The sequence below is a fragment of the Candidatus Pelagadaptatus aseana genome, assembly GCF_040362265.1.
Classification (GTDB): domain Bacteria; phylum Pseudomonadota; class Gammaproteobacteria; order Pseudomonadales; family Cellvibrionaceae; genus Pelagadaptatus; species Pelagadaptatus aseana.
Genome location: NZ_BAABNJ010000001.1, coordinates 1 through 115343 on the forward strand (window position 1 = coordinate 1; position 115343 = coordinate 115343).

Consider the following 115343-nt stretch of genomic DNA (forward strand, 5'->3'; position numbering starts at 1 on the left):
GCATGAACATCATCGACACCCCAGGGCACGTTGACTTCACCGTTGAAGTGTATCGCTCCCTGAAAGTGCTCGATGGCGGTATCGGTGTATTCTGTGGTTCCGGCGGTGTTGAGCCGCAATCCGAAACCAACTGGCGCTACGCTACCGAATCCGAAGTTGCTCGTTTGATCTTCGTAAACAAGCTGGACCGCATGGGTGCTGACTTCTACCGCGTTGTTGATCAGGTTAAGAAAGTTCTGGGCGCTAACCCTCTGGTTATGACCCTGCCTATCGGTATCGAAGACGACTTCACCGGTGTTGTTGATGTACTGAGCCAGAAGGCCTACATCTGGGATGACTCCGGTCTGCCCGAGAACTACGAAGTAGTCGACATTCCAGCCGACATGGTTGACGACGCTGCCGCTTACCGCGAAGAGTTGATCGAAACCGCTCTGGAGCAGGACGACGATCTGCTGATGGCCTATATGGAAGGTGAAGAACCAACCATGGAGCAAATCAAAGAGTGTATCCGTAAGGGTACCCGCGATCTGGCCTTCTTCCCGACTTACTGTGGTTCCGCCTTTAAAAACAAAGGTATCCAGCTGGTACTGGACGCCGTTGTTGACTACCTGCCAAGCCCAACCGAAGTTGACGCTCAGCCTCTGACTGACGAAGAAACCGGTGAGCCGACTGGCGATGTAGCCACTGTATCTGTTGACGAGCCTTTCCGTGCTCTGGCGTTTAAGATCATGGACGACCGTTTCGGCGCCCTGACCTTTATCCGTATTTACTCCGGCGTACTGAACAAGGGTGACACCATCCTTAACTCCTACACTGGCAAGACAGAGCGTATCGGCCGTATGGTTGAGATGCACGCCGATGAGCGTACCGAGCTGAGCTCTGCTCAGGCTGGCGACATTCTGGCCGTTGTCGGCATGAAGAACGTTCAGACCGGTCACACCCTGTGTGATCCAGCCAACCCTTGTACTCTGGAACCCATGATCTTCCCTGAGCCAGTAATCTCCATTGCTGTATCTCCGAAAGACAAAGGCTCCACCGAGAAGATGGGTGTTGCTATCGGTAAGATGGTTGCAGAAGATCCTTCTTTCGTTGTTGAAACTGACGAAGATTCCGGTGAAACCATCCTCAAAGGCATGGGCGAACTGCACCTGGACATTAAAGTAGACATTCTGAAGCGTACCTATGGCGTTGAGCTGGAAGTTGGTCAGCCTCAGGTTGCTTACCGCGAGACCATTACCGCTCCTCTGGAAGACAGCTACACTCACAAGAAGCAGTCTGGTGGTTCCGGTCAGTTCGGTAAGATCGATTACCGCATCAAGCCTAATGAGCCAGGTGTTGGCTTTACCTTCGAATCAACCGTTGTGGGCGGTAACGTACCTAAGGAATTCTTCCCTGCGATTGAGAAGGGCTTCAAAGGCATGATGGAAGAAGGCCCTCTGGCTGGCTTCCCAATGCTGGACGTACACGTTGAACTATTCGACGGTGCTTACCACGCAGTTGACTCCTCTGCCGTAGCGTTCGAAATCGCTGCTAAAGGCGCTTACCGTCAGTCCATGCCTAAGGCTGGCCCTCAGCTGATTGAGCCAATCATGAAAGTTGACGTATTCAGCCCAGAAGACAACGTAGGTGACGTAATTGGTGACCTGAACCGTCGTCGCGGCATGATCAAGGATCAAGAGCCTGGTACCACTGGCGTACGCATCAAGGCAGATGTTCCTCTGTCCGAGATGTTCGGCTACATTGGCCACCTGCGCACCATCACCTCTGGTCGTGGTCAGTTCTCCATGGAGTTCAGCCACTACCTGCCATGTCCGCAACAGGTTGCAGACAAGGTGATCGAGGAAGCCAAAGAGCGTAAAGCCAACAAGTAATTGTTAGCTTAGCCTCACAAAAAACCCGCAAGCGAAAGGCTGCGGGTTTTTTATTACCCCTAAAATAATAAAGGCCGGATAATCTCTTATCCGGCCTTTATTATTAAACTTAAAGAATTACGTTAGCTGGCAAACTGCACTACCCGCATTTCATAGAGTGCATCAAAGAATGCCTGACGACGTGCACGCATAGCGCGCTTGGCTACCTCCATCTCCAACTTGAGCTTATCCAGCTTTTCTCTCAGCTCAATGGTGGGCAACTGCATTTTCTCCAGCTTGATCTTTTCCGCTTTAAAAGTTTCCCAGCGCTGAGTTGCCTCCACCCAATCGTTACGCAACCCATCCAGCTTGGCCTCCCACTTCTGCCACAAAGGGTTCTGGGTGCGCGCCTGAGCCCGATTAAGCTGGCGACGCGCAATAATCTCCGCTTCCTGACGCTTGCTGGCACGATGGAGCCCCTTGACCAAACCCAGAGCATTAAGCAGCAAAATCACATAACGGGTTGGGTCCAATAACCAACCGGACCAGCCAAAACCATTGCGGTAATCGCGACCAAAATCGTGATGATCCGCATGATGGTTGCCCTCACCCATGGGCCCCATCCAGATGTAATTGTTCTTGGCCGAACTGAAGGCTCCGCGGGTAAAACCCCACATGTGAGTCACACTGTTTACAGTCCAGGTATTGTGCTGACACAGAATAAAGCCGCCCACAGAGGCCATCAGCATGCAGAAAGCACCAACAAAGCCCGCCAGCCAGAAACCCACAGCGAGAGGCACCAGAAAGTTCAGGACTATCAGCAACGGCAAGTAAAGCCGCTCTTGCCACAACAGGGGAGCAGAATTCTTACTGGCATAAGCCCGCTCCGACTCTTTGGATTCTGGATGGTAAAAGAAGTAAGTCAGCATGTGAGACCAAAGAAAGTTTCTCCAGCCCGTGGTAAACCAGGTAGCGCTGTATGGGTCTAACTCATGCTTGCCGGTGCGATCAACACTGTGATGAATCACATGATTGGCCGCCCACTGACGGGCACTGCCCTGCATCGCCAGAATCTGACCAATAAAACCAAACACAATATGTACTGGCCAACTGATGTAGCGAGCCGCACCATGGGCAATCAGGCGATGGGAATAGACCGTAGTCGACAGAGAACCAACAAAAGCATGCACCAGAGTCCAACCCAGCATTAGCTTCCACAACCCCTCTGGGGCAAAGTAATAGGCCAAGGGGGTGGCCACCAGCAGGACAAAATGGGTAATGGTTATAAAAGAGGCTGTAACCCAGTCAATCCGGAAGCCGTGATCGAACAACTCCCCGATAGTGCGGTACATGGGTTCAGGTTTATTGGTTGATTGCTTCATCAAATCACCGTGACTAATTTCTAATTTCCGGCCATCTTAACGACCCAGCCGTCGAATTCAAATACATTTACTACCAATGACTAGTTTAGGACCTACCAGCACCATTTTGAGCCCTACTTGACCCGCACTCTGATAGAATATTCGGCTTTTGCAATGATCGTATTTCCACCATGCTTTCAGATGAATACCAGCAGCGCTTCGGCGGTATAGCCAGACTGTACGGACAACGAGCGCTCAACCACCTGCACGACAGTCACTTTGCAGTCATAGGTATAGGTGGTGTAGGCACCTGGGTGGCCGAAGCACTGGCACGCAGCGGGGTAGGGGAAATCACGCTGGTGGACATGGATGACATTTGCACCACCAACAGCAACCGCCAGATTCACGCCATGCAGTCCACCATAGGTCAGCAAAAAATCCAGGTGATGGCGCAGCGACTGCAAGACATCAACCCTGAGATCACCGTGCACGCCATTGACGATTTTCTGGAAACCGACAATCTGGAAGACATTCTGGGAGAACAGCTGGATCTGGTAGTAGACGCCATCGATGCCGCCTATGTTAAGGCCGCCATGATCAATTACTGCAAACGCCGCAAAACACCGGTCATCACCGTGGGTTCGGCCGGCGGCAAAACCGATCCGCGTCAGATTATCAGCGGCGATCTGGCCAAAACCCACAACGACCCGCTACTGGCCAAAACCCGCAACAATCTGAGGCGCCTGCACGGGTTTTCACGCAACCCCAAGCGCGTATTTTCCATCGAGGCCATCTACTCCACCGAGCAAATGACCTACCCGGATGCAACCGGAGGCACCTGCCAGAACAAAAGCGCATTGAGTGAAGGCACAAAACTGGACTGCAGCGGCGGCTTTGGTGCCGCCACCATGGTGACCGCCACCTTTGGCATGGTGGCAGCAGCCCGCGCCATAGAAAAGTTTCTGACTAGGCAAACGGATTAATCAAAGAGGAACCACGGCCAATGCAGGACACCTCAGGGTGGGCCTCCATATGCTTTGCCAGTGAATAGACTTCACTCTCATCCACATCCACCAGCATGACATGCTGACCCTTCTCCAAAATGGGCTCAAACTGTTCGAGCTTGTAATTTTTACGCTGCATGCCGATCAATCCGGCTTCCCAGGTAAAAATGCCCAGTACCAGAGCCGCCAACAACAATACCGCCGGCAACCCTATGGCCTGATGCGCACCACTGAGCACCAGAAACGCCACTACTGCAGCACTTACCAAAAGACCAACCAGAGCGCCGCGCTCTGCCCAATGAACACTATCGGAACGCAACAGGGACGGCACCGAGTGCACATGCAGACGATCCATTTCAGGTTCGTTATGACTCAACACATGGATATGACGTCTGGGAAAGCCGTCATGTTCCAACTCTCTTTCAACCCGCTCAATATCGCGCAAACTGTCGCTGCAATAGTAATATCTCAACATCACTGCACCTCTCTGCCCCCAGAGCCTGTTTTGGGAAAGCCACCAAAGCTGTTTTATCTGGTTAGAGTTATACAGGTTTAGAGTAAATAGCCGGACAGGAGTTCGCCTGCCGTTTGCAACAATTAGCGATAAACAGCAAAGCCAAAGGAAGAAATGCCTACAGCAATCAGTTGTGATTTTTTGCGAACTGCTGCTGGTATTTTTTAGTGAGCTCCAGATAGCGAGCGGTCATACCCACATCTTCATAGAGCGGGTTACCCTCTTCGTCATGGCCTGTCACCTGGGTTCCAGCCTGATAGGGAAAAACTGCAGCCACCTCGTCCAGAGCCACCGATAACAGATCGGTGACAATGTCCTGCTCCCGGCGCTGAGGAAACAAATCACACAAAGCTTTTAACTTGGCACTGTCCGTTACAGAAAGATCAACGGTCAGCTGTTTAATGGTTCCTTCTCGTTCAGGCAACTGCCCCCAAACCTTAACGAGTTCACGAATCGACATCATAGGATACGGCCTCATTTTCACACCCTTTTACAGTGTAGATGAGGCCTGACCAGCCACAAGCATCACAGCCTAAAAAACGCTACGCCGTCACAAACTCAATGACGCGATCAACCAGAGCACGAAAACCATTGGCCCGGGAAGGGCTCAGGTACTTTTCCAGACCCAATTGCGCAAATGCCTCATCGAAATCTATCGCCGCAATATCCTCTGCGGTTTTATTATTCACAAACAACAGCAAGAGAACCGCCAATCCCTTGATTACGCGGGAGTCGGTATCGATTAAAAACTGATGCTTATCATCGCGCTGACGGTGACACATCCAAACCTCGGACTCACAGCCATCCACCCGATTTGCCTCGATGCGAATTGCAGGTTTGGCGGCCAACAATTGTGACCATCGGGTGAGCTGACGATAGCGTTTCTGCCAGCTTGCCTGTTGACGCAAGTCATCCAGATTGGCCACCGACAAATTATCCAGCGACCACAGGTCATCCGCTCCGGCCATCACCGCTCTGTCGCCGTCAAGACTATCCGGAAAGGATTTCAACGCCTCAATCAGCCGATCAACATCCTCCCGATCATTGTAAGCGGCCAGAGAAACCCTGAGACTGCCGCCAAACCCCAGATCATCCATTAAGGGCTGGGCGCAGTGATGCCCGACTCTGACGGCGATGTCTTTTTCATCCAGCCAGACACCCAGATCGGTCATGGTAATGCGCTGTTCGTCGCTGGCCACAATCGCCGCCACACCGACATTACTCTGGTATTCGCTCAGCAGGCGAATGGGCATTTCCCGGGTCAGTGCTTCCAGCTCGGTATGCAGATAGCGGTTCAGCAAGGCCTCATAAGCTGCCATCGCCGGCCGATCCAGCGACGCCAGAAAAGCAAGGCAGGCACTCAGACCCGCCAGAGCCGCCAGAGAAGAAGTTCCTGATTCAAAGCGATGCGGCGGAAGTGCATACTCACTGACATCACGCTGCACCCGGGTAATCATCTCACCCCCACCCTGCCAGGGCGGCAGCTGCAGCAAGCGCTGATAACGACCGTAAAGAAAACCGACACCGGTCGGACCATAAAATTTATGCGCCGAACCCACCAGGTAATCACACCCGAGCTGCTGCACATCCACCATCTCATGAGCCAACAGCTGGGAGGCGTCAACCACCAACTGACAATCCGCTGGCAACTGTGCCCGCACCGTATCGATGGGCAATTTGAAACCCAGCGCATTGGACGCCGCGGTAATCGCCACTACCCGGGTTTTCTTGGTGAGCAATTCAGATAATTTGTCCAGCTGCGGTTTGCCCGCCAGATCCGGCAGAAAAATCAATTGGGCTCCGCAGCGTTGCGCCAATATTTGCCAGGGGACCAGATTGGCGTGATGCTCAGCTGCAGACAGAATAATTTCATCACCCGCCTCCAACTGCTGGGCCAAGCCATTGGCCACGATATTCAATGACTCGGTTGCCCCACGGGTAAACACCACCTCCTCAGGACGCGAGGCATTGACGAAATCCTGCAACTGACTGCGAACCCGCTCCACCATCTCGGTCGCCTGTCGCGCCAGACGATGACTGGAACGATGGGTATTGGCGTTATAGCGACTGTAAAAGTCGGTAATGGCATCGATCACAACCGCAGGGCGCTGGGTTGTCGCAGCATTATCCAGATACACCAACCCGGCATTTTCCGGGTGACTGAACAATGGAAATTGTTGCTTAAACGCTTTGGAGTCGAACATGAAAGGTGAGGCCAGAAGACTTTAAAGCCGTATCATAAACCAAATTGAGACAAGCCAAACAGTCTGCGGGCATTGGCGGTTGTTTGCTCGGCCACCCGCTCCAGATCGACGCCCTGTAACTGCGCCACCTGCCCGGCAATCAGCGGTAAATTCAGCGGCGAATTGGGCTCACCCTGCATGCCATCGAGAGGCATGTCCGGGGCATCGGTCTCAAGCAGCAAGGATTCCAGCGGCATTGCCGATATTGCCCTGCGGGTCTTGGCAGCGCGCTCATAGGTAATGGTGCCGCCAACACCTATATAAAAGCCCTTATGCCAGTACTGTGACGCCAATTGCGGACTGCCAGAAAAGCCATGAATGACACCGCCGTATTCCGCAGGCAATTCAGTCAGACACTGCAACACCTGATTATGAGCAGCATAACCGTGCACAATCAGCGGGAGCCGATTGGCGTTGGCCAACTCAATCTGTGCCTTAAAGAAATCCTGCTGGATATCCATAGGGGTTGCGCGTTTGCCGTCCAGGCCGCATTCGCCGACGGCCACTACCGAATAGCGATCAATAAATGACTGCAGACGATGCTGCAGGGATGCAACAGCACGATCGAGACCATCCAGCCACCAGGGATGCACCCCGGCAGCAATACCAATCCGACAAGAATCGGTTTGAAAGCTTTCCTGCAGGGCGACCAGATCAGACCATTGTTCGGGCTCGACACCGGGTACGATAATGGCTCCAACCCCTTCAGACACACACTGTTCCAGCAGCCATTCACGCTGCTCATCAAAGGCTTCGAAGTCGAGATGACAGTGACTGTCTATCAACATGTGATTTCTCACACAGCCGGCCGATCAATCGCGAACGACCGATCCCCAAAGATCGTATTCATCGGAGTGCTCAATCAATACCTGCACCCGATCACCAACCGCCACATCAAATTCACCATTGAGATAAACCAGACCGTCAATTTCCGGGGCATCGGCGTAGCTGCGGCCAATGGCACCTTCGCCATCCACCTCATCAATCAGCACTTCCAGTGTGCGGCCGACCTTCTGTCGCAGCCGCTCGGTACTGATGCGTTGCTGGGTTGCCATAAAGCGTTCCCAGCGGTCCTGCTGAACCTCTTCCGGCACGTGGTCTGGCAGATCGTTGGCAGGCGCACCATCCACTGGCGAATACTTAAAACAGCCCACCCGATCCAGCTGAGCCTCTTCCAGAAAATCCAGCAGGATTTGAAAATCTTCTTCGGTTTCACCGGGAAAGCCCACCACGAAAGTAGAGCGGATGGTCAGATCCGGACAGATCTCTCGCCACTTTTTGATGCGGCCCAACACTTTTTCACTGTGTGCCGGGCGCTTCATTAACTTGAGAATACGAGGGCTGGCGTGCTGAAACGGGATATCCAGATAAGGCAAAATCTTGCCCTCGGCCATCAGCGGAATCACCTTGTCTACGTGTGGGTAGGGATAGACATAGTGCATCCGCACCCAGACACCCAACTCGCCTAACGCCACGGCCAAATCCTGCATGCGGGTTTCCAGCGCCTGACCCTTCACAAAGTCGAGCTTGTACTTGGTATCAATACCGTAGGCACTGGTATCCTGAGAAATCACCAGCAACTCTTTGGCGCCACCGGCCACCAATTTTTGCGCCTCTTCCAGCACCTCGCCGATGGGGCGACTGACCAGATCCCCACGCATCGCCGGGATAATGCAAAAACTGCAGCGGTGATTGCAGCCTTCGGAAATTTTCAGATAGGCATAGTGCTGCGGAGTCAGCTTGACCCCCTGAGGTGGCACCAGCTCGTGGCGGAACGGGTTTTGTTCCTGCGGCGGCACAAACTCGTGCACCGCATCCATCACGGTATCGTAATCCGCCGGACCACTGACACTGAGCACGCCGGGGTTGGCCGCCTTGATGGCCTCGGCATCACTGCCCTTACCCATACAGCCGGTCACAATGACTTTGCCGTTTTCCGCCATGGCCTCTTCAATGGCCTCCATCGATTCCTGTTTGGCCGAATCGATAAAACCGCAGGTATTGATCACCACCACATCGGCATCGTCATAACTGGGCACAACATCGTAACCCTCCAATTTTAATTTGGTCAGGATACGCTCGGAATCGACCAAGGCCTTGGGACAGCCCAGGGAAACGAAGCCAACGGTTTTGGTTTGGGATGAGTCAGTCATAGGAAGCTTGCTGGTTGCCTGCTGGCAGGCTAGTTGAAAGTGGCTTGCATTATACGGGAATAGTCTGACGGCAGCGAATAACCCATATCCGCCCACCCCTCTTTTATTGCCTTGTTGACGGGGTACAAATACCGGAAAATGTTATATTATATCATAACGAAAACAGACTCAGTTCCCCGGCACCTTATTATCAACGGAGCACCCTGACCATGAATCGATTACCCGTCACCGTACTCTCAGGCTTTCTCGGAGCCGGCAAAACCACGGTACTCAGTCATATTTTGAACAACCGTCAGGGCAAGAAAGTCGCAGTGATCGTTAATGACATGAGCGAAATCAACATTGATGCCGCCACAGTCCAGAGCGAAGTATCCCTGAGCCATCAGGAAGAAAAACTGGTTGAAATGAGCAATGGCTGCATTTGCTGTACCCTGCGCGAAGACCTGTTACTGGAAGTCAACAAGCTCGCTAAAGACGGGCGATTTGACTATCTGATGATTGAATCAACCGGCATTTCCGAGCCCTTACCCGTTGCCGAGACCTTTACCTTTGCCGACGAAGACGGCATGTCATTGTCCGATGTTGCCACTCTCGACACCATGGTGACGGTGGTGGATGCCGTTAACTTCCTCAGGGACTACGACGAAGCCAAATTTTTACAGGACACGGAAGAATCTCTGGGTGAAGAGGACGAGCGCAGTGTTGCAGACCTGCTGATTGATCAAGTGGAGTTTGCCGATGTGCTGCTTATCAGCAAAACCGATTTAATTGAGCCCCCGGAACTGGAGCGGCTGACCGCCATACTGAAAACCCTCAACACCCACGCCCGAATCATTCCCATCGCCCATGGCAAAGTCGATATCGAGGACGTGCTCAACACCGGCTTATTCAATTTCGACAGAGCCCAACAGGCACCGGGCTGGCTGAAAGAAATGCGGGGCGAGCATGTTCCGGAAACCGAGGAGTATGGTATCGGCAGCTTCAGCTATACCGCGCGACGCCCTTTTTACCCGGAAAAGTTCCACCAGCTGCTTCATAACACAGAGCCCTTTGGCAAACTGATTCGCTCCAAAGGTTACTTCTGGCTGGCCACCCGCCCTGAATTTGCCGGCCAGTGGAGTCAAGCTGGCGGCATTGCCCGCTATGGCTTTGGCGGCATGTTCTGGAAGGCCGTACCCAAACAGAACTGGCCTCAGGACGAAGACTATCTCGCATCGATCGAGCAAAACTGGGTCGAACCCTTCGGTGACATGCGTCAGGAACTGGTATTTATCGGTCAGGGACTGGACCAGCAGGCCATGACCCGCGCACTGGATAACTGTTTGCTGTCCGACGATGACATGATCAAAGGCAAGGATTACTGGATCAGTCTGCCCGACCCCTTTCCCGAATGGACTGAAAGCGCATAAGCGCGACCGCAAACCCAACCACTTAATTGACCAGCGACTTAACTGAGAGGACATGCACTTGGGCCAGCCAGCAACTTACGAGAACGGCTCTGCAGCGACGACTGCAGAGCAGCCGCCATACCCGCCTCAGGACCCAATGGCACTTACCGACATCTACCAAGCCGATACCAACATCGCCATCTGGGAGCGCAATCTCGAACCACAACTGATGGCAGAGGTTGAAAACTTTTTGGCCTGCAACAGCCGCTTTCAACTGTCTACTGTCATCAGCCCTGATAGCGCCTACCAAGCCATTTACAAGGCTCTGGGCAACCGCGATGAATATCGTCTGCTGAGTGAAGACATCGCCCAACTGGTCGACATGTTTTGCTGCCTATTCGAACTGGAGCGTGTTGGCTTAAGACTGACGGTACTGGATCGCGCCATGTGCCCGAGGTTTCATGTCGATCGAGTCCCCTGCCGGCTGGTTACAACCTATCAGGGTATCGCCACTGAGTGGCTGCCTCACCAAGCCGTTGACCGCAGTAAACTGGGCATGGGCAATGGTGGCAAGCCCGATGAGATTTCGGGATTAATAAAACAGCCAGACTCAATCAAAAGGCTCAATGCCGGCGATATCGGCCTGCTCAAAGGGGAGCTTTGGATCGATAACGAAGGGGCCGGACTGGTGCATCGCTCGCCTGCTGTTACAGAGGGCGAGCGACGCCTGCTATTGACACTGGATTTCAACTAATTCCCCGGGCCAACAAGCTGCCTCGTAAGACAAAACGCCGGGCCGCATAATACGGCCAGTGTTTCTAGCTGCTCAAAACCTCTATTGGCCCATGATCATCACAATGACCATTGTGCACATGATGCAGCCTGCCATCGACGATGTAATCAATGTGATCACCATGAGGCACCGCTTCGTGACCACACCCCGGACCATGTACATGCTCACCGCAGGAATGCACAGGCGCACAAGCATCGGGATTGGCGTCACTGACCTCGATCACATGTTCGTCGTAATGATTTTCGTGCGGATAGTGCAAATGCCCATCGTGCAGATAATCGACATGATCACCATGACGTATGGCTGTGTGCCCGCAGCCGGGACCATGGGCATGCTCAGGATGAGTCGCTGTATGAGAACAAGGCATGGTAAGAACCTCCGAATAAAAACGTGACAAACCAACCTTGTCAGCATAGACCAGGAATGCGTCAAGCAGCCCCTGGCCCTGCATAAAAACAACCACCTGCCACTGAAAAGCCCCTAGATAAAATTACCATTTCGATAATCCGCCAAAGCCCGCTCAACATCCTCCATGGAATTCATCACAAAAGGACCGTATTGAACCACCGGCTTACCAATCGGCTTACCGCCTAGTAGCAATAGCCTCGCGCCCGCCTCACTCGCTGCCAACCTGAGCGGGCCAGCTCCTTGATAGATACCCAGCTGGCGTTGACTGAGCTCAACCGTCCCACCCGAATAAACGTAAACCATAATGGCCTGATCCTGACTCAACTCAATATCAATGGTTTGCGTTGCGGTCAGGCTTACATCCGCCAATAGCGGGCGGGTGGAGCGCTGTGGCAACGGACCTGACAGGTTCTCACCATCAACCACAAGATCGCCGGCAATCAATCGCACACCCCCTCCTTCTGGCAATACCTTTTCGGCAATATCACCACTGGCAATCTCCTGATAAGCCGCCGGCTTCATTTTTTCCGCCGCAGGCAAGTTGAGCCAGAGTTGAAATCCGTGCAACAACCCCTGCTGCTGTTCCGGCATTTCCGAGTGCAGCACCCCGGCTCCGGCCGTCATCCACTGCACATCGCCCGCACCAATTACCCCCTCATTGCCCATATGATCTCGATGGCGCATGCGCCCGGCTTTCATGTAGGTAATGGTTTCAAATCCCCGATGAGGATGCTCGGGAAAGCCGCCCACATAATCGGCCGCATCATCGGAGTTGATCTCGTCAATCATCAGAAACGGATCCATCCAGGTATTGAGCGATGCCCCGGCCACACGGTGAATTTTTACGCCCACGCCATCACTGGTAGCTTTGGCTTCAATGCGTTGTTGCAGGCGCTTCACTGGGCACCTCCCGGCGCAGGCGAAATATGTTCTCGACCGTGGCTCGAGGTAAAATCCTGCGCCGGCCCCACCGGCACAATGCCGGTCGGATTGATGGTGCGATGACTGGCGTAATAATGGGTTTTAATGTGCTCAAAATTGACGGTATCGGCCACGCCCGGCACCTGATACAACTCCCTCAAATAACCACTGATGTGAGGATAATCCGCCAACCGCTGCCGGTTGGTTTTGAAATGGCCGAAATACACCGCATCGAACCGGATCAGTGTGGTAAACAGGCGCCAATCCGCTTCGGTTAAGCGTCCCCCCAGCAAATAACGCTGCTGCCCCAATCTCTGCTCCAGCCAATCAAGCGATTCAAACAGGCGATAAAAAGCCGCCTCATAGGCCTCCTGCGTGGTGGCAAATCCGGCGCGATAGACCCCGTTATTGATGGTGTCGTAGATGCGATCGTTAATGCCATCAATCTCTGACCGCAGCGACTCAGGGTAATAATCATCAGAATTACCCGTCAGGTGATCAAAGGCGGAATTAAACATGCGAATAATTTCCGCCGACTCATTACTGACAATGGTCTCGGTTTGCTTGTCCCACAGCACCGGGACAGTAACCCGTCCCTCGTAACTGACATCGGCCCTGAGATACAACTGATAGAGAAATTCGTGACCGTTCAGCGGATCGGTCATTTCCCAACCGTTCTCCAGCATCACCGGGTTGACCACGGTGACATCAATATAATCATCCAACTGCTTTAACTTGCGAAAGATTAGAGTGCGATGAGCCCAGGGGCAGGCCAGGGAGACATACAAATGATAACGTCCCTTCTCGGCTTTAAAACCGGTTTGTCCCTGTGGTCCAGGACCACCATCGGCGGTTAACCAGTGCCTGAAGCGGCTCTCCTGGCGGCGAAATTCGCCGCCACTGTGCTTGGTGTCGTACCACTGATCGACCCATTTACCCTGTTGTAATAAACCCATGACAACCTCCTATTAATGCTTAGGTTTAACGATCTACCTAACTCTCAGGCCACTTGACCTTGAGCGCCATCCGGCTGAGCCAGATGCTCTTGCACCAAGCGCTGATGCACCACTCGATCAATACTGAAACTACCCGCTCCGCGCACGGCCAGACCGACACTGATAACCAACAGTGCCAAACCAAATTCGTAACCGTTATTGGTCATAAACAATCCGTTGGGCAGATGCACCACCACAATGGCAACCACCATGGTCGCAGCCAGGGCAATGGCTGCCGGTCGCACCAACAGGCCAATAATCAGCAGCAGACCACCAAAAAACTCGGCACTGCCTGCCAGTGCCGCCATCAGCAACCCGGGCTCAATCCCGATGGAAGCCATCCAGCCGCCAGTTGCCTCCAAACCATAACCCCCAAACCAGCCAAACAATTTTTGGGCGCCATGAGCGGCAAAGATAACGCCGGCGCCCAATCGCAATGGCAAGGTATCCAGTCCGGCGGTGGTGTGGGTGATATTTTTGAGTAACGTTTTCATGATCTGTCTCCAGCAACAATTAATGTGTTTCGTTTCGATACAGGAGTCATTCTAAGGACTCAAAAAATCTCAATAAGCCCCATTTTTTGTCTAGAATGTTCAAATTATTAGAACAATTAAGTTGAAGCAGAAATGAGCAAAAGCCCTATAACCATTGAAGTACTTGAAACCATGGACGCCATAGATCGGCGCGGCAGCTTCGCAAAAGCAGCAGAAGAACTGAACAAAGCTACGTCCGCTGTTTCCTACACCGTACAAAAGCTGGAAGAGCAACTGGATATCACCCTGTTTCAACGCCAGGGGCGTCGTTCCGTTATGACGCCCGCAGGCCGCCTGATGCTGGACGAAGGCCGTGAGATCCTCAAAACCACAGCCCGGCTGGCCAGCAAGGCACGCGAAGTCGCCACCGGCTGGGAGCCGCGCATCAGCATTGGCATTGAGTCCCTGCTGGACTACAACCGCTTTTTCAACGTCATTCAGGACTTCCTCAAAGCCCACCCATCGATCGAACTGGACATCCGCGAATGCGTACTCAATGGCGGTTGGGAATTGCTGGAGCAGAATCAGGTGGATCTGGTACTCGGCTCACCCGGGCCAGTACCACAACAAAAAGGCTACAGAGCCCTGCAGATAGAGCCCGGCGATCTGGTGGCTGTCATCGCCAGCAAACACGAAATGGCCTCACAACTCCAAGATGGTCAGACCCTGCAACATCAACTTGGCAGTGTCCGCCGGGTCATCAGCCACGACACCTCAATCAGCGACATACCCCGCAGTGCCGGATTCAGTAACGAGGGTAAAACGTTTTACCTACAGAATATGGATCAAAAAGTCGCGGCGATTATGGCGGGCATCGGGGCCGGCCATCTGCCTCGCCATCGCATCCAAAGTCAGCTTAACAGCGGTGAATTAATCGCCCTGGGCGAGCAACAGGCACCTCAGCCCGAGCAATATCTGGCGTGGAAGATCAGCAACAAAGGCCGGGGACTGCATCAGCTGAGTCAACAATTGACCACGGCCTTCTGCAACAGCACCCAAGATTAACCCATGGCACTCAGTGGCTCGACCTCGCCTGCCGATACACCAGAAAGGATGGCAAGGCAGCCACCAGAACGGTTGCCGCCATCACCAGCGACAGGTAGATCAGATTATTACCCGACAGGATATTCACTCCGATAAATAAACCAAAATCTGTCGCCAGATAATCACTGGCCAGCAACAGGCCAACAAACAAGCCCAAACCACCCAAAGCAATACTCAGCAAACTGATCAATACCGCCTCTAGTTCAATCAGAAGAAACAGAAACCCCGGCGGCGCACCAATCACGCGCAACAAATGGATCTCATTACTGCGCTCACGAATGGAAGCCATCATCATCGCACTCAATCCCAGCAGAGCGGCAATCAGTATCAGACCGCTGACCAGCCGCAGTGTATTCTCCAGCACCCCCATCATCTGCCATAACTCCGATAGTGCCACACCGGGAAGGATCGCAGACAGAGGCTCTTTGCGGTAGTTATTGATGTCGCGCTGGACCCGAAAGGTCGCCATGCGTGAGGTCAGGCCCAACATAATCGCGGTAATTTTTTCAGGCTGCAGCTGCTTAGAATCAACGGCTGCCGTCGAAGCGCCTCCGGGCAGCTTTACCCCCTGCTGCCAACCATCATGAATCGCCTCTATACCCGCCAAACTGACGTGCACGGTTTGATCCACGGGCGTACCAGTGGCAGCGAGAATACCCACCACCTTAAAGGGTTTATCGTCATGCAAACTGAAGCTGGTACTGGCCAGGCCATGGGCGACCACTATGTCATCACCCAGAGAGTAGCCCAGCTTACTTGCCACCTCTGCGCCCAACACCACATCCAGTACGTCACTGAAAGACTGGCCGGATGCAAACGACAACTTGCGTTTTTGGCCGTAACTGAAGTGTTTAAAATAGTCCGCCGTGGTGCCCATTACCCGATACCCTTTATGGGAATCACCCAGTGAGATAGGAATGGTCCAGTCAACTTTGGGATTGGCGGCAATGGCTTCGTAGGTACGCCAATCGATATTATTGGTGGGCGACCCCATACGAAAGACCGAATACAGCAGCAAATTGAGACTGCCGGTGCGCGCACCGACAATCAGATCAACCCCGGACACCGTATTACTGAAGCTCTGCTTGGTTTGGCTGCGAATATGCTCAACCCCCAGCAGCACAAACACACTCACGCTCATGGCCAGCACTGTCAGCAACACAGAGGCCTTGCGGTTGAGCAAACTTTTACAGGCAAGACGGAAAAACATCAGCTCATCACCTCCGTCCGGTTGATATCGGTCAGCGCATCTACGCGGTCAAAGTAACTGGCCAGCGACATATCGTGACTGACAAAGATCAGGGTGGTATTACTTCGCGATACCATGGCCATCAGCTCAGCCATAAAATGATCGCGATTCACCTGATCGAGGGAAGATGTGGGCTCATCGGCAATCAAAATCTCGGGCTTATTGATCATCGCCCGGGCAATGGCAATACGCTGCTGCTGACCAACACTGAGTTTGCCTACAGGCTTGGTCATATCTGACGGATCCAGGCCAAAACTGTTGAGCAAACCAGAGGCATTGGCCTGCAGCTCAGCGACAGACTGACCTTGGGAAAAGTGATTAGCCAAACGTATATTGTCTAGGGCATCGAGATAGGGAATCAGATTAAACTGCTGAAAAATATAACCGATATGTCGGGCCCGGAAACTATCCCGGCGGCGACGGCTCATACCATCCAGGCGTTCACCCAGCACCTCAACCCGCCCCTCAGTAGCTGGCAACATACCGCTGAGGATATTCAACAGGGTGGTCTTACCCCCACCGGATGGACCGTGAAGAAACACCTGCTCACCGCCAGCCACGCGCCAGCTATGGATATTAAGGGTTTGCTCGCCAGGAGACTCCGGGTAGCAGAAGCGAACCCCACTTAATTCAATTGTCATAACGTGTTTTTACGTTTCCTAAATCATTCAAACCAGAGGAATCGATTGCGAATCAATAATGAGACAAAGTATCATCATAGATTACTGAATGCCTAGATCTGGTGAACCTCTTGATGCCTGCCCGCCTAATCCCAAGCCGTCTTATTCAAAGCGCACTGTCAATTCTGACACTGGCCCTCTTCTGTTTTAACAGCGCAGTATCGGCGCCTGAAAAGCCCGGTGACGCATTCGAATTTGAAACTATTGAGTGGACTGACCTGATGCCGGAGGAGGATCTGGAAGCGTTATTGAACCCACCATCCTACATTACCGACATCGAAGACGGCTCGGCTGAAGACCAGATCAGCAGCCAGCTGCAAAGCACGATTGCGGCGGCTCAAGACGACCGCTATCAACAAGCCCTGATATCCACCAACATCCGCCCGGAGCTGGACGGCAAAACCGTTCGCATTCCCGGTTTTATTGTGCCATTGGAATTCAATGACGACGAAGTGATCACCGAGTTTTTTCTGGTCCCCTTCTTTGGCGCCTGCATTCACGTGCCACCACCGCCACCCAACCAGATTATCCATGTCACGTCCCAAGAAGGGCTCAAGCTGACTGCACTTTACGATCCGTTCTGGATTTCCGGCATCCTCAGCGCGTCCCTAAAAGAGAACGATATGGCCACGTCCGCCTACGCCATCGACATGATGAACTATGAGCCCTACACCGACTGACCACTAGTCGTCGAGACAGGCAAACAACCCCTCTTCCCAGGAGGGGTCAACCTCGAGAGCAATGATCTCGATTCGGCTCTCAAGACAATCGTCCAGCTCAATCTCGAGCAACGCATCACTGGTCAGGTTGTAACCGAACACACCCTCCCCGGTAATAAAAACCGCTTTCATACGCTCTGCCGTGATGCCACTCAAAAACGCATAGAGGCGACTGCGATCAAAGGTTTTGACGGGATCAAACCGCCAGCCCACACTCTGAAATCCCTCGCCCTGATTAACGGCCTTGAGGAATCCCTGTTGCGGTAAAGGCTGATCCGCCGCACCAACTCCAGATTCAGACTTATGGTGATGATGGTGATGCCCTGGCAACGTCATTGCGCTCGGCCCATCAAGTAATGCCAGCGATACCTTGCCCTGCTCACTGAAGACAACCGTCGCATCGAGCGCCGACTTATCGGCAATATAGTTTTCCAACAACTGAAAATGCTCGGGACTGTAGAGATCCTGCTTATTGCCAACCACCACATCCGCAATGGCAATTTGCTGATTAAAGGTGTCATGGCCGGTGTAGCGATCATCCTCCAACTTTCTGGCATCCACCAGAGTCAGTGTTTTTTGAATCGACAGCACCTCGCGGTAGTAATCGGCCGTCAACACCTCCAGCACTTCAACCGGATGCCCGAGACCCGTCGGCTCAATCAGTAAGCGATCGGGCTTGGCCCGGGTCAGCAGCTGATTCAGGGCAATCTGCATTGGCAAACCGGCCGCACAGCACATGCATCCACCGGGCACCTCACGGATATAGACCTGCTGTTCTTCACCGTGACGCCCCTGAAACAAACTGCCGTCAACACCGATTTCACCAAACTCATTAACCAGCACCGCCCATCGTTCATCGGTGGGTTTGGATTCAAGCAGATTCAGAATGGCGGAGGTTTTGCCCACCCCGAGAAAGCCGGTGATGATATTGGTGGGAATGGCTTTAATAGCAGTTTCAGATGCACTCATTGCGGCTGACTCATAATCGTTACACATTGATTGCCCAGATCTACTTGCAAATAAAAACAATTGGATCGACCTGTATGACAGGCTGCTCCAGTTTGATCAACCAGACACAGGATGGCATCGCCATCGCAATCGATCCGCATGGATTTCAGCAGCTGCACATGCCCACTGGTCTCACCTTTTGCCCACAACGCCTGACGACTGCGGGACCAGTAAATCATCCGACCGGCCTCCAGAGTCTTGGCCAAGGATTCCTGATTCATCCAGGCCATCATCAACACTTCACGACTGGTGGCGTCTTGAGTAATCACCGGAATCAGGCCCTGCGAATTAAAATTGAGCTCAGCCATTGCATCCTGCAGGGCCACACTTTCCCCAGCAGATAATCCCTCTATGGATTGGAAATAAATATTCTTCATGCGCCGATTAACTGCCTAAACCTTGGGAAGACTCTGCCTCACATTCACATTGTGATGTCTGGCACAAACGGTGATTAAACCAGTGCCCCACTGCGATAATCATCGCCCCCACCAGAGTCAATATTTTCTCGCCGGTTTCACCCAGAAAATCGTGCCCAAGCACAGGCACCGACAGCAAAATCGCCAACCCCAACCCACCCAGCATCAGCACCCGCAATTGCCGATGTTTTTTACAGCCCATCGCCAAAGCCAACACACTGGCCGGCACCACCGCTACCAAAAGCCAATTATGAAATGCTTCATCGCCCAGATTGAACGCCATTAACGAGGGCAATAGAACCAGCAACACCGGTACAGCCAGACAATGAACAACACAAACAAAAGAAAGACTGATTGCCGTTTTATCGGCAAAGGCTTGGATATTTATCATAACAATTCAATAACATCGGAGACTAAACAGTGGAATCTTTGCACCGATCGCAAAGACAATTCATTTCCAATTGCGGGCTGACCAAATGAAAACCGGCGCTTTCTACATTCTGTTTTAATGTATCAATGGTGGCCTGGTTAATGGTGATCTCTTCTACCCGCTGGCAATGACTGCAAATCAGAAACTGCGGTACGCCGTGATCGTGATCACAGGCAATGTGAGCACAGGCAATGTATTTATTGGCCAGGCTCAGTTTGTGCACCAGGCTCTCCTGCTGCAGGAATTCCAAAATACGATAGACCGACATCGGCGGCAGAGATTCACCGTATTCATCCCGGCAGAAATCCACCAGTTCATAGGCTGACATCGCCTTCTCAGACTTAAGCAAACCCGACAGCACCTGCTTGCGCTTATTGGTCAGTCGTGCCCCGTGCGCGCGACAACTGTCCTCGGCACGATCCATTATTTTATCCAGATTACTCATCCGCCAGCTTCCATCAGCACACTATTTGAATTGAATCCGATCAGAATCACCCTTTAAAACAACCGCTCCCTGACCAGCCTCACTGAGCCAGATAACCTTCAACCTTTCTATTCCGGGAAAGCGTTTGATCAAGGCAGTAGCCACAGACTCCACCTGCGCCGCATCAGAACACAGATACTGGTAATGCGCGGCTATCTCACTGTGGTCATCGTTTGCATGATCCTCATGATCATGACCCTTGTGATCATGGTGATTATCGTCGTCGAGCAAAGACGACACATCCACGTCCTGATGTTCGACCACACAATCACCACCAGAAATGGAAAAGAGGCTATCGGCTGACTGCAATACGGCTTTCGCCTGAGCTACAGCGGACAACTGAGACTCGGTTTCGGCCTTATGCTCGAAACCAACCAGATTGGCGGCTGGTGATTCCAGTGCAATTTCCAGAACCTTGCCCTCGAGCGCCAGAGTCAATTCCGCCTCACCGTGCAGATGAGCTGACTGCTCGTAGGTATCCTCATGGTCATGCTGGTTATGACTGTGACTGTGGTGACCGTGATGATTGTGATTGTCGTGATCATGAGAGCCCTCCGCCGAGACCAGAGGCACGATCATCAACACAGAGGCTATTACAAACACAAACCTGATCATTGGAGGAACTCCTGAGACTGAGACACAAAACCTGATGATACATCATATCATTTCAAACAATAAAGTCCTGCGAGCCTCAGCATAATGAGCCGCACCGCACGAGAGCCCCGCTAGCAACAAGGCACAAATTATCAGACATAAAAAAGGCGGGTTACCCCGCCTTTTTTATGTCTCTATTTGACTCAAGCTGGCTCCGCAGCGCCTTTTTCACTGGCCTCCTCGGGCGAAGCGTAATTACGACCCTCGACATCACCAAACAGGGACTCCAACGCCTTGGTCAACTTGTGGGAGGCCGCCAGATGAACCAGCGGCTTACGCGCACTGTGCGACTCCTTCATTTTCACTGAAGCCGGCAAGAAAGAAGCGTACACAGGCAGCTGATCACCATGGAGCACATCCACCAACTGTTGTGGCAAACGCGCCTGGCTGTTGTACTGGTTAACAACCACACCACCCAATTCCAGATTCGGATTGTGATCTTCTTTTAACTCAAACACGTTATCCATAAGAATATGCAGGGCATGCAGCGAGAAGCTATCGCAATCAAACGGGATCAATAATTCATTGGCCGCAATCAGGGCCGACTTGCTGTAAAAATTAAAATTCGGGGGCGTATCAATAAAGATTTGATCGAATTCAGCCTCCAGATCCTGTAAGGCGTCGCGCAGCTTATAAATCTTGTAGCGGCTCTCCAGATCTTTTTCGACATGGGCCAATTCCGGGCTGGCCGGCATCACAAACAGATTTTCAAACGGCGTCTCATGAACAAAATCAACCGGCTTGCGGCCACTGTTAAAAAAACCGGATTTCTGGCTCAGATAATGGGCCACAGTAGCTTCAGACCACTCAGCATCATCAAAACCCAGATAATGGCTGCTGTTACCCTGAACATCCAGATCCACCACCAGGGTTCGATACCCCAGACTGGCACTGACGGCCGCCAGATTGCAGGTAATACTGGATTTGCCCACACCACCTTTCTGATTAAATACAACTCGAATCACGACATACCCCCGGGTGTTGACACCACTAAAACATCACAGCCAAATAGAAATTGAGACAGAGACAACCCTGTAAACTTACGCCAACATCCTACAGAAAACCGACACTAAAACAATGGCCGAAACCACCCAAGCCACTTGTTGCAGGAGGTCGCAACAGAGGAAATCAGACGGAAAACACAAAACCACCAAACTCCAGCGCCATCAGCAGTGCGTCCTCCCGCCCTGTAGGTGCAGGGTAATAACCTTCACGACACCCCACCTCGACAAAACCAACCGACTGATACAGGGCAATGGCTGGCGCATTGCTTTCGCGGACCTCCAGAAAAACCCGTCGCGCAAAGCCCTCGACCTGTGGCAACACCTCGCCCATCAAGAAGCGCCCCAATCCCTGACTATGGCAGGCCGGATCCACCACACAATCAAGCAATTCCGCCTCATCCACAACCGACGAAAAAACCGCAAACCCAAGAAGCTGAGGACCTGCAAACACCCCCCAGCAATGATGACGGGACAAGGCACTCTGCATAATGGACTCTGACCAGGGATAGGCATGCGCCTTAAGTTCCAGCGTCATCACAGAGTCAAGATCGTCCGCCTGTAAGGGCCTGACCAGTCTATCCACCACGACCAATCACTCTAGAGCAACCGCAGCGGCTGAATGGCATCCCAGGCCACCGCCTTCAACTCCGGCTGCTGCAGCATCTCGGCAAGGCTTGGCGCAACAATGGCACTGCAATTCCAGTCATCCAGACGTACTGCCTTGCCCAACAAACCCGAATAGGAAACTTCGGCAGTTTCCCCCAACCCCTCAATACCGTCCGGTAACAGGTAATGACAAGCGGAATCACCCAGCAACAAGAGATACTTCACCGGCTGCTGCTCCAGCTTGGCCGTCATCATGGCACTCATCATATGGCGGGCAGCCTGGGCAGATTTATCACTGAAGGCGTTGCCACCATAGGGCCAGCGAACCACCTCCAGTTTTGGCAAGGCGACACGGGGGTAACCCAACGCCGCCAAAATATTGGATAGCAGCGTATCCACAGGAAGAGCCAGCTCCGCCTGACGGCTGTCAACCACCAACAAATCCTCGGAAACTCGCCACAACCCCAAAGCAAAGCTGGCCTCAATTGATTCACCCTGAGGCACCACTTCAACAGATGGCAGGGGCTTGGATTCAACCGCCGCATCGTCCAGCAACTCAATGGCGGGCTTGATGTCAGGTTTCGAAACCGGTTTTTGAACTGCAGCTGACTCGGCCACAGCAGCTTCGGGCCTTATAGCATCAACCGAATCGAGCCCAGCTGATTCCGACTGTTGCGCCGACTCAGCGGCCACCTCGGGCTTAACAGCCCCAGATTCAACAACCTCTGGCTCAGCAACGACAGGAGCTTCGCACCGCACAGGCTCAGGCGCCACAGGCAGCAGCCAGCGAGGCATATAACTATCGATACCAATCGCCTCAAGATATTGCTGTCGCTGAGTTTCGTTAACCATGAATAGAATCTGAAGTCGCCATAAAAAAAGCCGGAGCACAGGGCCCCGGCCATGAATCATACCCTAAACCAGCAGAGTCAAAACAGTGCGTTAAACACCTTCGTGCTGGGGATGTGCCTTGGTGGAACCTGACTCAAGCAGGTTCAGCGCGTGCAAGTAAGCCTTGGCGGAGGCTGCCACCACGTCGGTATCGGCCCCGACACCATTAACAATCAAACCGTCACGAGCCAGACGAACCGTCACATCACCCTGCGCCTCGGTACCCGAAGTAATCGCATTGACCGAGTAAAGCTCCAGATCAGCGCCACTGTTAGCCGCCTTCTCAATCGCCTTGAAGGTGGCATCAACCGGGCCACTGCCCTCGGAACTGACGTCGATCTGCTCTCCAGACTTTTTCAATACCAGACTGGCCGAAGGCGTTGTACCTGTTTTACAGGTCACCTCCATACTTTTGAACGCGTAGATATCTTCACAGGCATCCGCAGTGCCATCAACCACCAGAGTCTGCAGATCCTCATCGAAAATTTCGTGCTTGCGATCCGCCAGATCCTTAAAGCGCTTAAAGACCTCGTTAAACTCATCCTTATCGTCAAAGCTGATACCCAGCTCCTCAAAACGCGCCCTGACCGCCGCACGCCCTGAGTGCTTACCCAATACCAACTTGTTGGTATTCCAACCCACATCCTGAGCCACCATAATTTCATAGGTTTCACGGTGCTTGAGCACACCGTCCTGATGGATACCGGACTCGTGGGCAAACGCATTGGCCCCCACAATGGCCTTATTGGGCTGAACCGGGAACCCGGTCACACTGGCCACCAGGCGCGAAGTGGGAACTATATGAGTCGTATCGATATGAGTCTCCACCGGGTAGAAATCCTTGCGGGTGCGCACCGCCATCACCAGCTCCTCCAGTGAGGCATTACCAGCACGCTCGCCCAGACCGTTAATGGTGCACTCAACCTGACGCACCCCATTCATCACGGCCGACAATGAATTGGCAACCGCCAGACCCAAATCGTTGTGGCAATGGGTAGAAAAAATCGCCTTATCGGAATTGGGCACATTTTCAATAACGCGACGGAACATACCGCCATACTCTTCAGGCGTACCATAACCAACGGTATCGGGAATATTGATGGTACCGGCCCCGGCATCAATTACGGCCTCGATGATGCGGAACATAAAATCGTCTTCAGAGCGGCTGCCGTCCTCCAGAGAAAACTCGACGTCATCACACAGATTACGCGCCATCTTCACCGCGTTAACCGCCTGCTCCAACACCGCATCCGGCTCCATCTGCAACTTGTACTTCATATGAATCGGCGAAGTGGCAATAAAGGTGTGAATACGACCGGCATTGGCATTCTTCAGCGCCTCACCCGCCCTTTCAATATCTGGCCGGACAGCGCGAGCCAAGCTGCAAACACGGGAATCTTTCACCGCTTCAGCCACTGCCTTGACCGACTCAAAATCACCGGGACTGGCAATGGCAAAACCGGCCTCAATGACATCCACCCGCATCATTTCCAGCATTTTGGCGATGCGAATTTTTTCTTCACGGGTCATGGACGCACCCGGGCTCTGCTCACCGTCACGTAAGGTGGTATCAAAAATAACTAACTTGTCTTTACTCATGGTATTTCCCCAACAGTGCCGCCACTTCAGCAACACAAACAATCAATATAAAAAAGCAGAAACATGAGCCGGAGGCTCGAGACGGATCACTGCAGTCGCAATAGATACTTTAGCAGTGCCACAAACAGGCGTGAGCTTCTGATCAGAAGCTGGGAATGTTCAATAAAAGCGTTCATCAATTATCAATCCGGAACGGCATCAAGGCCGGCTAATCTATGGTGCCACTATAATCAGGCCACCCTCTCATATCAATACACATCCTAATAAATGATCTTATTTAGGATGAAATTGCAATAAAAGAGCACCATAACCAGCCAAGCGAAAACATTATCCTAAAATAAATCAAAAACAAGAAGAAACAACCTTTAGCCTACCCCAAAAACAACAACGCCGGCTTGCGCCGGCGCTGAAAGTCTTTATGACTGGATTAAACCACCTTGATATGCCATGGCTCAAACCGCACACCCAGCTGATTATCCTGGGTGTATCGTATTTGCACATAACCCAGATCCTGCATGCGCTTGAACTCATCGGTTTCCGCAAACTGATCGGTAAAGTTGCGAGCACCCCAACCGACACGACCCACATCAAAATCACCAATGCCATGAAACGAGTGACCGGGAGGTGCCAGAGAACGGGAAGCTTTGGACAGGTTGTAATTTGAAGCCGCCGCCTTTGCCAAGAACAAATGCATCTGCTTGACGTTACTGCGGATACCGGAAGTCAGAATAATGTTGGAACCGATATCCTTCTTCAGCTTGTCGTAGTACGCCAGAGAATCTCCCCGGAACAGAAAATGCCCCGAGTAAGGCACCTTATAGGTATCGGCCTTGGCAATGCGATCGGTCAACTGATGAGACACCTTCTCTCCCAGAAAGCCGTAATCAGCCGCTTCGGTAAAGAAAACCTTCTCGATAAAATCCAACTCGCGCTTGGTAAATTCGCCCACCGAGTTATAACGCTTGGCAAACTTCAGGGCATCGTCAAAGGCCAGCACATTAAAATTGCCATGCCCGACCACCTTCTGAACCCGCTCAAGCCGAAGCAGAACCGACTGCATCAGGGCCCACTCGGATTCCGGCAGACGGATATCATCTTCGAACTCGCGCTCAAAGAAACGAACTTTATCTTCTATGGATGTAGCGACCAGCTTGCCACTACCTTCGACTGGGGCCTCAGAGTCAGCCACCGGCTCACTGGCAGCAGCCAGTGCATCATCCCCAAACTCCTCAGGAGCTGAATCATGAGCCAACTGCCACAAATAAGCGTTGGATCCAGTAAACGCAGCTCCAGCAAAAAAAACCGGTCAAAAGATCACGGCGATTCACGTAGGCAACCCCTTAAAAACAAACAAAGTCTAAGAAACGATCTTTATATGATCAAAATCTATTTATAGATCACAAGATATCACAAAACTAGGTCTGGCTCGACAATCCCCCCTCGTTATTTCGATGGGTTTTAACTATCACATCGATTGGGCAGAACCTGAATCCAGACCTATCTGATAGCGGCGCCAGGCCGCCCACAACAAACCGATAAAAATCTGTAAAGCCCCATACAACAAGAGGGTAAACAGAACAAAATCGCCCACCGGATCCATCTGCCCTGCTACAGCAGGAAACAGCGAAGCTTTAATCAGCAAGCCCAAATTGGTGTTGCGCACCGCCACCTCAACCTCGATAGCAACCGTATCCGGGCGTGACAATCCGGCCATAGCCGGCGGGATAGCCCCCACCAGAATCAACCCGACAAAAAAGCCGCCAATAATCAGCATATTGTCCAGACCAAAGGCCTCGGTATCCAGCCGACCCGCACCCGCCGAGCCAATCACAATCGCCACGATCACCAGCATTGAGCCTCTCACGCCCCACTTTGAGATAAGCTCCGCCCGCTTGGGAAAGAGGTGGTAGCAGAGCATACCGAGCATCAACGGCAGCAATAAAAAGACCGCAATTTCTATGGCAATCTGGGCCGCCGGCATTTCAAAATCGGCTGGCATATATTCACTGATCAGCAACCCCATAATAATGGGCGTAGAAACCAGACACCCAAGAGTTGTTACCGCCGTAATGCTGATCGACAGAGGAATATTTCCCCGTGCAAGGTAGGTATAGATATTGGAAACCGTGCCACCGGGAATGGCCGCAATCAGCGCCAGACCAACCAGCACTCCGGCCTCCAGACTGACGGTCTGGATAATCCCCCAGGTCATTAATGGCACCGCTATCAGCTGCACCATTAAGCCAATCAGAACGGCCTTTGGCTCACGTAAAACATCTCTGAAATCAGACACCTTCAGAGTCGCTCCCATACCCAGCATTGCCAGGGTCAGTTGGGTAGCAGCAAACCAGTATTCATTGGCCAGATACCAGGCAAACATACTCACATCTCAATTATCGTTATCTAGTTATTATGCCCACCTTAACAGGCAGAACACCGAAGAGCATTTTACCCTCCGGTGCGCAAAGAGAGTGCGTATTTTGCGGCCAGATTAACAGTCTTCTTCGCCCTAAAACCCCTGCAAGACAAGGGTTAAGATAATTTGAAGCGGGTTACGGAATCACTTAATTCATGGGCCGACTGCATGGTATCAGCGGCAAGATCACCGTTGCGTTTGGCCACTTCGTAATTTTCACGCGTGTGCTCTGACATCGCAGTGAGATTCTGGCTGATCTCATCGGCCACCTGACTCTGCTGCTCGGTTGCCGTAGCCGTTTGCACAGCTACATCGGAAACACGCATGGAAGCCTCGGTAATCTTCTGCAGTGCATCCAGAGTTTGCTGGGACAGGGCCACGGTTTCCTGTGTCGCATCATGCCCTTTGCTGATTGACTTAACCGCATCCTCTACTCCAGTTTGCAGCGACTCGATCATTTCCTGAATGCTCTGAGTGGAATCCTGGGTTTTACTGGCCAGTGACCTCACCTCATCAGCCACCACCGCAAAGCCTCGACCCTGTTCACCGGCTCTGGCCGCCTCAATAGCCGCATTCAAAGCCAACAGATTGGTCTGCTCAGCAATACCGCGAATCACATCCAGCACAGAGGCAATATCCGCTGAATTGGTCGATAAGCGCGAAATCACTTCCGCAGCCTGATTAACCGTTTGCGACAGACTTTCAATGGTGGCCACCGAATTCTGGGTTATGCGACTGCCCTCTTCCGTCAAACTATTCACCTCGGCAATTTCCGAAGCGGTTAACTGCGCGTTCTGAGCCACCTCTTTCACGGCGTACGACATTTCATTGACTGCAGTGACAATCACCTCGACCTTTTCTGTCTGCTTCTGGCTGATTTCACGCACTTGATCCGCCCCGCTATTAAGACGTCCGACACCATCGATCAACCCCGAAGAGCCATCGGCAATGGATCGAATCAGGGCCGTCAAACCGTCCATTAACGCATCCAGATCATGGGCCACCCGCCCAATCTCGTCTTTGCGGGTGGAGTGTATCCGGCGAGTCAGGTCACCATCACCACTGTTCAAACCTTTAAGCTCATGGGACAACTCTTCCAGAGCATCCGCCATGGCCTTGGGTGCCACAACACCGGCCACCAACATCAGAATAATCACCACACCACTGACAATCAGCAACACCATCTGGCTGCCATGAACCGACTCAGAGGTCATAACCCTCATTTCCCCACTGGCCAGATCCGCCGCTTCACCAGCGATATCGTAAAAGTCCCTGAGCTTGCCAAATGCCTTGAGCGAAGCACCCTCACTCAAAGCTTTAGCAGCAGACGAATCACCCGCAGCCATTAAATCAAACACTTTGGCTGCAGTATTTTTCCACTGTTTAAAACTCGCCTCGAAGCCATTCAGCTTGGCAATAAGATCAGGACTGTCACTCAACAGTGACTTGTACTTCTGCATGCGGTCATAAGCCTGTTGGGCGTTTTCTTCAAAATCTTTTCTGACCTCTACCGCAGGCGCGCTGCCCAGCAACAACTGCAGTTCTGCCACACGGGCCTGATACAGATCCCGGTCGGCATTCAATACAGCCGATATGGCCGGGTTAAATGATTGCGCAAACAGCAACATCCCGCGCTCGGTCTTTGACACCAGAGACACGCTCATCGCAACAACCACAATAAAAAACAGCGCGAGGCCACAGAAAGTGGCGCTGTAGCGCACCCGGATGCTATTAAAGTCCATAATGAAAACCTGATCAGTGGTGGGGTTGTTTCAGCATAGCCCAGTATCGGGCCATCCTCTGAACTTCATCGGCGCGCAGGCGCCCATCTTTAACCATTGCCCCCCAAGCAAGCGCACTGTCATAAAAGATTCACAAACCAGCAAGCCCAACGTCATCTCAACTGGCCACACTGTGGCATCCTCAAATCAGAGAGAAGCGTCACCATGAAATACCTGCTGGCGCAAATGGACTTGCACAACCACACATTCTTCCACCGCCTGTCACTTCAACAAGCGGGCTACCTAGCTGTAGCCAGTTTATTGCTGGCGATCCTGATCCAGATAGTCAGCCATGCTCACGCCAAACTGCCCGCGGGAACCACGCTGACCTTATCGGATTACCAACTGACAGTGCGGGCCTTGCCACTGACCGGAATAACCGAAAACGCCTCCGGCCTGAGCCACAATCAGGACACCGGGACACTGTTTGCGGTTATCAACAACCCCACCAAGATGATTGAACTGGACATTCACGGTCAGGTCTTGCGACACATAGACCTGCATGGATTCCACGATACCGAAGGACTGGTATACCTTGGCAATCAACGCTTTGCCATCACCGAAGAAAGACGACGCAGCGTCGCCATCATCACCATTGGCCCCACTACGCGCACCAGCTATCGCCAGGACGCCCAACTGCTGACGCTGCCATTGACGACGGGTAACAACAAAGGGTTTGAAGGCATCAGTTTCGATGCAAGAACCGACAGTCTGTTTGTGGTGAACGAAAAATCACCCAGAGCCCTGTACCAAATTACCGGCTTCACCCGGCAGGCAAAAGCGCAATCCGTTTCTTCCCTCTGGAATCTTGAAGAAAACAACTTTGGCAATCGCGATTTCTCCGGCATTCACTTCGATCCCGACACCAACAATCTGCTGCTGTTAAGTGACGAATCCAGAAAAATCAGCGAGGTGTCCATCGCCGGTGATCTATTGTCTGAGCTGAGCCTACCCAGAGGCTTCCCCGGTTTGCTCCCCGGCATCCCTCAACCGGAAGGCATCACCATGGACGACAATGGCAATCTCTATATACTCAGCGAGCCCAACCTCTTTTATCGCTTTGAGAGAAAAAATAATCGCGAAAGAAGCCGATAATAAAGAAAACTGTTCCTGTTTCGGTCTAGAATCAATACAGCCATCGATTTGATGACCCATTATAACAACAGGAGCAGTCATGCCCCGGCACTGTCGCACACCCAAGTCTCGTCCATCCTTTGCTGCGCTTGGCTTGAGCCTTATCATGTCGCTCACCCTCCTCTCGGGTTGCGGCAACAGCGATCAGGATCACACCATTCGAATTGCACTCAACCCCTGGCCCGGTTACGAATATCTGTATCTGGCCGAACAGAAAGGCTTCTTTAAAGAGGAAGGGGCCAATATCGAAATTGTTCAGCTCATGTCACTGAGCGATTCCCAAAGAGCCTATACCAACGGTCGGGTTGACGGGCTGGCCAGCACCCTGATTGAAGCGGTTCAGGCGGAACCACTGGGAGGCGCTCCGCTCTCGGTGATTCTGGTGTCAGATTTTTCCAATGGCGGCGATGTGATTCTGGCCAATAACGAAATCGACAACATGTCTGCTCTAAAAGGCAAAACCGTCGGTGCCGAGCTCTCATCTCTAGGGCTGTTTGTCCTACAACGGGCCCTGACCAGGCACGGAATGACTCTGGAGGATGTCCGTCTTGTCAACACCGAGCAGGCGCAGGGCCTAAACGCTCTACAACAGGGCCGCATTGACGCCTTTGTGACCTATCCACCGGAATCCCTCAATATTCTCAATCAGGGCGGTTACCAGCAAATCTTTGACAGCTCCGAAATCCCCTTTGAAATCATCGACACTCTGGCAATCGCCAAGCACATACTGCAAGCCAAACCCGAACTCCCGGGCCAGATACACCGCGCATGGCAAAAAGCGCTGGATTACACCAAACATAATCCCGATGACGCACTGCAGATCATGGCCGAACGACAAGGCATTACAGTTGAAGAGTTCCAGGCCGTCACCAACGATCTGTTTATCATCGACAGCAGCAGTCAGGCCAATCTACTCAACGACCCGCTTAAAATTGAAACCTCAGCCAAAGCTGTGTGTAAGACACTGGTGCACACAGGCGCCTTGCAAATCGACTGTAATCAAATGAAACCCATCGCCTGGAAAGGCGCCCAGTAAGAAAAACCCGTCGGAAATCCATGCTTAAAAAACGCACCCAATCACTGACCTTCAAACTCACGCTGCCCCTGATTGTTCTTGGCCTGATACTGGCCTGCTCCCTGTCCATCCTGATGTACAAGACCAGCAGCGAATACCTGAAAAATCAGATTCAATACAAAGGCCAGTACATCAGCGACAATCTGATCATGCTGATCGAATCGAAAATTCTCAACGATGAACTGATGAGAATCATCAGTTCCCTTGGTGCTGAGCGGGACGTTCGTCACGTTGCCATCATCAACAACAGCAATGGCACTCTACTGGCGGGCATTCACCATCAACATCTGGGTAAAAACTTCCTGCAAAATGCCAACCCCGACTTGCAGCGTTTTCTGAAAAAGTTTTTCGACAGTCAGGATAAAAGCTTTTCCGAATTTCAAGGCAATCTGTTTTACAAAGCAACCAACATCAACTTGATCGACCCCGGCAGCAACCGGTTGCGCCCACATACTCTGGTCATGGTTTACGACACTTCGGAAGCCATTGCCTCACTGCGCAATAGAACCCTGGCCTTGCTAGGCACCGCTTTTTTTCAATTATTTATAACCCTTGCGATCATTTACTGGCTGCAAAGAAAGATTCTGTTACGGCCACTGCATCAGGTTATTGACACCCTCAAACGTCAGGAAGAATCCGACACGCCAATTGTTTCTCAGATCAGCACCGGCGACGAGCTCGAAGACTTGTCAGAAAGCTACAACAAGTTGAATCAAACGCGCTTTTTAAAAGAACAGCAACTCAGTGAAGCGCGCAAACATCTGGACGATATCGCCAACCGAGCCCCCTACTTACTGGCCTATGTGGACAAGCAGCTGCGCTATCAATTTGCCAACAATAATTACTTTGACTGGATTAAAAGCCACAACCCGGCGATAGATACCGACTCCATTATTGAATCAAAACTTACCGCCCTGCACGGCACTGACATATTCACCAAACATGCCCACTACTTTGACATGGCTCTCGAGGGAGAAGAGCAATCTTTCACTGTGGAAACATCACTCGATGGAGACCAACCATCCACCCTGAAGGTCAGCTTGTGGCCCGAACTGGCAAAAAATCAAGAGACTCTGGGTCTGTTTATCACCATCGAAGATATCAGCCAGCAAATTGCCACCGAAGAGAAATTGCACCAGTACGCCACGGATCTGGAATTTCAGACCTGGGCTCTGGAAGACGCCAAGGAAAAAGCCGAATCCGCCACCCAGGCTAAATCCGAATTCCTCGCCAATATGAGTCATGAAATTCGCACCCCGATGAATGGGGTTATGGGCATGTTACGACTACTGGAAAGTGAATCACTCACCAATCAACAACAGCATTACGCGGACATGGCCAAGGCCAGCGCCAACTCGCTGCTGACTCTGATCAATGACATTCTGGACTTCTCCAAAATTGAAGCCGGCAAACTGGAGTTGGATATTATTGAGTTCGATCTGGTTGAGCTGTTGAGCGCTCACTCGGACTCTGCCTCATTCAGTTCTGAACAGAAGGACGTCAGCTTTTACTTTGATTTTCCTCTGGACTTTAATCACAACGTCATCGGTGACCCGGGCCGGATTCGCCAGATCATAACCAACTTCACCAGCAACGCCACCAAGTTTACCGAGTCGGGCTCCATCACCTTGAGCCTGACTGCCGAAGACAACCCCGACAGCGATAACCTGGACCTGACTTTGGCGGTGACAGACACAGGCATTGGCATTCCCGAAGACAAGCAGCACCAGATGTTTGACTCTTTTTCACAGGCCGATGCCTCCACCACCAGACAATATGGCGGCACCGGCTTGGGATTATCAATCGCCAAACAACTGGTGGAAATGATGCATGGCCAAATCGGCCTTGAAAGTGAGCTGGGCAAAGGCAGCCGCTTCTGGTTCAAAGTCTCACTCCCCAAAGGCAGCCAACAAAGCCCTCTGCGCTCACCAACCAGTCTTTCCGGCCTGGATAATGTGGCGATTTTTACCAACGACCAGAAACTCTGCCAGAGCCTGTCACAACAATTCGGACACCTCAATTTCAAACAGGTGATCATCGCAGAGCAACAACCACTGGGACAACTGCTCAACACCTTTGAAGACTTGTTGGAAAACCACAACAAACTGGTGGCGATCGACACCGAGTTATTACAGGAAGAAGACGATCAATCGCCTCACCTGTTGCGCTTCAAGAAACTCCTTCAGGAATCTAACCCGGCTCAAATCCTGCTACTGAATCACCACCATGGAAAAAATTTCCAAAGCGATTATGCCCATCAACTGATGCTACCGTCGACGCCCAGAAAATTACTGGCAAGCATTGAAAAACAGTCAACCACCCAAACAACAAAAGCCAGCCGCAGCCAGGTGTCTGCTGGCTCTCGAATTCTGGTGGTAGAGGACAATTTGATCAATCAACAGGTGGCACTGGCAACACTGGAAGAATACGACCTGCACGTGGACATCGCCGACAACGGCAAGGTCGCCCTGACCACTCTGGAACAGGCAGAGTCACCCTATCAACTGGTCTTTATGGATTGCCAGATGCCCATCATGGATGGCTTTCAGGCAACTCGGGCAATCCGCCGAGGTGAAGCCGGAACCGCCAACACCGACATCGCCATTGTCGCCATGACCGCCAACGCCATGAAGAAAGATCAGGAGGCCTGTCTTGAAGCCGGTATGAATGACTATCTGGCCAAACCCATTGACCCGGACAAGCTGGAACAGAAACTGGAAAAATGGCTACCTGAAAAAGTGGCGACCGTTGCAGACTCTCAAATCGAAAAATCGATCCCAGACAATAATTGCTGGGATCGCGATGCACTCTACAATCGTCTGCGCAACAAATCAGACCGGGTCGCCATCATGCTGAGAATGTATCTGGACGATACTCCGGCACGTATTACCGAGTTGAAACACGCCATTGACCACCAGGATGCCGACGAAGCAACCCGTCTGGCCCATGCCATCAAAGGAGTCTGCGCCAACCTTTCAGGATTGCAGATGTACGAGCTGATGAATCTGATGGAAAATGCCGGTAAGGAAGGCAACCTGCAACTGATGTCGCAACTGTGGCCGGATGTGGATCAGGCCGCTAATCACCTGAAGAACACCCTGCTAAGTGAACTGGATCAGATAGCACAAGCTTCTACCGAGGACGATCACTCGGCATAAATTCAGCGATCGTCTTCCAGTAACTGCTGCGGTTCAAACCCGGTAATCAACGCGCCCCAGTGCTTGCCATTCACGTACAGGGGAATCGATAAATCGTTCAACACCTGGCCGGTATCGCGGATAAAAGTTTGCAATAAAAATGGCGCTGTACTTGCTGCCCTGCGTATTTCTGCACGGCTGCCATTAAAAATTCGGCGATGCCGACTGTTGAGGTTATCCACTTCGAAATTGCCAGTCATTGGCTGAGACACCTTGGCGTGATGCACCGGCGCATAACCGTTTTTATCTACGGCAATGGCATAGATAAACTGCGGGTGCTGTTTGATAAAGCTCTCGAACAATGGCTGCATCGCGCTGGCAAACGCATCGACATAACCGACATTGTATTTTTCCGGCAGCTGCCCCTCATTGGCGCGAATGTAATCCTGATCAAACAGATTCTGACTTGCCGACAATACCTCAAGCTGCTCTGTGGTTTGCACGGCCCAACCACGCACAATCTGGATCATGTTTTCAAAACCGCCAAAGCCAATAATAAATTGCGACAACAACTCCTGACTCTGTTCAGTTGAAACCTCCAGATCTTCAGAATAGGTTCTGGAACCATCCATTTCTTCCGCAATCTGTCGTGCGATATTGGAAATATCAATCACACTCTGATGAGAGCCCTGATTGGTTTCAGCCAATTGATCAATGGCCGCCCCAATCCCGGACAACTGCTCACCCACCACCTGAAAATCCGTCACCAATTTGTCGAAGCGGGTATTGGCGGTGTCGACATGATCCACGGTTTTCGAAACGTGGCTCTGAATCGAATCGGCACTGCTTCTCGTTTCATCAACCAGAGCACTCATCTGGGCAATATTCTTGTCAATTTCTGTGGTGGCACTGCTGACTTTCTGCGCCAGACCTCTGACCTCATCAGCCACCACGGCAAAACCTCTGCCGGCCTCACCGGCCCTGGCCGCCTCAATGGATGCATTCAGGGCCAGCAAATTGGTCTGCTCGGAAAAATCCTGAACCATGGTCAGGATCTTGGAAATGTTATCGGAGTTATTGCTCAGCTGGCGGACCGTCTCCTGAAAATTCAGCGCCAGCTCCCCTACGTCAGATACCTGATGCAGCACTTTATCAAGATCCTGTCGTGACAGTTTGACTTCCGCTTGAGTGGCGTCATTGGTTTCACGGATGGTTGTTGCCGACAACGCAATATTATTGATCGCCAGTGTAGCCTCTTCGCTGGAGCGATAGACGCGGTCGGCACGCTGCTGTTGCTCACGCACGGATTCATCCACACCGGCCAGGGTTTTCTGCAGTCGGGTGGCACACAAGGCCACATTGACACTGCGACGACGCATTTCTGCAATCATCTGTTTGAGACTTTCGGCAAACTCATTGTAACTGCAGGCCATATCGGAAATTTCATCGCAAGTGTAAGCCGGCAGAGTGGCAGAAATATCGCCATTCTTGGTTTTGATATTGCTCAACACTTCGGTCATGGCCACCACCGGTTGCAGAAACAGGTGACGCATAAAAAAGATGGTAAACACACCGGCCAACAATGCCACCAACAACGTGGCGGCACCCAGACTCCAGAAATCATCCAACAATGTGTTCAACTGTTGTTGCTGTATTTCCGTCAATTGCAGGGATTCGATGACAACCGAGATTTCACCGGCGTAGTGATAACCGATCAACAGCAATGCAATGTGCGGCAACAACAGAAATACGACGTTGCCGGTAATTTTTTTCGACAACGAATTAAAAAATAAGCGCTCAATCGCACGATACCATGAAGCCATTGGCCCACCTGCCACAACATTTCAACAATGTGACCGGTAATCTTGCCCCAAGTTACTTTGCTGCACAGTACGACCATGGTCTAAACACTTACAATTATAATGGTTATTACCGCACTCAATTTAACGGTTCCCAAACACCGGAAATTTATCTGACAAACCAGTAGAATCACTCGGCATAAAGTCACAAACCGTTTCCACTATGGCAAACCTCAATCCGATCATTGAACTCAGTCTCGACATAGACGTCGGCAACGCCTCAACCAAATCCAGTCAGTTGCTGGCTGAGCATACCGGGTTGTCACAGGGACAAATAAAAAGCGCCATGCACAAGGGTGCGGTCTGGCTGGTGCGAGGACAGCGTAAACAGCGCCTGCGCAGAGCCAGTAAAACCCTACTTGCCGGCGACTGTCTGCAACTGAATTACAATGCCGAACTGCTCGAACAAACGGTTCCAGAGCCGCTGCTGATCGCCGACGAGGCAGACTACAGCGTCTGGTTCAAACCCTTTGGCCTCGCCTGTCAGGGCAGCCGTTGGGGCGACTTCGCCAGCATCCAGCGCTGGGTTGAAATTGAATTCAATAAAAGCAACAACCCCCGCCCGGTGTTTCTGGTGCACCGTCTGGATCGTGCCACCACCGGATTGATACTGCTGGCACACAGTAAGAAAGCCGCGCGCCTGTTCAGTGAGTATTTTGCCCAGGGTGACATGGACAAGCGCTACCAGGCCATTGTCCATGGCGACTTCAGCAACCAACCTAAGGATCTGAAAATAACAGAAGAGATCGACGGTAAACACGCCTGCAGTATTTTTAATGGGGTTCAATGCCAGCCACAGCGATCATTGCTTGATGTGCAATTGAAAACCGGGCGCAAACATCAGATACGGCGTCATCTCGCCGGCATTGGCTACCCGATTGTCGGCGACAGGCTCTATGGCACCGGCGAGAAAGATCACTGCGATCTGCAACTGCAGTCGGTCACACTGGCGTTCCTATGTCCGCTCAATCAGGAACAAAAACGCTATCAGGCTCCGCCCCAATTCCGACTTCAACTGCATCCTAAAAAAGACCCATAGCCGCAATCAAATTCCACTTTTTTCAGCTCTGATATTTGTTTTTAGGACGCTCGTCTTTTTCAGAAACACAGGCTGTTTCAAATGCTTTATTTAATAACAGCTTGATCTAAAACCGCCTCGATTCCCATTGTGATTACGTGCTAATGTCGAGTCATCCGTTTACAAAAAATCCTGAATTAAAGTGATCCTTTAACCGTCAGGGTATTGCCCGCCAAGCCAAAAGCACTGGCAGCGTTCACTTCTTTGATCATTGCGGACACGGCAATACCCTCCAGCAGGAGTATTGTTATGGGCCATTATCACGCCAGCCTGAAAGGCAGGGAGACAACCGTTCAACCGAGCCTCAGCATCCTCGGTGAAGACGGTCATTTACAGCAACCTCTGCCAGAATTCGTCACCGCCGAACTGCTCTTGTCGTTTTACAAAAGCATGGTTCTGACCCGCAGTTTTGATAAAAAATGTGTTGCCCTGCAGCGCACCGGGCAACTAGGCACCTACCCGTCTTGTCTCGGACAGGAGGCCATTGGCACCGGTATCGGCTACGCCATGCACCCCGAAGACATTCTGGTTCCGTACTACCGGGACCAGGCCACGCAATTGATACGCGGTGTCTCCATGGTGGAACAGCTGTTGTTCTGGGGCGGCGACGAGCGCGGCAACTGTTTTGCCAATGCCAGTCAGGATTTACCCAACTGCATTCCCATCGCCACCCAGTGCAGTCACGCGGCGGGCATTGCCAGTGCGCTTAAACTGCGCCAGCAGAAACATGCCGTGGTTTGCACACTCGGTGATGGCGCCACCTCCAAAGGGGATTTTCTGGAAACGCTCAATGTCGCCGGAGTCTGGCAATTGCCTTTGGTACTGGTAATCAATAACAACCAATGGGCGATATCCACGCCATCCTATTTACAGAGCGCATCCCGACATCTGGCCGATAAGGCTCAATTGGCGGGCATCGAGGGCATTCGCGTCGACGGTAACGATGTCATCGCTGTTTACAGCCAGGTTGCCATGGCACTGAAAAAAGCGCGCAGCGGCAAGGGACCGACATTGATTGAAGCCATCAGCTACCGGCTGGGCGACCACACCACAGCCGACGACGCCAGCCGCTATCGCAACAACGAAGACGTTAATCAGGCCTGGCAGCGCGAGCCGATAAAGCGCTTGCAGACCCTGCTGCATCAACAGCATTTCTGGAATCCGGAAGACGAAACCCAACTGCAGAGACACTGTCAGGAACTGGTAGAAAAAGCCGTGCAGCAATACTTGAACCTGCCACCACAGCAGCCCGAAGACCTGTTTGATCATTTGTTTGCCAGACTGCCCGACGCCTACCGACAACAGCGCGATGCGCTGTTACAAAAAGCCAGATTGCGCCACAACCACGGGGAGGGCTGAAGCATGCAAAACACAACCGAAAAACTGACCATGATTGAAGCCATCAATCTGGCAATGCAATACGAAATGCGCCACGACGAGGATGTGGTACTGCTTGGTGAGGATATTGGCCGCAACGGCGGAGTATTTCGCGCCACCGTCAATCTGCAACAACAGTTTGGCCCCCAGAGGGTCATCGATACGCCGCTGGCAGAAGCCCTGATCGCCGGCCTGACCGTCGGCATGGCCACCCAGGGATTGAAACCCGTGGCAGAAATTCAATTTATGGGGTTTATCTACGCCACCTTTGAACAACTGGTAAGTCACGCCGCCCGCCTGCGTCACCGCACCCGCGGCCGTCTGCACTGCCCCATGGTATTGCGCGCACCTTTTGGCGGGGGTATTCACGCCCCCGAGCACCACTCCGAGAGCACCGAAGCCATGCTGGCACATATTCCCGGTCTGCGGGTGGTTATTCCCAGTTCGCCTCGTCGTGCCTACGGTCTGTTACTGGCGGCCATTCGCGATCCCGATCCGGTTATTTTTCTCGAACCCAAACGGATTTATCGCGCGGTCAAACACAGTCTGGCGGACGATGGCGAAGCCCTGCCACTGGACACCTGCTTCACCCTGCGCCCCGGCGCCGATCTGACACTGGTGACCTGGGGCGCCATGGTAATGGAATCCCTGCAGGCCGCCAGAGCGATGGCCGAAGCCGGGATTGATGTCGAAGTCATTGATGTCGCCACCATCAAGCCACTGGATATGACCACCATACTGGCGTCCGTAAAAAAAACCGGACGCTGCCTGATTGTGCATGAAGCGGCACGCAGTTTTGGGGTCGGCGCTGAAATCGCAGCACAAATCGGCGAACAGGCCATGGCTTATCTGCAGGCACCGGTGGTTCGTGTCAGTGGTTACGACGCCATCATGCCGCTGCTGAAAAACGAAGATCTGTACATGCCCGACACCCATGACATCAGCGCAGCAATCAAACAATTGATGAAAGCGTAAACCCTGACCGAAACCGAGGAGGCTCTATGCGTTACTTCAAACTGCCCGATCTGGGTGAGGGTTTACAGGAAGCAGAAATTGTCGAATGGCAGGTTAATGCGGGTGACTGCGTCGCCGTCGATGACGTTTTGGTGGTGGTGGAAACCGCCAAGGCACTGGTGGAAATCCCATCACCTCAGGCCGGTGTTATTGCGCGCTGTTTCGGGCAGGCTGGTGACTTTATTCATATCGGCGAACCACTGGTGGAATACGACAACGCCACAGACGAAGACACGGGCACCGTGGTTGGCGAAATCACTCAGACCGAAACCGATCCGGAGGAAGAAGATTTTTTTATTATTGGCGCCGCACCGCCATCCCCGCCCGCTGACGATAAAGATAACGATGTGCCTATACCAAACCCGCCAGCCATCGGCGGCGAGCCGCTGCGTGGTCCGCGCCGGGCCATGGCCAAAGCCATTGGTGCCACACAGGCTCACAGCGCCAGCGTTACCCTGTGTGAAGACGCCGACATAGAACACTGGGATAACAAGACCGACGTCACAGTACAATTGTGCCACGCCATGGTGGCCGCCATCAGACAACAGCCTTTGCTCAACGCCTGGTTTGACGAACGTCAACTGACACTGGCGCCGCAACCACAGATTGATCTGGCCCTGGCCGTAAACACCGATCAGGGCTTGTTTGCCCCGGTATTGAGAGACATAGCCAATCGCGACGACAGCAGTTTGCGCCAGGGGCTCAATGCACTTAGACAAGACGTCCACCAGCGCAGCATTCCGGTCCGGGAATTACAGGGTGCCACCATTGCTTTATCGAACTTTGGCACACTCACCAACAGCGACCAACGGCTCTTGTGTGGGCGTTACGCGACACCCATGATCATTCCACCGGCGGTCGCCATCATCGGTGCAGGCGGGATTCGGCAGGAGGCGAAAGTCATCGCCAACAGAGATGGAGAAAAAAATATTGAGGCGAGAAAAACCCTGCCACTGTCATTAAGCTTTGATCATCGGGTGGTTACCGGCGCGGAAGCCGCGCACTTCCTGAGCGCTTTTATTGCCGCACTGTAAAGCCTAGCCGTTATGAAAGACATCGCCGTTACGAAAAACACCGCCTTTACGAAAGCCCCAAACGTTACATCAGGCAATCATTTTCAGGGCCAGATAGGGCACCAGCGACAAGGTAATGGTGACAATTTTAAAGTGCCCCAGATAGTTGAAGTACAACACATTCAACTGGTCTTTTTCGACGCCGCAAAGCTTGCTGTGAATCTCTATGGCCCAGTCGCGAAACCAGTACAAAAACAAACTGGAGAACACCAGAAAAGCCGTATTAAACACCAGACACCAGCCAAAGAACGCCGTTACCGTTGGAAGCTCTAACATGATTATCCCCCGTTAATAGTTTTCCAGCCTCTGCAAGTCACCCGCTTCAAACTTCCAGTGTCTGGTCAAAAACAATGCCGGCTTTTCGCTGAAAGCCTGATCCACCTTATAAGTATAGTAAGCCAGCATCAGCTGGCCATAATCATCTGAGTGAATTGGCACACCGGTAATGGCCGACACAGAACCCTCGCCATAAATGGACATCTCTTGCAGCACAATCCGATCGCCCAGAAATTCCTCAGCCACAAACTGCCAGCCATCTGAATCCGTGCCGAGAAACACGTTCAAATAGTAGAGCACACCGGAACCACTCGAATTGTTTACCAACACCACGGCCCGATCCGGCACACCGTCATTATTGAGATCACCGCTGACCATTTTTTTCAGAGACAGCTCGCCTCCTTCCAGAGAGCCCAACTCAACCCTGTTACCACTGACCACATAGCCAGGCGCTGCATCATCACTGGCTGCCCCCGCTGCGGCAAGCCGAAGATCACCACTGCAAGACAGCAGCATCGAACCAAGTAACGTAAAAATAACAATTCTCAAAACAACAACTCTGAAAACCATATCGACTACCAATAAGCCGGATCAGAAAAAGCCGAAACGCACTGGGTCTGACCCGACATGGAAGGCACATCACCGCCCTCTAGCAATTGGGCCATCCAGCCAATCGGCTGACTCAAAGGATAAGGAGGGCGGATGCAGGATTCATCAATTTGCTGGAAACCGACACGGGAATAGTAATTGGGATCACCATAGGTAAACACCAGTTCGGCTCCGGCAATCTTGAGCTGATTCAGGCCATAGCGAATCAGCCGCTGGCCAATGCCGGTACCCTGAAGCTGGGTGGCAACCGCCACCGGTGACAGCAAAAAAGCCAGCGAGCCATCTGGCACGGTAAAGCGGCTGAAGAAAATGCACCCGGCAATACGATCATCAACACGGGCAACAAAGCCGAGCAGATCATCCACTGATGTTGTGGTGATCAGGTTGGCAACCAACTCACCGATAACCTTGCCCTCCGTCTCACCTTCGGAGGCGGCAAAAACATCGGTATAAAGCTGGATGACTGGCTGTGTTTGATCTTCAGTAAAGCGGTTTAGCTTCATGGGCCTGACTCCTGTAACAAGTAACCGTCCGACCAGCCCCGAAGCCAGCCCTGATCAGCCAAACTCGGCTTTGAGCTTTTCTGCCCATTCAATGTAGAGGTCGGCCTTATACTGACCACCATCCATACCGTAAGTTTCCGGCGAATCCAGCACCTTGCCTTTCAGCAATTGCGCGGTGGGCTTTTCCGCCTTCTTGCCATTGGGGGTTTTCAACAGATAGGGGACAGCAATCAATTTGTGCGGTGTACACAGGCGGCCAACCGAATCGGAAATAATGGCTTTGATCTGTTTGCCCAGAGCGTCATCCAGTTCTGTGCCCTCGGCCATCTGCAAAAACAAAATGGTGTGCTCACTGCCAATACTGTCCTGAAAGCTGGCCGCCAGGGAATCCACCACCAGTGACTGCAACTGCGGATGCGCCATGGCATCGTAAATTTGTTGGGTTCCGAGACGAACACCGCCCTGATTCAGCGTCGTATCACTGCGCCCTTCAATCACCAGCTGACCATCGTTCATCCACTTGACCGCATCGCCGTGACGCCACACGGTGCAACCCAAACCGGCAAAATGCTCGAAGTATTCCGACTGGTAGCGCTTACCGCCCTCGTCCTTCCAGAAATACAGCGGTCTTGAAGCAAAGGGTCTGGAAACCACCAGCTCCCCCACCTGATCTTCAGCCAAGGCGTTACCCTGATCATCCCAGACCTCGACCGCCATACCCAGCACCGGCCCTTTTAACTGACCCGCGTAGGTGGCAGCCAGCGGATTACCGGCCGCATAGCAACCGACAAAATCGGTGCCACCACAAATCCCGTTAATGCTCATACCCGGCTTGATGGCACGGTCAACGTAGTTAAAACCTTCTTCCGACAGAACCGAACCGGTGTACATCATCTGCCGCATGGCGGACAAATCCAGAGACAGAGTATCCACCGAATTTTTCATCCAGACATCCTGAATAATGGCCGCGGCAATACCAAAGTGGGTACAGCCGTACTCGGCGGCAAACTGCAACTGGGCATCCATCGCCGGGTACACCGGGTTGCCGTCGTAAATCAACAGAGTGACACCCTGCGCCAGCCCTCCGGCCAACCAGTTGAACATCATCCAGCTGGTGGTGGAGTGAAAAAAGAAACGGTCCCCCGGACGGGTATCACACTGTAACTGATGCTCAATACCATGTTTTAACAGGGTGCCACCGACACCGTGGACAAAACACTTTGGCTCGCCGGTGGAACCGGAGGAAAACAAAATCATCAACGGGTAATTAAATTCCCGACGGGTAAAGGCCAGAGGTGCCGGCTGGCACTGTTGCAACAATTCAGGCGCCAGATAATGCTTGCCCGACAGCTCATGCAAATCCGGATTCTCCTCCAGATTGGGAATAATCACCGTCGCTTCCAGATTGGGAATTTGCTGCTGCAGCTCAGCGACGATCGGCAGCCGCTCCTCGCGCTTGCCCGGCTGCCCCGGACGAGCCATATGGGTGTAGCCATCCACCGCAATCAGTACCTTGGGCTCAATCTGACGGAAGCGATTGGCAGTAGCCTGAGCTCCCATCTCGGTACCCACGGATGAAAAAATCGCCCCCAGCTCGGCACAGGCCAGCAAAATCACGTAGGCCTCAGGAATATGGGTCAAATAGGTGGAGACCCGATCGCCCTCTGCCACACCCAGCTTTTGCAACACCTGCACCCAGCGACTGACGTCATCGCACAGTGCCTGCCAACTCAGCACCCGATCACTGTCACGACCAACCACCCGGGAAATAATCGCCGGGTCCTGCGGGTGGGTTTTGGCGCGATTGAGCATATTTTCCGTGTAACTGATGCTTCCCTCGGGGAAGAAACGGCTTTCCAGCATATTGTCCGGCTGCGCCAGCACCCGGCTGCCCTTGTCGCCCTGCATCCCCATAAAATCCCAGGCGAGATCGTGGAAAGTCTCAAGCTCATCCACAGACCATTGATGCAGCTTCTGATAGGCCGGCCCGCCCAGCTCGCCAAAATCCAGTCCCGTGCGCTTTGCCACGAAGTCCACAAACTCGCCACAACGGGTTTCACTCATGTCCGCAACAGACAGACAATGCAATGCTTTGGATTCAGCCATTCAAACGCCCCCACAGGTTCAGCCGTACTATCAGAGCACTAAATTATAAAAAAAAGCGCCTGAACCGGCATGGGATTTCGTGCCAAACTTATTCAACCTGTCAGCAACAATAAGGTTCATCAACATTCTTCAAATAGCACACACCTAATGCATGACTACAGTTGTCTGGCCATTAGCCTGGATTAACCCCATAAACTGCGAGTTAATTTCAGGAAGGAGTTTTTCATGCTTTTGATGAATCGCCGGATAATAGAAATAGGAAGCAACTCTTCCCGCACCGTAAATCGATGAATTCAACGGTACCCTTTGGATGTGCTCATTGACCAAGCGTTGAAAATCAACAAACAGGTCTAACTTTCCGGAACTTAGCATCGTTAAGCCGGTTCTCACGTCAGATACCGTAATAACTTGATCACTTATCGGTTCCAATTCTTTCTTCAAAATATTGGTACCGTTGACAATACCAATACGGTCACTCGGTGAAAAATCTTCGAATGTTCTCAATTGTCGACCGGGAGTATTGCTGTACACCTCAAGATGATCGATGACAGTGGGGACATCTATCATCAGAGCATTACGGCTGACTTGACGAAGATAGTATTCAGTTCGCGCGCAAGTGCCATCGATATTCCCTTTTTCAAGCTCAGTCTGTTCTCTGAGCCTTGTCATATGAACCATCCTGAAACCATATCCAATTTTCTCGAATATCTTTTCAGCAGCGGTTTTAAATCCATTATAAATATGCCCATTAAATTTTGTGGCACATCCAAAAATCATTTCGCTCTGATTATTCACCCGACCTATTTGGACATGTGGCTGAGCGACATCTCTCTTGTTAAGCGTGGATTTCAATGATCGGCTGAATGAATTCAGGTTTGGCCACCATTTTTCTGTCAGTTGCACATAACCAGACTGAGAATAAACAATGGCATGGCTCACAAAATTTTTAGCAAGCTTTTCATTATTTGACATCAATATCGCATCTGGCAATACCGCCAGGTCCACTACACCTGAAGCCAATGCTTCCATCAGCGCACCAAAAGAATCGAAGGGTACAATCTGACCATATCCCATTTTTTTTAATTCTACAGTTGCACTTTTGAATACGGGAATATACCCAACGGTAAGTCGGGCTCGGTCAGGCGAAATATCGACACCTCGAAACGCCATGGCATGCATCAACGTGGTCGCTGATGATTGTTGCAACGAAGCTACATTGGGTAACTTATGAAGTAATGAGAATTGTTTGTCCCGACCACAACTGCCATCAACTCGCCCTTCCCGCATCGCAATAATGGCTTCAGCTGGCTTCATCTGCTCAAATTCAACTCGATAACCAAGAGGACCCCAAGCTTCATTGTATAGATCAAGTAAAAAGTCTGACGCAACACTACCCGAGGCGAATGTACAACTGAGAGTCAAGGTTTGTTTGGACAATGAACTGGCATGCAACGCATGACTGAAAATTAATAAAAGAATACAAGACAAAGACTTCTTCAATTTCACTATAATTTATATCCTTATTAAATTATGCATCGTGCCTTTCATGCTAACTGGAAAACTGCCTTACCTATCCAGCACTTCGCCCTTAATCTTCATCAACTCTATCTTTACAAGCCGAATATAATGAATGGTTTATTATCAACTATCAGTTTAAGAAAGAACGAGAAATACGCCAACGGGTAAAACTGATTTTAACGACCAGCATTCGCAATACGGTCATTTCCCTTCGAGCCAAACTTATTCTACGCATCAGTAATCAAGAGGGCCAAGTCGCCGGCAATAATTAATTAATGGACATCATAAACCCTCCCGCCAAGAGGGCTTCCTAAATCATCAATGAACAGGCTTCTTCCATTTCAGCGTTTTCTCAATAGAAGCAATCATTGAACCGGCCACATCAATTCCTGTGGCGGTTTCTATGCCTTCCAGCCCTGGTGATGAGTTCACTTCTAGAAGTAGTGGCCCCTTGCTTGACCGGATAATGTCTACACCAGCAACTTTCAGCCCCAAGGTTTTGGAAGCCTTGAGGGCAAGCTTTCTTTCCTCTGGAGTGATCTTCACAATTGCAGCAGTGCCGCCCTGATGAATATTGGCCCTGAATTCTCCAGCCGCGGCAGTCCTTTCAATTGAGGCTACAACTTTCCCATCAATCACAAAGCACCTCAGGTCTTTTCCCTCAGCCTCTTTAATAAACTCTTGCACAAGCAGGTTGGCTCTTAATGATTTAATGGCATTAATAACGCTCTCAGCTGCCTTCTTGGTTTCCGCGAGAACAACGCCTTTACCCTGAGTCCCCTCCAACAGCTTTACGATAAGGGGCGCCCCACCAACCATCTCAATCAAGTCATTAGTATCAATGGGTGAATTGGCAAAACCTGTTGTGGGGATATCCAGGCCACTTTTTTGCAAAAGCTGAAGCGAGAACAGCTTGTCTCTGGATGACGTGATGGCATCTGAGCCGTTCAGGGTGTGGACACCCAGACTTTCAAAATGCCGTGTTAAAGCACAACCATAAAAGGTTAAGCTGGGGCGAATACGGGGGATGACCGCATCCAAATCGTTGAGTATGCGCCCACCGCGGTAATGAACCTCTGGATTATCAGCATCCAGGCGCATGTAGCATTGCTTGATATTGAGAAAGAGCATTTCATGCCCTCTCTCCTCACCGGCCTCCATGATGCGTCGATTACTGTAGAGCTCTGGATTGCTGGCAAGAACACCGATCTTCAAACCACCCGCTGCTTGTTCTGTAATGCCATACAGTTGTGACACTTCAGTGGCTGCCATATCTCCCAGACAAAAACTGGCAGAAGGATCAACCAGCATTCGACCGCTCATGGCCTCTCTGCCGAGCAACATTCGATAACCCATGCTGTCGCGATTGGAAAGAGTTAATTCAACCTCCCATACATCACCCCCCATCTGCAAAGGGGCACTGATTACAAATCGCTTTTCTCTTGTGCCACTGGAGCTTTTAACGTATCGCCGATCAACCACAGGGCTTTCGCATCTGACCGTGGTTTTTCGATCATTCTGGATGGGGTGAATTTCGAAACTAACCCAAGATTCACCATTTCTTTTGAACGATTGAATATTGAAAGCATGCATGGACGAAGTCTTAGCACCAGAGTCCACTCGCGCTTTAATTGCAGGAATATTCAAACTGGGAAATGTGCACCATTCTTCACTGCCAACAATCAATTTGCTGTCGATCATAATTGTCATCTCAACAAAGGTGGGTGGAGTCTATCTAGGGCGGATCATATAAGAATTTATCGTGGGTGAATATCGCCTTTTGACAGAAATTCAAAGGGGTATTTCTTGCGATTTTAACTGCAGTAATCGACGTAATAATGGCACCTGATAGACATTGAATATTTCTATGAAAGCCGGTATTCCAACTGCACCATGCCGGAGCCATGCAGCCTGTGATTGACCAAGGTCAGTCGATGATCTGCCGACAACTCCGCAAACAGGGGGATGCCCTCACCCAACAGCAACGGCATCAGCGATACAGACACATTGGTCAGGCAATCGGCTTGCAGCAAGGCAGCGGCCAAACCACCGCCTCCCACACACCAGAGATGTTCAATCCCCATTTGCCGGGCACTATCACACACCGTTTGCGGATCGGTTTCAGGCTGCAGATTGCAGCCCGACATCGGACTTTGAGGCGTTGAAGAGCACACCCAAACCGGCTTTTCGCCGTAGGGCCACTCGCCGAAACTGACGATCATCTCATAGGTTTTACGCCCCATGATCAAGCCATCCACCGTTGCGTAAAACTCTTCGTAACCGCTCTCGTCCATGGAAATGCCAAGTTGATCCAACCATGACACATCGCCATCAGCCTTGGCGATAAAACCATCCAGACTGGCGGCCACATAATAGGTCACTTTCATGCAGACTCCTCAGAATCAACGAGGCGGCCTTCGGCCCTTGGCGCTTTTTTCCGGTGAGTATTTGTCCTGCATCTGGGAGGCCAAAAGATCAAACACTTCCGGCGAATTTCCACGCAGGGCCGCTTCCTGCCAGAGCTCAAGGTTCTGATTAATTTTTGAATTTTTGCTGACCCAGAGATAGGCATTGACTTCAGTCAGACGCATGCGCACAAAATCCTCCGGTCGCTTCCTCTCATTATAGGCGCCGTATTGCAGAACAGGTCGCAACCCAACAACACCTGCCACGCGCTTGGCCAGCAGCATTTTCACCAGCGGGTTGGAAGAGGATTGAATCAACAAGTCACTTTTGTGCAATATCGGTTGCCGCGCAAAGATACTGATCAGAGCAATCTGGGCATCGGGCAGATCGAGATTGGTGGTCATGGGCTGCTCGGGCAGGCTCCAGAGTTCCAGCGGCATCGCACCGACATGGGACAACATCACCGCGTGATCGAACAGCCTCGGGTCGTAGACGCCATAGATAAAATCAACCTCACCGGCCAACAGCTTGTGCAGTAAACGCTTGTCGGTGGCATCGCCGTAATGCAGTTGAATTGTCGGATCAACTTCTGCCACTAACCGCTGGGCCATCTCGTGGAAAATACCTTGAGCCTTGCCCTGATCATCAACCCAGCCCATGGGCGGCGTGTGGTACATCAGGTAACTCAGACTGGTGATTTTCTTATTGTCTGGTGCCGCTGCGTGAGCGATCGTGCCCAACACCATCAAGCAAACCATTAACCCATTTTTTATTATTTTTTTCAGGTCAGAACCCCTGCAGGATCTCATGCTACCTCTCCAATCCTACCCAACAATCAACTAAAGCAATAAACCAGAGCAATAGAGCCTATCAATCAGGCCAATGCCATTGGCTCTTATTTTTATCTTAGACTTGAAGCAGGGAAATAACATCTGCCCGCCCCAAAGTGACCGAACACTCTAATGCAGTCACAAATCAACCGCAAGTAGCGGCATAAACGTGGTGATCAGGCCAATACAAACCAGATTCAACACCAGTCCCACCCGCATCATCTGGCGCTGTTGAATCAACCCGGTACCAAACATAATGGCGTTGGGTGGGGTCGCCACCGGCAGCATAAAGGCGCAGGAAGCAGCCACGGCAATCGACAGTGACAGCAGCAGCGGCGACAGGCCGATCTGCGCCTCCGGCAGGGAATAGAAAATCGGGATAAACAACGCAGCACTGGCGGTATTACTGGATATCTCAGTGAGCAGAATCATCAAACCCACCGCCAGAGCCAGAAACAGGACAGCGGGCATACCGGCAAAGATGGCGACCAGCTGCTGCGCCAGATACTCGCTGCTGCCGGTGAGCGAAAGCACCCCGCTCAGGGCAATACCTCCGCCAAACAGCAACAGTACACCCCACTCGGTGTCCTGCTCAAACTGCTTCCAGTCCAGCAGCTTGCAGGCCAGCAACACCACCGCCCCCAATACTGCCACCAGGGCATCAAAGCCTTTATCGATGCCCAACAGCTGACTCAGTGGCTTGCTCAGTAACCAGCAGGTCACCACGCAGGCAAACACCAGCAACACACCTTTAGCCTGAGGCGTCCAGACAGTAATGTGGGGCAGCTCTTCGGTGAGCAATTCCTCCGATACCGGCCAACGGGGGCGTAACATCAGCCACAGCAGCATCAGTATGGCCGGCAGCAATACCATCACCATGGGAATTCCGATCTGCATCCATGAGGCAAAATCCAACCCCAGTATCGAGGCCGCAATGGCATTCGGCGGACTGCCCACCAATGTGCCGATGCCACCTATGTTGGCGCTGTAAGCCACCCCCAGCAACACAAACACAAAGGTCCCCGGGTGCTCATCCCAATCCAGCTTTTCCAGCAAGCCGAGCGCGATCGGCAGCATCATCACCGTGGTGGCGGTATTGCTGATCCACATGCTGGTCCAGGCGGTAACCAGAAACAGCAACAGCACCGCGATGCGCAAATTACCCCGGGACCAGCGAATTACCAGCAGCGCCAGCCACTGATCCAGACTGTGCTGGCGCATGGCGGCGGCCAGTGCAAAACCACCCAGAAACAAAAAAATGATGGGACTGGCAAAGCTGGAAAAAGCTTCCTTGACCGACATCAACCCCATAACGGCAGCGGCCACCGGCACCAACAGCGCCGTTGCAGTGATATGAATCGCCTCGGTCAGCCAGAGCGTGGCAATAAACGTCAGAATGGCCAGCCCCGCCGCCAGCCTGGGCTGTTGCGGGAACAAATGAAACACACCGGCCCCCGCCACAAAGGCGATAACCAGTAGGAGATATGAGCGCATGTTGGCAGAAAGATCTCTGTCTATTTAATGTCAGGATGCGCCCAATATAACCGAATCAGAATAAATCGTCAGACGCAAAACACCGACAACTGACGACTCATGCCCTGGGATTGTTCGGCGATATCGTTGCCGGCACGGGCCCCTTTCACCGACAGATCAAAGCCCATATCAATCAAACCATCAACCCGCTCAACGTTGCGCTGCATGGTGCTGAATGCTTCGATCTGGACTTCGGTAGCCGCCTGAATATCGCCGCTGGAACCGACAATGGTATTGAATATTTCCGTAATCTGCTGCAGGGCTGCGCCCGCCTGTTCCGCCTGCGACACGGAATTGAGGGTGGCATCCTCGGCCTGCTTCATCAAATCCGAGGAGGACTGAGTGCCGGCCTGAATCTTCTCGATGATTTCCTGAATTTCCTGAGTCGAACTGGCGGTGCGACTGGCCAGCTGACGAACCTCATCGGCCACCACGGCAAAACCGCGCCCCTGCTCACCGGCGCGTGCAGCCTCAATGGCGGCATTGAGGGCCAGCAGATTGGTCTGCTCGGCGATGGACTTGATCACATCCACCACCGTACCAATGGCTTCACTGCTGGCTCGCAATTCCGCCATACTGTCGGCAGTACTCTTGACGATGTGCTCTACCTGTAAGATCGCCTCAATGGTTTTCTGTACCGTGCTGTTACCATGGGCGGCAGTATCCTTGGCATCCAGCGTAATGCGGTTGGTGTCAGCCACTCCGGTAATCACCTGTTGGGCCGAATCGTTGGCCGCACCCATGCTGTCCATAAAGCGCTCCAGTTCCCGCTTCTGCTCTGACGACTGGGTTTCATTTTCCTGATTGACCTGCGCCAGCACCATGGCTTCACGCTCCAGAGAATCACCGCGCCCCTGCAACTCGCCGATCAATTCTGAGAGGGTCACCATCATGCGATCAAAACGGCGCCCCATATCACCGAACTCGTCCCCCTGAGGCATATCCATACGCAAGGTCAGGTTCTGGTTTTTTTCCACATCCGTAATCACAGCGAGCATGCGATCGACCCGGCGATTAATACCGGTGACCAACCACCAACCGAGACCAATGGAAATGATCGCCGACAACAGGGCAATGGCACCGAGCGCAATAAAACTTTGCCGGCGCAGATTCTTGGCTTCCAGTTGCGCCTCCAGTGCCAGTTGCTTGTGCAGACTTTTCAGCTGTTGCAGCAAGCCAATCATAGGCTCAACGCCGGGATACAACTGCAGATCCACAAACGAGCCCATGCTGTAACTGGATTTCTCTTCAATAAACCCCTGCAACTTATCAATGGTGGCGCTGGCAGAATCAAACGCCGCCTGATGTTCTGCAATCAGGGCTTGCTCCGTGTCACTCAAGTCACGATCGAGAAAAGCCTGCCAGCGAATATCCAGGGTTGCTCTGGCCTCATCAATCTGGGTTTTGGCTTCACCCCAGAACAGCATTTGGGCACGGGTTTTGTGGGCGAGATCCACCACCTGTCGGGAATAAATATCCGATAACTCGGTTAATTCCGTAATGGGGATCAATCGGTCTTCCGCAATTTGCGTGGTTTTGGTGGTCAGTTGATTGATTGAGTGGCTAACCCAAATCACAATCACCAGTCCCATCAGCAGCGGCAACCCAACCAACAGCAATAATTTATGTCTGACCTTCAACTGCACAGCTAAACCTCCCAAAGCAACCTGAAGTTATATCGCCGCATTATGTTTCACTGTTGTGAACTATTTATGACAGGCCAGACAACGGCGCTGGTCAGGCCAGCACCCGATTCAGGTCCGCCTGATCTTCAGCCCAGCCGGGAACCGCTCCGGATTCTCGCCAAAGGCGCCAAACCAACTCATCCATGTTGTTGCCATTGTCGCTGTTGAAATTCCCCTGCTGCAGCCACTCCACCAAGGCGGCGGAAACGTCCGGATAGACGACGCGGGAAGCCTGACCATTGGCCAGCCAATCGCGCAGGACGGCGTGATCGAAGGTGTCACAGACCGTCGCCAATCCCAGCTGCTGCAGAGCCAAACCATTGGAGAGCTGCTCCAGTTGACCGTGCACCGGCTGGACCAGCAATTTTTTACCAAGGCTGATGCTTTCGCTGGGCAGTTCGAAACCACCTCCGCAGATAACGCCGGCCACCCGCTGCAAATCATTCTGAAAACCCGCGCGGGAAAATGGCCGCACATGGATGTGCCCAATATCGATGGGTTCGTCTACTGAGTGATAAATAAAGAAATGATGATCACTGAAGGGCTCAACCAGACTGATCAGAAAATCCAGTGTCTGAAACGGAAAGTAAACCAGATAATGGTTATCCACGACCGCCTCGCCATCCCCATGATCCTGCTCAATCATCGGCGGCAGTATCCGGCCGTTGAAGTGCCCCCAGTGAACACCAACCGGCAGATCCACCGGCGCAAACCACTTCATGATCAGATCGGTGAAAAAATTATTGCCACGCTTGGGAATGTCGTAGTGAAACGCACACTGATGCGACAGCCCCAGTGATCGCTTGCCCTGGCGTCTGGCGGCCCAGGCAGTGACCGGTTCAAAGTCACTGATCACCAGATCGTAGGCACTTAAATCGAGCCCCGCGACATCCTTGAAGAACTGCCTGAGGTTCAGTTGTCGGGCGGTTTTCCAGGGTTTGATACTGCCCTTCTCGGACACATAGGTCAGCCCCTGCAACGTGCGGTAATTGCCGAAACACTCCATATCAAAGTAATCGGATTGCGGCCGACCGGTAAAGACCCAGTCAACTTCCACAGCGAATTTTTCGAAGGCCTTGGCCATGGTTCTGGCCCGGGTGATGTGGCCATTACCGGTTCCCTGAACGCCGTATAAAATTTTCATAAACACTCAAATACTGTGACAGACAAATAGCACTGCGCCCGATTCAAACCGGCCGCACATGGAATAACTGAGATCAAAGACTGGTGTAGAAAGCCAACCCCTGTGAGGCACTGAATACACCCAACACCATGCCGGCCAGAATGTCGCCGGGGTAGTGGACTCCCAGCAGCACCCGGGACAGGCCAATCAGTGCCGCCCAGACAAAGGCGATGACGCTGTAGGCCGGGTAAAACTGAAACACCATAAAGGCAAACACAAACGCCGCCGCCGTGTGACCGGAAGGAAAACTGAATTTATCGGAAGGTTTTATCAGGGCCGAAAAATCCGCAAGCTGTTCTTGAGGTCGCTCGCGTTTGATGCCGTTTTTCAGCACCAGATAGGCCGTCAGCTCAATACCATAGGCGCACAGGGTCGCCATAAAAAAAGGGGTACCCCTCTGCGGCTCAAGCCACAACAACAGCAGGCCAATGCCGACGTAGAGATAACCGTCACCGGTGCGGGAAACGCCCTTCACCAGCCGTTCAAAGTGATTACCGAGCCGGGTGTTCACCCAAACAAAAGCCCGGGAATCGAGATCATTCATTTTTTCCAGTATCAGTCCCATACCATGTATCCTAATAACGTCATGGTAGAAACTTTCGGGCACCACGATTGCCGTTTGGTTACCCTTTAATGAACATTCAATGACAGGGCCACCGAATAGTTACCCGGCAACAAACTAGCCGCGGTAATTCTGTTCCCGATATTCGGCCGGACTGATACCAGTCCACTGTTTGAAGGCCCGGGTAAAAGAAGCCGGCTCAACAAAACCCAGCAATTGACCGATCTCGGCCACCGACAGATTTTCATTAACCAGCTTGTCGATGGCAATGTCGCGGCGCAAACCGTCTTTGATGTTCTGGTAGCTGGTATTTTCAGCCTGCAACTTGCGCCGCAGGGTTTGCGGGCTGACACACAATTCCCGGGCCACCGAAATAAAATCCGGCAAGCCCAGACCCGCGCGCTGTTGCGTCAGCACCATGCCTTTGATTCGGGTGGTAAAGGTGTTATCCGTACCCGGGGTCACCAGCAAATCCGCCGGCGCATGCTTCAGGAACTCTTTCAGTTCTTCGTAACTGACGGCCACGGGCAGTGACAAATATTTTTTGGAAAAGCTGAAACCATTGCGACCGGCCTGAAAATGGTGGTCTGCATCAAACAGGCCTTTATAAAAAAACGAATGCTCCGGCTCGGGATAATCCCAGTAGAGATTGTTTACCAGCATTTTGGTATCCGTCAGCCAGCACAGCGTGCGATGAAACACCACCAGCATAAACTCGACCAGAAAGTGGTGGGTGTCGAAACTGTCATCGCTCAAGCCAAAGCGCATCTCCACTTCATCTTCGAGGATTTCCACCGACACCGAGATATCATCGCGGGTAATATTGTAATAGCGCACAATCTCTTTGAGCACCGCCCGCAAGGTATCCTGATGGTGAATGTAGCGCACCATCAGACTGTAATGGCCCTGTTTGCACGGTGTACCCGACAAGCCCATAAACTCGTCGTTGAGCAACGCCCAATTCTTGCGAATCAGGCTCAGGTATTGTTCAGAGCGCACCAGGCCACGGGGGTCATCCAATACCGCGACCGGGATACCCAGCTCGGCAAAAACCTCGGCGACATCGTATCCGGCCTTTTGCAATGGCTCACACAGCACCCTCAGAAAATGACTGGCGGTGGTGATAATTTCCGTATTGTCCACAGGTTCGTTTGCCATAAGGGCGGTACCGATTTGATTCAATGCTGGTGGGACAATTGTAATCAAAAATCCTTCCGGCCGCAGGAAGGATTTACCCTGAGCAACGATTCTTTACAGCAATCTTTGTGACCCCCAGGGCTAGACCGGTTCTGTTTCCGACTCGCTGTCATAGCTGGCGACACAGGCACGATCGCGCCCGGAATGCTTGGCGCGATACAGCGCCGTATCGGCCGCGTTGATAAAGTCAGACGCCGACTGCACCGGGCTCCACTGAGCCACGCCGGCACTGGAGGTAATGCCGATGACTTTGCCATCGATACAAATCTCCACTTCCCGAATGGCAGCCAACAGTCTCTGCGCCAACTCCAGGGCACCGATCAGCGGTGTATTGGGTAACAACAGACAGAACTCTTCACCGCCATAACGGGCGGCAATATCCGTCTGCCGGGCCAGACGTTCGATCTCTGCCGCAACCGCTTCCAGTACCTGATCGCCGACACCGTGACCGTAGTGATCATTGATGTGTTTGAAGTGATCCAGATCGAGCATCAGCAGTGACAGCGGTTCACCATAGCGCTGACTGCGACCGACCTCCCGATTCATCAACTCAATCAGGGTTCGATGGTTATAAAGCCCGGTCAGGCCGTCGTGCTGAGACTGATCCTCGTAATAATCCTTCAATTGCTGCAACTGTGCGGTGCGTTTTTCCACCATGGCCTGCAATCGGGTAACCGCCAGCCGCAAGCCAAAGAACAACAGCAACTCAATGATCACAAAACCGACCAGCGCAATCTGAATATTGGCCCGCAAATGCTCCCGGGTCAGTTCCACCTGCTGGGTAATGTCGGTCACAATCACCACGGCGCCGACAGAGTCTTCAACGGCATCAAGAGAGTCTTCAACGGCACCCAAAGAGCCTCCTCGCCCCTCAGCCCGGTGTTCACTGTAATAGTCAGACAGAGGAATCCGGATAATGGCGTACTCGCGCTCCTGATGCAGACGGCGGGTCACTGTCGGTCCATGCCCGTCAGCTGACAATCCCTGACAGGATTGCAGCACCTCAACCGCCAAAAGGGACGACGCGGCTTCCACAAAACAAGGCGAGCCCGGCAACAGACGTTTCAGTTTGGATTCGATAAACTCTGGCCACATAATGCCCTGAACGTGGTCTTCGTTCAGCAGCACCACACTCTCTACCCCGGCACGCTGTTTGAGCTTTTGCAGAACCGTTTTATATGAGGTACCTACCTCCAGCACCCCCACCAACTCCTGCTCCCCGGAGCGCTCGGCTACAATCGGTACCGTGCCTCTCAAACCGGAATAGACCCGGCCGGTTTCAAAACCGGTTTTGGATTGCTGATCGGCATAGGTATCGACAATGATGTGGCGAACATCGTCCATACGATCGCCAAACTTGCCGGGCTTGTGCACCCGCAGAAAACTCAGGGATCCCGGCCCCAGATGAAAGTGCAGCTGGCGCGCATCAAAGCGCTCCATCAGGTTATTCCAGCTCGGCGCCACCTTCTGATAAAGTCGTTGCCGCACCTCTGCCGCCTGCGCTCCGCCGGCGCCACCGCCCTCTTGCGCCACCGCATCACGACCCTGCAAAAACAACTGCTGCACCTCCCGATCACTGCCAATAAAACTGGCCAGTTGCAGCATGTTTTCATACACCAGTGACTGGGTCAGATTCAGAGAGCGCTCAAAGTTAACCGCCTGTTTGCGCAGACTGGTTTCAAGAGAATCCTGATCCGCACGATAGTTGATCGTGACAAAAATAAGATCACTGATGACGATGATGGCCGTTAAAATTAAAAACAGCCGCTTAATGCTTTTTTGCATGTACCAATACATCCCGGTGTTGCTGTGCAAGCATCCTGCTCGGTAGGGGCGCTCCCTGCCTACAATTTCAGTATGTGCCTGGCACAGGCACAAAAAAAGCCGCGTAACTCAAGAGTCACGCGGCTTTTTTCACTAGATTACGGCTTCTTGATCCAGATCAGATCAACTCAGCACAGAGCGGCTAATCAGCTCTTTCATAATCTCGGAAGTACCACCGTAGATGCGTTGAATACGGGCATCAACAAAAGCGCGGGATACACCGTATTCCTGCATGTAGCCATAGCCGCCGTGTAGCTGCAGACAGCCATCGGCAACGCGGCCCTGCATTTCGGTACAGGACAGTTTGGCCATGCTCACTGTCGCCACATCCAGATCGCCGGTCATAAAGTTGCGCAGACACTCGTCCACAAAGGCGCGATGGACGCGCACTTCGGTGGCCATCTCCGCCATCTTGAACTTGGTATTTTGCAATTTGGCAATTGGCGCACCAAAGGCCTGACGCTCATTGACGTAATCCTTGGTGAACGCCAGACAACCTTCAGAGGCCGCAACCGCACCAATCGCCAGTGCCAGACGCTCGCGCTGCAACTCGCCCATCAGCACCGCAAAACCGGCATCCAATTTACCCAGAATGGCGGATTCATGAACACGCACATCTTCAAAGAACAGCTCGGAAGTATCACTGGCGTGCAGACCGATTTTTTCCAGATTGCGACCGCGGGTTACGCCCGGAGCATTGGCGTCCACTAAGAACAGGGTGGTGCCCTTGGCGCCCGGCACGTCCAGATTGGTCTTGGTGACCAGAATGATCACATCGCAGTGTTGACCATTGGTGATAAAGGTCTTGCTGCCGTTGATCACATACTCATCGCCGTCTTTCTTGGCGGTGGTGCGCACACCCTGCAAGTCAGATCCGGCACCCGGCTCGGTCATGGCGATGGCACCAATGCACTCACCGGTAACCATTTTCGGCAAGTATTTCTGCTTCTGTTCTTCGCTGCCGTTGTTGAGAATGTAATGGGCACAAATGTCGGAGTGAACCATCATTGAGCCACCCAGCCCACCGAGATTGGCGCGACAGAATTCCTCGGCAACCACCATGGAAAACTCAAAGCTGGAACCAAAACCGCCGTACTCTTCCGGAATATCTACCGCCAGAAAGCCCTGCTCACCCAGCTGATTCCAAACTTCGCGGGGAACGATTTCAGCCTTTTCCCAGGCTTCGTAATTGGGCACGATCTGCTCGTCAACGTAGCGTTTGACGTTATCGCGAAACAGTTCCAGTTCACTGGCGTCTGCAAATTGAGTCATAACAACCTCTCTAAAAATTAAACCGCCACCAAAGCTTCACCCACCAGAGTCTGGGTGCCGTCAGCTTTAGCCGCCTGAATTTCACAACGAGCAATGGTTTCACCGTTTTGCTCGATCATTTCAACCACCTTGCCGGAGCAGGTAATCACATCCGCCAGCTGGGTAATCGCCGCAAATTTGTTGCTGAAGCGACGCAGCTTGGCCTGAGACTGCCAGTTGGTCAGCATGCGTCCCAGATACGCCATGGACAGCATGCCGTGGGCAAATACGTCTGGCATACCGGCTTTCTTGGCGAAGTCGATGTCGATATGAATCGGATTGTGGTCACCGGACGCACCGGCAAACAACGCCAGGGTGGTACGGTTGATGGGTGGCAATTCCAAAGACGGAATTTCAGTACCTACTCCAATCTTGTCTGAGCTCAAGGCTGTATCTGACATAACTAATACTCCGTAGAATCAATTGCGGTAAACGATGGTTTGCTGGGCTTTGCCCACCAACTCACCGTCTTGATTGGTGTAGGCGCTTTCCAGCACGATAAACTCCAGTGCGCCGCCTTTCTTGTCGAACATATCCAGAATCTTGCTGGTCTGGGTAATGGTGTCGCCGGCGTAGATCTGGCCGATGTATTCGAAGTCCTGGGCACCGTGCAACACGCGGCCCAGATCCATTTCCAACAGGCTCAGCATGGGCAGGAATTCAGGCGCATCCAGATCCACCGACATCATAAACGTCGGCGGCGCAGGCAGTGCTTTAAAACCGGCTGCGCGAGCGGCCTCTTCGTCGGTGTAAACCGGGTTGGTTTCACCAATGGCCTTGGCAAAAAACTTCAGGCGACCCTTTTCAATATCCACGGAAAACGAGGGAAACTCGTGACCGATTTTGCTGCGATCTAACATAATCAAAATTCTCTAATTCCGGGTCATTGCGAAGAATGAAATGATGAAGCAATCTCCTGACGGATAGTCCTGATACAAAAGATTGCTTCGTGGATCGCAATGACGAATTAATCGATAGACTTAAACTGCCTTGTACATGGTGACAACCGCTGCACCACCCAGACCCAGGTTGTGCTGCAGCGCCACTTTGGCACCTTGAACCTGACGCTTGTCAGCGGTACCGCGCAGCTGATGAACCAGCTCGTAGCACTGAGCCAGACCGGTGGCACCCAGCGGGTGGCCCTTGGACATCAGACCACCGGACGGGTTAACCACAAACTTACCGCCGTAGGTGTTGTCGCCGTCAGCAACAAACTTAGTGGCTTCACCTTCGCCACACAGGCCCAGACCTTCGTAGGTGATAACTTCGTTGGTGGTAAAGCAATCGTGCAGTTCAACCACGTCAACTTCTTCCACGCCGATACCGGCCTGCTCGGTTACTGAAGCAATAGCGCGCTGGGTCATACCGGCACCGACCAAGGCAATGGGATCAACCCAGGTATCAGGAGTATCGGTAGTCATGGCCTGACCCACGATCTCAACACCGTTGCTGATGCCGTGTTTCTTGGCGAAAGCTTCGCTGACAATTACCGCAGCACCGGCACCACAGGTAGGCGGACAGCACATAAAGCGGGTCAGGTAGTCCATGTAAACCACTTTCGCGTCCAGTACTTCCTGCTCGGTCAGCGGTGTGTTCAGCAGCGAGTAGGGATTGTTCAGAGCGTGGTTACGGGTCTTAACGGAAACCTTGGCGAACAGATCGGAAGTGGCACCGTACTTTTCCATATAGTAGTGACCGGCGGCACCGAAGCAGCGCAATGCCAGAGGCGCATCCGGGTAGCCTTTGTCATCCAGTACTTTCAGGAAACCATCAAACGGTGACTCGCGATCGTCCCAGTGAGAACCCAGCGCACCGGGCTGCATTTCTTCAAAACCAAACGCCAAAGCACACTCAACCGCACCGGACTGCACCGCCTGACGGGCCAGGAACAGTGCAGAAGAACCGGTAGAACAGTTGTTGTTGACGTTTACAAACGGCATGCCCACCTGAAAAGCATCGTACAGGGCGTGCTGGCCACAACAGGAGTCACCGTAAACGTAACCACCGAAGGCCTGCTCAATCAGTTTGGGATCGATACCGGCTTCCTTTACAGCACCTTTAATAGCCGTGGACGCCATCACGCGATACGGCTCGGACTGACCCGGCTTGGCGAATTTGACCATATCGACGCCGGCAACAATTGCTTTACTCATTTCCAATCTCCTGTCTTGAGAAACTTGGCCCGGGGTTATCCCGCAGCGATGGCAACACTATGCGCCAGCGTCGAAATGGAATGAATGTGCGGAAATAACAAGCGACTTGTCGAATTTGCTCGTTTTAAAAAGCTGATACATTTAGACAATTTCAAAGGTAATACCAGAACATTCCCTCCCTGTTTAACTCCATGCAGAATGGCCTCGTTCTAACCGGCAAGCCCAATGGCGCCGGTATTAATTCGCAAATATTCCCCAGAAAATCGAAGGAGATCAGGATGGAATTGCAAGGTAAGGTTGTTGCCATCACCGGTGGTGGTAAAGGTATTGGTCGTTCTATTGCGGTACGTCTGGCCAAGCAAGGGGTCAAACTGGCGCTGCTGGATTTGGACGATGCCGCCATGGCTGAAACCGTTCAGCTGGTTGCTGACGCCGGTTCTGAAGCACGCCCGTACAACTGTAACGTTGCTGACGAAGCCACTGTTGAAGCCACCTTTAATCAGATCGTTGCCGATTTCGGCGCCATCCACGGTCTGGTAAACAACGCTGGCATTTTGCGTGACGCCACTCTGATCAAGGTAAAAGACGGCAAGGTCGTTAAGAAAATGACTGGCGACAACTACAGCCTGGTGGTTGACGTTCACATGAAAGGCGCCTTCCTGTGTGCCCGTGAAGCCGCTGCCCACATGGTAGAAGGTGGTGTGGAAGAAGGCGTTATCATCAATATGGCCTCCATCGCTTATCACGGCAACTTCGGCCAATCCAACTACTCCGCCGCCAAAGCCGGTATCGTTGCTCAGAGCAAAGTATGGGCGAAAGAGCTGGGTCGCTATAACATCCGCTCCATGGCCATTGCTCCAGGCACCATCGAGACCGACCTGCTGCGCACCATGCCTCCGGAGGCACTGGACAAGCTCGCTGCCATGGTTCCCCTCAAGCGCATCGGTGACGTGGACAACATCGCCCAGACCGTGCAGCACATTCTGGAAAACAATTACCTGTCCGGCGATGTGATTGAAGTATCCGGTGCTGTGACTCTGTAACCGAGTCCCTTACCTGAGCACTCTCGGTTGCTTGCCATTCGACTGTTTGCCATCGACCGAGAAACCAAAGGCGCACGCTTCAACGTGCGCCTTTTTTATTTACAGGGATGTAATGGCAGTTATTTGCTCCTGCAATAACTGCACTTCCACCATCCATGGTGGTCGTATCTCGCGAGAGGCAGGAAGCCGGCAGCGACGATTCCCTCAGTGGCAACAGCAACCGATATCAGGCGCTGGTTCCAAGCTCGTGACTGTCGTCGGCCCCGATCTGCTTTTCAAAGGCATTCAGTCGCTTATAGATCGACATCAGCTCGACGATCGTAGCCCAGGAATGCACCAGATACTGGAAGGAATCCTCCACCTTGCTGAACGCCCGAATCACTTGTTGCAGCACACCCAGGGTGATGGCACCGGCGACAATGGTGGGCGCCATCGCAATGTAGGGAATGATCACCGAGAACTGAATGTAGGACCACTTGGCGATATCGAAATACAGGTAATGCTTGTAGAGGTTGAAGTAATTCTTGCGAACATTGCCATAGAGCTCGCGAACTGTGGGAGGATCGGCACGATTGGCCTGATCTTCACCGAGCACCAGTTCTTTGCGGTACGCCGCCTCCACCATCTGGTTCTTGAATTCCAAACCGGGCAACTTGATGCCGACAATGGCCAGCAGCACCGTGCCAAAGGTGGCCGATACGATGGCCACAAACACCAGCGCCTGATCCACGGCACCAATCCAGGGCAGCTCCGTCACATGTTCACTGAGCCCCCACAGGATGGGCAAAAAGGCAATGAGGGTCATCACCGAGCGAATAAAGGCCACGCCCAGCCCCTCCATGATTTTGGCAAACCGCATGGTGTCTTCCTGCACCCGCTGCGCGGCGCCTTCAATATGCCGAATTCCGGGCCAATTTTGCATATAGTAATCGTTCATGGCGGTACGCCAGCGGAACACATAGTGACGAATGTAGAACTCCAGAATCACCGCCACCACGATGTAGGTACCGGCAATACCGGCAAAGGTGAGCAGATAACCCAGAAATTCCTCAAAGGTCACGACGCCGGGCTCCGTCAGCGCCTTTTGAATGGTGTCGTAGAAGCCACCGAACCACTCATTGATTTTGACGTCCAACTGCACCTTGTACCAGGTCACACCGAAAATGATGATGGTGCCGAGCAAAGACCAGTGGAGCCATTTTTTATTCAGAAAGAAGGATTTAAACATCGGGGAAGTTCTTATTTATAATTCCATGGGGTTTATTGATCACGCTATTGCAATACCTGCCCCGCCAACCATAACAAATTTTCCCTGATATTTAAGGATTCTCAGCAAGCCCTGCTTAACCGGGAAACATTCAACTCAGGCGTTTTTTAAATAACAACGGCCTTCCACCTTGCCAACAGTCCATAGGGCATGGCAGGTGCTATGCTAAAGTTTCTGAAACAGCGCGAGCAACACTTTCCATCTCCATGAAAAAAATACTGACGTTTTTGATACTGATCAGCCTGACATCCCAAGGCTTGGCTGACACATTCAAAAACACGGCCCGATATATTGCCGAAGAAGGGGCGTGGCCTTACATAATTAACGACGCGACTGGTATTTATGGTGTTTTGCCGGATTCAGTCTACGCGATCATGGCCTCGGCCGGCGTAGAAGTTTATGCTCAAACAGCCCCCAACCTCAGAAAAATATCTGAACTATTCAAACAAAAGGCCGACATAGCCACGATTCTCCTTGGCTATAAAGACATTGCAAAATCCGATTATCCGCCGTCCATGCATCTGTGCCCCGAACCAATATTGATGGTTGATGTGCACGCCGTATGGCACCCTGATTCGAATATCGACCCACACAAGACATACAATCTGGACAACTTCAAAGTGGGCGTGGTTAAGGTCTCACCCAAAGATCTGGTCACCCACAGAAAAGACAAGAGAATCGAATTCATCAACATAGAACTGATGGTTAAAAACCTTCTGGCCAAGCGGGTCGATGCCATCCTCATGAATGGCCGACACGCTCAGGCTCTGGCCAAACGACTGGGCGCAAAACAAGACGTCGTTCCCGGTCAACGGGTATTAACCATGCCCATTCATTTGATCGTGGGAAAACACTGGTTGAATCAAACAGCCGCGTTGGATCATCTGTGTGGCCAGATTGTTGAACTGAAAAAAAACAACACGTTTACAACCATCGAAGACAGCTACTTTCAATAAACATCCACCTGCAACCAAATCCGTCTTCAATTAAAAACTACTGTCCATGAACAGCCATCGTAGGATTCAGTTTGGGTAGACATAGGCCTCGGCAATTTGTCGCAAATTGATTTTGGCCCGCAAATGGCTGGCCAGCAAAAACACCCCACCCAATTTGCGATGCAGAAAAATTGAATCCGCCTTGGGCACATGCCAGAACGCCTTGTCCTGACTCAGCGCCATGCCTTTATTGTGCAGCCGCCGCATCAGATCGGTGCGACCGAAATCATAGACGCCGTCGTAACACACCGGCTCACAGGCCTCTGTGCACATATCGACAATGCAGTTCTGGTAGAAGTCATCCAGCTCCCGACTCATCAAACCGATATCCAGCGCCGCTGATAACACTCGATCGCGCTGATGGTGAAACACGCCCGACAGCAATTCACGATACAGGTCGACAAACTCTTTCTGGTATTCCCGTGTGGCACCAAAGTCCAGCAGCACAATTTTGCGGGTGACCGGGCAATAGCGATAGTTGGCAAAATTAGGATCGGTTTGCACCAGTCCATGCTCAAAGGTCTCTTTGAAGAACAATTCAAACAGGGCGGCGGCCGCATCATTGCGGGTTTGCTGATCCGCCTCGTACAAAAGCTCAATGGGCTCACTGTTCATAAAGCCCATGGCCAGCAGATTGGCGGAGGTAAATTCGGCAAAACCCTTGGGCATACTGAAGCGTTCATCACCCGCGACCACCTGATGATAGCGCTGCATCATGCTGGCCTCAGTCAGATAGTCGGCCTCAGCGTGAAGCTGCCTTTTGGCCTCGTCCAACAGCGGCGCAAAATCGATACCCTTGGGTATCAGCCCCGTCATGCTTAACAGGGTCGCGACGTTATCGACGTCGCTGTCGATACTTTCACGAACCCCCGGGTACTGAATTTTCAAGGCCAGCTTATCGCCATCGTGGGTAATGGCTTCATGCACCTGCCCGATGGAGGCCGCCGCGACGGGCTCGTCATCAAAAAAGGCAAAGCGGTCGCGCCAGTCCGGCCCCAGTGCCTGCGCCATGGCCTGATGCAACTGCGCGCGTGGCATGGAATCAGCCTCGCTACGCAATCGGGCGAGAATCTCCGTCAGCGCCGGCGGCAAAATATCCCCCGCATCCATGGACATCAGCTGTCCGACCTTCATGGCCGCACCGCGCATACTGGCCAACTGATCGGCGATGCGGGCGATGTTTCTCGGCGTCAGCAGCAGATCCTTGACCGCCGGGCGCTCGCCCTTGATCAACTGAGCCGCCCCATTGGTCAAGACACTGCCGGCGACGCGGGTTGCCAGCGAGCCCAGTTTACTGAATCGATTCAAGCGCCCGGATGGTACTGCTCGTTGTTTCTTTGTCACTGTTACGACCTTTGTGTTTTTCAGGCTTACCCAACCATGCCCGAACCATCTTGCATTCAGGTGACATGACTCCATTGGTTTTACGTATCAAGGCACTTCCCGGTTCAAGCGGGCCAGAGCCATTCAACCCTTTTGACAGGTACTGATACGCGGTACCGCCATGCTGCATCGGGGTCATCCAAAATGCCTTATTCTGCGTAGCACTGGCTAATAACGTTAAACCAGAATAACCGCTATGAGTCAGGAAATTGCCATCTGCTGGTTTCGCCAGGATTTGCGAATCAGCGACAACCCCGCCCTGCTGGCAGCAGCCGAGCACGATCAGCTGCTGCCGATCTACGTACTTGATGATGACAGCGCCGACGAGGTTGCCATGGGTGGTGCCAGCCGCTGGTGGTTGCACCACTCTTTACAGTCACTCAACAGTGACCTGATTGGCACCCTGCAATTTTTCCGGGGCGATGCCAGCGTCATACTCAGGGAACTGTGCCAGCGACACAATGTAACCCATGTCTATTGGAACCGCTGCTACGAACCCTGGCGCATTGATCGCGACCGCGAAATCAAAACCGAGTTGCTGGAACAGGGCATCCACGCCGAAAGCTTTAACGCCTCGCTACTGCAGGAGCCCTGGGCCATCACCAAAACCGATGGCAGCCCCTATAAAGTCTTCACCCCTTACTACCGGCGTTTTATGGTCCAGAGCCACGCTGCGCCCAAAGCCACACCTCGGTTTATGCCATCACTGCTGGAGGACAGCCACAGCTGTTCCCTCAGCGATCTGGAGTTGCTGCCCAGCATAAACTGGGCTGAGGGTTTTAAACCGCACTGGCAGCCGGGTGAGAAATGGGCACACAAGCGCTGGCGCAGCTTTCTTGACGAGCGCCTCAACAATTATCAACAGGGTCGCGACTTCCCGGCCAAGCAATCCGTGTCGGGCCTGTCGCCGCACTTGCACTTTGGTGAAATCTCCCCCAGACAATTACTGCAGGACCTGCAATACGTTGGCGGCAGCGATACCGACAACGACAATCGCGAACACTTTATTCGGGAACTGGCCTGGCGCGAGTTTTCCTATTACCTGTTGTATCACTGGCCAGACCTGCCCGGCAAAAACCTGCGCCCGGAATTTGATTACTTCCCATGGCAGCACGATGAAACCCTATTGCGCCAGTGGCAACGGGGCATGACCGGCTACCCGCTGGTGGATGCGGGCATGCGCGAACTCTGGCAGACCGGTTTTATGCACAATCGGGTGCGCATGATCACCGCCTCGTTTTTGGTGAAAAACCTGAGACAGGACTGGCGCTCGGGGGCCGCCTGGTTCTGGGATTGCCTGCTCGATGCCGATCTCGCCAGCAACAGCGCCAGCTGGCAATGGGTGGCCGGCTGCGGCACCGATGCCGCACCCTATTTCCGGATCTTTAACCCCGTAACCCAATCGGAAAAGTTCGACCCCGGCGGCGACTACATTCGCCAGTATGTACCCGAGCTGGCCGCACTGCCCAACCGCTACCTGCATCGCCCATGGGAGGCACCGGATGACCTACTGGCTCAGGCCGGTATCACTCTCGGCAAAGACTACCCACACCCCATGATTGATCTTGCCGAATCCCGGGCCGCCGCGCTGGATGCTTTCGCCGCCATCAAAACCGTCGAACCAACAGTAGCAGTGAATCAAGCCGCCCAAAAAGTATCGGCTCTGTAAAAATTAACCCGCCATAAAACCCGTCTCTGGGCGGGTTATTTTTTCTCGTTAATAAAATCAACAGACCTCTAGGAAACAGTCCTCCTCGCAGGCCCAACAAGCATTTTGTTGCGGTTAAGGTACAGTGGCTTTTTATTATGAAAGAATTGTCTCAAGTTACTATGAAAGAATTGTCTCAAGAGAATATTGGCTGCCCTTATTGTGGAGAATCCATTCAGGTATTGATTGATCCCGAAGATGCTGGACAACAATACATCGAAGATTGCCAAGTGTGTTGCAGACCCATCACGTTCAGTGTTTCTGTGGGCATGGACGGCGAGTTAACGGTTATCGTAAAAGATGAAAATGATACGCTGTAGTTATACACATAACAAAATGATCAAGTGCACTCCGCCCCTTCGGGGCTGCGCGGTGTTATCCATTATTTAATTAGAGTCATACGTAAGATGCTAGTACCGAAAACATACACCGTGCCTTTATCTTTTTCTGCTCGGAAATTTTATCTCGAGGTGCTTCGGCCGGAGTTAGTTGAGATAGACTATGAAGCGGTGATGTCGAGTAAAGAAAGACTCAGATCTGTTTTCGCTTCACAAACCGAGTGGCCTCGCGACGACATGACATTACTTGAAAATAAAAACGATCTGATTCGACACCAGCGCGAGTTTGAGAATCGGGAGGCATTCGCCTACTCGATATTCACACCAGACAGGCAGGAATACGTCGGTTGCGTTTATATCAATCCCACAAAGGTACAGAAATACGATACTGAGGTATTTCTTTGGGTTACAGATGAATACATCGAAGCAGAAGAGCAGCTACTTTCAACAATGAAAACTTGGCTGTCTGATGAATGGCCGTTTCAAGCGATCGGGTTTCCGGGGCGAGACATACCTTGGCATGATTGGGAATTGCTGGATCGCGACAATATCTGAAACTCCGCACCGACATGCAACTGAAGCAACTCTTAGGATGATCGACCGAATCACGGGCTATACTCTCGGATCATTTTAATCACTCGAACGTCTAACTACGGATTTCTGCACTATGAGCAAATTGATTGTACTGGGCACCGCCGCCATCTTTGTGGTGTATGGATTATTTTTTATTGCCCTGCCAGTGGAGACCCTGCACCTGGTTGTGGATGGCACCGTAACTTCCAGCTCGGGGATCACCGATGTGCGGGCCACCTATGGCGGCATGACCATCGCGGTGGGAATCATCCTGTTTATGCTGGGAAGAGATCCGCAAACCCTTCGATTGGGATTGATGTCGGTGTTGCTGTTAATGCTGGGTATGGCCACTGGTCGTACTCTGGGTATGGTTGTGGACGGCCACCCCAATCTTTTTATGTACATTTATCTGGGACTTGAGCTGACCCTGATTCTGGTGTCATTCTTACTGCTGAATAAAAACAACAACACAACGCCAGCGTAACCGGCTTAACCACCATTTATACAGGGAAGTCTCCATGGATCTCGCACAAACCTACTCGATTACCATTGCCGCCTTGGGCGCGCTGTCGGCATTGATGTTTTGCCAATTGATTGTCGCCGATGTGGTTGGCGTGCGCGCCAAGCACCTGCCCGGCTCATCTGTCCCGACTGACCACAGCAACCTGCTGTTTCGAACCACGCGCACGGTGGCCAACACCAATGAAAGTATTGCGATTTTTATTCTGGCGGTTCTGTTCTGTGTACTGAGTGGCGCTTCGCCCACTGTCACCGCCTATGGGGCCTGGGGGTTTGTGATCAGCCGGGCGCTCTACGCCATTTGCTATTACGCCAACCTGCCGCTGCTGCGCTCCACTACCTTTGCTCTGGCACTGCTGGCCATAGTGGCACTTCTGATCACGGGATTTTCTGGGTGGTTCTAAGCGACCTTTTGCCCAACCCGGCTGGCGCCAATAACCGTTTATGAAAGTCATCAGCTTCGCTCTGTCATTGGTGATAGCCGTGGCCTCAGCCCAGGCCGCGGAATCAATCAAACCTTTTACCACCGATGGCTGCAGTGCGTTTCCCGATGGCACTCTGGCACAAAACCAGTTGTGGTTGGCGTGCTGCACCGCGCACGACATTGCCTACTGGCAGGGCGGCACCCATGAGGAACGTCTGACGGCAGATACAGAGCTGGAAACCTGTGTCGCCGGGGTTGGCGAACCGGCCGTGGCGGCCCTGATGCTGGCGGGAGTCCGCATTGGCGGCTCGCCCTATCTGCCCACCGAGTTTCGCTGGGGTTATGGCTGGGACTACCCGCGGGGCTATCGGGCACTGACGCCTGAAGAGAAAAACAACGCGCAAGCCGAGCTGGAAAAATTCGGCGTGGGCCGCAGCAACTCAAACAATCCGTAAACAGGTCAGCAGCCTGATGGTTCAATGCCTATTTTTTAAACATTCAAGGAGTGATGCATGTCAAAAGGCAAATTACTGGGCCTGATCATCCTGTTGCTGGCAGTGGGGTTGCTGGCGGATTTCTACGGCAAAGTGCAGGAACAGAAGCGCATGCAACTGGCGGCGCAGGAACAGGCCGCGAGGGAAAAAGAACAGCAGGCCCACGAGCAGCGCATGCAGGAGTTACAAGAACAGAATCGACAGCGCGAAGCCTTGCTGCGCCGAGAGGAAGAGCACATGCGCCTGCGTCAGGATATGCTGGAGCAGTCGAACAAGTTGCAGGATCGGGCGGTAAAATCGGCCAAACTGGCTCAGGGCCTGCAAATGGCAACGCACTTTAAAATGGCCATCAGCCAGTTTTACCAGACCCACGGCTACCTGCCAGACTCCAATCTGGATATTGGACTCGGCCAGCCGCTGGATTACGCCGAGGGCGCAGTGGCCGCCACCGACATTCGCAACGACGGCATCATTGCCATTGGCTACACCCGTGAGACCGGTATCCCCGGCGGCGAAATTTATCTGCTTCCGCAAGAGCGAGACTTCGGCCTGAGCTGGCGCTGTGAATCGCCGGACTACAAAAACATCAACCAACTGCTTACTTCGTGCAGTTATAACCGCAATCGTCACTGATCACAGCAGCGGCTTACTCATTTGTTTATCCGGATTCAATTGTTTTCCTGATGGGCCTCTTGCAGGCAATCCCAGAAGGTTTCCACCACCCGTGATGGCTTCGGCGATATGCGATGCATGGCGACAAAGTCACACTGATAGTGGTACTTGTCCTTGGCGATGGGTCGGATCAGACCCTTGCGCTCAAAGGAGCCGGCGTAGTGATCCGGCAGATAGCCGACGTAGCGGCCAGACAGCAAGCAGTGAATAATCGCTTCCTGATCAAACACCGTAGCATCGCGCTCCCAACCCAGTTCCGAGCTGAGCTCCATATTGGGTGAGTGGTAACCCAGCCCGGCGTATTTGGTACCGCGCACATCCTCCACCGTTACGGTGCGTGAATCCTTCTGAAACAACGGGTGTTCGGCGCCGCAATAGAGGTACATCTGCTCGTAGAACAGGTGCTGGTACACCAGACTGCTGGATTCCCGGTGCGAAGGGATCACCGCAATCTGGATGCGTCCCTCCATAACCCCGCTTTCCAGCTCGTTGAGAGGCTCGACAATGATATCCATGGTCACTTCCGGCGCCAGATCATCAAACGTCTGAATCGCCTTATGGATACGTGAATCGGGGTTGGACGCGGTTTTATCAAACAGACCAATTGTGATATGGCCGGTCATGCGCTTGTGCACATCCGCCACCTCGCCCCGGAAGTGATCCATCGACGCCAGCAACCGCAGGGTAGCCTGATAGATCTGCTGGCCCTCATCGGTCAACGCAAAGCCACTGCGACCTCGATGGCACAGGGTAATCCCGAGCCGCAACTCGAGATCCTTGATGTGGCGGCTGATGGTGGAGCGACCGATATTGAGCTTCAGCTCCGCAGCGGAAAAGCCACCGGCCTCGGCCACCGCGCGAAACACCCGCAACAGGCGCAGATCAATATCACTCAACTGTCCCAGCAGGGCTGTCTGTTTACGTCCCATAAAAAATCACCATCACAATCACGATCACGATCGCCAAAGGGCTGAAATTAGTTATCCGGCGGGCATTCTGCCATTAGTTTCACAAACCGTCACGTAAACTTGGATTTTTAATTATTTATACAACTATAAAACAGCACTACATTAGCCTCACCCAAACCAAAAACATCGATGAAAAGAGACTGATTCAATGAGTGACAAACTTGCCGGCCTGAGCCAGAAGCAACTGGACGCCCACTGGATGGCCTTCAGTGGCAACCGTGCCTTTAAAAAGGACCCGCGGATCATTACCGCCGCCAAAGGCGCCTATTTCACCAGCGCCGATGGCCGCCAGATTTTTGATGGCCTGTCCGGTCTGTGGACCTGTGGTGCCGGTCACTGCCGCCCGGAAATTACCGAGGCCGTGAATCAGCAGATGCAGACTCTGGATTACTCTCCCGCCTTTCAGTTCGGTCACCCCAAAGCTTTTGAGCTGGCCGACCGCCTGGGCGACTTTATGCCCGAGGGCATCAACCGCGTTTTCTTTACCGGTTCCGGCTCTGAATCCGCCGAGACCTCACTGAAAATCGCCCGCGCCTACTGGCGCAAAAAAGGCATGGCCACTAAAACCAAGCTGATTGGCCGCGCCAAGGGTTACCACGGCGTTAACTGGGGTGGCATCAGCGTTGGCGGTATTGGCGGTAACCGCGCCCTCTACGGCAATGCCGTAGAAGCCTACCACCTGCCTCACACCATGCTGCCGGAAAACAAATTCGTGAAAGGCCTGCCCGACGATGGCGCCAGCAAAGCCGATGAGCTGCTGGAAATGATTGCCCTGCACGACGCCTCTAACATCGCGGCGGTGATCGTTGAGCCCATGGCCGGTTCTGCCGGGGTACTGCCACCGCCCAAGGGTTACCTCAAGCGTCTGCGTGAAATCTGTACCCAGCACAACATCCTGCTGATTTTCGATGAAGTGATTACCGCCTTTGGTCGCGTTGGCGCCAATACCGGTGCCGAAGCCTTTGGCGTGGTGCCCGATATGATCAACATCGCCAAGCAGATGACCAACGGTGCCATCCCCATGGGCGCGGTGATCACCAGCGAAGAGATCTACGACACCTTTATGGAAAACAGCGGTGCCGATCACGCAGTAGAACTGCCTCACGGCTACACCTACTCCGCTCACCCGATTGCCTGTGCCGCCGGCCTCGCCGCTCTCGACCTGCTGGAAAAAGACAAGTTGATCGAACGCTCCGCCGCCATGGCACCGATCTTTGAAGAGAAGATCCACCAGCTCAAAGGCACCCCGCTGATCACCGACATCCGCAACTGCGGTCTGGCCGCCGGCCTGACCATTGAAGTCAAAGACGGTGATCCATTGCTGCGCCCCTACCAGATCGGCCTTAAAATGTGGGAGAAGGGTTTCTACGTTCGCTTTGGTGGCGACACCGTACAACTGGGCCTGCCGTTTATTGTTGAAAGTGATGAAATCGACGCACTGGTTAACGCTCTGGGCGACAGCATTACCGAGGTATCCAAAAGCTAGCTCTCGATCAACAGTCCTCCGTTGGTCTTTGCCGGTCCGGATACCGCTGTCCGGGCCGGCTTTTTTAACGCTGCCGACGATGACTCGAGCAAAGACCAAAGACCAATATCAACCACAGAACAACTGTTCTTTAATAACGAATCAAAACAATCCAACCTGACTAGAGGCAGATTATGAATATCGTAGGTCACCTGATTAATGGCGAAATACGCACCGATGCAACCACCACGCAAGACGTGTACAACCCGGCCTCTGGCGAAGTCACCAAACAGGTGGCACTGGCCTCTCAGGCCACCGTTGAAGAAGCCATTGCCACGGCCGAAGCCGCTTACCCGGCCTGGCGTCAGACGCCACCGGCCAAGCGCGCCAAGATTATGTTCCGCTTCAAGCAGCTGCTGGAAGACAACGCCGAAAAGATTTGCCAACTGATTGGTGAAGAGCACGGTAAGATTTCTCACGACGCCATGGGCGAACTGACCCGCGGCATCGAAAATGTCGAGTTCGCCTGCTATGGCCCAGAGATGCTCAAAGGCGAGCACAGCAAAAATGTTGGCCCGGGCATTGATTCCTGGAACGAAATGCAGCCTCTGGGTGTGGTCGCCGGTATTACTCCGTTCAACTTCCCGGCCATGGTGCCACTGTGGATGTACCCACTGGCCATCATGTGCGGTAACACCTTTGTGTTGAAACCCTCCGAGCGCGATCCGTCCTCCACCCTGTATATCGCCCAACTGCTGGAAGAAGCCGGCCTGCCCAAAGGCGTTCTGAATGTGGTTAACGGTGACAAGGTCGCAGTAGACACTCTGCTGACTGACCCGCGCATCAAAGCCGTCAGTTTTGTTGGCTCCACACCGATCGCAGAATATGTTTACAGCACCGCCAGCGCCCACGGCAAACGCTGCCAGGCTCTGGGCGGCGCCAAGAACCACGCCATCGTCATGCCGGATGCCGATATGGACAACGCCGTTGCCGCTCTCACCGGTGCCGCTTTTGGTTCCTCCGGTGAGCGCTGTATGGCCCTGTCGGTTGCCGTTTGTGTGGGCGATGCCGCCGCCGATGCGCTGGTGGACAAAATGACCAACGCCATGCAGGACCTGAAAGTCGGTGCCTACACTGACGCCAGCAACGACTTTGGCCCACTGATCACCGAAGCCCATCGCAACAAAGTCAGCGGTTACATTGATTCCGCCGAACAACAGGGCGCTACCATTGTGGTGGATGGTCGCAACCCTGAAGTTGCCGGTTACCCCAATGGCTTCTATGTGGGCGGCACCCTGATCGACAACGTCAAGCCGGGCATGACCTGCTACGAAGAAGAGATCTTTGGTCCGGTACTGCTGGTGCTGCGCGTCGACAGCATGGAAGAAGCCATGCAACTGATCAATGATCACGAATACGGTAACGGTACCTGCATCTTTACCCGTGACGGTGAAGCGGCACGCTACTTTGCCGACAACATTCTGGTGGGCATGGTGGGCATCAACATCCCGCTGCCTGTGCCTGTGGCCTACCACAGCTTTGGCGGCTGGAAGCGTTCACTCTTTGGTTGCCTGAGCGCCTATGGCCCCGATGGTGTGCGTTTTTACACCAACCGCAAAACCATCACCCAACGCTGGCCGTCCAGTGGCGTTCGTGAATCTGTGCAGTTCTCCTTCCCCAGCAACTGACACTTCCCCCATCAATACATGGCGATCATAATTTGATCGTCATGTATTTTATTTAACCTTTTCCAAACCCTCTCCCGGTTATACCACGCCATTCCTCTCGACTTAATTTAAAGATTACAGCGGTCACGCCGATAATTGTGAAGTCAAGTGCCCGTTTATGAATCTGAGTTCAGTAGCTATACTTTTTATTAGATAGACTGTCTCAAAAAATAAAAAGCTCGAGAGATCAACATGCGAATTACGATTACAACTAAAATCATTGCCGGTTATGTGCTGGCCATCCTGTTGTCCCTAGGCATTATGTTTGTCGGTTTAATGGGGATTAATCGCATCAACGACGGCCTGCAAAATATCGTTAATGGTTCCATGCCAATGATTGGTGCCGTCAGCGAAGCCAATGGCAGCATGCTCACCGCCGATTTAAAAGTGATGCAGTTTGTGCGACTGCCCTCTCTCGAAGGTGCCGAAGAAATTGAGAGCGACTTCAAGCAGCAGAGCGCGATCAGCACCGAGCAGACCAAGATCATTCAGGGGATTGCGCAAAACCACCCCAAACTGAACGACGCCGCCCAGCCCATTGAGGGCCAGTTCAAACAATTTTATGAGGTGGCACAGTCAACCATTGACAGCCATCGCGCCACACTGGAAGCCAAAAAAGTATTTGAGCAACAGCAGGAAGCGGTACTCGATATTTCAGATACTCTGATTGACCTGACCTACGATCTGCAAGAGCTGCCCCTGATTGAATCGGACAGCAATATGATAGGCCTGGTGATTCGCGCGCAAAACAGCATCGATATTTTTCTCGAAGCCATTGGTGACGCCGCCAGCGAAAGAACGCTGGATGCCACAGAGACGGCACGCAATATGATCATCAATGAAATGGAAACCATTGAAATCCGGGTATTCAACGGCCTGGGTATTCCCGGCGTGTTCGATAACGATATTTTTATCCAATTCAAGGAAATGGCGCAGGGCGAGTTTATGGACGCCATCACCGGCGATCAGGGCGCGCTGAAACTGCTGGAAAATGAAATCCAGTTACGTATTGCCACCGACCAGCTGAAAACCGACATGGACGCCGTCAGCGGCGATCTGCGCAGCACCCTCGGTGAATTCTCGGCACTGGTGAACAAAATCTCCGACGAAGAAGTCAAGGCCGAAGCCGAAGCCGCCGTTTCCACCAACACCACCCTATTAACCGTCTTCAGTGTGATTGCAGTGGTGGTCCTGAGTGCCATTGCCTATCTGATCACCCTGTCCATTCGCGCACCGCTGAAGCACATTGTCGACAACATCACCAAGGTGGCCACTGGCGACCTGCGTCAAACCTTCAAAGTGGAGAGTAACGACGAGCTGGGCGATCTGAGCCAGGCCATGCAGGAGCTGGTCGACACCCTGCGCAGCATGATCGAGAAGATCAACACCAACTCAGATCAGCTCGCACAAACGGCCGACAGCACCGCCGGCATCGCCCGCAGCAGTTACGACAACATCAACTCCCAGACCGAGCAAACCAGCCGCGTGGCGGTATCGGTTCAGGAAATGAGCGCCACCGTTGCCGAGGTTGCCCAGAGTGTCAGTAACACCCTGCAACAGGTGGAGAGCACCCACAACGACGTCAACAGTGGTGAACAGTTGCTGCAGAGCAACATTCATGACATCAACGAACTGGCGGGCAATATCGAACACGGCTCCACCGTGATTGAACGCCTGAATGAAAACACCAACAACATCGGTTCGATTCTGGATGTGATTCGCGGTATCGCCGAGCAAACCAACCTGCTGGCACTGAACGCGGCGATCGAAGCCGCTCGCGCCGGTGAACAGGGTCGCGGTTTTGCCGTGGTGGCCGACGAGGTTCGCACTCTGGCCAGTCGCACCCAGGACTCCACCTCTGAAATTCAGGAAATGATTGGTCGCCTGCAACAGGGCGCCAAGGAAGCGGTGGACACCATGAGCCAGAGCCGCACCGATGCCCAGCAAAGTGCCGAGAAGATTGCCGAAGCCGGCCGCATGCTGTCGGACATCGCCCGCTCTGTGGACGTCATCAAGGACATGAGCACTCAGATCGCCAGTGCCACGGAAGAGCAGAGCCAGACCGCTCGCGAACAGAGCGAAATGGTGAGCAACATCTCCAGCCTTGCCAGCTCTACCGCCGAAGGCGCTCAGGAGTCTCTGGACGCCAGTCAGGAAATGGCCGGCATGGCCGAGACCCAAAGCCAGCTGCTGAGCCAGTTCAAAGTTTAATACTCAAGCCTGTTATCCAGAGCCGCCCTGCGGCTCTGGCATTATCATTCTGATCCCCGCAGTACCTCTACAACTGTCACCCTGAACCGCACTGCCCCCTACTGTCATCCTGAACCGCACTGCCCCCCTACCGTCATCCTGAACCGCACAGCGGTGAAGGATCTCTTGAGCCTGCACAATCCTCCCAAAGAGATCCTTCGTCGCCAGGCTCCTCAGGATGCCGCTTTAGGCTCCTTTACCGAAGTTATCGGCTTGCCCTTGCGGCTCAACAGCCACAACATCACCGCCGCTCCCAGACCACTGGCCCCGAGCACCATGGTCATGATCATGATTTGATAGCGCACCGCAATCAGAGGCGAAACACCGGACAAAATCTGGCCGGTCATCATGCCCGGCAACGCCACCACACCAACGGCCAGCAAACTGTTGACCTGCGGAATCATCGCCGCCCGGAAGGCCGTCATTCTGGCTTCCAGGACCTCCTTGCCTTCGGCCAACTCCGAGGCATAGCGCTCGGCCGCCAGACTGATGGCGTTCATGGCGTTGGAAAAGTACATGCCCGCCAGAGGAATCAGCACCCTCGGTTCGTACCAGCTTTCCACCCCCATCACCAGTTTCAAAGAAATCAGCAGGTGCACACTGACCGCCACCCCCAGCGCAATCAACGCCGGCTTGAAGTAACCGTGCAGACCTTTGACGGGCCGAATCGAAATCCAGGACGCCACCACAATCATCAACAGTAATACCGCCAGCGATATCCAGGGGGAGGGGTTGTTGAACAGCGCCACCAGCACGTAGCCAACACCGATCAGCTGCAGAGTCATGCGGGCACTGGCTGTCAGCACTTCGCTCACGTCTCCGCGCCAGCGCCAGTAAATGACACACACCAGCACCACCGGCACGGCACACCAGGCCAGAGACCACCAGGAAATTGTCGGCATTGAGTTACTCCCTCTCCATATCGAAACCAAGACTACTTGATATAAACCAATAGAACAGCGCCCATATTTGGCTATAGTTTCACAATCATTGATTCGCTGTTATCTGAACGGCAACTTACAAGGACAGACTGCCGATGGCCACAATTACCTTTATCGGTGCCGCACAAAAAGTAACCGGCTCCTGCCACCTGCTGGATTCACCGGCGACCGGCAAGGTGCTGCTCGATTGCGGCATGCATCAGGGACACGATGCGATTGAGCGCATGCAACAGGAGCGTTTCGCGTTTGAGCCTGCCGAGATTGATGCAGTCATTTTATCCCATGCCCACCTCGACCACTCCGGACTGCTGCCCAAACTGGTCAATCAGGGCTTTCGTGGGGATATTTTCTGCACTCGCGCCTCCAAGGATTTACTCAATATCATGCTGCAGGATTCCGCCGGCCTGTATCTGCGCGATCTGGAGCGGGAAAACTTGCGACGGGCGCGACGTGGCCAGAAGGCCTTGCAACCGGAGTACCGCCAGAGCGACGTCAAACAGGTACTGAAACAATGTCAGACGGCGGATTACGGCGAACAACTGGCACTGGGAACTGAGGCCACTATTGAGTTTCACGACGCAGGCCATATTCTGGGGTCATCGATTATCGATATCACCTTGAAAGAACAAGGTAAAACCAAGCGTCTGGTATTTTCCGGCGACCTCGGAAAAAAAAGCGCGGCGTTAATGAAAGACCCCGAGCATTTGCATCAGGCCGATGTGGTATTGATGGAAGGCACCTACGGTGACCGCAATCATCGCTCTCTGGATGATACCTTCGGGCAATTGCGCGACATTCTGCATCAGGCCTGGGAAGATGGTGGCAATGTCATGATTCCATCCTTCGCGGTTGGCCGCACTCAGGAAATCCTGTTTCATCTGGGCAGACTTTTGAAGAGCGGTGAACTGGATCCCTGGCAAATTTTTCTCGACAGTCCCATGGCCATCGAGATCACCAAAGTCTATGACCGCTGGATCAACCTGTTGGACAAGCGCGACACAGAGCCCTTGTTCAATGGCAAATCTCAACCACTGCAAACCTTTTTGCCCAACTTGCAGTTTGCCGTCACCCCCGATGAATCCATGGCCATCAATAAAATTCGCAAGGGCGCCATCATCATTGCCGGCAGTGGAATGTGTACCGGAGGGCGGATACGCCACCACTTCAAACACCGCATCTGGAACAAGCGCAATACTCTGGTGTTTATCGGCTTTCAAGCGCACGGCACTCTGGGACGGATTCTGGTCAATGGCGCCAAGCGGGTGCGAATGTTCGGTGAAGAATACGTGGTCAAAGCCAACATCGAGACCCTTGGCGGTTTTTCCGCCCATGCCGGACAAAGCGAACTGATTGAATGGGCTGGTCACTTTCGAAACAACCCCAGATTGATGCTGGTGCACGGTGAACCCCAGGCGCTTGACGCCCTGTCACACAAACTCTGGGAAAACCGGATCAGCAGCGAGGTACCACGGCAGGGGCAAAGCATAGTATTCTAGGCGGCAGACGAACTACCCAGAAATAGGCACCATGAAAACCTTTCTTAACACCCCGACCAATATGAGCATTGTTTGGGGTATTACCCTGGCCCTGATCACCCTGCTGGACTGGAACACCCTCGAAAACAACCCGATGACAGAGGAAATTCTCACCCCCTTTATCAGCCGGCACATCACTCTGGCCGCCATACCGGATGCACCGGCCACTGAAATTCCGGGGCAACCCCAACCGCCTGCGACCTTGCATCAACTGCAATATCAGGTAGAACTGGAATTCAACGGGCCGCTGTTTTTGCTGTGCTTTTTTCTGCCGCCCGCCCTGTTCTTCGGTCTGGCGGCCCTGTCGCGCAAAGCCCGTTCGCAGTAGCCCTAAGTTCTCGATAACACATTGCCCAGCCACTAGCACACTCACAAAACCGGACAGCCCTGTTATTTTTTAGGCCAGAGAAAGCGTTATTACCACTGCGCGAGGTTTGGCATGAACAATATAAAGGGCTTCACCCTGATAGAACTGATATCGGTGATTGTGATACTCGGTGTGCTGTCGGCAACCGCCTTACCGAAGTACCTCGATCTGAGCAGCTCATCGCGAGCGGCCATTATTGAATCTCTGGGCGGCAGCGTCATCAGTGCCTCGGAGATGATCCATGCCCGCGCGCTGGCGGAAGGGCAGGCTAATGCATTCAATAGCACCACCGACGTTAACGGCCATCAGGTGTTGCTGCACTTTGGCTACCCGGTGATACTCGATGACGAATCCTTTATGCACAACATCATCGACACCAGCATTTGTTTTGTTGATCGCGACTCCGGTTGCGAAGGCAATAACTCAGTGTTTGCAATGGAGTATGTGCCGACCAGCAGCGTTTATGACGGCGTCAAACTATTGGACACCAAAGCCCGATCCCCAGAGCAATGCTATCTGCTGATTCGCAATGCCACCTATGTCGATAACGGCAACTACCACTACAGCGTGGGCGATCCTCTGACTGTAATCACCGAGACTTCGGGCTGCTGAATATTGGAAACAGGACGACAGAACCGGATCACTGGCTTGGCAGTGGGATTTTTTCCGGGTCGAAGTGCAAGGTACCCAGGTGTTTGATCGACTCGGGAAGCACCTGCCAGGGCACATTACCCTCGCCCCAAAACCGCTGCAGAATTTTCAGGTAGGTCCCGTCTTCGACCACTTTATTAAAGCCCTTTTCAAACTCGGCCTTCAGGTATGCGGTGCGGGGATTGGTCTTGGAAAATGTCAGGGTACAATCGAGCGGGGCAAAACGCAGAAAGCCATAATCATCAATAGCACCTGAGGCCAGTTCACGTAGTTTGATCCAGGCAGTCAACAGGGAAGAAGACGCAAAGGTCGCGCGACCGCTCATCACCATCTGGATTTGCCGGTCCGGATTGTCGATCATAACCTGCTTTACCCCCTTCTCAAGAATGACTCTGTCGTAGGGCGTTGGCGATTGAATCGGCGCGGGGGTCACCAGGGTAGTCCCTGCAAAATCGGTCATGGTATCCGGGTGATTTTCCCCCCTATACACCCAGCCATAGAAGATTTTAAAGGTGGGTACCGACACCACCAGCTCTTGCATCTGCTGATCCTGAATAAACAGGAGCCCGGGGGAAAAGGCATCGACGTTGTGCAACATCATCTCCGTGATGCCTCGCGCCACCGAGTACTCTTTGACCTCCACACTGATACCCTGATGCTCAAACGCCTCAAGGTAAATCTCAGACATCATCCCCTCACCGTTAACGTAGTAGGGATAATAATTATGGGTAGCAATACTAATCACCGACAGATCGCCCAAGCGGGGATCATCGGCCGCGGACAGTGGCGCTGCATCAGCAGACTGCGCCAGAGCGACCAGAAGAATTACGCGCAACAGTGCCAGCAATACCGCCTCCAGTTAACTGCCAGAAATTTGGACAAAACATCCGGTTACGCATTTAACTTTAGCAGCAAAGCTACAACTCTGCGTAAGACCACAACTCTGCGCAAAACCGTAAATAACGCTGGATCAATTCTCCGGATGTTGAGGCAACCGCCGCACGTCAAAATGTCGGGAGCCCTGATACCGGATGCTTTCCGGTAGCACCTCCTGAGGGACATTGCCCTTTCCCCAATAGCGCTCCAGTATTTGCAGGTAGGAGCCATTGGCAATAATGACCTGCAAACCCTGTTCAAATTGTGCCTTCAGGTAAGTGGTTCGCGGATTCGAGGTGGAAAACGCCAGCGTGCACATCAGCGGGCCATAGGCGGCAAAACCGAACTGATCCAATTGCTGTGGCCTGAATTTTTTCAGCATCAGCCAGCCGGGCAACAAAGGCGCTGACGCAAAGGTGGCGCGTTCACTGGCAACCATTCTCAGTAACCGATCAGGGCTCTCAATGGTCTCGATTTTGGCACCGCGTTCATGAAAAAACTGATCGTAGGGCGCCACCGATTTTACCGGGGTCGGCGTCACCAGAATGGTCCCCGTTAAATCCTGCCTGCCTCTGGGATCGTTATCGCCTTTGTAAAACCAGCCGTACTGAATGCGAAAAGTGGGAACAACCGTCACCTGCCCCTGAGCCAGAGCGTCATCAATAAAAAACAGGCCGGGGGAAAAGGCATCGACCTTGTGCTCGAGCATTTCTGCGACACCCCGCAGAATCGGGTAGATATGAACATCAAGGCGGATATTCTGCATCGCCAGAGCCTCGCGATACAGCTCGATCATCATACCTTCACCGTGATGCTGATACGGATAGTAATTAAAGGTCGCCAGACTGACGCTCGACAAGTCCCCTAGATCGACGGTGTCGGATGCAGGGCTTGATTGCGAGGCCAACGCCCCGGGCGCGCACAGCAACCACACAACCAGCCAAGCCATCACTTTAACCAAGAAACTTTCCCCACATGATTCGCCTGAACCCTTCAGGCAACGGTAAAAGCATAGCACTGGTTAAGACCCTGCGGTTGCGGTCAGACAGAAAGCAGCGCTTTAAAACCCGACCACCAGTCATCCCGGGGCTGGCAATCGAAGCCGTCGAGGATCATATGAATACTCAAGCCCAGACCATAGAGGCGGGTCTGGGCGGGCAGACACAGCAACAGATAGACAATCACCGGGCCAAGCCGGTGCAGCGGATGAAACCCGAGACTGCAACGCTGCGGGTCGTAAATGGGATTGGCCAGCAGATGATCGAGATCAACCAGCATGGTTGCCGCCATAATGACAAACGCCAGACGCCAACGGCTGCGAAAAAAAACCAGCGCCACCAACAGCGGCAGCAAAAAGTGTAGAGCAATATGAATCATAGGCCGGGCATTATGCGGATCTGCGACAGCAGCGGCAAGTCGATCTTTGAGCCCCTGACTGGAACCAAATCAGGACCCCAGCCACGCTTTCAGATCCAGCCACCACTGCCCCAGACGCTCGTGCCAATAGGCCCGCAGGCGATAAAAATTGCGCTCATCGGGCAGGTAGAAAAGCCAGTGATCCGGGCTCGGGTGATAATCGCGATTGGCCGGAGCCGCAATGGCTTTCAAGCCACGGGCTGTCATCAATCGCATGGCTCTGGGCATATGGCTGGCCGAAGTCACCAGCAAAAAAGGCTGGTCGCCCACCAGCGATTCAATGGCCGCCGCCTCTGATTCAGTATCCATTGGCTGCTCGATGCGCTGCAACACATCGGCGGCCAGACCCAATTCCTGAGCGGCCCGGAAGTAGACCTCTGCACTGCTGGTGCCGGCGTTAAACACCCCGCTGCCACTGAGCAACAACCGGGATTCAGGCAACAACCGCTGCAGCCGAATGCCCTCACTCAGACGCGCCAGCGAAGCCACGCCCAACTGCGCCAGTGCCGGCTGCCCCGGCTCGGCCCGATGCACACCACCACCGAGCACCACAATCCACTGCACCTGATTCTCTGGCAGCGCCAGATCCGGTGATCTGTATTGCCGCTCATAATCTGAGAACAGATAGAACCCCACCGGCGTTATGGTCAACAGCGCCAACACACAGATACCTCCAAGCGCGATGGCACCAAGCCGTTGTCGCAAGGATTTAAAGCACAGGCAACATAACAACAGGCACAGAAAAAACGGCCAGGGCATCAGCAGGTTGCCAATGATTTTTTTCAGTAAAAATCCAAATTCCATTTGGCGAGCTACTGCTCCTGTAAATGATTCAGCAAATATTGTTTGATGTCTCGCCAGGCCTCTTCGGCGGTGTCCACATAGCGGAACAGCCAGGTATCGGACGCCGAGATCATGCCTTCTTCAACCAGCACATCAAAGTTGATCAGCTTTTCCCAGTACTCGCGCCCGAAGATCAGAATCGGCAGCGGTTTGATCTTTTTGGTTTGCACCAGAGTCAGAGTTTCAAATAGTTCATCGAGGGTGCCGTAACCGCCGGGAAACACCACCAGTGCTCTGGCACGCAACAAAAAGTGCATTTTCCGCAGGGCGAAATAGTGAAACTGGAAACACAGGTCCGGGGTGATGTAGGGATTGGGCGTCTGCTCATGGGGCAACACAATATTGAGCCCGATGGACGCCCCATCGGCGTCGTGGGCACCGCGATTGGCCGCTTCCATAATGCCGGGACCGCCACCGGTTACCACATGCAGTTGCGGCAAGCCGTCCTGACAGCAGGACTCGGTAATCAACCGCGCCAACTCGCGGGCCTGATGATAATAGTGAGAATTTGCCTTGAGACGTTTTGCCGCCGACAGCCTTTGTTGCAGCTCGGCAGAGTCGGGGTTGGCCGAAAGGGCACTCTCGGCCGCCTGTATCATCCGTTCACATTGGCCCGGCGAATTGAGACGAGCACTGCCAAAAATCGCAATGGTGTCCTCGATCTGATAATCCTGCAACGCCTGCTCGACCTTGGCCAACTCCAGCTGCAGGCGCACGCCGCGCTGCTCATCGTGCATGATGAATTCATCGTCGGTATACGCCAGTTGATAGGCACCGGAAAGCGCCTGTGGTGATGTCACCGGATCTTTTAAGGCGTGATGAACGTCTTCTTTGGCGCTGGGAAAAATTTTCTTATGCTTTTTGTCGTCCATGGTCGCTCGCTTTTGTTTGGCTGCTATTCGCGACGCTTACCGCGCATCACATCGAGGCCCATGCCCATAATTTCAACACCGGTTTTGGCCATGGTCTGGGTCGTTCCCTTGAGGGTATCGGTGGTGGGGATTTCGGTGACCGCCTGCAACACTCCCTGACGAACCGACTCGCGCACCTCCTTGGACAGCGAATCCAATGCGATTTCGAGCTTTTCTTCAAACTCGACATCGATCTGCCGGCGTAGATCCGGTAACCAGATGCGCATGATCAGAAAGTAGGTTATCGACAGCGTAATGGCCGCCGAAGCAAACGCCGTAAAGAGAATCTCCAGTAACGTCATTGCCATATCCATTTCCTCGCTTTAATCGGTCTTCATCGCCTTGATCAATCCGGCAGGTCCGCCACCTGCATCACGTTGTACACCACTTCTACCGGTAACAGTTTATTGGCATCTTCCAGCTGTGACTGCAGTTCACTGTCAAACTCTATCACGCCATCGTCGTTAACGGTGATGACCGACGCCTTACGCAGCGCTTCGATAAAGCGCCGGAACAGGGTCTTATCGAAAAATTCCGGCGCATCCAGACCATTGAGCAGGGACAGGCGCTGCGCCATCAATTGCGATTGCTGCTCCAACTCGTCAGCCTGACACTGGCCGCTGCCAAAGCGCACCAATACCGACAGGCCGATAAAGTAGCGTTCCAGCGCCGGCAGGGTAATATTGACCAGCAACTCCAGTTGCAGACGGGTTACCTGACCTTTCTCGGGAGCAAACCAGCGATCGTCGTCACAGGTCACCAATTGGCGCTCGGCAAAAAACTGCAGCCAGAGTTCAACACTGTCGACCGCCTCTTCAACGGTCGGCATCAGAAACAGCTCATTGCGAATATAGGGATACACCTGCCGCATGCGTCTCTGCAGCAGGTACAAACTGGCACCATCGCCCTGTGCCACCAACGTTGCCACCAGTGACGGCAAGGCAAAAAGGTGCTGCACATTGTTGCGATAGTAAGACATGGACACCGTACTCTTACTGCTCAAGCCGTACAAATCACCCAGCGGCTGGGGAATGTGATGCAGGTATTCCATGGAGCCGGTGTACTCAATCCACTCATCAACATCGCCCAGTGGCAAACTGGTGTGCTCGTTGTAGCCGTGCACCTGTTGCATTTCCAGCAGCAGCGCCAGATGCTTTTTCAGCAACCGGCCATCAATGGCCTGACGGGAGGTTGCCAACAACGCCGTAGCCACCATATTGACCGGATTTAACGCCGCCGCGGCATTGATGCGAGTCACCAGCAAGGTGGCCAACTGATTGACAAAACCCGGCAACCACTCGGGTTTGTCGTCAGGGCCATAAGTGGTCTCACGCCACTTCGGTTGTTCGTTGTCGAGCAGGTTATTGAGATGAATCGCCTCACCAAAATTCAAATAGACCTTGCCGTTGTTTTTCAGCTTATTGACCGTCTTGGCCAAATCAAACAGGTTTTCTTTCTTCTTGGATTTACCGCGCAACTCACCCTGATAGGAGCTGCTTTCAAAGACTTTTTCGTAACCGATATAAACCGGCACAATCACGATCGGTTTGGTGTTGTCACGCAGGTGACTGCGCACCGTCATCGCCAGAGTGCCTGTGGCCGGTTTCAATGAGCGACCGGTGCGCGAGCGTCCGCCCTCAACAAAGTACTCCACCGAAAAGCCACTGGTAAACAGATTGTGCAGGTACTCGTTGAATACCGCGGTATAGAGTTTGTCACCACCGAAACTGCGGCGAATAAAGAAGGCACCACAGCCGCGCAAGATGCGCCCGACCACCGGCATGTTCAAATTTTCCCCGGCGACAATGTGCGGCACATTGAGGCCGTGGTGGTACAGCTGATAACTCAGCAACAGGTAATCGATGTGACTGCGGTGACAGGGAGCAAACACCAGTGAGTAATCTTTGGCCAGCTCGCGCACCGATTCAATGCCCCGCATTTCAATGCCGTGATAGATCTTGTTCCAGACCCAGGACATGATGGCACTGAGAAATCGCACCGCGGTATTGGTCAGATCGGCGGCGATGGCATCAAAGTGTTTGCGCGCCAGTCTGGCCGCCTCGTCTTCGCTGATGCCCTGCTCCTCGGCGTATTGAGCGATGGCACCGCGAATGTGATCGGAGTGCATCACCTTGCCCGCCAGCAACCGCTTGCTGGACATATCCGGGCCAATCACCGCAGCCCGCACCCGACGAAAATGCACCTTCATCAGGCGACTGATTTTTTTCACCAGCAGGCTGTAATCTTCAGAGCTGCTATCACTTTCGGTTTCTACCAGGCTGCGCAGCGAAACCGGGTCATTGATTTCAAAATAGGTGTTGCGACCGTTGATCAGAACGGTCAAAAACTTTTTGAAGCGCCCCATCATTTTCCAGTTACTGTCGAGCAACACCTTGATGGGGTTGGTGCTGTTATCTGCCGCGCGTCCCCAGTAAAGCGCCACCGGCAACAGGATAAAGTCGCTATCCGGATCCTCATCCAACTCCGACAGCAGGCGCTCAAGGTTATCCGCCAACTGGTCTTCGCCCCGGCCGAACAGCGGCTTGCGATCGCGGATCGCCAACAGCGGACGCCGACCCTGCATTTCACCATCGTCAATCCGCTCCAGCGCCGAGGGCAAACCGTGCTTGCGGCACTGGCGATCGAGCACCAGCAGATCGGCCAGGGAGTTATGCTCCAGCACATAGATCAGCTGTTTGCCATCGGCCAATTGCTTATTTAATGCCGACACATCGGTGTGGTGAGGGTTATCTCCTACCCGGACCCACCAGAACATAATGGCTTGTATAAGGCGACTGAAAAGGTCGTTGATAAAATTCATAAACTTGGGAACCACATCAGATCAAATTTGTTTCAATGGAGGTAATCGGCCAGCCACTGCGGGGGAGACAATTCGGCGTCCAGTGTCGTCATGACATTATAGACGCCCAGCAACTTGCGACTGATAAATGCAAACTCTTTGGGCGGCATTTCAAAGTCCGTGGTCATCGCCTGTTTGGCTCCGACCTTGGCTGCCCGCTTGGGCAAACCGCTGTGCGCCCAACGGTAGTCACCCTGTTCATTGAGGGCACCTTCGGGCAAGTCATCCGGGTGATAGTTCAACGGCTCGATGATTTGCAGCAACAGGGTGGAGAAGCGCTCCTGGGCATTGCGGCTGCTGTCGCGACGCAACAGTGACATCCCCAGAATGCCGGCAATCACCTGCTCGCGGTCTTTTTGAAACGCGCCGCGAATCATGGTTTTTAAAGGCTCGAAAAACGCTTCGGGGTAACTGCAAACGGCACCAAAATCCAACAGCACCAGTTTGTCATCTTCACCCTCGGGATCAATCTGCACCCGGTAATTGCCAAAATTGGGGTCTGTCTGCATTTCATGCCAGTCAAACACCTCTTTAAAGAACAGATGCAGAAAGGCCTCCGCCAGACGATTGCGTCGCGCCTGGGAAAGCGCCTGAACTTCCGGAGAATTAAAGGCATAGCCCGACTCAAAGCTTTGCACCAGCACTCTGGGACTGCTCCAGTCCTCATAAACCCGGGGCACCCTGAGCATCGGATCGCCCTTTAACCGCTCAGCAAAGCGGCGCATGGCGGAGGCTTCCAGCTCGTAATCCACCTCCTGATGCAACACCCGTCGCACCTCACCAAGCCAGTCTTCAAACTCATCGCCCATTTTGATCAGGCGCGCCACCTTCAGCATCTGGGTTACCGCATCGAGATCGGTATCAATGGCATCGGCCACCCCCGGGTACTGAACTTTGAGGCACAGGGGAACGCCATCGAGGGTCGCCTTGTGCACCTGACTGAGGGAGGCGGCACCCAGTGGATGAGTATCGATCTGCAGCTTCTGGCGATGGGCATCGTCCAGCTCTTCGGCCAGCACCTCTTCTATCACATCCCAGTGAACCGGGTGGGTTTGCTCTTCGAGCTTGCGAAAGGCCAGCGCCACTTCATCGGGCAACACATAGTCACCGTAGAGCGCCATCACTTGCCCTACCTTGACCACCCCGCCTTTGAGCTTGCCCAGATCATCGGCCAACTGGGAGGCATTGTTCGCCAGCACTTCGCGGCGGTGCGCCTGCCGCTTGTCTTTGGATTTCAGCAACCCGCCCCACAGCTGGGTGGTGGCCCGGGCTCCGGTTTTAACACCCACCCCGGCCAGACTCAGGCGACGCTCAAGCTTGCCGGTTTTGAGACGCTTGATGTGGGATTTGGACTTCTTCATAACAACCCTTGGACAGGTAAAAAACAGGCCGAACCTTAACACATATGTGTTTGTGACTTGATATCAATCACATATTTGGTGCTCACTAATGCTATAAAAGACGCATCCATAACAATAAACCGAAAAAACGGATTGAAAGCCACCATGAGCGAGTCACTGAGCAACTCTCTGGAAACGGTCGTCGACCAGATCATCGAACGCTGCGGACCACACGTTAAACTGTTTATTCCGCTGGGCCTGGGCAAGCCGGCCCAGCTGACCAACGCCCTGTACCAGCGGGTCAAAGCCAGCCCAAATCTGCAACTCACCCTCCTGACCGCCCTGACACTGGAGCGCCCTAGCCCCGGCAAGGGCCTGCAAAAAGCTTATCTGGAGCCTATTTTCGAGCGCATCTTTGGCGGTTTTGTCGGCTATGACTACATGGCGGATATTCGCAAGGGTGCAATCCCGGACAACGTCACCGTGCACGAATTCTTTGTTAAATCCGGTGGTCTGATCAATGTCCCCAGCGTGCAGCAGAATTACATTTCGTCCAACTACACCCACGCGGCCAGAGACGCCCTGCATATGGGCGTCAACTGCATTGCCCAGGTAGTGGCCGTACAAGGCGACCAGCGGGACAAAATTTCTTTTGGCTGCAACCCTGAAATCACCCTCAACGCCATGGCCCAGGCCGAAAAACTGGGGTTAAAGCGCCCTGTGCTGGTTGGCCAGATCCACCACCAACTGCCCTACATGGGCAACGACGCCGAAGTCAGTGCCGACACCTTTGATCTGTTGCTGGATAACCCGGACTATTCCACCCGCCTGTTCGGCGCCCCCAATATGCCGGTGACCATGAACGACTTTCTGATTGGCCTCTACGCCAGCCGCCTGATGAAAGACGGCGGCACCCTGCAAATCGGCATCGGCGCCCTGGGTGATGCCGTGGCCTACGGGCTGAAATTCCGCCACGAGCATAACGACCAATACCACCAGCTGATGCAAGAGCTTCAGGTCCAGCAGCGGTTTGGCGAGGTCACCAGTCACTGGGGTGAAGACGATACTTTCGAGCAGGGCATCTATGGCAGCAGTGAGATGTTTGTCGATGGCTTCCTCTACCTGATGAAAGCCGGGGTATTGAAGAAACACGTGTACCCGGATCTGCGCCTGCAGCAATGGGCCAATCAGCATCCGGAGGCCAGCCCCAAAGGCGGTGCCATAGCGCTGACGCCCGAGGCATTCAGGCAATGGCTAAGCGATGGCGTCATTCCATCCACGCTGACTGCCGAGGAAGTATCGCGACTGCACACACTGGGCATCCTCAACCAAAACTGCCAGTGGCAAGACAGCGGTATCGTTGTTGACGGCCAAACCTTCGAGCGAGCCGATCTGACAGACCCGGCATTGCTCGACGCCATTTGCCAGCGGGGTTTGGGCGAGCAACTCAACAGCACGTTTATGCACGGCGGCTTTTTTCTGGGCCCCAACCAGTTTTATCAGGAATTGAGAGAGCTGAGCGAAACCGAACAGCGCGGCATCAATATGACCGACATCCGCTATATGAATCACCTCTACGACAATGAGGAACTCAAGCGGGCCCAGCGCCAGCACGCACGTTTTATCAATACCTGCTTTACCGTCAGCCTGATGGGGGCAGCCACCTCGGACGCCCTCGAAAACGGCCAGGTGGTCAGTGGCGTGGGCGGCCAGTATAACTTCGTCAGTCAGGCCCATGAGCTCGATGGCGGGCGCTCAATCCTGATGATCAAAGCTACCCGCGAGAAAAACGGCGTGGTCAGCTCCAACATTGTGCCCCACTACGGCCACGTCACCATCCCCAAACACCTGCGCGACATTTACATCAGCGAATACGGCATTGCCGACGTCCGGGGCAAATGCGATGCGGATATCGTCAAAGCCATGCTCAATATTGCTGACTCGCGTTTCCAACCGGAGCTGCTGGCCGAAGCCAAACGCTCGGGCAAGCTACCAGACGATTACCAGATCCCGGAGATCCATCGTCACAACACCCCCGAACATCTGGCGCAGATCTGGCAACGGAGCAATGGTGCCAGCGCCTTTCCGGCGTTCCCCTTCGGCTCGGAATTTACCCCTCTGGAACAACAGCTCGGCAAGGCCCTGAAGCATCTGGCTGCGGCAAAGAGCAGTAAACTGGCGCTGTTCAAATTGATTTGGCAAGGGCGCGATCAGGCCGAAGCAGCCACCCCTTACATGGAGAGAATGGGACTGATGTCGCCGGCAGGTCTGGCACAGAAAATGGAAGCGATGGCACTCAAGGGTGCCCTCAGGGCCACCGGGGTGATCTGATCAGACCAGTTTGTAAGCCACCAGACGAACGGACTCGTCACCGAGGGCCAGCTGCAAAATATGCATAAAAATGCTGATGCGCTGGCCCGATTTACTCACGGCAACCGCCTGATAATCAGAATTCTGTTTGCGGGAAAGGTGCTTGGTAATCTCGGAGAAAGACGCCACATCAAACAATCGCCAGGCGTTCATGCCCAGCATTTCACTGACGCTATAGCCAAAATCCCGCTCTGTGTCATCGGTCACAGCCAGCACAATACTGTCCTGATGCAAGCCAAAAATACTGAAGCCCTGCTCACGTAAACTGCGGCACTCAGCCTCGAAATGATTTAACAGCGACTGCGATGGTTCCATCTGTTCTCATCCCACTCAGCCGGCAACTGCCCTGCGCGAGTGAAGCTATCCCCCAAAATTATCTCCGGGAATTATGCTGACACAGGCACAGCAAAACAAGTCATATGCCGCCAACGAATACCCCCAGCCGACCGACTGTCGGCGTGAACCTAAACGTCAACAGGCTTAAAGAAAATGCCTATTGCACGACATCTCCAGCTCTGCTGGAATTGATCACTTATTGCCCATAGATAATACCAACATCAGCTATAACAATAACGGAGCACACATGGAGTACCGACTGCCCCTCGCGCAACAACAACACAACGTTGCCCAACACCCCGATAAAATCTGGCTGCACCAACCCGTAGACCGGGTATGGCACAGTTACACCTGGGCCGAAGTCGATGATCAGGCCCGGCGCATTGCCAGCGGTCTGCTGGCTAATGGCCTGACCAAGGGCGACCGGGTTGCCATTATTGCCAAGAACTCCATGGAGTGGTTCGTGACCGACCTGGCCATCATGATGGCGGGCATGATCAGCGTCCCCATCTATGCCACCGCCGGTATCGAAACCATTCAGCACGTCATCAATCACAGCGGCTCCAAGGCAATCTTTGTCGGTAAGCTGGATGATCAGGGCCCCATCGAAGCGGCCATGCCGAAAGACATCCTCAGCATTGCCTTTCCCTACCCCACAGCCCAGTGCAAAGCCCAGTGGCATGACTGGCTGCAACAATACGAGCCCCTGCAGGAGCTGCACGAAGCTCAGCCCGATGACATCTTTACTCTGGTCTATACCTCCGGCAGTACCGGCCTGCCCAAGGGCGTGGTGCTGACCCAGCGCAATGTCGCGGCCTCTGCCTACAACGCGGCTACCATTGTCGACAGCGACGGCAAAGAGCGCGGCATGTCTTACCTGCCTCTGGCCCATATTACCGAGCGCTGCGTGGTGGAACTGCCGTCGTTTTATAATCCCGCGGACGTCTACTTTGTTGAGTCACTCGACACCTTTATCGAGGACCTGCGTCATGCCCGTCCCACCAACTTCCTGTCAGTACCGCGACTCTGGACCAAATTCCAGTCTCAAATTCTGGCCAAGATGCCCAACAAAAAGCTCCAGCGTCTGCTGAAAATCCCCATTATTGGCAAACTGGTGGCGAAGAAAATCCGCACCCAACTGGGTCTGCAACACGCCACCCGGTTTGGCTCGGGTACCGCGCCCATCGCTCCGGATGTTCTGCGCTGGTTTCGCGGCATAGGCATCGACATCGGCGAGGGCTGGGGCATGACCGAGACCTCGGGCCTGTCCTGTGGCAACATTCCCTACGACCCCGACCATCTGAGCACCATTGGCGTTACTCAGAAGTGCGTTGAGATGAAATTGTCTGACGCCGGTGAAATTCTTATTCGCGGTGATGCAGTGTTCAAGGAGTACTACAACAACCCCGAAGCCACCAGCGAATCCTTTGTCGAAGGCTGGTTCCGCACCGGCGACAAGGCCAAGCAAAACGCCGATGGCTCCTGGCAGATTATTGGCCGGGTGAAAGAGCAGTTCAAAACCGGCAAGGGCAAGTACGTTGCGCCCGTGCCCATTGAGAGCAGCCTGGGCCGCAATACCGACATTGAGCAAGTCTGCGTGATGGGGGTTGGCCGCAAGCAACCCATTGCCATACTGGTGCTGGGTGAAGGCAACAGCAAAAGCCAGCAGGAAATCCGAGCAGAACTGGAAAAGACCCTGCAAGAGGTAAACAGCGAGCTGGAATCACACCAGACTCTGGATCATTTGATTGTCTGCGACGAAGCCTGGGGTATCGATAACGGTTTGTTGACACCCACATTAAAACTCAAGCGCGACAAGCTGGAAGAGCGCTATGGCCATTTCCTCACAGCACCATTGAAAGGCAAAGTGGTCTGGGAGAGCGAAGCGGCCTAAGCGGCGCGGCTCATCCACACAGCCAAAAAAAGGGCCAGTACAGACTCACTGTACCGGCCCTTTTTAATATCCCTGCAAGCTACTGATACCCTTCGGGATTATTGGATTGCCAACGCCAGGAATCCGCCATCATCCGCTCCAGCCCCAGCTCGGCCTTCCATCCCAGTTCCCGCTCAGCCAGCTCCGGGTTGGCAAAACACTCGGCAATATCTCCTGGTCGACGGGCCTCAATCCGATAGGGCACCGGCTTGCCACTGACCTGCGAGAACGCGTTGACAATATCCAGCACACTGTACCCCTGACCGGTACCCAGATTGTAGGTGTAACAGCCGGCATCGGCCTGACGCAGCACATCCAGAGCCTTGACGTGACCACGTGCCAGATCCAGCACATGAATGTAATCGCGAACCCCGGTACCGTCTTTGGTGGGGTAGTCATCCCCGAAGACACTCAACTGCGGCAGGCGCCCCACCGCCACCTGAGCCACATAGGGCAGCAGGTTATTAGGGATACCTTGCGGGTCTTCGCCGATCAGGCCGCTTTCATGGGCACCCACCGGATTGAAATAGCGCAACAGGGTAACCCGCCAGTCGTTGTCTGCCACCTTGCACAGATCCCGCAGTATCTCTTCGACCATCAACTTGCTTTGGCCATAGGGGTTGGTGGTTGAGGTGGCAAAACTCTCATCGATGGGCACACTCGCCGGATCACCATAGACCGTGGCCGACGAACTGAAAATCAGGCGCTTCACGCCATACTCGGCCATGACTTCGGCCAGCACAATCGTTCCGGAAACGTTGTTATGGTAATAGCGCAAAGGCTGTTCACAGGATTCGCCAACCGCCTTCAGACCGGCAAAGTGGAGAACCGCACCAAAGTCGTGCTGGTCAAACACCGACCTAAGCGCATTCCTGTCAGTTATATCGGCCTCTACACAGCTGACAGCCCTGCCGGAAATCTGTTGTAAACGCTCAAGCACCAGAGGCTTACTGTTGCAAAAATTATCAACAATAACAGGTTCATAACCGGCCGCCATAAGCTCCAGACACGTGTGACTGCCAATGTAGCCGGCGCCGCCAGTAACCAAAATTTTCATAACCAAAGCCCTTAACAATTGCTTCTATTTTACACGAGAAGATAACCGACAACAGGTCATAAACAGCGCCCCGGTAAAAACATGGCCCGAACTTTGATTGATAAAATTTAATAGAGCAAAAACGACAATTAATTGTCAGAGCATAAGATACAGCGTCTATGCTGAAAGAAACTAAAACCTTTTTATATACGTAAAAGCCGGAGAACAAAGCAACACATAAATATTATTTTCCAAGGGGAGACGTGCCATGAGCATATTCAATCATTATCGCGAGCGCTACGAGTCCACACAGGAAGAAGAACTCTCCATTCAGGAGTATCTGGAGCTGTGTAAATCCGATCCCGGTGTCTACGCCACCGCAGCCGAGCGCATGCTGATGGCCATTGGCGAACCCGAGCTGATCGATACCTCCAAAGACCCCCGCCTGAGCCGCATTTTTTCCAACAAGGTCATCAAACGCTACAGCGCCTTTGGCGATTTTTACGGCATGGAAGAATGCATCGAGCAAATCGTCTCCTTCTTTAAACATGCCGCACAGGGGCTCGAAGAAAAGAAACAGATTCTCTATCTGCTGGGCCCGGTGGGCGGCGGCAAGTCCTCTCTGGCGGAAAAACTCAAGGCCCTGATGGAAAAAAGCCCCATCTACTGCATCAAAGGTTCTCCGGTCTTCGAATCCCCCCTTGGCCTGTTCGATCCGGAAGAAGACGGTCAGATACTGGAAGAAGACTACGGTATCGCCAGACGCTACATCAAAACCATTATGTCGCCCTGGGCGGTCAAACGTCTGCATGAATTCAACGGCGATATCAGTCAATTCAAAGTGGTGAAGATGTACCCGTCCATTCTCGATCAGATTGCCATTTCCAAGACCGAACCGGGCGACGAAAACAATCAGGACATCTCCTCTCTGGTGGGCAAGGTCGATATTCGCAAGCTGGAAGACTTCCCCCAAAATGATCCGGATGCCTACAGCTACTCCGGCGGTTTGTGTCGCGCCAATCAGGGTTTGATGGAATTTGTGGAAATGTTCAAAGCCCCCATCAAAGTGCTGCACCCGCTGTTAACCGCGACCCAGGAAGGCAACTACAACAGCACCGAAGGGCTGGGCGCCATCCCCTACGATGGCATCGTCTTGGCCCACTCCAATGAATCGGAGTGGCAAACCTTCAAGAACAACAAAAACAACGAGGCTTTTATCGATCGGGTGTACATCGTCAAAGTGCCCTATTGCCTGAGGGTCTCCGAAGAAATTGCCATCTATCAGAAGCTGCTGGAAAACAGTTCACTGTGCCAGGCCCCCTGCGCGCCCGACACACTGAAAATGCTGGCCCAGTTCTCTACCCTGTCGCGGCTGGTGGAACCGGAAAATTCCAATATGTATTCCAAGATGCGGGTCTACGATGGTGAAAACCTCAAGGACACCGATCCCAAAGCCAAATCCATTCAGGAATACAAGGACTCCGCCGGAGTCAACGAGGGCATGAGCGGGCTGTCGACCCGCTTTGCCTTCAAGATTCTGTCGAAAGTCTTTAACTTCGATCCCACCGAGGTGGCCGCCAATCCCGTGCACCTGCTCTATGTACTGGAACAGCAAATCGAGCAGGAGCAATTTCAGCCGGAACTGCGCGAGCGCTATCTCGGCACCATCAAGGAATATCTGGCGCCACGCTATGTGGAATTTATCGGCAAGGAAATTCAGACGGCTTACCTCGAATCCTACGCCGAATACGGCCAGAATATTTTTGATCGCTACGTCACCTACGCCGACTTCTGGATTCAGGATCAGGAATTCCGCGATCCGGAAACCGGCGAAATCCTCGATCGCCCGGCCCTGAATGAAGAGCTGGAAAAAATCGAGAAGCCGGCGGGCATCAGCAACCCAAAAGACTTCCGCAATGAAGTGGTCAACTTTGTACTGCGCGCCCGCGCCAATAATCAGGGCAACAACCCGATCTGGAGCAGCTACGAAAAACTGCGCACCGTGATTGAGAAGAAAATGTTTTCCAACACCGAAGATTTGTTGCCGGTGATTTCGTTTAACGCCAAAGCCTCTGCTGATGACCAGAAAAAGCATCAGGATTTTGTCGCTCGCATGGTGGATCGCGGCTACACCGACAAGCAGGTTCGGCTGTTGTCTGAATGGTACTTGCGCGTCAGAAAATCGCAGTAAAAGCCTGACACCCACAACGAGGGAAGAGCATGGCTTATATTATTGACAGACGCCTGAACAGCAAAAACAAAAGCGCGGTTAACCGCCAGCGCTTTTTGCGGCGCTATCGCAAGCACATCAAAAAAGCGGTGTCCGATGCCGTCAACAAACGCTCCATTACCGACATGGAGCGCGGCGAAAAAATCAGCATCCCCAACAAGGACATCAGTGAGCCCACCTTTCATCACGGCAAAGGCGGTCTCAGCGAACGCGTACTGCCGGGCAATCACGACTTTGTCAGCGGCGACAATATTCCCAGGCCTCAGGGCGGTGGTGGTAGCGGCGGTTCCGGCAATGGCGCCAGCGACTCCGGCGAAGGTATGGATGAGTTTGTGTTCCAGATAACCCAAGATGAATTTCTGGATTTTATGTTTGACGATCTGGAGCTCCCCAATCTGGTCAAGCGACAACTGGCGGGCAACGAAGAATTCAAAATGCGCCGGGCAGGCTTCAGTGAAGAAGGCTCGCCCGGACGCGTCAATATTGTTCGCACCCTGCGCTCGGCCAACGCCCGGCGTATGGCTCTGACCGGAGGCAAACGCAAACGGGTAAAACTTCTGGAACAACAACTCGAGCAACAACTGGGGCTGGACAAAGCACTGCAAAATCAGGACAAAATCCACGCATTGAGAGAAGAGATTGAGCAATTGCAGGCGCGCATCAAACGCGTTCCCTGGCTCGATGATTTTGACTTGAAGTACAACCTCCATGTCAAACAGCCCATACCCCGATCCAAAGCCGTGATGTTTTGTCTGATGGATGTGTCCGGTTCCATGACTCAGGCCACCAAAGATATGGCCAAGCGCTTTTTTATTTTGCTGTATCTTTTTTTGCAACGGAATTACGAGCACACCGAAGTGGTGTTTATCCGTCATCACACCAGCGCCAAGGAAGTGGATGAGGAAGAATTTTTCTACTCCCGCGAAACCGGCGGCACCATTGTCTCCAGCGCTTTGCGCCTGCTCGATGAAATTCTGGAAAAGCGCTATCCCGTTGGCGAATGGAATATCTATTGCGCTCAGGCCTCTGATGGCGACAACTGGAATGACGATTCATCGTCCTGCTCAAGACTGCTGATGGAAAACCTGTTACCCAAAATGCAGTACTACTCCTATATCGAAATCACCCCCAGAGATCATCAGGCCCTCTGGCAGGAGTATGAACAGGTTCAGGCCAATTTTCCCGAGGCTTTTGCCATGCAACAAATCGTCGAACCCGGTGATATCTATCCGGTATTTCGTCAACTGTTTCAGAAAAAAGGTCCACAGAACTCATGACCGACTGCGATACCAATGTCGACAACAATACCGACAACAATCTCGGCAACGACAGCCGACTGATTGCCGACACCAATGAGTGGTCGTTTGAGCTGATCGCCGACTACGATAAAGCCATTGCCGAGGTTGCCGCCGAGTACCAACTCGACACCTACCCCAATCAGATTGAAGTCATCAGTTCAGAACAGATGATGGACGCCTACGCCGCCGTCGGCATGCCGCTGGGTTATCATCACTGGTCTTACGGCAAGCAATTTCTCAATATCGAGCAATCCTATTCCCGCGGACAAATGGGCTTGGCCTACGAGATTGTGATCAACTCCAACCCCTGCATCGCCTATCTGATGGAAGAGAACACTCTGACCATGCAGGCACTGGTGATTGCCCACGCCTGTTACGGCCACAATTCTTTTTTCAAAGGCAACTACCTGTTTCGCGCTTGGACCGATGCCGATTCCATCATCGACTATCTGGTGTTTGCCAAAAATTATATTGCCCAGTGTGAATCCCGCTATGGTATTGACGAAGTGGAAGCAATTCTCGACTCCTGTCACGCGCTGATGAACTACGGCGTGGATCGCTATAAGCGCCCCTACCCCATATCCGCCGAAGAGGAAAAGCAACGCCAAGAAGAGCGGGAAACAATCCGCCAGCAACAGATCAACGATTTGTGGCGAACCATCCCCCAGAATCAGGACAAGGCCAGCGAAGAAAAGGTCGCCACCTTCCCCGTCGAACCGGAGGAAAACATCCTCTACTTTATTGAGAAAAATGCGCCGTTGCTGGAGCCCTGGCAAAGGGAAGTGATTCGCATTGTGCGCAAGATCGCCCAGTACTTTTATCCCCAGCGGCAAACCCAGGTAATGAATGAAGGCTGGGCCACCTTCTGGCACTACACCATTTTGCAAACCCTGTTTGATCGCGGTCAGGTGGGCGAAGGCTTTATGCTGGAGTTTCTGCAGTCACACACCAGCGTGGTGTACCAGCCGCCCTATGACAGCCCCTACTTCAGCGGCATCAATCCCTACACTCTGGGGTTCAGTATGATGTGTGATATACGTCGCATCTGCGAAGAACCCACAGATGAAGACAAGCACTGGTTTCCCGACATCGCCGGCAGCGACTGGCTGGAAACACTGCACTTTGCCATGCGTAACTTCAAAGACGAGAGCTTTATCCTGCAGTACCTGTCACCCAAGGTGATGCGGGATCTGAAGCTGTTTCAGATTGTCGACGACGACCGCAAGAGCACCATCCGCGTTAACGCTATCCACGACGAAAGCGGTTATCAGAAAGTTCGCGAGGCACTCGCCGGGCAATATAACCTGAGCAATAGGGAGCCGGATATTCAGGTGGTGAGTGTTGACGTGCGCGGTGATCGCTCCCTGACACTGCACCACACCCAGCGCAACCGCAACCCACTGGGGGATTCCACCGATGAAGTGCTCAAGCACCTGCATCGCCTGTGGGGCTTTGATATTCACCTGCACTCAGTCAACGACGGCGAAGTGACCGCCAGCTATCACTGTCCACCACTCAAAGCCGATATAACACTCGAAGAGCAGACAACTACCTCATTCTGACAATATTGGCCAAGAAACGGCTAGCGGCCGGATATTTTATCGATCGTCTTTAGCGTGGTGTGCAGAACGGTATTTTTGAGTTTGGCCACAGCCGGTTTCGCGACTTTTTGCAATGGATTGAGTTTCGCCGGCGTCCAATACACCTTGTCACCCACGCTGATATCACCCGCTTTAATTACCGAGGCATTGATACCCAAGTTGCGGCCCGAGTGTTTATCCAGCGAGCGAACCACCTTGCTGTCTTTTTCCAACCCCGCCTGGGGTTGTGATGGCATGGAGCAACGCACCGTGGGCGATTCGCATTTGATCACTGCCTCACCAATCTGCAAGGTGCCATCCACCCAGCGAAATTCATCAAATTCCACCTCCTTGTTGTGGCTTTCGATAAAAATATTAGGCCGGAACCGCTCGACACAAAAATCACCTCTGGGCTCAATTTGTTTCATGGTATCAAGGGAATTATCCGTCAGTATGTGCAACGGATAGCAATCGTAATAGCGCCCCAGTGGCGTTACAAACAGGGACAACTCCGACAGTAATTTCCATGAAAAAGACGACAGATCCGGCAACTCTTTCGACGCAAACTGTCGCTTCATGGCCTTGGCCCCATTGATACCGGAGAGGCGATAGTGACGCCAGTTGCGCTTGGGCTGCAGCGGCCACAGAGACAGGTTCTTGCCTGTCACCTCGGAAATCTTCTGATTAACCTGCGGATCATTGGAGCTGACCTCACTGCCATCGGGCAGCGTAATCATGACGTTTGGGATGTCCTCGCCATTTGGCACCTCCAGATAGCGGGAGCGACATCGCAATAACTTGGGCGTGTTTCTGACAATGGTCAGTTCATTGGCATCCTCATCGCGCAGAATCCAGCCACGATCTGCCTGCATGCCATAAGACGCAATATGAGCCTGATCCAGAGTTTCCCCCACCATGGACTTTACAGGGTAGCGCCACAGTTGTTTGATGCATCCAACAAGCTCTGCCATAAAAACCCCCTCTGATAACGATTAAAAAGCGATAACAATTAAAAAACGATAGCGCACCAATATCAGGGCATGATGAACAGATTGCAAGCAACAAGATTTCAAACAAACGAAGCAACCGCAATCCAGAAGAGCTCAAGTTCGAGGCATCAGAGCCTTACCCCCTGTAAGCGGGGTAATTACACAGCTTCAACAATATCCTCGAAGCGGTTCTCTTCTATATTTTTCACCGAGTTGGCCGCATCAAATAAACGGCCATTCATGGCAATGTAGATGCCGGGCGGCAAAACCTGCACGGCCATCAAGGCACCGCCCAGATTGAACACCGCATCGCTGTCTCGATACTGGGCCGGAAACATGGAGCCGGTCAGCACCACGGTTTTATTGACCACCGATTCCAGAGACTCCGCCGTCTGAATCATGGTATCGGTACCATGGGTGATAATGATTTTGTCTTCCTGACTAGTGCTCACGGTGTCGCGAATCGCTTCTCGATCTAATGCGGTCATTTCCAGGCTGTCCTTCTGCATCAGCGGGCACACACTGTAATCAACCACCACATTGGCTCGCTGCAGCACACCATCCACCTGGGGTTCGCCAACCTGATAAGTACTTTTCTGATCAAAATAGGTCTTATCAATGGTGCCGCCGGTAGTAATTACTTTGATCTTCATAACTCACACTCTTCACAGACTATTTGCTGTATTCACTATAAAAAGTGTTGCCCTCCGGGTATGTGTGAATCAACCTGCCACAAGTGTGTACTCTGTTTTCAGCCTCAATTCGCGGTATGATTCCAACATCACCAAACCGTTTTGCCATTACCATGACCAAACCTGTAACTTATCTTGTCGGCGGCGCCGTTCGCGATCGCCTGCTCGGATTCCCTTTTAGCGAGAAAGACTGGGTGGTGGTGGGCTCTACCCCCGAAATCATGCAGCAACAGGGGTTCAATCCCGTCGGCAAAGACTTTCCGGTATTTTTGCATCCAGAAACCAAGGAAGAGTACGCGCTGGCGCGCACCGAGCGTAAAACAGCTCCGGGCTACAGCGGTTTTACCTTTCACACGGCCCCCGATATCACGCTGGAAGAAGATCTGCGCCGCCGCGACCTGACCATCAACGCCATGGCCGAAGATGATCACGGCACAGTCATTGACCCCTATCATGGCCAACAGGATCTGAAAGACAAGTTGCTGCGCCACGTATCCGATGCGTTCAGCGAAGACCCCGTGCGCATACTGAGGACGGCGCGCTTTGCGGCTCGCTATCACCATTTGGGATTTCGTGTCGCCAGCGAAACCAATGAATTGATGCGCAACATGGTCAACAACGGCGAGGCCAATCATCTGGTGGCCGAACGGGTCTGGAAAGAAACCGAGCGCGCTCTGGGAGAGCAGTCGCCTTGGGTATTTTTCCAAGTGCTGCGCGACTGCGATGCCTTGCAGGTGGTATTTCCCGAACTCGACAATCTGTTCGGGGTACCCCAGCCGGAACAGCACCACCCCGAAATCGATACCGGCGTACACAGCCTGATGTCGCTACAGCAGGCCTGCCGCCTGAGCGACGATCGTCAGGTCCGCTTTGCCGCACTGGTTCACGATCTCGGCAAAGCCTCCACCCCCAAAGAAAAATGGCCGCGCCATATTGCCCACGAGGCTCGCAGCATCCCATTGATCAATCAACTGTGTGAACGTCTAGCCGTGCCCAAACACTATCGCGAACAGGCCCGCTACGTGGCCCAGGATCACACCAACTGCCATCGCATCGAAGAGATTACGCCGCCCAAACTGATGGCCCTGTTGCAGCGTCTGGACGCCTTTCGCCGCCCCGAGAATCTGGATAAATTTGTGCTCGCCTGCGAAGCCGATGCCCGGGGTCGCACCGGCTTTGAACAGCGACCCTATCCTCAGGCCGATTACCTGAAACAGGCGCTGGCGATCTGCAACCGGATTCAAGCCAAAGACATCATTGCTCAGGGCATTACCGGCAAAGACATTGGTGACGCCCTGAAAAAACAGCGCCAGCAGGCACTGAAACAATGGAAACAGCAGCATGAATCAGCAAATTAACGAACCGATCAAAGTCGCCTTGATTACCGGTGCCGCCCGGCGGATTGGCGCCGAAATTGCCCGCCAGCTGCATCAACGCGGACTCAATATCGTCATTCACTGCCGCCAGTCCACCGGTGATGCCGACACACTGCGTCACTCACTGAATCAGCAGCGCCCCGACAGCTGCCAGGTGGTACAGGCCGACCTGTCGGACAACCAGCAGGTCATTGAACTGGCGCAGCAAGCAAAAGACTGTTTCGGCCGTCTGGATGTGCTGATCAACAACGCCTCCAGCTTTTACCCCACCCCCATTGGCGAGGGCAGCGAAGCCCAGTGGGACGATCTGTTTGCCAGCAACGCCAAAGCCCCCTTCTTTCTGAGTCAGGCACTGGCACCGGAGTTGACCAAACGTGGCGGCAGCATCGTCAATATTTGCGACATTCACGCCGACAAGCCACTGGGACAGCACACCATTTACTGCATGGCCAAAGCCGCCAACGTCATGCTGACCCAATCGCTGGCCAAGGAACTCGCGCCCGATGTAAGAGTCAATGGAGTATCACCCGGTGCCATTTTATGGCCGGAACAGGAGGCCGAACTGGAGCCTCAGGGGCAACAGAAAATACTCCGCCAGATACCCTTGGCACGCACAGGCAAGCCGCACAACATTGCCACAACCGTGACCTTTCTGGCGCTGGACAACGACTACATCACCGGCCAGATCATCCCGGTAGACGGCGGCCGCAGCCTAGGCCATTGAAGGCAGCCTGAGCCTCCGGGAAAGTCCTTGAGGTTAGCCACAGAGCTTTTGACTTGGCTCAAAGCGATTTCGCTCCGCTGTTCCATACTGGGTACATTCACCAACAACCGGCGTGTGCGCCTTACAGGAAATCCGTATGACCCAGGACAACATCAAGCAAACCCTAATCGACCTGCAGGCCAAACTCGAAGAGCGTCTGGCCGCGGTACAGCGCGACCTGCAGAAAGAACACAGCAAGGACTGGGAAGAACAGGCTCAGGAACGGGAAAATGACGAAGTTCTGGAAGCTCTGCAAACCGAGCTGACTCAGGAGCTCAACCAGATCAAAACCGCCCTGCTGAAGATTGAGAACGGCGACTACGGCGTCTGCTCGGGCTGTGGCGAAGACATCGCCTCTGAGCGCCTGAAGGTGTTGCCCGATGCCGATCTGTGCATCAACTGCGCCAACGCGGCCTGATACTGACCCTCAAACTACCCCTCATAAACACAGATGCCTGCCAACGCGGGCATCTGTGAAATTCAAGCCTTGGAAATCTTTCGGCCCCGCCAGTCAAAATCCACCGACCACAATTTCTGATTGCGATCGTAATCGCGCCATAAATCCCCGTAACGGCGATCAATCAGCGGATGCACCGCGTCGCCGGCAATATCCGCCAGAGGCAGCAACACAAACGCATTCTCGGTAATTTCCTCACGGGGCAGATCAACACCATCCACCTCACCAGTCACCTGATCGTAGGTGAGGATATCGATATCCAGAGTTCGGCCACTGAAGCGCGGACAACTGCGATCGCGACCGTTATCGTCTTCAATGGCCTTTAACACCGCCGACAGCTCACCCACCGGTAAAGCCGTTTCAATACCCACCACCAGATTGAGAAAGTGATCGCCATCAAAGCCGACCGCCTCACTCTCGTATACCGGCGAAATCGTCAACTCACCAAATTGGTCGCACAACGCATCCAGCGCCGCCGTCAAATGGCGATAGCGCTGAATATTACTGCCCAGGCTGAGATACACCGTTGCCATCAGGGCTTTTCTCCCCGCTCAATGATCAAACCCACATCCCGGGCACCGCGCAGGGCACCAGGCTTACACAGGCGCAACTTCACCCAGGCGACATCAAACTCTTCACGGACAATGCGGCAGACCTCTTCGGCCATGGTTTCCACCAGCAGAAATTCACTGCCCTCAATAAAGGCGATCAAACGCTTTGCCACCGATTTGTAATTGAGGGCGTACTGAATGTCATCGGTCTCTGCCGCCTTGCGAATATCGGCCGACATCTCCAGATCGAGGCTGACGGTCTGGCGCACTTCGCGCTCCCAATCGTAAATGCCAATGATGGTATCGATGCGCAGATCCCTGATAAACACTGTATCCATTTATTTATATCCGGTTAGAACGAGTCACTGAGAAAGAGGGGGTAAAGTGTCCAACGACCAGCGGGGCTGCGCCTTGATCGGCAAGCCCTGATGCTGATCAGCCAACAATCGCTGACACCCCGCGTAGGCGATCATGGCACCGTTGTCGGTGCAGAACTCATGACGGGCGTAGAATACTTTGGAATCAATTTTCGCCAAGGCCTCTTCCAGCTTGTCGCGCAGGCGGGTATTGGCCGAGACACCACCGGCAATCACCAGGGTTTTAAATCCGGTTTGCTGCAGAGCTCTGCGACACTTGATCACCAGCGTATCCACCACCGCCTCCTGAAAGGCGCAGGCGATGTCGGCGCAGGTCTGATCGTCCGGCAAACCGTCTTCCAGCGCGTGCTTTTGTACGGTATTGAGGGTGAAAGTCTTCAACCCACTGAAACTGAAATCCAGCCCGGGGCGATCCACCATGGGCCGTGGAAACTGGAAGCGATCCACGTCGCCCTGTTCGGCCAGGGCAGCCACCCGTGGCCCCCCCGGATAATCCAGATCCAGCATTTTGGCGCACTTGTCAAAGGCCTCGCCAGCAGCATCGTCTACCGATTCACCCAGCAACGTATACTCACCAATGGCATCCACCTGCACCAGCTGGGTGTGACCACCGGAGACCAGCAGGGCAACAAAGGGAAACAGCGGTGGGTTTTCTTCCAGCATCGGCGCCAGCAAATGGCCCTCCATATGGTGCACACCCACGGCAGGAATCCCCAGCGCATAGGCCAGACTGCGCCCCACACAGGCCCCCACCATCAGGGCACCCACCAAACCGGGGCCTGCGGTATAGGCAATGGCTTCAATATCGCTTTTCTGCTTGCCCGCAGCCTGCAACACCTCGGTTACCAGCGGCAGGGTCTTGCGAATATGATCGCGAGACGCCAGCTCCGGCACCACACCGCCGTATTCGGCGTGTAGCGCCACCTGACTGTACAGGCGATGCGCCAGCAGCCCCTGCTCACTGTCGTACAATGCCACTCCCGTTTCGTCACAGGAGGTTTCCAACCCCAAAACCAGCATATTGATGCCTCAAATAAACAGGCCCGCAGGCCCAAATTACGCCACAGCCAAAAAATAATGAGGCGCATAATATCAGCATCGCGAAAGCTATTGCAGTATTGAAATGAAGTGTATAGAATTTGCGCCCCTTGGAGTTGGGGAAGAGTCTGCGCGAATCTTTTAAAAATCCCGCACACTCCCCGCCGAATTAACTGAAGAATTGTTTATACAGGTAAGAAAATGCCAGCTGTAAAGATTAAAGAAAACGAGCCATTTGACGTAGCCCTGCGTCGCTTCAAACGTTCCTGCGAAAAAGCCGGTATTCTGGCTGAAGTTCGTCGTCGCGAGCACTACGAGAAGCCAACTACTGTTCGTAAGCGTGCCGCTGCCGCTGCTGTTAAGCGTCACGCCAAAAAAGTACAACGCGAATCCCGCAAGTTTCAGCGTCTGTACTGATACCCCCCAACTGAAACAATTCGGTTAATTCCAGCACTGCAGGGTGACTTGCAGTGCTTTTTTTGTTTGTATTACCGCCTGATTTCAACACCCCGGAGCGACCAGCATGTCCACTGAACTGAAAGACCAGATCAAAGAAGCCATGAAAGCCGCCATGCGCGCCAAGGAAAAAGAGCGCCTGGGCACCATCCGCATGATCCAGGCCGAGGTCAAGCGCATTGAAGTCGACGAGCGCATCGAAGTCGATGACCAGCGCCTGCTAGCCGTACTGGACAAAATGTGCAAACAGCGCCGCGACTCCATTATCCAGTACGAAGACGCTGGCCGTCAGGAGCTTGCCGACATTGAGAAGGCGGAAATGGCGGTCATTCAGGAATTCCTACCCGCGGCACTCACAGAAGCCGAACTGGAACAGCTGATCAGCAAAGCCATTGCCGACTCCGGTGCCGAGAGCGCCCGCGATATGGGCAAGGTCATGGGCATTTTAAAACCCCAGGTTCAGGGGCGCGCCGATATGGGCGCCATCAGCAAAATCATCAAGGAAAAACTGGCATAACGCCTGATGGCCGGCCGCATACCCCAGACCTTTATTGATGACCTGCTCGACCGCGTCGATATCGTCGACGTGGTGGACGCCCGCGTCAAACTGAAAAAGACCGGCAAGAATTACAGTGCCTGCTGCCCCTTTCACGACGAAAAGACCCCCTCGTTTACCGTCAGCCCCGACAAGCAGTTCTATTACTGCTTTGGTTGCGGCGCCAGCGGCACAGCACTCGGTTTCGTTCTGGATTTTGACCGCACCAGTTTCCCCGAAGCAGTGGAAACACTGGCCCGCAGCGTCGGCATGGAAGTCCCCCGCGAGCAACACAGCGATCGCGACAACAAGGCCCAAAAGCAGCGTCGCAACCTCTACCAACTACTGGAAAAAGCCGACCAGCACTACCAGCAACAGCTGCGCCACAGCCCGGCCAAACAGCACGCCATCAACTACCTCAAGCAACGCGGCCTGAGCGGTGAAATTGCCCGCGATTTCGGTATCGGCTACGCACCCCCCGGATGGGACAACCTGCTCAAAGCTCTGGGACTGGAAGAACACGACAAAAGCCAGCTGACCGAAAGCGGCATGATCATCGAGCGCGAAGAAGACAACAAGCGCTACGACCGCTTTCGCAACCGCATCATGTTTCCGATTCGCGACGTTCGCGGCCGGGTCATCGGCTTTGGCGGGCGGGTACTGGACGACTCCAAACCCAAATACCTCAACTCGCCGGAAACCCCCATCTTCCACAAAGGCAAAGAACTCTACGGACTGTATGAGGCCAAACAGGCCAACCGCCAGCTCGACCGGATTCTGGTGGTCGAAGGCTATATGGACGTCGTCGCTCTGGCCCAGTTTGGCATTCGCAACGCCGTGGCCACACTGGGCACCGCCTGCGGCGAAGACCACCTGACGCTGTCTTTCAAACACACCAGCGAAGTGGTGTTCTGTTTTGATGGCGACAACGCCGGGCGCAACGCCGCCAGCCGGGCTCTGGAAAACGCCCTGCCCACCATGCAGGACGGCCGACGCATCAAGTTTCTGTTCCTGCCCGACGGCGAAGACCCGGACACGCTGGTGCGACAAATTGGCCCGGAAACATTCAATCAGATGATCGATCAGGCCGTCCCCCTGGAAGAGTTCCTGTTCGACAGCGTTTCCAGCGACATCAACCTGCAAACCATGGAGGGCCGCGCCCAGCTGAGCAAAATGGCCGCGCCACTGCTGCACAAGCTACCCCAAGGGGTCTATAAAGAGTTAATGTTTACCAACCTGGCACAGCGCACCGGCATTTCCACCGAAACACTGATGGAACTGGTCGAAGCTCCAGCGCCGCCAGCCAGACCGGCACAGACACCCAGACCAGCACCAACCAGAGCTCCGGCACCACCCCCCCAGCCGGCCGGCCAACAACCTGCCGTACAACAACCGGCAACACATCGCCCCCCGGAAAACCCTGCAGCGGCCGAACCTTTTCAGCCTGATTCAGCGTCAGAAGCGCCTCCCGAATACCCTCAGGATATGGGCTATTACGAACACCACGGCCAGACCGCCAGCGAACAGCCGCAATTACCGCCAGCTCGTTACAAAGGGCCGGTACACCTGCCCGCCCAAAAACTGGTCAGCATTCTGCTGCTGCATCATCCCTCGCTTGCCAGCCTGACACCGGAGCTGCCCCATATTCAGCAAAGCCCCGACCCGGATTTACAGCTTTTCTGTGAGCTGCTGACACTGCTCAAACAGCGTCCACAGTACACCCAACAGCAGATTCTCGGTCACTGGATCGGCACCCGCCCCAAAGCCGATGTGCTGCAACTGGAGCAACTGACCAACACCGAACTCATCAGCCAGGCCAGTCAGTACGAGCAATTCAGCGGGCGCGAGGAATACATCCATACCCTCAATAAACTGGAAGCCGATCTCAAGCGGCAAAAGCATCGCGAGATTCTGGAAAAACTGACGCACAAGAACTTCAATGAGCTCAGTGATGAAGAAAAACAACTCCTCAAGGACGGGGCACAGCAAAAATGACGATCTCACCGTCATAACCACCTCCATAACCGATCAAAAATCACACTTTATGCCCTTGATTTAATGGTGCGAGCCACAAGATATGGGTTATAATTCCGCCTTTTTGCGCCCCCAGTTTGGGCCGGGCATATTTTCAAGACATTAGGGTTACGAATGGCCGAGCACACCTCCCAACAACAATCCCGAATCAAAGACCTGATCGCGCGAGGGCGTGAGCAGGGCTACCTGACCTACGCCGAAGTGAACGATCACCTTCCCGAGGACATTTCCGATCCGGATCAGGTTGAAGACATCATCCAGATGATCAACGACATGGGTATCCAGGTGTTTGAACAGGCACCGGAAGCCGATGAACTGCTGATGAACGACGGCGAATCCTCCCCGGATGAACTTGCCGCCGCCGAAGCCGCCGCCGCACTGGCCGCCGTAGAAACCGAAGCTGGTCGCACCACCGATCCCGTGCGCATGTACATGCGCGAAATGGGCACCGTGGAACTGCTGACCCGCGAAGGCGAAATCGCCATTGCCAAGCGCATCGAAGAAGGCACCCGCGATCTGATGCACGCCCTGGCCTACTGGCCCGGCAGTGTTGACATGTTGCTTGACGAATACGATCTGGTGACTCAGGAAGAGCGTCGCCTGCCGGATGTTATTACCGGCTGGCTCGACCCCACCGACGAAGTTCCTTCCGCCATGAACGCCGCCAACAAAGACGACAAGTCTGATGACGACGATGACGAAGAAGAAAACACCGGCGTCGACCCGGAAGAGGCCAAGCAACGCTTCGGCGATCTTGCCAAGCAACTGAAAAAAGCCGACAAAGCCATCGACAAGCACGGCCGCGAAAGCAAACAGGCCGACAAAGAGCTGGCAGCTCTGGGCGATATTTTCAAATTCTTTAAACTGCCACCGCGCCAGTTCGATCCGATCTACGATCGCGCCCGTGTTGCACTGGATCAGGTTCGCGTGGAAGAAAAACGCATTATGCGTTTGTGCGTACAAAAAGGTCGCATGCCCCGTAAAACCTTTATCAAGGAATTCCCGGGCAACGAAATCAATGAAGACTGGATCCCGGAAATTATTGATAAGAAGCGCGACTACTCCGACCGCATTCGCCCATTTGCCGCAGAGATCATGCGCTCTCAGCGCAAGCTGCAGCAGATCGAAGAAAAAACCGGTTTGGATCTGGCAACCATCAAAGAAATCAACCGTCGCATGTCCATCGGTGAAGCCCGCGCTCGCCGCGCCAAGAAAGAAATGGTGGAAGCCAACCTGCGTCTGGTTATTTCGATCGCCAAGAAGTACACCAACCGCGGCCTTCAGTTCTTGGATCTGATTCAGGAAGGCAATATCGGCCTGATGAAGGCCGTCGACAAATTTGAATACCGTCGCGGCTACAAATTCTCGACCTACGCCACCTGGTGGATTCGTCAGGCCATCACCCGCTCCATTGCGGATCAGGCCCGCACCATCCGTATTCCGGTGCACATGATCGAGACCATCAACAAGCTCAATCGCGTATCCCGCCAGATGCTGCAGGAAATGGGTCGCGAACCTACTCCCGAAGAGCTGGGTGAGCGCATGGACATGCCGGAAGAGAAAGTCCGCAAAGTCCTGAAGATCGCCAAAGAGCCCATCTCCATGGAGACGCCAATCGGTGATGACGAAGATTCGCATCTGGGCGACTTTATCGAGGACGTGACCATCACCTCCCCGGTTGAATCCGCCACCTCACAGGGTCTGGAAGAAGCCACCAAGAAAGTTCTGGCCGGCCTCACCGCCCGTGAAGCCAAAGTACTGCGCATGCGCTTCGGTATCGACATGAACACCGACCACACCCTCGAGGAAGTGGGCAAACAGTTCGACGTTACCCGTGAGCGTATCCGTCAGATCGAAGCCAAGGCGCTGCGCAAACTGCGCCACCCATCGCGCTCCGATCACCTGCGCGGCTTTATCGACGAGAATTCCTAACAGAACTCTGGCCAACCAAAACGCGGCGCACTATAATGCGTCGCGTTTTGTGTTTTAGGGGACCCAAAAATCTTCTAAATCAACAACTTATCAAACTATCTCAATGAAACACCACTTTCAAAAAGATAGCTTTGAGGCAGGACTTTTGTTCGTAGGCAAGGAGCCGCGCAGCTTAGTCGGCAGTTATTTGCTCCTGCAATAACTGCATACACGCCATCCATGGCGATAAGCACGCGACGCAGCATACGAGCAAAAGGACAAGTTATACTGGAATTGCTCCCGGCAATTCTCAGCATACACCCCATCCTTGGGGATAAAGGGCCCTTAGCTCAGCTGGTTAGAGCACTCGACTCATAATCGATAGGTCCACGGTTCAAGTCCGTGAGGGCCCACCATTTTTCCTTTAGCTTCAAGCCGTTATATCTGCCCGACCGGGCGACTCCTGTGGAATATTACCAAAAGCCTCCTCGGCAAAGAAAAATATCCATGATACCCGTTCGGCACTAACATCTACCATCACCTCCAAGGCGGCCCCTACCAACGCCCAACATAACTCAATAATTATTTTTAAAATTGCCAAAGCCAACTTAAAAAATTCAAATAAAAAAGGGGGCTTAACGCCCCCCTTGATAAGAATTAATGCAGCTCGCATACTCAGAGTCAATTAAGAGCGGCTACAGACTCACACTCTGTTTGAATTTGAGAAGAAACCGACTCTGGCAACTCGAACATTGCGCCTGTTGCTGGATCGACAATAAGCATACCAAGTATCCCACCAAATATAATATTCCCCCAGTACCAGCCGTCAACACTGCTATCGATCGAAGAAACCTGAACATCGCAGTCAGACTTATACTCAATAGTATATTCAGCACCGTCAAAGTAACCATCAGACGCACTCAAAACAACCATATTAGGAGTTATTCCTGATGCGACATTTACCCCGTGCTTATTCTTAATCTTGTATCTGATGCCTTCTGAACCAGTAATATTTACAGAGTACTTATCATCACTAACTATAGAGGCGCATGCAGTTAAATTTATAACTGCAATAGCTGTAAGAACCTTCATTGCTTTTTTCATAAGTAAAAATCCCATAGATAAAAATTAATTTGAAAAGCTATCAACATAACTCCACAAACCCACGAAAAAATCGCGCCGAAAGGTATCACCTAAATACAGAGTTCTTTTATCTAAAAACCGAAATAGGATTATGATTTTTATTTATGTTCATAATGAAAATTCCTCACACACTCCATTCTGTGCACAAGCCATTTTTAGAGCTGATTATATTGTTCAATAAATTACTACCCATAGGCTTAGGAAATGACTCGATAGCCTTCAGCGCTTGTGAGTCAATCTCAGGAATATCAGCCCACTCGTCAGGAAATTTTATTCCCCTGCATATCTTCTTGACCCGACTGCATTCAGATTTATTAAATCTACGCAATTCAATTTGGTTACTAAAGTGCGCAATAATTTGATCATATCGAATTGCCCTCGCCTGACACATCTGAACAAACTAAACTCTTCACTAATCATTAAAGGCTATGAATACGAAGATATTTCATACAAACACGATCAATTTCAGTCGATCACCTATGCCATTACTAGCAGAAATCTTATTTCATTCATCTACAAGAAAGAAAAACTGGAAAAATCATGCCAAGACATAAGCCCGTACAAACTAATAAATATAAAGGGAATTTGGTACTTAGCAGCCTTGGATGAAGGAAAGCTAAAAACCTTCTCATTTTCATTAATCAGTAACGTAATGGTCAGCGACACCACATTCAAAAGGAAAAGTTCTATCGAAGAAAAAATAGAATCAAATGAGGGAGTCTGGCTAAGTGATGAGAAAATAACTTTAACCTTACAGGTTTCTTCTGAGGTATCGAAATATTTCAAAAGAAGAAAGCTCGTGCCAGCACAGGTTATTGAGAAAGAGATGGAGGACGGCGGAATTCTTATTTCATCCACCGTCAGCCACACAAATCAAATTCTACCTATAGTAAAATACTGGATTCCTCACCTAAAAATCATTACTCCCAGCAACCTCCAAAAAGAAATCGAAAACCAGCTATCATCCTATCTGGAGCAGAACTAATTATTTTTTTACTTTATCCATCAGTGAACTTCCAAGCTTTGATATTGACTTAGCCGCACTAGACGCACCATCAGATACCGACTGAAAGCCTTTCTGGCTCGACTCTTTAATAGACTCCATGCCTGAAGAAGCTGACTTTGACACCCTTGTAGTAAAGGAACCTGTATCTTCGAATATTTTCTGCACTCGCTCTAGAGCCATTTCTTCTCTTTCATCAATAAAATCGTCTGATTCTACAACCTCATTAAGAAAAGAAATTATCTCTTTGGTCATAGAATCATAGTTGCAGTCGGGATTATTCAATTTAAAATCCGCAAGCTTCTGAGCAATCGATTTTATTGTATGCTGCCCCTCTTGAGACTCCATTTCAACAAGAGCGCTTGAAATAAAATTTTCGCTATAGCCCCATTCTTTAACAAAGTAGGCACTTATACAATCTCGCTCTCTAGCATCGACACGACCATCAATTGCTGCCACCTTGATACTAAGCATGCCTATCAAATCAAACAGCCCAACAGCGAGAATATCCAAGGGTGTATTGATGAACTCAGGAATTGTTGAAACCCGCTTAGAACCACCCCTAGTGAAATGCTTTCCAATAGCAACACTGAGACCTGCCCCCAAAACTCCCGCAGCAACAGCCCATCCAACAAGTGTTGCAGCTGCACCTATCCCAATAGCACCAAGTAGTCCGGAAGGGGCAAAGAAAGTACCTGCGACTACTGATGATTTAGCTATCGCCACCCCAGTTAGCGCACCATTACCAGCATCTACTGCATCTAAAAAATACGTCTTCATTTTGAGTGACGTATAAGCTTCCTCACCTATATCCAATTTAATTTTAAAGCGGATAGGATCGTGAACTACTTCATCTATTCCATTGAGCCATTTTGGCTGACTTTCATCAGAATTCATGATTACCCCTTCAGAGAATTGAATTCCATATTTACTCTATTCATTCTCGCAATAAGCGCCTTATCAGAAACATCCTGCTTTAGCCCTAAGACCATCCCATAAGCTGAAAGAAGCGGGGTAGCCAACGCCCCTAAAGCAACTCCAATAATCGGGATAGTGCCAATCAATACACCAAGAATTCCACCTAGGATTAGTCCCATCCCAGCATTTGGAAACTCTTCAAAAACCTTGATCACGCAATCAACTATTTTTCTTCCAATTCTTACAATCGCACTCCCCACCCTAATTGTTGTCTTGGCAATGGCATAGAAAAGCGATTTCGCATCCGCCGAAACATCCATTCTCTCGATAATAGATTTTAATTTATCATCGCTGTAATCTAAATCCGCGATCATAGCCAACACTTCGGAAGTGATTGATGGCAACTCCCCAGAAAATGTCTTCTTCCCATCTGGTGATAACGCTTCAGCATGCATTGTTAATCTCCTAATAATTCATTTTTTAATATTATATTCACCCAAGCTTCTTGGCGCCCAGCTGACCCATTACTCACAAATAGTAAACTTATTTCCACCTTTGGCCTTGGACTCGTACATAGCCATATCGGCCCTCTTGATAACATCGTCAGCACTTTTATCGCGAGCACCTATAACGGTACAACCTATACTGACACCCAACTGAAATTCTTCACTATCCACCCGAAATTTTCTGTTCAGAGTCTCAATCAACTTCAGGGCAACATGCTGAATATCGGAAGCGACTTTCTCCGGCGTTTTTTGCAGTGATTCAAACAACACCACAAATTCATCACCTCCGATTCTTGCCAGCGTATCGGCCTCCCGTATTGAAGTTTTGAGGCGTCGGGCAACTTCTTCCAGAATAACGTCGCCCACCGAGTGACCGAAGACATCATTGGTTTTTTTGAAACCGTCCATATCTAGATAAAGCAAAGCTCCAAATTTGTTGTATCGGCGAACTTGCCCCAGCACCCGCTGTAATCGATCATTGAGCAATCTTCTGTTAGGAACCTGGGTCAAAGGATCATGTAACGCCAAATCCCTGATGGTTTGTTCCGCCATTTTCCTATCGGTAATATCGCGATCCATCCATAGCACATGCCTTTTCTCTGGCGCTTCCGGCAAATAATGATCGAGCCTTGTGACTCGTCCCTCAAAGATACATTCACCTCTTGGCACTTTCAGGTCGTACTCACAGACTTCAACTTTTCCGCTCTCTAAGGTTCTGGCAATAACCGCCATGACCTCCTTGGCACTGTCATCAGGCAATATGTCGGTCAGTTTTTTTCCTATCAGGGACGATGGCGATGCCACCACCAGGGATTTATCCGCACCATAGATATCCACGTATTCACCCTCGTCACTAATAACCATGGCGAGGTCCGGAATCACAGCGGTGAGCGCTTTAAATTTATCATTGCTCTGCTGTAATTCCGCTATAAGACTCGCTTCTCGGCGAGCAGATTTATCCTTCTCTATTGCCAAGCCGGACAAATGCGTAAATCGGTCAATCAACTCCAATTGATACCCTTCGGGCGCCAATTTTTCAGAGGTATACACCGCAAATGTCCCAAGCACTTCATTGTTTTGCGAAAGAATAGGGGTTGACCAACAGGAGCGAAGTCCATGGATTAATGCCAGATCTTTGAATTCATTCCAAAGAGGATCGCTTTCGATATCAGAGACAATGACCCGAGATTTTGTATAGGCCGCCGTTCCACATGAGCCGACCTCAGGACCAATCTTGCCTCCATTAATAGCCTGAGAATAAGCGGCGGGTAAAGATGGTGCAGCTCCCAGCAGAAGGCGATCATTTTGTAGAATCAGGATAGAACAATACGCAGTAAGGTCCGCATACAGAGATTCAATCGCTAAACAGATATCACTTAGGGATTCCTCCAGCGAAGAGCCCAGAGCAATTTTTGCAATAAGGTCCTGCTGTGCACTCATAATGCTGTAATAACCATTTTTCATTCATTAACACCAAATAATCTCGGCCCACTGAATGCCAAGCATAAAATTCATTAACCACCCTAAATGGTCATGGAAAAATCACTCAACAACCACAACCACAACCCCGGAAGCAAGAGATCAAATAACAGCCGATTCGACAAACTAGCATTCAAAAAATCCAGAAAACTTCAATACAACGAATTAGAATTCATTAA

The 115343-nt window shown here is 52.7% G+C and carries 108 protein-coding genes, 1 tRNA gene and 1 pseudogene; 42 read left to right on the forward strand and 68 right to left on the reverse strand.

Annotated elements, in window-relative coordinates:
- On the forward strand, positions 1-1871 hold a 1871-nt coding region (gene fusA / locus ACPXV9_RS00005), incomplete at its 5' end, for an elongation factor G (RefSeq protein WP_423893613.1).
- Positions 1872-1993: 122 nt separating this feature from the next.
- On the opposite strand, the gene ACPXV9_RS00010 is transcribed toward fusA, so the two are convergent.
- Positions 1994-3232, reverse strand: coding sequence for a hypothetical protein (locus ACPXV9_RS00010; protein ID WP_423893614.1), 1239 nt, complete (start codon positions 3230-3232; stop codon positions 1994-1996).
- A 170-nt stretch (positions 3233-3402) separates the two neighbouring features.
- On the opposite strand from ACPXV9_RS00010, the gene tcdA reads away from it, so the two are divergent.
- On the forward strand, positions 3403-4194 hold the full coding sequence (gene tcdA / locus ACPXV9_RS00015; RefSeq protein WP_423893615.1) for a tRNA cyclic N6-threonylcarbamoyladenosine(37) synthase TcdA: 792 nt from the start codon (positions 3403-3405) through the stop codon (positions 4192-4194).
- Here tcdA and ACPXV9_RS00020 read toward each other — a convergent pair.
- The 5 genes from ACPXV9_RS00020 to rimO all read right to left on the reverse strand — a co-directional run bounded on the left by ACPXV9_RS00020 (position 4178) and on the right by rimO (position 9125).
- Positions 4178-4690 carry a hypothetical protein gene (locus tag ACPXV9_RS00020; RefSeq protein WP_423893616.1) on the reverse strand — a complete coding sequence of 171 codons (513 nt, stop codon included), beginning with the start codon at positions 4688-4690 and terminating at the stop codon, positions 4178-4180. The two genes, tcdA and ACPXV9_RS00020, sit on opposite strands and share 17 nt — an antisense overlap.
- A 166-nt stretch (positions 4691-4856) precedes the next feature.
- Entirely contained in the window at positions 4857-5207 is a 351-nt protein-coding gene (locus ACPXV9_RS00025; RefSeq protein WP_423893617.1) for a type 1 pili tip component, read from the reverse strand.
- 64 nt (positions 5208-5271) lie between these two features.
- A complete protein-coding gene (locus tag ACPXV9_RS00030) occupies positions 5272-6933 on the reverse strand; it encodes an aminotransferase class V-fold PLP-dependent enzyme (protein WP_423893618.1) in 1662 nt (553 codons plus the stop codon).
- 32 nt (positions 6934-6965) lie between these two features.
- Complete coding sequence (locus ACPXV9_RS00035) at positions 6966-7760, reverse strand: TatD family hydrolase (RefSeq protein WP_423893619.1); 795 nt, start codon at positions 7758-7760, stop codon at positions 6966-6968.
- Between the two features lie 24 nt (positions 7761-7784).
- Positions 7785-9125 carry a 30S ribosomal protein S12 methylthiotransferase RimO gene (rimO, locus tag ACPXV9_RS00040; RefSeq protein WP_423893620.1) on the reverse strand — a complete coding sequence of 447 codons (1341 nt, stop codon included), beginning with the start codon at positions 9123-9125 and terminating at the stop codon, positions 7785-7787.
- A gap of 209 nt (positions 9126-9334) precedes the next feature.
- On the opposite strand from rimO, the gene zigA reads away from it, so the two are divergent.
- Both zigA and ACPXV9_RS00050 read left to right on the forward strand, forming a co-directional pair.
- Positions 9335-10534: a zinc metallochaperone GTPase ZigA gene (gene zigA / locus ACPXV9_RS00045; protein WP_423893621.1), complete on the forward strand. Its 1200-nt coding sequence runs from the start codon at positions 9335-9337 to the stop codon at positions 10532-10534.
- Between the two features lie 58 nt (positions 10535-10592).
- On the forward strand, positions 10593-11267 hold the full coding sequence (locus ACPXV9_RS00050) for a DUF1826 domain-containing protein (protein ID WP_423893622.1): 675 nt from the start codon (positions 10593-10595) through the stop codon (positions 11265-11267).
- Between the two features lie 64 nt (positions 11268-11331).
- Here the strand turns inward: ACPXV9_RS00050 and ACPXV9_RS00055 are convergent, their stop codons facing one another.
- From ACPXV9_RS00055 to ACPXV9_RS00070, 4 genes are all read right to left on the reverse strand, one after another.
- Positions 11332-11673, reverse strand: coding sequence for a hypothetical protein (locus ACPXV9_RS00055; protein WP_423893623.1), 342 nt, complete (start codon positions 11671-11673; stop codon positions 11332-11334).
- A 113-nt stretch (positions 11674-11786) separates the two neighbouring features.
- Positions 11787-12614: a pirin family protein gene (locus ACPXV9_RS00060; protein WP_423893624.1), complete on the reverse strand. Its 828-nt coding sequence runs from the start codon at positions 12612-12614 to the stop codon at positions 11787-11789.
- On the reverse strand, positions 12611-13591 hold the full coding sequence (locus ACPXV9_RS00065; protein WP_423893625.1) for a glutathione S-transferase family protein: 981 nt from the start codon (positions 13589-13591) through the stop codon (positions 12611-12613). Before ACPXV9_RS00065 ends, ACPXV9_RS00060 begins: the two co-directional genes overlap by 4 nt.
- A gap of 44 nt (positions 13592-13635) precedes the next feature.
- Positions 13636-14124, reverse strand: coding sequence for a DoxX family protein (locus tag ACPXV9_RS00070; RefSeq protein WP_423893626.1), 489 nt, complete (start codon positions 14122-14124; stop codon positions 13636-13638).
- 132 nt (positions 14125-14256) lie between these two features.
- Between ACPXV9_RS00070 and ACPXV9_RS00075 the strand changes: the two genes are divergently transcribed.
- Positions 14257-15168, forward strand: a complete 912-nt coding sequence (locus ACPXV9_RS00075) for a LysR family transcriptional regulator (protein WP_423893627.1) — start codon at positions 14257-14259, stop codon at positions 15166-15168.
- Positions 15169-15178: 10 nt separating this feature from the next.
- Here ACPXV9_RS00075 and ACPXV9_RS00080 read toward each other — a convergent pair whose 3' ends face one another.
- Both ACPXV9_RS00080 and ACPXV9_RS00085 read right to left on the reverse strand, forming a co-directional pair.
- A complete protein-coding gene (locus ACPXV9_RS00080; RefSeq protein ID WP_423893628.1) occupies positions 15179-16417 on the reverse strand; it encodes an ABC transporter permease in 1239 nt (412 codons plus the stop codon).
- A complete protein-coding gene (locus tag ACPXV9_RS00085) occupies positions 16417-17097 on the reverse strand; it encodes an ABC transporter ATP-binding protein (protein ID WP_423893629.1) in 681 nt (226 codons plus the stop codon). The genes ACPXV9_RS00080 and ACPXV9_RS00085 overlap by 1 nt, the downstream gene beginning before the upstream one ends.
- A 113-nt stretch (positions 17098-17210) precedes the next feature.
- Here ACPXV9_RS00085 and ACPXV9_RS00090 point away from each other — a divergent pair, with 113 nt between their 5' ends.
- Positions 17211-17816 (forward strand): DUF3299 domain-containing protein, encoded by a 606-nt coding sequence (locus ACPXV9_RS00090; protein ID WP_423893630.1) that lies wholly within the window; start codon positions 17211-17213, stop codon positions 17814-17816.
- Between the two features lie 3 nt (positions 17817-17819).
- Here the strand turns inward: ACPXV9_RS00090 and ACPXV9_RS00095 are convergent, their stop codons facing one another.
- From ACPXV9_RS00095 to ACPXV9_RS00150, 12 genes are all read right to left on the reverse strand, one after another.
- Positions 17820-18824: a CobW family GTP-binding protein gene (locus ACPXV9_RS00095; protein WP_423893631.1), complete on the reverse strand. Its 1005-nt coding sequence runs from the start codon at positions 18822-18824 to the stop codon at positions 17820-17822.
- Positions 18821-19171 carry a phosphoribosyl-AMP cyclohydrolase gene (gene hisI, locus ACPXV9_RS00100; RefSeq protein WP_423894309.1) on the reverse strand — a complete coding sequence of 117 codons (351 nt, stop codon included), beginning with the start codon at positions 19169-19171 and terminating at the stop codon, positions 18821-18823. Before hisI ends, ACPXV9_RS00095 begins: the two co-directional genes overlap by 4 nt.
- Before the next feature lie 76 nt (positions 19172-19247).
- Positions 19248-19670 (reverse strand): MerC domain-containing protein, encoded by a 423-nt coding sequence (locus ACPXV9_RS00105; RefSeq protein ID WP_423893632.1) that lies wholly within the window; start codon positions 19668-19670, stop codon positions 19248-19250.
- 22 nt (positions 19671-19692) lie between these two features.
- Positions 19693-20133: a Fur family transcriptional regulator gene (locus ACPXV9_RS00110; RefSeq protein WP_423893633.1), complete on the reverse strand. Its 441-nt coding sequence runs from the start codon at positions 20131-20133 to the stop codon at positions 19693-19695.
- 42 nt (positions 20134-20175) lie between these two features.
- Positions 20176-20808, reverse strand: coding sequence for a DUF2796 domain-containing protein (locus ACPXV9_RS00115; protein ID WP_423893634.1), 633 nt, complete (start codon positions 20806-20808; stop codon positions 20176-20178).
- Positions 20809-20990: 182 nt separating this feature from the next.
- Positions 20991-21812, reverse strand: coding sequence for a ParA family protein (locus tag ACPXV9_RS00120; protein WP_423893635.1), 822 nt, complete (start codon positions 21810-21812; stop codon positions 20991-20993).
- 163 nt (positions 21813-21975) lie between these two features.
- A complete protein-coding gene (gene rimI, locus ACPXV9_RS00125; protein WP_423893636.1) occupies positions 21976-22437 on the reverse strand; it encodes a ribosomal protein S18-alanine N-acetyltransferase in 462 nt (153 codons plus the stop codon).
- An 11-nt stretch (positions 22438-22448) separates the two neighbouring features.
- Positions 22449-23309: a hypothetical protein gene (locus ACPXV9_RS00130; RefSeq protein WP_423893637.1), complete on the reverse strand. Its 861-nt coding sequence runs from the start codon at positions 23307-23309 to the stop codon at positions 22449-22451.
- A gap of 90 nt (positions 23310-23399) precedes the next feature.
- Positions 23400-24947 carry a 2-isopropylmalate synthase gene (locus ACPXV9_RS00135; RefSeq protein ID WP_423893638.1) on the reverse strand — a complete coding sequence of 516 codons (1548 nt, stop codon included), beginning with the start codon at positions 24945-24947 and terminating at the stop codon, positions 23400-23402.
- A gap of 427 nt (positions 24948-25374) precedes the next feature.
- Entirely contained in the window at positions 25375-26208 is an 834-nt protein-coding gene (locus tag ACPXV9_RS00140; RefSeq protein ID WP_423893639.1) for a M15 family metallopeptidase, read from the reverse strand.
- Between the two features lie 204 nt (positions 26209-26412).
- A complete protein-coding gene (locus tag ACPXV9_RS00145; RefSeq protein ID WP_423893640.1) occupies positions 26413-27327 on the reverse strand; it encodes a bile acid:sodium symporter family protein in 915 nt (304 codons plus the stop codon).
- 152 nt (positions 27328-27479) lie between these two features.
- On the reverse strand, positions 27480-29105 hold the full coding sequence (locus tag ACPXV9_RS00150; protein WP_423893641.1) for a methyl-accepting chemotaxis protein: 1626 nt from the start codon (positions 29103-29105) through the stop codon (positions 27480-27482).
- Between the two features lie 204 nt (positions 29106-29309).
- Between ACPXV9_RS00150 and ACPXV9_RS00155 the strand changes: the two genes are divergently transcribed.
- From ACPXV9_RS00155 to ACPXV9_RS00165, 3 genes are all read left to right on the forward strand, one after another.
- Positions 29310-30239, forward strand: a complete 930-nt coding sequence (locus ACPXV9_RS00155; protein ID WP_423893642.1) for an SdiA-regulated domain-containing protein — start codon at positions 29310-29312, stop codon at positions 30237-30239.
- Between the two features lie 145 nt (positions 30240-30384).
- Positions 30385-31314, forward strand: a complete 930-nt coding sequence (locus tag ACPXV9_RS00160) for an ABC transporter substrate-binding protein (protein ID WP_423893643.1) — start codon at positions 30385-30387, stop codon at positions 31312-31314.
- 20 nt (positions 31315-31334) lie between these two features.
- Entirely contained in the window at positions 31335-34511 is a 3177-nt protein-coding gene (locus ACPXV9_RS00165; RefSeq protein ID WP_423893644.1) for an ATP-binding protein, read from the forward strand.
- 2 nt (positions 34512-34513) lie between these two features.
- Here the strand turns inward: ACPXV9_RS00165 and ACPXV9_RS00170 are convergent, their stop codons facing one another.
- Positions 34514-36313 carry a methyl-accepting chemotaxis protein gene (locus ACPXV9_RS00170; RefSeq protein WP_423893645.1) on the reverse strand — a complete coding sequence of 600 codons (1800 nt, stop codon included), beginning with the start codon at positions 36311-36313 and terminating at the stop codon, positions 34514-34516.
- A gap of 199 nt (positions 36314-36512) precedes the next feature.
- On the opposite strand from ACPXV9_RS00170, the gene ACPXV9_RS00175 reads away from it, so the two are divergent.
- From ACPXV9_RS00175 to ACPXV9_RS00190, 4 genes are all read left to right on the forward strand, one after another.
- Positions 36513-37388, forward strand: coding sequence for an RluA family pseudouridine synthase (locus tag ACPXV9_RS00175; RefSeq protein ID WP_423893646.1), 876 nt, complete (start codon positions 36513-36515; stop codon positions 37386-37388).
- Between the two features lie 288 nt (positions 37389-37676).
- The gene (gene pdhA / locus ACPXV9_RS00180) at positions 37677-38786 is read left to right on the forward strand and encodes a pyruvate dehydrogenase (acetyl-transferring) E1 component subunit alpha (RefSeq protein WP_423893647.1); all 1110 of its coding nucleotides are present in this window, start codon (positions 37677-37679) and stop codon (positions 38784-38786) included.
- 3 nt (positions 38787-38789) lie between these two features.
- The gene (locus ACPXV9_RS00185; RefSeq protein ID WP_423893648.1) at positions 38790-39779 is read left to right on the forward strand and encodes an alpha-ketoacid dehydrogenase subunit beta; all 990 of its coding nucleotides are present in this window, start codon (positions 38790-38792) and stop codon (positions 39777-39779) included.
- A gap of 26 nt (positions 39780-39805) precedes the next feature.
- Complete coding sequence (locus ACPXV9_RS00190) at positions 39806-40852, forward strand: 2-oxo acid dehydrogenase subunit E2 (RefSeq protein ID WP_423893649.1); 1047 nt, start codon at positions 39806-39808, stop codon at positions 40850-40852.
- 69 nt (positions 40853-40921) lie between these two features.
- Here ACPXV9_RS00190 and ACPXV9_RS00195 read toward each other — a convergent pair whose 3' ends face one another.
- The 19 genes and pseudogenes from ACPXV9_RS00195 to ACPXV9_RS00285 all read right to left on the reverse strand — a co-directional run bounded on the left by ACPXV9_RS00195 (position 40922) and on the right by ACPXV9_RS00285 (position 60587).
- The gene (locus ACPXV9_RS00195) at positions 40922-41167 is read right to left on the reverse strand and encodes a DUF6868 family protein (RefSeq protein WP_423893650.1); all 246 of its coding nucleotides are present in this window, start codon (positions 41165-41167) and stop codon (positions 40922-40924) included.
- A gap of 12 nt (positions 41168-41179) precedes the next feature.
- A complete protein-coding gene (locus ACPXV9_RS00200) occupies positions 41180-41716 on the reverse strand; it encodes a hypothetical protein (protein ID WP_423893651.1) in 537 nt (178 codons plus the stop codon).
- Positions 41717-41742: 26 nt separating this feature from the next.
- On the reverse strand, positions 41743-42279 hold the full coding sequence (locus ACPXV9_RS00205) for a GNAT family N-acetyltransferase (RefSeq protein ID WP_423893652.1): 537 nt from the start codon (positions 42277-42279) through the stop codon (positions 41743-41745).
- Between the two features lie 54 nt (positions 42280-42333).
- On the reverse strand, positions 42334-44385 hold the full coding sequence (locus ACPXV9_RS00210; RefSeq protein ID WP_423893653.1) for an acetoacetate--CoA ligase: 2052 nt from the start codon (positions 44383-44385) through the stop codon (positions 42334-42336).
- Between the two features lie 144 nt (positions 44386-44529).
- Positions 44530-45891, reverse strand: a complete 1362-nt coding sequence (locus tag ACPXV9_RS00215; protein ID WP_423893654.1) for a hypothetical protein — start codon at positions 45889-45891, stop codon at positions 44530-44532.
- Positions 45892-46221: 330 nt separating this feature from the next.
- Positions 46222-47118, reverse strand: coding sequence for a 30S ribosomal protein S6--L-glutamate ligase (rimK, locus tag ACPXV9_RS00220; protein WP_423894310.1), 897 nt, complete (start codon positions 47116-47118; stop codon positions 46222-46224).
- Positions 47119-47199: 81 nt separating this feature from the next.
- Positions 47200-47613: pseudogene (locus ACPXV9_RS00225) on the reverse strand (ATP-dependent zinc protease); the annotation flags it as partial.
- A gap of 155 nt (positions 47614-47768) precedes the next feature.
- Entirely contained in the window at positions 47769-48290 is a 522-nt protein-coding gene (locus ACPXV9_RS00230) for a dihydrofolate reductase family protein (protein WP_423893655.1), read from the reverse strand.
- Positions 48291-48305: 15 nt separating this feature from the next.
- Complete coding sequence (locus ACPXV9_RS00235; RefSeq protein ID WP_423893656.1) at positions 48306-49055, reverse strand: hypothetical protein; 750 nt, start codon at positions 49053-49055, stop codon at positions 48306-48308.
- 222 nt (positions 49056-49277) lie between these two features.
- Complete coding sequence (locus ACPXV9_RS00240; RefSeq protein WP_423893657.1) at positions 49278-50633, reverse strand: SLC13 family permease; 1356 nt, start codon at positions 50631-50633, stop codon at positions 49278-49280.
- A gap of 68 nt (positions 50634-50701) precedes the next feature.
- Entirely contained in the window at positions 50702-52318 is a 1617-nt protein-coding gene (locus ACPXV9_RS00245; protein WP_423893658.1) for a methyl-accepting chemotaxis protein, read from the reverse strand.
- Between the two features lie 91 nt (positions 52319-52409).
- Positions 52410-53501: an MJ1255/VC2487 family glycosyltransferase gene (locus ACPXV9_RS00250; RefSeq protein ID WP_423893659.1), complete on the reverse strand. Its 1092-nt coding sequence runs from the start codon at positions 53499-53501 to the stop codon at positions 52410-52412.
- Between the two features lie 73 nt (positions 53502-53574).
- Positions 53575-54105 (reverse strand): phosphatase PAP2 family protein, encoded by a 531-nt coding sequence (locus ACPXV9_RS00255; RefSeq protein WP_423893660.1) that lies wholly within the window; start codon positions 54103-54105, stop codon positions 53575-53577.
- A gap of 114 nt (positions 54106-54219) precedes the next feature.
- Positions 54220-55260 (reverse strand): AraC family transcriptional regulator, encoded by a 1041-nt coding sequence (locus ACPXV9_RS00260; RefSeq protein WP_423893661.1) that lies wholly within the window; start codon positions 55258-55260, stop codon positions 54220-54222.
- Positions 55261-55380: 120 nt separating this feature from the next.
- Positions 55381-57084 (reverse strand): diguanylate cyclase, encoded by a 1704-nt coding sequence (locus ACPXV9_RS00265; protein ID WP_423893662.1) that lies wholly within the window; start codon positions 57082-57084, stop codon positions 55381-55383.
- 162 nt (positions 57085-57246) lie between these two features.
- Positions 57247-58395: an acyl-CoA dehydrogenase family protein gene (locus ACPXV9_RS00270; RefSeq protein WP_423893663.1), complete on the reverse strand. Its 1149-nt coding sequence runs from the start codon at positions 58393-58395 to the stop codon at positions 57247-57249.
- Between the two features lie 17 nt (positions 58396-58412).
- Complete coding sequence (locus tag ACPXV9_RS00275) at positions 58413-58835, reverse strand: MaoC family dehydratase (protein WP_423893664.1); 423 nt, start codon at positions 58833-58835, stop codon at positions 58413-58415.
- Between the two features lie 18 nt (positions 58836-58853).
- The gene (locus ACPXV9_RS00280; protein ID WP_423893665.1) at positions 58854-59294 is read right to left on the reverse strand and encodes a MaoC family dehydratase N-terminal domain-containing protein; all 441 of its coding nucleotides are present in this window, start codon (positions 59292-59294) and stop codon (positions 58854-58856) included.
- A gap of 120 nt (positions 59295-59414) precedes the next feature.
- Positions 59415-60587 (reverse strand): lipid-transfer protein, encoded by a 1173-nt coding sequence (locus ACPXV9_RS00285; protein WP_423893666.1) that lies wholly within the window; start codon positions 60585-60587, stop codon positions 59415-59417.
- A 278-nt stretch (positions 60588-60865) separates the two neighbouring features.
- On the opposite strand from ACPXV9_RS00285, the gene ACPXV9_RS00290 reads away from it, so the two are divergent.
- Positions 60866-61630: an SDR family oxidoreductase gene (locus ACPXV9_RS00290; RefSeq protein WP_423893667.1), complete on the forward strand. Its 765-nt coding sequence runs from the start codon at positions 60866-60868 to the stop codon at positions 61628-61630.
- Positions 61631-61856: 226 nt separating this feature from the next.
- On the opposite strand, the gene sbmA is transcribed toward ACPXV9_RS00290, so the two are convergent.
- A complete protein-coding gene (gene sbmA / locus ACPXV9_RS00295; protein ID WP_423893668.1) occupies positions 61857-62858 on the reverse strand; it encodes a peptide antibiotic transporter SbmA in 1002 nt (333 codons plus the stop codon).
- 245 nt (positions 62859-63103) lie between these two features.
- Here sbmA and ACPXV9_RS00300 point away from each other — a divergent pair, with 245 nt between their 5' ends.
- On the forward strand, positions 63104-63853 hold the full coding sequence (locus ACPXV9_RS00300; protein WP_423893669.1) for a hypothetical protein: 750 nt from the start codon (positions 63104-63106) through the stop codon (positions 63851-63853).
- Between the two features lie 66 nt (positions 63854-63919).
- On the opposite strand, the gene ACPXV9_RS00305 is transcribed toward ACPXV9_RS00300, so the two are convergent.
- Entirely contained in the window at positions 63920-65236 is a 1317-nt protein-coding gene (locus ACPXV9_RS00305; RefSeq protein ID WP_423893670.1) for an ABC1 kinase family protein, read from the reverse strand.
- A 235-nt stretch (positions 65237-65471) separates the two neighbouring features.
- On the opposite strand from ACPXV9_RS00305, the gene ACPXV9_RS00310 reads away from it, so the two are divergent.
- The 7 genes from ACPXV9_RS00310 (at position 65472) to ACPXV9_RS00340 (ending at position 69964) form a co-directional block, all read left to right on the forward strand.
- Positions 65472-66944, forward strand: a complete 1473-nt coding sequence (locus ACPXV9_RS00310) for a cryptochrome/photolyase family protein (protein WP_423893671.1) — start codon at positions 65472-65474, stop codon at positions 66942-66944.
- A gap of 137 nt (positions 66945-67081) precedes the next feature.
- On the forward strand, positions 67082-67303 hold the full coding sequence (locus tag ACPXV9_RS00315; RefSeq protein ID WP_423893672.1) for a CPXCG motif-containing cysteine-rich protein: 222 nt from the start codon (positions 67082-67084) through the stop codon (positions 67301-67303).
- 87 nt (positions 67304-67390) lie between these two features.
- Positions 67391-67876: a hypothetical protein gene (locus ACPXV9_RS00320; protein WP_423893673.1), complete on the forward strand. Its 486-nt coding sequence runs from the start codon at positions 67391-67393 to the stop codon at positions 67874-67876.
- Between the two features lie 112 nt (positions 67877-67988).
- On the forward strand, positions 67989-68378 hold the full coding sequence (locus ACPXV9_RS00325) for a DUF4345 domain-containing protein (protein WP_423893674.1): 390 nt from the start codon (positions 67989-67991) through the stop codon (positions 68376-68378).
- Between the two features lie 34 nt (positions 68379-68412).
- A complete protein-coding gene (locus tag ACPXV9_RS00330) occupies positions 68413-68817 on the forward strand; it encodes an MAPEG family protein (RefSeq protein WP_423893675.1) in 405 nt (134 codons plus the stop codon).
- Positions 68818-68857: 40 nt separating this feature from the next.
- Positions 68858-69292 carry an FAD-binding oxidoreductase gene (locus ACPXV9_RS00335; RefSeq protein WP_423893676.1) on the forward strand — a complete coding sequence of 145 codons (435 nt, stop codon included), beginning with the start codon at positions 68858-68860 and terminating at the stop codon, positions 69290-69292.
- Positions 69293-69349: 57 nt separating this feature from the next.
- Positions 69350-69964 (forward strand): pilin, encoded by a 615-nt coding sequence (locus ACPXV9_RS00340; RefSeq protein ID WP_423893677.1) that lies wholly within the window; start codon positions 69350-69352, stop codon positions 69962-69964.
- Positions 69965-69999: 35 nt separating this feature from the next.
- Here ACPXV9_RS00340 and ACPXV9_RS00345 read toward each other — a convergent pair whose 3' ends face one another.
- A complete protein-coding gene (locus ACPXV9_RS00345) occupies positions 70000-70932 on the reverse strand; it encodes a LysR family transcriptional regulator (protein ID WP_423893678.1) in 933 nt (310 codons plus the stop codon).
- 187 nt (positions 70933-71119) lie between these two features.
- Between ACPXV9_RS00345 and ACPXV9_RS00350 the strand changes: the two genes are divergently transcribed.
- The 3 genes from ACPXV9_RS00350 to ACPXV9_RS00360 all read left to right on the forward strand — a co-directional run bounded on the left by ACPXV9_RS00350 (position 71120) and on the right by ACPXV9_RS00360 (position 76374).
- The gene (locus ACPXV9_RS00350) at positions 71120-72457 is read left to right on the forward strand and encodes an aspartate aminotransferase family protein (protein WP_423893679.1); all 1338 of its coding nucleotides are present in this window, start codon (positions 71120-71122) and stop codon (positions 72455-72457) included.
- 173 nt (positions 72458-72630) lie between these two features.
- The gene (locus tag ACPXV9_RS00355; protein WP_423893680.1) at positions 72631-74124 is read left to right on the forward strand and encodes a CoA-acylating methylmalonate-semialdehyde dehydrogenase; all 1494 of its coding nucleotides are present in this window, start codon (positions 72631-72633) and stop codon (positions 74122-74124) included.
- Between the two features lie 231 nt (positions 74125-74355).
- Positions 74356-76374 (forward strand): HAMP domain-containing methyl-accepting chemotaxis protein, encoded by a 2019-nt coding sequence (locus tag ACPXV9_RS00360; protein WP_423893681.1) that lies wholly within the window; start codon positions 74356-74358, stop codon positions 76372-76374.
- A 212-nt stretch (positions 76375-76586) separates the two neighbouring features.
- Here ACPXV9_RS00360 and ACPXV9_RS00365 read toward each other — a convergent pair whose 3' ends face one another.
- A complete protein-coding gene (locus tag ACPXV9_RS00365) occupies positions 76587-77315 on the reverse strand; it encodes an ABC transporter permease (RefSeq protein ID WP_423893682.1) in 729 nt (242 codons plus the stop codon).
- Positions 77316-77449: 134 nt separating this feature from the next.
- On the opposite strand from ACPXV9_RS00365, the gene ACPXV9_RS00370 reads away from it, so the two are divergent.
- From ACPXV9_RS00370 to ACPXV9_RS00380, 3 genes are all read left to right on the forward strand, one after another.
- Positions 77450-78850: an MBL fold metallo-hydrolase RNA specificity domain-containing protein gene (locus ACPXV9_RS00370; protein ID WP_423893683.1), complete on the forward strand. Its 1401-nt coding sequence runs from the start codon at positions 77450-77452 to the stop codon at positions 78848-78850.
- Between the two features lie 31 nt (positions 78851-78881).
- Entirely contained in the window at positions 78882-79217 is a 336-nt protein-coding gene (locus ACPXV9_RS00375) for a hypothetical protein (protein ID WP_423893684.1), read from the forward strand.
- 111 nt (positions 79218-79328) lie between these two features.
- The gene (locus ACPXV9_RS00380; protein ID WP_423893685.1) at positions 79329-79868 is read left to right on the forward strand and encodes a type II secretion system protein; all 540 of its coding nucleotides are present in this window, start codon (positions 79329-79331) and stop codon (positions 79866-79868) included.
- Between the two features lie 28 nt (positions 79869-79896).
- Here the strand turns inward: ACPXV9_RS00380 and ACPXV9_RS00385 are convergent, their stop codons facing one another.
- The 8 genes from ACPXV9_RS00385 to ACPXV9_RS00420 all read right to left on the reverse strand — a co-directional run bounded on the left by ACPXV9_RS00385 (position 79897) and on the right by ACPXV9_RS00420 (position 88174).
- The gene (locus tag ACPXV9_RS00385; protein WP_423893686.1) at positions 79897-80754 is read right to left on the reverse strand and encodes a substrate-binding periplasmic protein; all 858 of its coding nucleotides are present in this window, start codon (positions 80752-80754) and stop codon (positions 79897-79899) included.
- 123 nt (positions 80755-80877) lie between these two features.
- Positions 80878-81732 carry a substrate-binding periplasmic protein gene (locus ACPXV9_RS00390; RefSeq protein WP_423893687.1) on the reverse strand — a complete coding sequence of 285 codons (855 nt, stop codon included), beginning with the start codon at positions 81730-81732 and terminating at the stop codon, positions 80878-80880.
- A 92-nt stretch (positions 81733-81824) separates the two neighbouring features.
- Entirely contained in the window at positions 81825-82160 is a 336-nt protein-coding gene (locus ACPXV9_RS00395; protein ID WP_423893688.1) for a DUF6122 family protein, read from the reverse strand.
- A gap of 69 nt (positions 82161-82229) precedes the next feature.
- Positions 82230-83003 (reverse strand): ElyC/SanA/YdcF family protein, encoded by a 774-nt coding sequence (locus ACPXV9_RS00400; protein WP_423893689.1) that lies wholly within the window; start codon positions 83001-83003, stop codon positions 82230-82232.
- Positions 83004-83011: 8 nt separating this feature from the next.
- Positions 83012-83914 (reverse strand): TIGR00730 family Rossman fold protein, encoded by a 903-nt coding sequence (locus ACPXV9_RS00405; RefSeq protein WP_423893690.1) that lies wholly within the window; start codon positions 83912-83914, stop codon positions 83012-83014.
- Positions 83915-83937: 23 nt separating this feature from the next.
- Complete coding sequence (locus tag ACPXV9_RS00410; protein WP_423893691.1) at positions 83938-84261, reverse strand: hypothetical protein; 324 nt, start codon at positions 84259-84261, stop codon at positions 83938-83940.
- Between the two features lie 38 nt (positions 84262-84299).
- Positions 84300-86774 carry a glycerol-3-phosphate 1-O-acyltransferase PlsB gene (plsB, locus tag ACPXV9_RS00415; protein WP_423893692.1) on the reverse strand — a complete coding sequence of 825 codons (2475 nt, stop codon included), beginning with the start codon at positions 86772-86774 and terminating at the stop codon, positions 84300-84302.
- A gap of 32 nt (positions 86775-86806) precedes the next feature.
- Positions 86807-88174, reverse strand: coding sequence for an ABC1 kinase family protein (locus ACPXV9_RS00420; RefSeq protein ID WP_423893693.1), 1368 nt, complete (start codon positions 88172-88174; stop codon positions 86807-86809).
- A gap of 144 nt (positions 88175-88318) precedes the next feature.
- On the opposite strand from ACPXV9_RS00420, the gene ACPXV9_RS00425 reads away from it, so the two are divergent.
- Positions 88319-90484, forward strand: coding sequence for an acetyl-CoA hydrolase/transferase C-terminal domain-containing protein (locus ACPXV9_RS00425; protein WP_423893694.1), 2166 nt, complete (start codon positions 88319-88321; stop codon positions 90482-90484).
- On the opposite strand, the gene ACPXV9_RS00430 is transcribed toward ACPXV9_RS00425, so the two are convergent.
- A complete protein-coding gene (locus ACPXV9_RS00430) occupies positions 90485-90838 on the reverse strand; it encodes a hypothetical protein (protein ID WP_423893695.1) in 354 nt (117 codons plus the stop codon).
- A 268-nt stretch (positions 90839-91106) separates the two neighbouring features.
- Here ACPXV9_RS00430 and ACPXV9_RS00435 point away from each other — a divergent pair, with 268 nt between their 5' ends.
- On the forward strand, positions 91107-92753 hold the full coding sequence (locus ACPXV9_RS00435) for an AMP-binding protein (RefSeq protein WP_423893696.1): 1647 nt from the start codon (positions 91107-91109) through the stop codon (positions 92751-92753).
- Positions 92754-92832: 79 nt separating this feature from the next.
- Here ACPXV9_RS00435 and galE read toward each other — a convergent pair whose 3' ends face one another.
- Positions 92833-93849: a UDP-glucose 4-epimerase GalE gene (gene galE / locus ACPXV9_RS00440; RefSeq protein WP_423893697.1), complete on the reverse strand. Its 1017-nt coding sequence runs from the start codon at positions 93847-93849 to the stop codon at positions 92833-92835.
- 247 nt (positions 93850-94096) lie between these two features.
- Between galE and ACPXV9_RS00445 the strand changes: the two genes are divergently transcribed.
- Genes ACPXV9_RS00445 through ACPXV9_RS00455 form a run of 3 tightly spaced genes read left to right on the forward strand, consistent with a single transcriptional unit; the run spans position 94097 to position 98918 of the window.
- On the forward strand, positions 94097-96019 hold the full coding sequence (locus ACPXV9_RS00445) for a PrkA family serine protein kinase (RefSeq protein ID WP_423893698.1): 1923 nt from the start codon (positions 94097-94099) through the stop codon (positions 96017-96019).
- A gap of 29 nt (positions 96020-96048) precedes the next feature.
- Positions 96049-97335, forward strand: a complete 1287-nt coding sequence (locus tag ACPXV9_RS00450) for a YeaH/YhbH family protein (RefSeq protein WP_423893699.1) — start codon at positions 96049-96051, stop codon at positions 97333-97335.
- On the forward strand, positions 97332-98918 hold the full coding sequence (locus ACPXV9_RS00455) for a SpoVR family protein (RefSeq protein WP_423893700.1): 1587 nt from the start codon (positions 97332-97334) through the stop codon (positions 98916-98918). Before ACPXV9_RS00450 ends, ACPXV9_RS00455 begins: the two co-directional genes overlap by 4 nt.
- Before the next feature lie 20 nt (positions 98919-98938).
- Here the strand turns inward: ACPXV9_RS00455 and ACPXV9_RS00460 are convergent, their stop codons facing one another.
- Together ACPXV9_RS00460 and ACPXV9_RS00465 are read right to left on the reverse strand one after the other, a co-directional pair.
- On the reverse strand, positions 98939-99907 hold the full coding sequence (locus tag ACPXV9_RS00460) for an MOSC domain-containing protein (RefSeq protein WP_423893701.1): 969 nt from the start codon (positions 99905-99907) through the stop codon (positions 98939-98941).
- Positions 99908-100083: 176 nt separating this feature from the next.
- Positions 100084-100578, reverse strand: a complete 495-nt coding sequence (locus tag ACPXV9_RS00465; protein ID WP_423893702.1) for an asparaginase domain-containing protein — start codon at positions 100576-100578, stop codon at positions 100084-100086.
- A gap of 152 nt (positions 100579-100730) precedes the next feature.
- Between ACPXV9_RS00465 and ACPXV9_RS00470 the strand changes: the two genes are divergently transcribed.
- From ACPXV9_RS00470 to ACPXV9_RS00480, 3 genes are all read left to right on the forward strand, one after another.
- Positions 100731-101975 (forward strand): multifunctional CCA addition/repair protein, encoded by a 1245-nt coding sequence (locus ACPXV9_RS00470; protein ID WP_423893703.1) that lies wholly within the window; start codon positions 100731-100733, stop codon positions 101973-101975.
- Positions 101959-102717 (forward strand): pteridine reductase, encoded by a 759-nt coding sequence (locus ACPXV9_RS00475; protein WP_423893704.1) that lies wholly within the window; start codon positions 101959-101961, stop codon positions 102715-102717. The genes ACPXV9_RS00470 and ACPXV9_RS00475 overlap by 17 nt, the downstream gene beginning before the upstream one ends.
- Before the next feature lie 136 nt (positions 102718-102853).
- Positions 102854-103174 carry a TraR/DksA family transcriptional regulator gene (locus ACPXV9_RS00480; RefSeq protein ID WP_423893705.1) on the forward strand — a complete coding sequence of 107 codons (321 nt, stop codon included), beginning with the start codon at positions 102854-102856 and terminating at the stop codon, positions 103172-103174.
- A gap of 62 nt (positions 103175-103236) precedes the next feature.
- Here the strand turns inward: ACPXV9_RS00480 and folK are convergent, their stop codons facing one another.
- Genes folK through tsaD form a run of 3 tightly spaced genes read right to left on the reverse strand, consistent with a single transcriptional unit; the run spans position 103237 to position 105161 of the window.
- The gene (gene folK, locus ACPXV9_RS00485) at positions 103237-103746 is read right to left on the reverse strand and encodes a 2-amino-4-hydroxy-6-hydroxymethyldihydropteridine diphosphokinase (RefSeq protein ID WP_423893706.1); all 510 of its coding nucleotides are present in this window, start codon (positions 103744-103746) and stop codon (positions 103237-103239) included.
- A complete protein-coding gene (gene folB, locus ACPXV9_RS00490; protein ID WP_423893707.1) occupies positions 103746-104102 on the reverse strand; it encodes a dihydroneopterin aldolase in 357 nt (118 codons plus the stop codon). The genes folK and folB overlap by 1 nt, the downstream gene beginning before the upstream one ends.
- Before the next feature lie 24 nt (positions 104103-104126).
- Positions 104127-105161: a tRNA (adenosine(37)-N6)-threonylcarbamoyltransferase complex transferase subunit TsaD gene (gene tsaD / locus ACPXV9_RS00495; protein ID WP_423893708.1), complete on the reverse strand. Its 1035-nt coding sequence runs from the start codon at positions 105159-105161 to the stop codon at positions 104127-104129.
- Positions 105162-105380: 219 nt separating this feature from the next.
- On the opposite strand from tsaD, the gene rpsU reads away from it, so the two are divergent.
- The 5 genes from rpsU (at position 105381) to ACPXV9_RS00520 (ending at position 110531) form a co-directional block, all read left to right on the forward strand.
- On the forward strand, positions 105381-105596 hold the full coding sequence (gene rpsU / locus ACPXV9_RS00500; protein ID WP_423893709.1) for a 30S ribosomal protein S21: 216 nt from the start codon (positions 105381-105383) through the stop codon (positions 105594-105596).
- A gap of 106 nt (positions 105597-105702) precedes the next feature.
- Positions 105703-106152, forward strand: coding sequence for a GatB/YqeY domain-containing protein (locus tag ACPXV9_RS00505; protein WP_423893710.1), 450 nt, complete (start codon positions 105703-105705; stop codon positions 106150-106152).
- Between the two features lie 6 nt (positions 106153-106158).
- The gene (gene dnaG, locus ACPXV9_RS00510) at positions 106159-108165 is read left to right on the forward strand and encodes a DNA primase (protein WP_423893711.1); all 2007 of its coding nucleotides are present in this window, start codon (positions 106159-106161) and stop codon (positions 108163-108165) included.
- Between the two features lie 153 nt (positions 108166-108318).
- Positions 108319-110136: an RNA polymerase sigma factor RpoD gene (gene rpoD / locus ACPXV9_RS00515; protein WP_423893712.1), complete on the forward strand. Its 1818-nt coding sequence runs from the start codon at positions 108319-108321 to the stop codon at positions 110134-110136.
- Positions 110137-110454: 318 nt separating this feature from the next.
- Positions 110455-110531: transfer RNA gene (locus ACPXV9_RS00520), tRNA-Ile, on the forward strand.
- Between the two features lie 14 nt (positions 110532-110545).
- Here ACPXV9_RS00520 and ACPXV9_RS00525 read toward each other — a convergent pair.
- Positions 110546-110788 carry a hypothetical protein gene (locus tag ACPXV9_RS00525; protein WP_423893713.1) on the reverse strand — a complete coding sequence of 81 codons (243 nt, stop codon included), beginning with the start codon at positions 110786-110788 and terminating at the stop codon, positions 110546-110548.
- An 8-nt stretch (positions 110789-110796) separates the two neighbouring features.
- The gene (locus tag ACPXV9_RS00530; RefSeq protein ID WP_423893714.1) at positions 110797-111219 is read right to left on the reverse strand and encodes a hypothetical protein; all 423 of its coding nucleotides are present in this window, start codon (positions 111217-111219) and stop codon (positions 110797-110799) included.
- 385 nt (positions 111220-111604) lie between these two features.
- Here ACPXV9_RS00530 and ACPXV9_RS00535 point away from each other — a divergent pair, with 385 nt between their 5' ends.
- Positions 111605-112243, forward strand: coding sequence for a WYL domain-containing protein (locus ACPXV9_RS00535; protein ID WP_423893715.1), 639 nt, complete (start codon positions 111605-111607; stop codon positions 112241-112243).
- On the opposite strand, the gene ACPXV9_RS00540 is transcribed toward ACPXV9_RS00535, so the two are convergent.
- The 3 genes from ACPXV9_RS00540 to ACPXV9_RS00550 form a co-directional block, all read right to left on the reverse strand.
- Positions 112244-113158, reverse strand: coding sequence for a TerB family tellurite resistance protein (locus ACPXV9_RS00540; protein ID WP_423893716.1), 915 nt, complete (start codon positions 113156-113158; stop codon positions 112244-112246).
- A gap of 2 nt (positions 113159-113160) precedes the next feature.
- The gene (locus ACPXV9_RS00545; protein ID WP_423893717.1) at positions 113161-113634 is read right to left on the reverse strand and encodes a hypothetical protein; all 474 of its coding nucleotides are present in this window, start codon (positions 113632-113634) and stop codon (positions 113161-113163) included.
- Between the two features lie 69 nt (positions 113635-113703).
- Positions 113704-115149 carry a diguanylate cyclase domain-containing protein gene (locus ACPXV9_RS00550; RefSeq protein WP_423893718.1) on the reverse strand — a complete coding sequence of 482 codons (1446 nt, stop codon included), beginning with the start codon at positions 115147-115149 and terminating at the stop codon, positions 113704-113706.
- Positions 115150-115343 lie beyond the last annotated feature (194 nt).

Bases quoted from the DNA above. Each gene is read 5' to 3' on its own strand.
- ACPXV9_RS00115 (WP_423893634.1), bottom strand. From the start codon at position 20,808: ATGATCAGGTTTGTGTTTGTAATAGCCTCTGTGTTGATGATCGTGCCT.
- ACPXV9_RS00025 (WP_423893617.1), bottom strand. From the start codon at position 5,207: ATGAGGCCGTATCCTATGATGTCGATTCGTGAACTCGTTAAGGTTTGG.
- ACPXV9_RS00030 (WP_423893618.1), bottom strand. From the start codon at position 6,933: ATGTTCGACTCCAAAGCGTTTAAGCAACAATTTCCATTGTTCAGTCAC.
- ACPXV9_RS00150 (WP_423893641.1), bottom strand. From the start codon at position 29,105: ATGGACTTTAATAGCATCCGGGTGCGCTACAGCGCCACTTTCTGTGGC.
- ACPXV9_RS00155 (WP_423893642.1), top strand. From the start codon at position 29,310: ATGAAATACCTGCTGGCGCAAATGGACTTGCACAACCACACATTCTTC.
- ACPXV9_RS00210 (WP_423893653.1), bottom strand. From the start codon at position 44,385: ATGGCTGAATCCAAAGCATTGCATTGTCTGTCTGTTGCGGACATGAGT.
- ACPXV9_RS00255 (WP_423893660.1), bottom strand. From the start codon at position 54,105: ATGGGACTGATACTGGAAAAAATGAATGATCTCGATTCCCGGGCTTTT.
- ACPXV9_RS00190 (WP_423893649.1), top strand. From the start codon at position 39,806: ATGCGTTACTTCAAACTGCCCGATCTGGGTGAGGGTTTACAGGAAGCA.
- ACPXV9_RS00550 (WP_423893718.1), bottom strand. From the start codon at position 115,149: ATGAAAAATGGTTATTACAGCATTATGAGTGCACAGCAGGACCTTATT.
- ACPXV9_RS00135 (WP_423893638.1), bottom strand. From the start codon at position 24,947: ATGAGTAAAGACAAGTTAGTTATTTTTGATACCACCTTACGTGACGGT.
- rpoD (WP_423893712.1), top strand. From the start codon at position 108,319: ATGGCCGAGCACACCTCCCAACAACAATCCCGAATCAAAGACCTGATC.
- ACPXV9_RS00460 (WP_423893701.1), bottom strand. From the start codon at position 99,907: ATGGCAGAGCTTGTTGGATGCATCAAACAACTGTGGCGCTACCCTGTA.
- ACPXV9_RS00185 (WP_423893648.1), top strand. From the start codon at position 38,790: ATGCAAAACACAACCGAAAAACTGACCATGATTGAAGCCATCAATCTG.
- ACPXV9_RS00290 (WP_423893667.1), top strand. From the start codon at position 60,866: ATGGAATTGCAAGGTAAGGTTGTTGCCATCACCGGTGGTGGTAAAGGT.
- ACPXV9_RS00235 (WP_423893656.1), bottom strand. From the start codon at position 49,055: ATGGTGTTGGGCACGATCGCTCACGCAGCGGCACCAGACAATAAGAAA.
- ACPXV9_RS00195 (WP_423893650.1), bottom strand. From the start codon at position 41,167: ATGTTAGAGCTTCCAACGGTAACGGCGTTCTTTGGCTGGTGTCTGGTG.
- rpsU (WP_423893709.1), top strand. From the start codon at position 105,381: ATGCCAGCTGTAAAGATTAAAGAAAACGAGCCATTTGACGTAGCCCTG.
- ACPXV9_RS00075 (WP_423893627.1), top strand. From the start codon at position 14,257: ATGAGCAAAAGCCCTATAACCATTGAAGTACTTGAAACCATGGACGCC.
- ACPXV9_RS00470 (WP_423893703.1), top strand. From the start codon at position 100,731: ATGACCAAACCTGTAACTTATCTTGTCGGCGGCGCCGTTCGCGATCGC.
- ACPXV9_RS00035 (WP_423893619.1), bottom strand. From the start codon at position 7,760: ATGTTGATAGACAGTCACTGTCATCTCGACTTCGAAGCCTTTGATGAG.
- ACPXV9_RS00105 (WP_423893632.1), bottom strand. From the start codon at position 19,670: ATGATAAATATCCAAGCCTTTGCCGATAAAACGGCAATCAGTCTTTCT.
- plsB (WP_423893692.1), bottom strand. From the start codon at position 86,774: ATGAATTTTATCAACGACCTTTTCAGTCGCCTTATACAAGCCATTATG.
- ACPXV9_RS00350 (WP_423893679.1), top strand. From the start codon at position 71,120: ATGAGTGACAAACTTGCCGGCCTGAGCCAGAAGCAACTGGACGCCCAC.
- ACPXV9_RS00270 (WP_423893663.1), bottom strand. From the start codon at position 58,395: ATGACTCAATTTGCAGACGCCAGTGAACTGGAACTGTTTCGCGATAAC.
- ACPXV9_RS00265 (WP_423893662.1), bottom strand. From the start codon at position 57,084: ATGCAAAAAAGCATTAAGCGGCTGTTTTTAATTTTAACGGCCATCATC.
- ACPXV9_RS00320 (WP_423893673.1), top strand. From the start codon at position 67,391: ATGCTAGTACCGAAAACATACACCGTGCCTTTATCTTTTTCTGCTCGG.
- ACPXV9_RS00020 (WP_423893616.1), bottom strand. From the start codon at position 4,690: ATGTTGAGATATTACTATTGCAGCGACAGTTTGCGCGATATTGAGCGG.
- ACPXV9_RS00275 (WP_423893664.1), bottom strand. From the start codon at position 58,835: ATGTCAGATACAGCCTTGAGCTCAGACAAGATTGGAGTAGGTACTGAA.
- ACPXV9_RS00530 (WP_423893714.1), bottom strand. From the start codon at position 111,219: ATGAAAAAAGCAATGAAGGTTCTTACAGCTATTGCAGTTATAAATTTA.
- ACPXV9_RS00065 (WP_423893625.1), bottom strand. From the start codon at position 13,591: ATGGGTTTATTACAACAGGGTAAATGGGTCGATCAGTGGTACGACACC.
- ACPXV9_RS00380 (WP_423893685.1), top strand. From the start codon at position 79,329: ATGAACAATATAAAGGGCTTCACCCTGATAGAACTGATATCGGTGATT.
- hisI (WP_423894309.1), bottom strand. From the start codon at position 19,171: ATGGCTGAGCTCAATTTTAATTCGCAGGGCCTGATTCCGGTGATTACT.
- ACPXV9_RS00205 (WP_423893652.1), bottom strand. From the start codon at position 42,279: ATGAAGCTAAACCGCTTTACTGAAGATCAAACACAGCCAGTCATCCAG.
- galE (WP_423893697.1), bottom strand. From the start codon at position 93,849: ATGAAAATTTTGGTTACTGGCGGCGCCGGCTACATTGGCAGTCACACG.
- ACPXV9_RS00365 (WP_423893682.1), bottom strand. From the start codon at position 77,315: ATGCCGACAATTTCCTGGTGGTCTCTGGCCTGGTGTGCCGTGCCGGTG.
- ACPXV9_RS00455 (WP_423893700.1), top strand. From the start codon at position 97,332: ATGACCGACTGCGATACCAATGTCGACAACAATACCGACAACAATCTC.
- ACPXV9_RS00260 (WP_423893661.1), bottom strand. From the start codon at position 55,260: ATGGCAAACGAACCTGTGGACAATACGGAAATTATCACCACCGCCAGT.
- ACPXV9_RS00505 (WP_423893710.1), top strand. From the start codon at position 105,703: ATGTCCACTGAACTGAAAGACCAGATCAAAGAAGCCATGAAAGCCGCC.
- ACPXV9_RS00360 (WP_423893681.1), top strand. From the start codon at position 74,356: ATGCGAATTACGATTACAACTAAAATCATTGCCGGTTATGTGCTGGCC.
- ACPXV9_RS00170 (WP_423893645.1), bottom strand. From the start codon at position 36,313: ATGGCTTCATGGTATCGTGCGATTGAGCGCTTATTTTTTAATTCGTTG.
- ACPXV9_RS00130 (WP_423893637.1), bottom strand. From the start codon at position 23,309: ATGGTTAACGAAACTCAGCGACAGCAATATCTTGAGGCGATTGGTATC.
- ACPXV9_RS00425 (WP_423893694.1), top strand. From the start codon at position 88,319: ATGAGCGAGTCACTGAGCAACTCTCTGGAAACGGTCGTCGACCAGATC.
- ACPXV9_RS00315 (WP_423893672.1), top strand. From the start codon at position 67,082: ATGAAAGAATTGTCTCAAGTTACTATGAAAGAATTGTCTCAAGAGAAT.
- ACPXV9_RS00400 (WP_423893689.1), bottom strand. From the start codon at position 83,003: ATGGAATTTGGATTTTTACTGAAAAAAATCATTGGCAACCTGCTGATG.
- ACPXV9_RS00345 (WP_423893678.1), bottom strand. From the start codon at position 70,932: ATGGGACGTAAACAGACAGCCCTGCTGGGACAGTTGAGTGATATTGAT.
- sbmA (WP_423893668.1), bottom strand. From the start codon at position 62,858: ATGTTTAAATCCTTCTTTCTGAATAAAAAATGGCTCCACTGGTCTTTG.
- tsaD (WP_423893708.1), bottom strand. From the start codon at position 105,161: ATGCTGGTTTTGGGGTTGGAAACCTCCTGTGACGAAACGGGAGTGGCA.
- ACPXV9_RS00355 (WP_423893680.1), top strand. From the start codon at position 72,631: ATGAATATCGTAGGTCACCTGATTAATGGCGAAATACGCACCGATGCA.
- folK (WP_423893706.1), bottom strand. From the start codon at position 103,746: ATGGCAACGGTGTATCTCAGCCTGGGCAGTAATATTCAGCGCTATCGC.
- dnaG (WP_423893711.1), top strand. From the start codon at position 106,159: ATGGCCGGCCGCATACCCCAGACCTTTATTGATGACCTGCTCGACCGC.
- ACPXV9_RS00240 (WP_423893657.1), bottom strand. From the start codon at position 50,633: ATGCGCTCATATCTCCTACTGGTTATCGCCTTTGTGGCGGGGGCCGGT.
- ACPXV9_RS00375 (WP_423893684.1), top strand. From the start codon at position 78,882: ATGAAAACCTTTCTTAACACCCCGACCAATATGAGCATTGTTTGGGGT.
- ACPXV9_RS00335 (WP_423893676.1), top strand. From the start codon at position 68,858: ATGAAAGTCATCAGCTTCGCTCTGTCATTGGTGATAGCCGTGGCCTCA.
- ACPXV9_RS00160 (WP_423893643.1), top strand. From the start codon at position 30,385: ATGTCGCTCACCCTCCTCTCGGGTTGCGGCAACAGCGATCAGGATCAC.
- ACPXV9_RS00475 (WP_423893704.1), top strand. From the start codon at position 101,959: ATGAATCAGCAAATTAACGAACCGATCAAAGTCGCCTTGATTACCGGT.
- ACPXV9_RS00390 (WP_423893687.1), bottom strand. From the start codon at position 81,732: ATGGCTTGGCTGGTTGTGTGGTTGCTGTGCGCGCCCGGGGCGTTGGCC.
- ACPXV9_RS00280 (WP_423893665.1), bottom strand. From the start codon at position 59,294: ATGTTAGATCGCAGCAAAATCGGTCACGAGTTTCCCTCGTTTTCCGTG.
- ACPXV9_RS00010 (WP_423893614.1), bottom strand. From the start codon at position 3,232: ATGAAGCAATCAACCAATAAACCTGAACCCATGTACCGCACTATCGGG.
- ACPXV9_RS00405 (WP_423893690.1), bottom strand. From the start codon at position 83,914: ATGGACGACAAAAAGCATAAGAAAATTTTTCCCAGCGCCAAAGAAGAC.
- ACPXV9_RS00095 (WP_423893631.1), bottom strand. From the start codon at position 18,824: ATGAGTGCATCTGAAACTGCTATTAAAGCCATTCCCACCAATATCATC.
- folB (WP_423893707.1), bottom strand. From the start codon at position 104,102: ATGGATACAGTGTTTATCAGGGATCTGCGCATCGATACCATCATTGGC.
- tcdA (WP_423893615.1), top strand. From the start codon at position 3,403: ATGCTTTCAGATGAATACCAGCAGCGCTTCGGCGGTATAGCCAGACTG.
- ACPXV9_RS00085 (WP_423893629.1), bottom strand. From the start codon at position 17,097: ATGACAATTGAATTAAGTGGGGTTCGCTTCTGCTACCCGGAGTCTCCT.
- pdhA (WP_423893647.1), top strand. From the start codon at position 37,677: ATGGGCCATTATCACGCCAGCCTGAAAGGCAGGGAGACAACCGTTCAA.
- ACPXV9_RS00090 (WP_423893630.1), top strand. From the start codon at position 17,211: ATGCCTGCCCGCCTAATCCCAAGCCGTCTTATTCAAAGCGCACTGTCA.
- ACPXV9_RS00230 (WP_423893655.1), bottom strand. From the start codon at position 48,290: ATGAAAGTGACCTATTATGTGGCCGCCAGTCTGGATGGTTTTATCGCC.
- ACPXV9_RS00430 (WP_423893695.1), bottom strand. From the start codon at position 90,838: ATGGAACCATCGCAGTCGCTGTTAAATCATTTCGAGGCTGAGTGCCGC.
- ACPXV9_RS00055 (WP_423893623.1), bottom strand. From the start codon at position 11,673: ATGCCTTGTTCTCATACAGCGACTCATCCTGAGCATGCCCATGGTCCC.
- ACPXV9_RS00480 (WP_423893705.1), top strand. From the start codon at position 102,854: ATGACCCAGGACAACATCAAGCAAACCCTAATCGACCTGCAGGCCAAA.
- ACPXV9_RS00340 (WP_423893677.1), top strand. From the start codon at position 69,350: ATGTCAAAAGGCAAATTACTGGGCCTGATCATCCTGTTGCTGGCAGTG.
- ACPXV9_RS00465 (WP_423893702.1), bottom strand. From the start codon at position 100,578: ATGAAGATCAAAGTAATTACTACCGGCGGCACCATTGATAAGACCTAT.
- ACPXV9_RS00310 (WP_423893671.1), top strand. From the start codon at position 65,472: ATGAGTCAGGAAATTGCCATCTGCTGGTTTCGCCAGGATTTGCGAATC.
- ACPXV9_RS00330 (WP_423893675.1), top strand. From the start codon at position 68,413: ATGGATCTCGCACAAACCTACTCGATTACCATTGCCGCCTTGGGCGCG.
- ACPXV9_RS00545 (WP_423893717.1), bottom strand. From the start codon at position 113,634: ATGCATGCTGAAGCGTTATCACCAGATGGGAAGAAGACATTTTCTGGG.
- ACPXV9_RS00395 (WP_423893688.1), bottom strand. From the start codon at position 82,160: ATGATTCATATTGCTCTACACTTTTTGCTGCCGCTGTTGGTGGCGCTG.
- zigA (WP_423893621.1), top strand. From the start codon at position 9,335: ATGAATCGATTACCCGTCACCGTACTCTCAGGCTTTCTCGGAGCCGGC.
- rimO (WP_423893620.1), bottom strand. From the start codon at position 9,125: ATGACTGACTCATCCCAAACCAAAACCGTTGGCTTCGTTTCCCTGGGC.
- ACPXV9_RS00070 (WP_423893626.1), bottom strand. From the start codon at position 14,124: ATGAAAACGTTACTCAAAAATATCACCCACACCACCGCCGGACTGGAT.
- ACPXV9_RS00540 (WP_423893716.1), bottom strand. From the start codon at position 113,158: ATGAATTCTGATGAAAGTCAGCCAAAATGGCTCAATGGAATAGATGAA.
- ACPXV9_RS00450 (WP_423893699.1), top strand. From the start codon at position 96,049: ATGGCTTATATTATTGACAGACGCCTGAACAGCAAAAACAAAAGCGCG.
- ACPXV9_RS00370 (WP_423893683.1), top strand. From the start codon at position 77,450: ATGGCCACAATTACCTTTATCGGTGCCGCACAAAAAGTAACCGGCTCC.
- ACPXV9_RS00325 (WP_423893674.1), top strand. From the start codon at position 67,989: ATGAGCAAATTGATTGTACTGGGCACCGCCGCCATCTTTGTGGTGTAT.
- ACPXV9_RS00410 (WP_423893691.1), bottom strand. From the start codon at position 84,261: ATGGCAATGACGTTACTGGAGATTCTCTTTACGGCGTTTGCTTCGGCG.
- ACPXV9_RS00250 (WP_423893659.1), bottom strand. From the start codon at position 53,501: ATGAAAATTTTATACGGCGTTCAGGGAACCGGTAATGGCCACATCACC.
- ACPXV9_RS00145 (WP_423893640.1), bottom strand. From the start codon at position 27,327: ATGTTTGCCTGGTATCTGGCCAATGAATACTGGTTTGCTGCTACCCAA.
- ACPXV9_RS00110 (WP_423893633.1), bottom strand. From the start codon at position 20,133: ATGGATCGTGCCGAGGACAGTTGTCGCGCGCACGGGGCACGACTGACC.
- ACPXV9_RS00285 (WP_423893666.1), bottom strand. From the start codon at position 60,587: ATGAGTAAAGCAATTGTTGCCGGCGTCGATATGGTCAAATTCGCCAAG.
- ACPXV9_RS00175 (WP_423893646.1), top strand. From the start codon at position 36,513: ATGGCAAACCTCAATCCGATCATTGAACTCAGTCTCGACATAGACGTC.
- ACPXV9_RS00300 (WP_423893669.1), top strand. From the start codon at position 63,104: ATGAAAAAAATACTGACGTTTTTGATACTGATCAGCCTGACATCCCAA.
- ACPXV9_RS00080 (WP_423893628.1), bottom strand. From the start codon at position 16,417: ATGTTTTTCCGTCTTGCCTGTAAAAGTTTGCTCAACCGCAAGGCCTCT.
- ACPXV9_RS00435 (WP_423893696.1), top strand. From the start codon at position 91,107: ATGGAGTACCGACTGCCCCTCGCGCAACAACAACACAACGTTGCCCAA.
- ACPXV9_RS00165 (WP_423893644.1), top strand. From the start codon at position 31,335: ATGCTTAAAAAACGCACCCAATCACTGACCTTCAAACTCACGCTGCCC.
- ACPXV9_RS00525 (WP_423893713.1), bottom strand. From the start codon at position 110,788: ATGCGAGCTGCATTAATTCTTATCAAGGGGGGCGTTAAGCCCCCTTTT.
- ACPXV9_RS00420 (WP_423893693.1), bottom strand. From the start codon at position 88,174: ATGAAGAAGTCCAAATCCCACATCAAGCGTCTCAAAACCGGCAAGCTT.
- ACPXV9_RS00445 (WP_423893698.1), top strand. From the start codon at position 94,097: ATGAGCATATTCAATCATTATCGCGAGCGCTACGAGTCCACACAGGAA.